This is a genomic window from Cupriavidus necator, assembly GCF_013141915.1.
Taxonomy (GTDB): Bacteria; Pseudomonadota; Gammaproteobacteria; order Burkholderiales; family Burkholderiaceae; genus Cupriavidus; species Cupriavidus necator_B.
In genome coordinates this window covers 1-113,788 of the sequence record NZ_SROX01000015.1, presented here as the reverse complement: position 1 = coordinate 113,788, position 113,788 = coordinate 1, and the positions used below count along the sequence as shown (strand labels likewise).

Annotated in this window: 102 protein-coding genes and 1 pseudogene (1 of these 103 cut by a window edge); 32 read left to right on the top strand and 71 right to left on the bottom strand. The window is 66.8% G+C overall.

Going from position 1 to position 113,788, the window contains the following annotated elements:
* From E5S69_RS23835 to E5S69_RS23805, 7 genes and pseudogenes are all read right to left on the bottom strand, one after another.
* A protein-coding gene (locus tag E5S69_RS23835) for a hemagglutinin repeat-containing protein (RefSeq protein ID WP_171517060.1) crosses the window boundary here: on the bottom strand, positions 1–3,917 show its 5' portion. The gene continues 5,080 nt to the left of window position 1, outside the view; the window shows 3,917 of its 8,997 coding nt (coding positions 1–3,917); it begins with the start codon at positions 3,915–3,917; its stop codon lies beyond the left edge, outside the window.
* 85 nt (positions 3,918–4,002) lie between these two features.
* Positions 4,003–4,593 (bottom strand): hypothetical protein, encoded by a 591-nt coding sequence (locus tag E5S69_RS23830; protein WP_171517059.1) that lies wholly within the window; start codon positions 4,591–4,593, stop codon positions 4,003–4,005.
* Between the two features lie 391 nt (positions 4,594–4,984).
* Entirely contained in the window at positions 4,985–5,320 is a 336-nt protein-coding gene (locus E5S69_RS23825; RefSeq protein WP_171517058.1) for a helix-turn-helix domain-containing protein, read from the bottom strand.
* Positions 5,321–5,406: 86 nt separating this feature from the next.
* Entirely contained in the window at positions 5,407–5,757 is a 351-nt protein-coding gene (locus E5S69_RS23820) for a hypothetical protein (protein WP_171517057.1), read from the bottom strand.
* 622 nt (positions 5,758–6,379) lie between these two features.
* Positions 6,380–6,535 (bottom strand): annotated as a pseudogene (locus E5S69_RS32445) (DUF1016 N-terminal domain-containing protein); the annotation flags it as partial.
* A 203-nt stretch (positions 6,536–6,738) separates the two neighbouring features.
* On the bottom strand, positions 6,739–7,710 hold the full coding sequence (locus E5S69_RS23810; RefSeq protein ID WP_171517056.1) for a Bug family tripartite tricarboxylate transporter substrate binding protein: 972 nt from the start codon (positions 7,708–7,710) through the stop codon (positions 6,739–6,741).
* A 55-nt stretch (positions 7,711–7,765) separates the two neighbouring features.
* Positions 7,766–9,286 (bottom strand): class I adenylate-forming enzyme family protein, encoded by a 1,521-nt coding sequence (locus E5S69_RS23805; protein WP_171517055.1) that lies wholly within the window; start codon positions 9,284–9,286, stop codon positions 7,766–7,768.
* Between the two features lie 360 nt (positions 9,287–9,646).
* On the opposite strand from E5S69_RS23805, the gene E5S69_RS23800 reads away from it, so the two are divergent.
* The 3 genes from E5S69_RS23800 (at position 9,647) to E5S69_RS23790 (ending at position 13,602) form a co-directional block, all read left to right on the top strand.
* Entirely contained in the window at positions 9,647–10,840 is a 1,194-nt protein-coding gene (locus E5S69_RS23800) for an acyl-CoA dehydrogenase family protein (protein WP_171517054.1), read from the top strand.
* 13 nt (positions 10,841–10,853) lie between these two features.
* Positions 10,854–11,981 carry an acyl-CoA dehydrogenase family protein gene (locus E5S69_RS23795; RefSeq protein ID WP_171517053.1) on the top strand — a complete coding sequence of 376 codons (1,128 nt, stop codon included), beginning with the start codon at positions 10,854–10,856 and terminating at the stop codon, positions 11,979–11,981.
* Between the two features lie 241 nt (positions 11,982–12,222).
* Complete coding sequence (locus E5S69_RS23790; protein ID WP_171517052.1) at positions 12,223–13,602, top strand: DUF1329 domain-containing protein; 1,380 nt, start codon at positions 12,223–12,225, stop codon at positions 13,600–13,602.
* A 374-nt stretch (positions 13,603–13,976) separates the two neighbouring features.
* Here the strand turns inward: E5S69_RS23790 and E5S69_RS23785 are convergent, their stop codons facing one another.
* The 22 genes from E5S69_RS23785 to E5S69_RS23680 all read right to left on the bottom strand — a co-directional run bounded on the left by E5S69_RS23785 (position 13,977) and on the right by E5S69_RS23680 (position 39,489).
* A complete protein-coding gene (locus E5S69_RS23785; RefSeq protein WP_171517051.1) occupies positions 13,977–16,262 on the bottom strand; it encodes an arylsulfatase in 2,286 nt (761 codons plus the stop codon).
* A gap of 163 nt (positions 16,263–16,425) precedes the next feature.
* Positions 16,426–17,502: a Rieske 2Fe-2S domain-containing protein gene (locus tag E5S69_RS23780; RefSeq protein WP_171517050.1), complete on the bottom strand. Its 1,077-nt coding sequence runs from the start codon at positions 17,500–17,502 to the stop codon at positions 16,426–16,428.
* A 75-nt stretch (positions 17,503–17,577) separates the two neighbouring features.
* On the bottom strand, positions 17,578–18,819 hold the full coding sequence (locus E5S69_RS23775) for an NADH:flavin oxidoreductase (RefSeq protein WP_171517049.1): 1,242 nt from the start codon (positions 18,817–18,819) through the stop codon (positions 17,578–17,580).
* A gap of 23 nt (positions 18,820–18,842) precedes the next feature.
* Positions 18,843–21,293, bottom strand: a complete 2,451-nt coding sequence (locus E5S69_RS23770) for an efflux RND transporter permease subunit (RefSeq protein ID WP_171517048.1) — start codon at positions 21,291–21,293, stop codon at positions 18,843–18,845.
* A gap of 29 nt (positions 21,294–21,322) precedes the next feature.
* The gene (locus E5S69_RS23765) at positions 21,323–22,285 is read right to left on the bottom strand and encodes a WD40/YVTN/BNR-like repeat-containing protein (RefSeq protein ID WP_171517047.1); all 963 of its coding nucleotides are present in this window, start codon (positions 22,283–22,285) and stop codon (positions 21,323–21,325) included.
* Positions 22,286–22,448: 163 nt separating this feature from the next.
* Entirely contained in the window at positions 22,449–23,651 is a 1,203-nt protein-coding gene (locus E5S69_RS23760) for an acetyl-CoA C-acyltransferase (protein WP_171517046.1), read from the bottom strand.
* Between the two features lie 14 nt (positions 23,652–23,665).
* On the bottom strand, positions 23,666–24,121 hold the full coding sequence (locus E5S69_RS23755) for a MaoC family dehydratase (protein ID WP_171517045.1): 456 nt from the start codon (positions 24,119–24,121) through the stop codon (positions 23,666–23,668).
* A gap of 138 nt (positions 24,122–24,259) precedes the next feature.
* Positions 24,260–25,063, bottom strand: a complete 804-nt coding sequence (locus E5S69_RS23750) for an SDR family oxidoreductase (RefSeq protein WP_171517044.1) — start codon at positions 25,061–25,063, stop codon at positions 24,260–24,262.
* Positions 25,060–26,262 carry an acyl-CoA dehydrogenase family protein gene (locus E5S69_RS23745; RefSeq protein ID WP_171517043.1) on the bottom strand — a complete coding sequence of 401 codons (1,203 nt, stop codon included), beginning with the start codon at positions 26,260–26,262 and terminating at the stop codon, positions 25,060–25,062. Before E5S69_RS23745 ends, E5S69_RS23750 begins: the two co-directional genes overlap by 4 nt.
* The gene (locus E5S69_RS23740; protein ID WP_171517042.1) at positions 26,259–27,407 is read right to left on the bottom strand and encodes an acyl-CoA dehydrogenase family protein; all 1,149 of its coding nucleotides are present in this window, start codon (positions 27,405–27,407) and stop codon (positions 26,259–26,261) included. The genes E5S69_RS23745 and E5S69_RS23740 overlap by 4 nt, the downstream gene beginning before the upstream one ends.
* 11 nt (positions 27,408–27,418) lie before the next feature.
* A complete protein-coding gene (locus E5S69_RS23735) occupies positions 27,419–28,294 on the bottom strand; it encodes an SDR family oxidoreductase (protein WP_171517041.1) in 876 nt (291 codons plus the stop codon).
* 10 nt (positions 28,295–28,304) lie between these two features.
* Positions 28,305–29,456, bottom strand: a complete 1,152-nt coding sequence (locus tag E5S69_RS23730; RefSeq protein ID WP_171517097.1) for an acetyl-CoA C-acetyltransferase — start codon at positions 29,454–29,456, stop codon at positions 28,305–28,307.
* Between the two features lie 20 nt (positions 29,457–29,476).
* On the bottom strand, positions 29,477–30,544 hold the full coding sequence (locus E5S69_RS23725; protein WP_171517040.1) for an acyl-CoA dehydrogenase family protein: 1,068 nt from the start codon (positions 30,542–30,544) through the stop codon (positions 29,477–29,479).
* 20 nt (positions 30,545–30,564) lie between these two features.
* A complete protein-coding gene (locus E5S69_RS23720; protein WP_171517039.1) occupies positions 30,565–31,731 on the bottom strand; it encodes an acyl-CoA dehydrogenase family protein in 1,167 nt (388 codons plus the stop codon).
* A complete protein-coding gene (locus E5S69_RS23715) occupies positions 31,721–32,515 on the bottom strand; it encodes an enoyl-CoA hydratase family protein (RefSeq protein WP_171517038.1) in 795 nt (264 codons plus the stop codon). Before E5S69_RS23715 ends, E5S69_RS23720 begins: the two co-directional genes overlap by 11 nt.
* Positions 32,516–32,644: 129 nt before the next feature.
* Complete coding sequence (locus E5S69_RS23710) at positions 32,645–33,724, bottom strand: NAD(P)H-dependent flavin oxidoreductase (protein WP_171517037.1); 1,080 nt, start codon at positions 33,722–33,724, stop codon at positions 32,645–32,647.
* Positions 33,721–34,611: an enoyl-CoA hydratase gene (locus tag E5S69_RS23705; RefSeq protein ID WP_171517036.1), complete on the bottom strand. Its 891-nt coding sequence runs from the start codon at positions 34,609–34,611 to the stop codon at positions 33,721–33,723. The genes E5S69_RS23710 and E5S69_RS23705 overlap by 4 nt, the downstream gene beginning before the upstream one ends.
* A 16-nt stretch (positions 34,612–34,627) precedes the next feature.
* Positions 34,628–35,428 (bottom strand): ketoacid CoA transferase, encoded by an 801-nt coding sequence (locus E5S69_RS23700; RefSeq protein ID WP_171517035.1) that lies wholly within the window; start codon positions 35,426–35,428, stop codon positions 34,628–34,630.
* Positions 35,429–35,444: 16 nt separating this feature from the next.
* Complete coding sequence (locus tag E5S69_RS23695) at positions 35,445–36,335, bottom strand: CoA transferase subunit A (RefSeq protein WP_171517034.1); 891 nt, start codon at positions 36,333–36,335, stop codon at positions 35,445–35,447.
* Positions 36,336–36,350: 15 nt separating this feature from the next.
* Complete coding sequence (locus tag E5S69_RS23690; protein ID WP_171517033.1) at positions 36,351–37,247, bottom strand: VOC family protein; 897 nt, start codon at positions 37,245–37,247, stop codon at positions 36,351–36,353.
* A 106-nt stretch (positions 37,248–37,353) separates the two neighbouring features.
* Complete coding sequence (locus E5S69_RS23685) at positions 37,354–38,070, bottom strand: EthD domain-containing protein (RefSeq protein WP_171517032.1); 717 nt, start codon at positions 38,068–38,070, stop codon at positions 37,354–37,356.
* Positions 38,071–38,301: 231 nt separating this feature from the next.
* Complete coding sequence (locus tag E5S69_RS23680) at positions 38,302–39,489, bottom strand: helix-turn-helix transcriptional regulator (RefSeq protein ID WP_171517031.1); 1,188 nt, start codon at positions 39,487–39,489, stop codon at positions 38,302–38,304.
* Between the two features lie 234 nt (positions 39,490–39,723).
* On the opposite strand from E5S69_RS23680, the gene E5S69_RS23675 reads away from it, so the two are divergent.
* On the top strand, positions 39,724–40,554 hold the full coding sequence (locus E5S69_RS23675; protein ID WP_171517030.1) for an SDR family NAD(P)-dependent oxidoreductase: 831 nt from the start codon (positions 39,724–39,726) through the stop codon (positions 40,552–40,554).
* A gap of 43 nt (positions 40,555–40,597) precedes the next feature.
* On the top strand, positions 40,598–41,497 hold the full coding sequence (locus E5S69_RS23670; protein ID WP_171517029.1) for an NAD-dependent epimerase/dehydratase family protein: 900 nt from the start codon (positions 40,598–40,600) through the stop codon (positions 41,495–41,497).
* 46 nt (positions 41,498–41,543) lie between these two features.
* On the opposite strand, the gene E5S69_RS23665 is transcribed toward E5S69_RS23670, so the two are convergent.
* Genes E5S69_RS23665 through E5S69_RS23655 form a run of 3 tightly spaced genes read right to left on the bottom strand, consistent with a single transcriptional unit; the run spans position 41,544 to position 43,598 of the window.
* Complete coding sequence (locus tag E5S69_RS23665; RefSeq protein ID WP_171517028.1) at positions 41,544–42,302, bottom strand: SDR family oxidoreductase; 759 nt, start codon at positions 42,300–42,302, stop codon at positions 41,544–41,546.
* 25 nt (positions 42,303–42,327) lie between these two features.
* Positions 42,328–43,176 (bottom strand): SDR family NAD(P)-dependent oxidoreductase, encoded by an 849-nt coding sequence (locus E5S69_RS23660; protein WP_171517027.1) that lies wholly within the window; start codon positions 43,174–43,176, stop codon positions 42,328–42,330.
* A 2-nt stretch (positions 43,177–43,178) separates the two neighbouring features.
* Positions 43,179–43,598 (bottom strand): nuclear transport factor 2 family protein, encoded by a 420-nt coding sequence (locus E5S69_RS23655; RefSeq protein WP_171517026.1) that lies wholly within the window; start codon positions 43,596–43,598, stop codon positions 43,179–43,181.
* A 235-nt stretch (positions 43,599–43,833) separates the two neighbouring features.
* Between E5S69_RS23655 and E5S69_RS23650 the strand changes: the two genes are divergently transcribed.
* Positions 43,834–44,700 (top strand): SDR family NAD(P)-dependent oxidoreductase, encoded by an 867-nt coding sequence (locus tag E5S69_RS23650; RefSeq protein WP_171517025.1) that lies wholly within the window; start codon positions 43,834–43,836, stop codon positions 44,698–44,700.
* A 96-nt stretch (positions 44,701–44,796) separates the two neighbouring features.
* Here the strand turns inward: E5S69_RS23650 and E5S69_RS23645 are convergent, their stop codons facing one another.
* The 9 genes from E5S69_RS23645 to E5S69_RS23605 all read right to left on the bottom strand — a co-directional run bounded on the left by E5S69_RS23645 (position 44,797) and on the right by E5S69_RS23605 (position 55,318).
* Positions 44,797–45,252 (bottom strand): nuclear transport factor 2 family protein, encoded by a 456-nt coding sequence (locus E5S69_RS23645; RefSeq protein ID WP_171517024.1) that lies wholly within the window; start codon positions 45,250–45,252, stop codon positions 44,797–44,799.
* 16 nt (positions 45,253–45,268) lie between these two features.
* Positions 45,269–46,900, bottom strand: coding sequence for a FadD3 family acyl-CoA ligase (locus E5S69_RS23640; RefSeq protein WP_171517023.1), 1,632 nt, complete (start codon positions 46,898–46,900; stop codon positions 45,269–45,271).
* A gap of 1 nt (position 46,901) precedes the next feature.
* Positions 46,902–47,945 (bottom strand): ferredoxin--NADP reductase, encoded by a 1,044-nt coding sequence (locus E5S69_RS23635; RefSeq protein WP_171517022.1) that lies wholly within the window; start codon positions 47,943–47,945, stop codon positions 46,902–46,904.
* A gap of 26 nt (positions 47,946–47,971) precedes the next feature.
* Positions 47,972–48,736, bottom strand: a complete 765-nt coding sequence (locus tag E5S69_RS23630; RefSeq protein WP_171517021.1) for an SDR family oxidoreductase — start codon at positions 48,734–48,736, stop codon at positions 47,972–47,974.
* On the bottom strand, positions 48,720–50,420 hold the full coding sequence (locus tag E5S69_RS23625) for an FAD-binding protein (protein ID WP_171517020.1): 1,701 nt from the start codon (positions 50,418–50,420) through the stop codon (positions 48,720–48,722). The genes E5S69_RS23630 and E5S69_RS23625 overlap by 17 nt, the downstream gene beginning before the upstream one ends.
* Before the next feature lie 18 nt (positions 50,421–50,438).
* On the bottom strand, positions 50,439–50,999 hold the full coding sequence (locus E5S69_RS23620; protein ID WP_171517019.1) for a flavin reductase family protein: 561 nt from the start codon (positions 50,997–50,999) through the stop codon (positions 50,439–50,441).
* Complete coding sequence (locus E5S69_RS23615; protein WP_171517018.1) at positions 50,996–52,750, bottom strand: FAD-dependent oxidoreductase; 1,755 nt, start codon at positions 52,748–52,750, stop codon at positions 50,996–50,998. The genes E5S69_RS23620 and E5S69_RS23615 overlap by 4 nt, the downstream gene beginning before the upstream one ends.
* A gap of 24 nt (positions 52,751–52,774) precedes the next feature.
* Positions 52,775–53,968, bottom strand: a complete 1,194-nt coding sequence (locus tag E5S69_RS23610) for an acyl-CoA dehydrogenase family protein (protein ID WP_171517017.1) — start codon at positions 53,966–53,968, stop codon at positions 52,775–52,777.
* 198 nt (positions 53,969–54,166) lie between these two features.
* The gene (locus E5S69_RS23605; RefSeq protein ID WP_171517016.1) at positions 54,167–55,318 is read right to left on the bottom strand and encodes an LLM class flavin-dependent oxidoreductase; all 1,152 of its coding nucleotides are present in this window, start codon (positions 55,316–55,318) and stop codon (positions 54,167–54,169) included.
* Between the two features lie 207 nt (positions 55,319–55,525).
* Between E5S69_RS23605 and E5S69_RS23600 the strand changes: the two genes are divergently transcribed.
* Complete coding sequence (locus E5S69_RS23600; protein WP_171517015.1) at positions 55,526–55,882, top strand: VOC family protein; 357 nt, start codon at positions 55,526–55,528, stop codon at positions 55,880–55,882.
* On the opposite strand, the gene E5S69_RS23595 is transcribed toward E5S69_RS23600, so the two are convergent.
* On the bottom strand, positions 55,879–57,063 hold the full coding sequence (locus E5S69_RS23595; protein ID WP_171517014.1) for a helix-turn-helix transcriptional regulator: 1,185 nt from the start codon (positions 57,061–57,063) through the stop codon (positions 55,879–55,881). The genes E5S69_RS23600 and E5S69_RS23595 overlap by 4 nt on opposite strands.
* A gap of 393 nt (positions 57,064–57,456) precedes the next feature.
* On the opposite strand from E5S69_RS23595, the gene E5S69_RS23590 reads away from it, so the two are divergent.
* Genes E5S69_RS23590 through E5S69_RS23580 form a run of 3 tightly spaced genes read left to right on the top strand, consistent with a single transcriptional unit; the run spans position 57,457 to position 60,385 of the window.
* Positions 57,457–58,272, top strand: coding sequence for an SDR family NAD(P)-dependent oxidoreductase (locus tag E5S69_RS23590; protein WP_171517013.1), 816 nt, complete (start codon positions 57,457–57,459; stop codon positions 58,270–58,272).
* Between the two features lie 47 nt (positions 58,273–58,319).
* A complete protein-coding gene (locus E5S69_RS23585; protein ID WP_171517012.1) occupies positions 58,320–59,288 on the top strand; it encodes an alpha/beta hydrolase in 969 nt (322 codons plus the stop codon).
* Positions 59,285–60,385, top strand: a complete 1,101-nt coding sequence (locus E5S69_RS23580; RefSeq protein WP_171517011.1) for a 3,4-dihydroxy-2-butanone-4-phosphate synthase — start codon at positions 59,285–59,287, stop codon at positions 60,383–60,385. Before E5S69_RS23585 ends, E5S69_RS23580 begins: the two co-directional genes overlap by 4 nt.
* Here the strand turns inward: E5S69_RS23580 and E5S69_RS23575 are convergent.
* The 4 genes from E5S69_RS23575 to E5S69_RS23560 form a co-directional block, all read right to left on the bottom strand.
* Positions 60,360–61,355 (bottom strand): acetyltransferase, encoded by a 996-nt coding sequence (locus E5S69_RS23575; RefSeq protein ID WP_171517010.1) that lies wholly within the window; start codon positions 61,353–61,355, stop codon positions 60,360–60,362. The genes E5S69_RS23580 and E5S69_RS23575 overlap by 26 nt on opposite strands.
* 19 nt (positions 61,356–61,374) lie before the next feature.
* Positions 61,375–62,166: an SDR family oxidoreductase gene (locus tag E5S69_RS23570; RefSeq protein WP_171517009.1), complete on the bottom strand. Its 792-nt coding sequence runs from the start codon at positions 62,164–62,166 to the stop codon at positions 61,375–61,377.
* Between the two features lie 115 nt (positions 62,167–62,281).
* Positions 62,282–63,463 carry a sulfotransferase family protein gene (locus tag E5S69_RS23565; protein ID WP_171517008.1) on the bottom strand — a complete coding sequence of 394 codons (1,182 nt, stop codon included), beginning with the start codon at positions 63,461–63,463 and terminating at the stop codon, positions 62,282–62,284.
* A complete protein-coding gene (locus tag E5S69_RS23560) occupies positions 63,460–64,581 on the bottom strand; it encodes a DUF1214 domain-containing protein (RefSeq protein WP_171517007.1) in 1,122 nt (373 codons plus the stop codon). Before E5S69_RS23560 ends, E5S69_RS23565 begins: the two co-directional genes overlap by 4 nt.
* Before the next feature lie 211 nt (positions 64,582–64,792).
* Between E5S69_RS23560 and cysD the strand changes: the two genes are divergently transcribed.
* From cysD to E5S69_RS23535, 5 genes are all read left to right on the top strand, one after another.
* Positions 64,793–65,689: a sulfate adenylyltransferase subunit CysD gene (gene cysD / locus E5S69_RS23555; protein WP_171517006.1), complete on the top strand. Its 897-nt coding sequence runs from the start codon at positions 64,793–64,795 to the stop codon at positions 65,687–65,689.
* Positions 65,689–67,611, top strand: coding sequence for a sulfate adenylyltransferase subunit CysN (gene cysN / locus E5S69_RS23550; RefSeq protein WP_171517005.1), 1,923 nt, complete (start codon positions 65,689–65,691; stop codon positions 67,609–67,611). Before cysD ends, cysN begins: the two co-directional genes overlap by 1 nt.
* Before the next feature lie 251 nt (positions 67,612–67,862).
* Positions 67,863–68,999 carry a helix-turn-helix transcriptional regulator gene (locus E5S69_RS23545; protein ID WP_216621425.1) on the top strand — a complete coding sequence of 379 codons (1,137 nt, stop codon included), beginning with the start codon at positions 67,863–67,865 and terminating at the stop codon, positions 68,997–68,999.
* Between the two features lie 198 nt (positions 69,000–69,197).
* Positions 69,198–69,707, top strand: a complete 510-nt coding sequence (locus E5S69_RS23540) for an ester cyclase (RefSeq protein ID WP_171517004.1) — start codon at positions 69,198–69,200, stop codon at positions 69,705–69,707.
* Positions 69,708–69,727: 20 nt separating this feature from the next.
* Positions 69,728–70,240 carry a 2,4'-dihydroxyacetophenone dioxygenase family protein gene (locus tag E5S69_RS23535; protein WP_171517003.1) on the top strand — a complete coding sequence of 171 codons (513 nt, stop codon included), beginning with the start codon at positions 69,728–69,730 and terminating at the stop codon, positions 70,238–70,240.
* Between the two features lie 19 nt (positions 70,241–70,259).
* Here E5S69_RS23535 and E5S69_RS23530 read toward each other — a convergent pair whose 3' ends face one another.
* Entirely contained in the window at positions 70,260–70,853 is a 594-nt protein-coding gene (locus E5S69_RS23530; protein WP_236901420.1) for a Crp/Fnr family transcriptional regulator, read from the bottom strand.
* Positions 70,854–71,121: 268 nt separating this feature from the next.
* Here E5S69_RS23530 and E5S69_RS23525 point away from each other — a divergent pair, with 268 nt between their 5' ends.
* A complete protein-coding gene (locus E5S69_RS23525) occupies positions 71,122–72,468 on the top strand; it encodes an MFS transporter (protein WP_171517001.1) in 1,347 nt (448 codons plus the stop codon).
* A gap of 15 nt (positions 72,469–72,483) precedes the next feature.
* Here the strand turns inward: E5S69_RS23525 and E5S69_RS23520 are convergent, their stop codons facing one another.
* From E5S69_RS23520 to E5S69_RS23510, 3 genes are all read right to left on the bottom strand, one after another.
* Entirely contained in the window at positions 72,484–73,557 is a 1,074-nt protein-coding gene (locus E5S69_RS23520) for a LacI family DNA-binding transcriptional regulator (RefSeq protein ID WP_236901419.1), read from the bottom strand.
* 102 nt (positions 73,558–73,659) lie between these two features.
* Positions 73,660–74,436 (bottom strand): SDR family NAD(P)-dependent oxidoreductase, encoded by a 777-nt coding sequence (locus tag E5S69_RS23515; RefSeq protein ID WP_171517000.1) that lies wholly within the window; start codon positions 74,434–74,436, stop codon positions 73,660–73,662.
* Positions 74,433–74,972: a VOC family protein gene (locus E5S69_RS23510; protein ID WP_171516999.1), complete on the bottom strand. Its 540-nt coding sequence runs from the start codon at positions 74,970–74,972 to the stop codon at positions 74,433–74,435. Before E5S69_RS23510 ends, E5S69_RS23515 begins: the two co-directional genes overlap by 4 nt.
* Before the next feature lie 204 nt (positions 74,973–75,176).
* Here E5S69_RS23510 and E5S69_RS23505 point away from each other — a divergent pair, with 204 nt between their 5' ends.
* The 3 genes from E5S69_RS23505 (at position 75,177) to E5S69_RS23495 (ending at position 77,297) form a co-directional block, all read left to right on the top strand.
* A complete protein-coding gene (locus E5S69_RS23505; protein WP_171516998.1) occupies positions 75,177–76,142 on the top strand; it encodes a Bug family tripartite tricarboxylate transporter substrate binding protein in 966 nt (321 codons plus the stop codon).
* A gap of 61 nt (positions 76,143–76,203) precedes the next feature.
* Positions 76,204–76,638: an ester cyclase gene (locus E5S69_RS23500; RefSeq protein ID WP_171516997.1), complete on the top strand. Its 435-nt coding sequence runs from the start codon at positions 76,204–76,206 to the stop codon at positions 76,636–76,638.
* 152 nt (positions 76,639–76,790) lie between these two features.
* Entirely contained in the window at positions 76,791–77,297 is a 507-nt protein-coding gene (locus E5S69_RS23495) for a 2,4'-dihydroxyacetophenone dioxygenase family protein (protein ID WP_171516996.1), read from the top strand.
* Positions 77,298–77,460: 163 nt separating this feature from the next.
* On the opposite strand, the gene E5S69_RS23490 is transcribed toward E5S69_RS23495, so the two are convergent.
* From E5S69_RS23490 to E5S69_RS23480, 3 genes are all read right to left on the bottom strand, one after another.
* Complete coding sequence (locus E5S69_RS23490) at positions 77,461–77,661, bottom strand: NUDIX hydrolase N-terminal domain-containing protein (protein ID WP_171516995.1); 201 nt, start codon at positions 77,659–77,661, stop codon at positions 77,461–77,463.
* A gap of 148 nt (positions 77,662–77,809) precedes the next feature.
* The gene (locus E5S69_RS23485; protein ID WP_171516994.1) at positions 77,810–78,136 is read right to left on the bottom strand and encodes a hypothetical protein; all 327 of its coding nucleotides are present in this window, start codon (positions 78,134–78,136) and stop codon (positions 77,810–77,812) included.
* Between the two features lie 32 nt (positions 78,137–78,168).
* A complete protein-coding gene (locus E5S69_RS23480) occupies positions 78,169–79,050 on the bottom strand; it encodes a helix-turn-helix domain-containing protein (RefSeq protein WP_171516993.1) in 882 nt (293 codons plus the stop codon).
* A gap of 242 nt (positions 79,051–79,292) precedes the next feature.
* On the opposite strand from E5S69_RS23480, the gene E5S69_RS23475 reads away from it, so the two are divergent.
* The 11 genes from E5S69_RS23475 to E5S69_RS23425 all read left to right on the top strand — a co-directional run bounded on the left by E5S69_RS23475 (position 79,293) and on the right by E5S69_RS23425 (position 90,177).
* Positions 79,293–80,531 carry an MFS transporter gene (locus tag E5S69_RS23475; protein WP_171516992.1) on the top strand — a complete coding sequence of 413 codons (1,239 nt, stop codon included), beginning with the start codon at positions 79,293–79,295 and terminating at the stop codon, positions 80,529–80,531.
* Between the two features lie 68 nt (positions 80,532–80,599).
* A complete protein-coding gene (locus E5S69_RS23470; RefSeq protein WP_171516991.1) occupies positions 80,600–81,448 on the top strand; it encodes a dihydroorotate dehydrogenase electron transfer subunit in 849 nt (282 codons plus the stop codon).
* Positions 81,441–82,391, top strand: coding sequence for a dihydroorotate dehydrogenase (locus E5S69_RS23465; RefSeq protein ID WP_171516990.1), 951 nt, complete (start codon positions 81,441–81,443; stop codon positions 82,389–82,391). The genes E5S69_RS23470 and E5S69_RS23465 overlap by 8 nt, the downstream gene beginning before the upstream one ends.
* Positions 82,392–82,407: 16 nt before the next feature.
* Positions 82,408–83,679, top strand: a complete 1,272-nt coding sequence (locus E5S69_RS23460; protein WP_171516989.1) for a Zn-dependent hydrolase — start codon at positions 82,408–82,410, stop codon at positions 83,677–83,679.
* Positions 83,676–84,752: a dihydroorotase gene (gene pyrC, locus E5S69_RS23455; RefSeq protein ID WP_171516988.1), complete on the top strand. Its 1,077-nt coding sequence runs from the start codon at positions 83,676–83,678 to the stop codon at positions 84,750–84,752. Before E5S69_RS23460 ends, pyrC begins: the two co-directional genes overlap by 4 nt.
* A complete protein-coding gene (gene aspA / locus E5S69_RS23450) occupies positions 84,749–86,170 on the top strand; it encodes an aspartate ammonia-lyase (RefSeq protein ID WP_171516987.1) in 1,422 nt (473 codons plus the stop codon). Before pyrC ends, aspA begins: the two co-directional genes overlap by 4 nt.
* Complete coding sequence (locus E5S69_RS23445) at positions 86,167–86,862, top strand: orotate phosphoribosyltransferase (RefSeq protein ID WP_236901418.1); 696 nt, start codon at positions 86,167–86,169, stop codon at positions 86,860–86,862. Before aspA ends, E5S69_RS23445 begins: the two co-directional genes overlap by 4 nt.
* A gap of 85 nt (positions 86,863–86,947) precedes the next feature.
* On the top strand, positions 86,948–87,133 hold the full coding sequence (locus E5S69_RS23440; RefSeq protein ID WP_171516986.1) for a hypothetical protein: 186 nt from the start codon (positions 86,948–86,950) through the stop codon (positions 87,131–87,133).
* 18 nt (positions 87,134–87,151) lie between these two features.
* Positions 87,152–88,219 (top strand): porin, encoded by a 1,068-nt coding sequence (locus E5S69_RS23435; protein ID WP_171516985.1) that lies wholly within the window; start codon positions 87,152–87,154, stop codon positions 88,217–88,219.
* Positions 88,220–88,513: 294 nt separating this feature from the next.
* Entirely contained in the window at positions 88,514–88,786 is a 273-nt protein-coding gene (locus E5S69_RS23430) for a hypothetical protein (RefSeq protein ID WP_171516984.1), read from the top strand.
* A 458-nt stretch (positions 88,787–89,244) separates the two neighbouring features.
* The gene (locus E5S69_RS23425; RefSeq protein WP_171516983.1) at positions 89,245–90,177 is read left to right on the top strand and encodes an MBL fold metallo-hydrolase; all 933 of its coding nucleotides are present in this window, start codon (positions 89,245–89,247) and stop codon (positions 90,175–90,177) included.
* A 159-nt stretch (positions 90,178–90,336) separates the two neighbouring features.
* Here E5S69_RS23425 and E5S69_RS23420 read toward each other — a convergent pair whose 3' ends face one another.
* Entirely contained in the window at positions 90,337–91,554 is a 1,218-nt protein-coding gene (locus tag E5S69_RS23420) for a zinc-dependent alcohol dehydrogenase (RefSeq protein ID WP_171516982.1), read from the bottom strand.
* Between the two features lie 519 nt (positions 91,555–92,073).
* Between E5S69_RS23420 and gstA the strand changes: the two genes are divergently transcribed.
* Positions 92,074–92,682, top strand: coding sequence for a glutathione transferase GstA (gstA, locus tag E5S69_RS23415; protein ID WP_171516981.1), 609 nt, complete (start codon positions 92,074–92,076; stop codon positions 92,680–92,682).
* 150 nt (positions 92,683–92,832) lie between these two features.
* Here gstA and E5S69_RS23410 read toward each other — a convergent pair whose 3' ends face one another.
* The 15 genes from E5S69_RS23410 to E5S69_RS23340 all read right to left on the bottom strand — a co-directional run bounded on the left by E5S69_RS23410 (position 92,833) and on the right by E5S69_RS23340 (position 109,483).
* Positions 92,833–93,162 (bottom strand): DUF1484 family protein, encoded by a 330-nt coding sequence (locus E5S69_RS23410; protein ID WP_171516980.1) that lies wholly within the window; start codon positions 93,160–93,162, stop codon positions 92,833–92,835.
* A 1,375-nt stretch (positions 93,163–94,537) separates the two neighbouring features.
* Positions 94,538–95,527, bottom strand: coding sequence for a porin (locus E5S69_RS23405; protein ID WP_336510611.1), 990 nt, complete (start codon positions 95,525–95,527; stop codon positions 94,538–94,540).
* A 383-nt stretch (positions 95,528–95,910) separates the two neighbouring features.
* Positions 95,911–96,864, bottom strand: a complete 954-nt coding sequence (locus E5S69_RS23400) for a D-2-hydroxyacid dehydrogenase (RefSeq protein WP_171516979.1) — start codon at positions 96,862–96,864, stop codon at positions 95,911–95,913.
* Positions 96,865–96,900: 36 nt separating this feature from the next.
* On the bottom strand, positions 96,901–97,905 hold the full coding sequence (locus E5S69_RS23395; protein WP_171516978.1) for an aldo/keto reductase: 1,005 nt from the start codon (positions 97,903–97,905) through the stop codon (positions 96,901–96,903).
* 18 nt (positions 97,906–97,923) lie between these two features.
* On the bottom strand, positions 97,924–98,487 hold the full coding sequence (locus E5S69_RS23390; RefSeq protein ID WP_171516977.1) for a DUF2889 domain-containing protein: 564 nt from the start codon (positions 98,485–98,487) through the stop codon (positions 97,924–97,926).
* Between the two features lie 182 nt (positions 98,488–98,669).
* Entirely contained in the window at positions 98,670–99,671 is a 1,002-nt protein-coding gene (locus E5S69_RS23385) for a Bug family tripartite tricarboxylate transporter substrate binding protein (RefSeq protein ID WP_171516976.1), read from the bottom strand.
* A gap of 330 nt (positions 99,672–100,001) precedes the next feature.
* Positions 100,002–101,138 carry an acyl-CoA dehydrogenase family protein gene (locus tag E5S69_RS23380; protein WP_171516975.1) on the bottom strand — a complete coding sequence of 379 codons (1,137 nt, stop codon included), beginning with the start codon at positions 101,136–101,138 and terminating at the stop codon, positions 100,002–100,004.
* A 54-nt stretch (positions 101,139–101,192) separates the two neighbouring features.
* Entirely contained in the window at positions 101,193–101,912 is a 720-nt protein-coding gene (locus E5S69_RS23375) for a nitroreductase (protein ID WP_423766664.1), read from the bottom strand.
* 25 nt (positions 101,913–101,937) lie between these two features.
* On the bottom strand, positions 101,938–103,137 hold the full coding sequence (locus E5S69_RS23370; RefSeq protein ID WP_171516973.1) for a CaiB/BaiF CoA transferase family protein: 1,200 nt from the start codon (positions 103,135–103,137) through the stop codon (positions 101,938–101,940).
* A gap of 53 nt (positions 103,138–103,190) precedes the next feature.
* Positions 103,191–103,982, bottom strand: coding sequence for an enoyl-CoA hydratase/isomerase family protein (locus E5S69_RS23365; protein WP_171516972.1), 792 nt, complete (start codon positions 103,980–103,982; stop codon positions 103,191–103,193).
* 45 nt (positions 103,983–104,027) lie between these two features.
* Positions 104,028–105,167: an acyl-CoA dehydrogenase family protein gene (locus E5S69_RS23360; RefSeq protein ID WP_171516971.1), complete on the bottom strand. Its 1,140-nt coding sequence runs from the start codon at positions 105,165–105,167 to the stop codon at positions 104,028–104,030.
* Complete coding sequence (locus tag E5S69_RS23355; protein ID WP_171516970.1) at positions 105,164–106,264, bottom strand: acyl-CoA dehydrogenase family protein; 1,101 nt, start codon at positions 106,262–106,264, stop codon at positions 105,164–105,166. The genes E5S69_RS23360 and E5S69_RS23355 overlap by 4 nt, the downstream gene beginning before the upstream one ends.
* A 31-nt stretch (positions 106,265–106,295) precedes the next feature.
* Positions 106,296–107,213, bottom strand: a complete 918-nt coding sequence (locus E5S69_RS23350; RefSeq protein ID WP_171516969.1) for an SDR family NAD(P)-dependent oxidoreductase — start codon at positions 107,211–107,213, stop codon at positions 106,296–106,298.
* Positions 107,214–107,224: 11 nt separating this feature from the next.
* Positions 107,225–108,403, bottom strand: coding sequence for a thiolase family protein (locus E5S69_RS23345; RefSeq protein WP_171516968.1), 1,179 nt, complete (start codon positions 108,401–108,403; stop codon positions 107,225–107,227).
* Positions 108,404–108,478: 75 nt separating this feature from the next.
* Complete coding sequence (locus E5S69_RS23340; protein WP_236901417.1) at positions 108,479–109,483, bottom strand: citryl-CoA lyase; 1,005 nt, start codon at positions 109,481–109,483, stop codon at positions 108,479–108,481.
* Between E5S69_RS23340 and E5S69_RS23335 the strand changes: the two genes are divergently transcribed.
* On the top strand, positions 109,482–110,255 hold the full coding sequence (locus tag E5S69_RS23335) for an IclR family transcriptional regulator (RefSeq protein WP_236901416.1): 774 nt from the start codon (positions 109,482–109,484) through the stop codon (positions 110,253–110,255). The genes E5S69_RS23340 and E5S69_RS23335 overlap by 2 nt on opposite strands.
* A 155-nt stretch (positions 110,256–110,410) precedes the next feature.
* Here E5S69_RS23335 and E5S69_RS23330 read toward each other — a convergent pair whose 3' ends face one another.
* Positions 110,411–111,595, bottom strand: a complete 1,185-nt coding sequence (locus E5S69_RS23330) for an acetyl-CoA C-acyltransferase family protein (protein WP_171516967.1) — start codon at positions 111,593–111,595, stop codon at positions 110,411–110,413.
* A gap of 55 nt (positions 111,596–111,650) precedes the next feature.
* Positions 111,651–112,433: an enoyl-CoA hydratase/isomerase family protein gene (locus E5S69_RS23325; protein WP_171516966.1), complete on the bottom strand. Its 783-nt coding sequence runs from the start codon at positions 112,431–112,433 to the stop codon at positions 111,651–111,653.
* Positions 112,434–113,788 lie beyond the last annotated feature (1,355 nt).

The following is a 113,788-nucleotide window of genomic DNA, read 5'->3' as shown; positions in this document are numbered from 1 at the left end:
TTGTCGGTGATGGACTGGTAGTACTGGGTCGCGTTGCTGGTCAGGTTGCGCGTCAGAGCCGTCGGCGGTGGACAATCCGAACAGATCACCCGCGAACTCGCATCGAAGTACTCCTCGACCGGCGACTGGGTAAAGGCAATGGTCTGCGTCGAGGGGTTGAGATTCGAGACCGTGGACTTATCCACGGTCACCGTGACCGGCTGCATCAGCGCAAGGGTGCGGCTGGCGCTGACCGAGGCACTTTCGCCACTCCACCGCCAGCTCGGGAAGGTCACGCTTTCGTGGAAATTCAAATCCGGGCCGGTCATGCCCGCATTCCACATGGTCAGCGTCTGGCTGGCGCTCGTCACCGGCGTGCCGGGCGCCGTGACGATGCTGGTGCGGGTGTTGCTGACCTGATTGGCGGCGATGTCGATATCGCCCTCGGCCTCGATGGTGGCCGAGCGGTTAATCAGCGTCGTGACCTGATTGGCCAGCAGGCCGGTGGCCGGATCGCGGGTGCCGTCGCGGGCGATCTGCAGGTTGCCGGCGCTGTAGAGCGTGGCGCCGTCCAGGTTGCGCACCGAATTGGTCGCATAGACGTTCAGGTTCTGGACCGCCGCCATCAGCGCCTCCGCGCCGGTGTTGCTGATGTCCGTGGCCTTGACCGTCACGTTGTTGCCGATGACGGTGCCGGTGTTGTTCATAGTTGGGCTGTTGGTCTGAACCGTATCGCCCTCGATGCGCCCGGCGTTATCGATCGATTCGGTGGCCGTCACCGTGGTGTCGGACGAATTGATCGTCGCGCTGGCTGCGTTGACAACCTTGGCGCCGGAGGCGGTCAGCGCCCCGGCGGCGGCCAGCGTCGCGGTATTGGTAAAGGTGCCGGTGGCGGATACCCGCATGTCACCATCGGCGTGCAGGCGGTTGACCGCGTCGTTGGTGTAGTCGCCCGCCACGTCCAGCACCAGGTTACGCCCGGCGATCATGTCGCCACTTCCCGACACCGCGCCTTGCACCGCGATGTCCTGATTGGCCTTGATCGTGCCGCTGGCATTAGTGACGGACGCCACCTTGAGGCTGACATCGCTCCTGCCCAGCGCCTGACCGCCATCGTTGACGAAGGTGGCATTCGGGCTGTCCAGCGTCAGGCCATTGCCGCCGTAGAGCGTCCCCTGGCGGTTGTCGACCTGGTGCGCGATGTTCAGGTTCAGTGCGCCGCCCGCCGCCACGAACCCACCCGCGGTGCCGTCACTGGTATTCGTCAGCGCCTGCGTGTTGAGGGTCACATCGCCATTGCCGCCGACCTGGCCCGCCGTATTGGTCAGCGCCGTGGTGCCCGTCACCGTGGTGGCGCCGTCGCCGGCATTGGCGATATAGCCGCGCGTGTTGTCGACGCTCGCTGCTGCCACGGTCGCCTGGCCGTGTTCGCCGTTGGCGGCAATGGTGCCGTCGACGTTGGTCAGCGCCCCGGCCGCCGTCACCGACAGGTCGCCGCCAGTTTGCGCCGAGCCCGCCATGTTGTCCAAACCGCCGCCGCTGGTGACCGTGAGGCCGGCCTTGCCGTATAGCGCCCCTTGCTGGTTGAGCAGGTCGCCGCTGGTGCGGACCGTCGCCGCGCGTTGTGCGGACAGCACGCCCTGGGTATTGTTCAGCGTGATGGCTTGCGCCTGCAGGTCACCATTGGTCTGGATCGTGCCGCCGGCATTGCTGGCTGCGCCCTGGCTGGTGACGGCCAGAATGCCGGTGCCGGCATGCGAGATGCTGCCGCTATCGTTGACCAGCGTGCCGGCCTGCACGGTCAGGTTCTGGCCGTTGGCCGTGATGTTGCCGCTGGTGTTGTCCAGAGCACCGCCTGCGGTAATTGTCGCGTCTGTCTCGCCAAACTGGCTCATGGCGCCGTCCCGGTTGATCAGGTCACCGGTGGTGCGGATCGCAAGCTGGCCGCCTTCGATATGGCCGCCGGTATTGTCCAGCGACTTCGCCGACAAGCTTGTGTTGGCCGCTGATACCGTGCCCTGGCGGTTGCTCATGGCGCCGGCCACCATGGTGGCGAGCGCGCCGCCTGCTGTCAGCCTGCCGGTGTCATTGTTGAGCGAAGCGGCATTGATGTCCGCATCGACCGCAGCGCTGACCTGGCCGCTATTGGTCATCGCCCCGGCGACGAGCTGCACATTGCCGTTGCCGCCGATCACGCCGCCTTCGGCGCAGTTGGCGGTGGTGCCGGCGGCGTTGACCAGCGCACCGCTGACCTGGATCGACAGGCCCTCACCGTTCAGCGAGGTGATACGGCCGGCGGTGTTGTCCAGCGACGCACCGCCGGCATTCAGTGCGCCGCCGGACTGTACGACGCCCTGCATGTTGTTGATGGCACCTGTTGTCTGAAGTTTGGTCACACCCTGCGAGACGATCTGGCCAGCCTGGTTCGACACGCTTGCGGCGGTCAGGCTGGTAGCGGCTCCGCTGGACAGGTTGCCCCGGTCGTTGATCAGGGCGCCCGCAGCGGCGCTAACCAGCCCCGCGCCTGCGCTGGTGGTGGCGCCGGTCAGGTCGAGATTGCCAGTGCTGGCACCAAGGTCGAGGTTGCCGCCCGCCGAGGTCTGGCTGCCGGCCAGGTTGGCGCTTGTGCCCTGGATCGTGGCGTTGCCGCTGGCGATATTCCGGCCCGTGGCCGTCACTGCACCGGCCGTGGCGACCACAGCGAGGTCGGCAGGGCTCGCCGCCGTGCCATCGTCGTTCAAACCCGCCGCCAACGTGCCGGTGGACCTGACGGTGCCGCCATAGGCGTTGAGCCAATACTGCGCGGCCAGCGTGCCGCTGTTGGACAGGGTGCCATCGGTGTTGATCGAGGCGGCGCCCTTGGCGTAGGTCGTGCCGCTGTTGTCGAAGCCATCGCGCGCATAGGCGACGATGCGGCCGCTGGCATTGGTCTGGCCGCCCAGGATCAACTGGCCATGCGCCGTCAGGGTCAGGTCGCCGGCCTGGGCCGCCTGCATGCCGCGCAAGGATACGCCGACGCCGTTCTCGGTCGACGCGAGAATGATCTTGTTCGCATACATGCCGCCCAGTTCACCAACGTCAATCCCGAGTGCTGGAGCCGGGCCCGCCCCTGCAATTGGGGTCGCCGCCAAAGTTTGTCGGTCCACTTGGTTAGCGCCCGCGATGACGTTCAACTGGTTCGCGTAGAGCACCGCATTGGCCTGCACCGCGCGTGCGATCAGGTCCACCTGGTCGACATTGGCCGCGTTCATGCCATCGCCCTGGACCACGATCTGCCCGCCGGTGACGCGGAATGCGTCCAGGCTGCCGGCACCCCCGAATACCGGCGTGCCGGTAGTCAGCGTGGCGCGGCTGGTATTGATGAAGCCCAGCCCATTGACCATCAATCCATTCGGGTTGGCAATGACCACTTCCGATCTCGGACCGGCTACTTCGACATAACCCTGCAATTGGCTGGGAGAGGTGCCGGTAACCTGGTTGACGATGATGCGTGCCGATCCGCCCGGCACCAGGTTGGGGTTGCCGTTGATATAGCCGGCCTGCTGGGTGGACACCGGCGTCGGCGCATTGTTCAGGATGACCCCTGGGCGAGGCACATCGAACTGCGTGTAGGCATTGGTTGAAACGCCAGCCGCTGACGGGCGCGTGATATTGACCTGCTGCAGGCCGTTGGCCGTCTGCACTACCGTCGGTCGATTGGCGCCGGAGTTTGGATCACCGATCACCTGGGCTTGCGCGCATGGCAGGCCTGCCGCGATCCAGACAGCCAGCGCAATCGGCGGGACCGCAAAGCGCGCAATACACCCGGACCGGGCGATTTCAGCAACTGAGCGCAAGCCCGCCTGCCGGCCCTTTCCACATCCCGTGGCACATTCCGGCACGGCAACCAGCATGCCGCGCGCGGCGTTGAAGACAAGGCGATAGAGATTCCGATTCATACGCGGATGCGAAACGCGGAGGGCCGATGCAAGACCACCAGGCTGCGCTCCCGTGCAGCCTGGCGACGACTTGAAGGTTTGGGAATCAGTGCGGCAGCCGCACGACGTACACGCCGGCCACGGGTGCCGAGGCGGTCACGGCCACGTTAGTGCCATTCACGGTGCCCTGGCCGCCTGGCGCGGCGGTGTAGGTGACGCCATTGGCGGTGCTCTGGGCCACTTCGATTGCCGGCGCGGCTGCAAGCGCAGCCGGCGTGGTGAAGGTCAGGCTGATCTGCGGATTGAGCAGGCTGGCGTAGGCGCCGTCTGTCTTGACCTCATAGACGTAATCAGCAACGACGCCGGCAGGGAGCGGATCAGGCTTGCCCAGGCAGATCGTGACGTTGGCAAGTCCCGTGGCCGGTGTCTTGACGGTCAGCCTGGCGATGCCGTCGTCGGTCGCGATGGACATGTTGGCGTTCGGCACCGCGCTGTTGGACAGCGTGAGCTTTCTGTAGCTATCGGGGCAGGAGAACGCGGCCGGCGCGGGCGTGGGGGTTGGGGTGGAGGCGCCGCCATTTGCGGCGGACTGGTCCTGCGAGGAAGTGCCGCCATTGCCATCATCGCCCCCGCCGCCACAAGCGGCAAACAGCGCGACACTGGAAACCAGACCTACGTACATCGCCAATTTTTTCATTGCTCAAGTCCTCTGCGGATGGGTTAATCGTTCCTCCTGACGGCATCAACAAATATGATTGCCGGCACTGAACGAATTAACCGTTTCCCGGACTAATACGTCTATCAGACTTGCCTTAAAATCTATAAAACAATGAAAACGTTGGATTCATGTGGCGGATCGGGTTAATTGCCGCACAAATCCGAGTGCGCTACGCAGAACACCCAGATGTTTTCGATCCGAACATTCCGAATATTCTATGGAAATTTCGGATTTACAAAATTATGTCGAAGGGAAAATGGCTAACGTGGCGCGCGAGAGCGAAAACGCCCTATCAACACGGCGCATTCCCCCGAATCCCGCCCCCCAAAAAAATACGAAAAGGCCGGCGTCACCAGGACGCGCCTCTGGCTTACCCCCCGATCGCCAGACGAACGGGCTTGCCGATACGGCTCAACATCTCGACCAGTGTGTCGATGGTGAATTTGGACGTCTTTCGATTCACGACGTCCGACACACGCGAACGAGACACCATCAGGATTTCAGCAGCGTCCGCCTGTTTCAGGTGGTGCTGCCCTATCCATGCCGCCAGCTCGTCCATCAGCTGCTCCTTCAGCTGCTTGGTGTCGTTGATCTGCTTTTGCGACGCGGCCTGCAGCCGCTTGGCTTCCGTGGGCGAAAAACCAAGTTCCAGGAACAGGTTCGCGCCTGGCTTGGTGACGTGGCGGATCTCGGTGTCGATCTTCATGGTGTGCCTTTCCTCGCGTCGGCGATAGCTCGAATCCGCGGCCCGCTTCATGCCGGGCGGCACGAAGCCTCGTGGGCCGCGATTGATTAAACGACCATCGCCTCCTCAATTCCCTCCGCGACGTCTTCTACCCTGTCGGCCAGCAGTCCAAGGGAGGCCCGACAGAGCTCTCGCAAGGCATCCAACGTAGCCGCCTGCAAGGCTACGCTTCCCTCTTCCTGTGCATCGCAATCGCTGTGGGTCACCAACGTCAGCATGCATGCAGTCCCTCGCGCAATCGCATCGGCCTGGTCCAACAGATTCAACAACAAGAGCTGCCGGGGAACAGGCAGCGCGTCCTTACGCGCTGCACGGCGGGTTTCAGGACTGAACCGGGAGAGGGAATCATCAAGTCGAGGCGGGATAAAGACGTCGGATTCGATATTGGGCTGGTACATAGCTGACCTCTGTAACGTAGAAGTGGAGGCCCGCCGCTCATTCTCACTTGAGGTGGCGGGCCAGACGACGAGGGTGAGAAAACCGGACGTTACCCGGCCCAGCCGAAGCTGGCCCCGCCCGGCCCGCCGTAAAGTGAAGGCGCACACAAGCGCAACGGACTCGAAAATTGCCGCTTGCGCGACCGTCCGCTGGAACGTGAACCGGGTTCTCACACCCGACTCCTGTTGATCAGGAGCCAAGCCAGTCTAGAGAACCCTGTCGTTCACAATCAAGGAGCAGATTGTGAAGGATGGATACGTCAGGTCAATCGCAGAAGTTGCCAAAATTCTCATGGCGGAGAAGCCGCGCTTTGGCGAAGGCACGCGTCGTGGTTGACAGGCGATACCTCGATGGCTGACGAGTCCTGAAGGGGCGCGGATGATTTCGAAGCCGAACTTCATGGATGCGCCGGCCCTCTCCCCCGCCCCTCTCCCGCAAGCGGGAGAGGGGAGCAAACCGGCGGCGGCAAGCAAGCGCTCAGCACGTTCACTTGCCTCCGGCCTTTCAACTCCCGCTTGCGGGAGAGGGTTGGGGAGAGGGCGGGAGTATCAACGAAGTGAAGGCTATCGCTATTGCCACCGCTTTCAGCGGCAGCTGCGCTACGAAATGCGCCCAGCTCAATTGTCGTGACAGTGTCACGACAATTGGCTCTTGCGGAAACGCGGTGACGAATTGCACCATTTTGCGCAGGTTCTTGTCCGTGAAGCTACGCCCGTAGTCACGGACAAGCTGCGTAGCCCGCAACCGTCTCCGAAAACAAAAAGGCCGGCGTTTCGCCGTAATGCCGTTCAGTTAACCACTGTCGTTCCCGCGCAGGCGGGAACCCAGTGACTTCAAAAGACGCTGGATTCCCGCCTGCGCGGGAATGACGGTAGTGTTTGATACCTTAACTGAACGGCATTACGGCGTTTCGCCGGCCCTTCCGCAACGTCCACAAGCGTTCAATCCGCCTGGATCCCCGCCTTCTTCACCACCCCACCCCACAACGCCAACTCCCGCTGAATCCGCTCCCCCAGCGCCTTCGGCGTACTGACATTGACGTCATACCCACCAGCACTCATCCGCTGCCGGAAAGCAGCATCCTCCCCCACCGCCTTCTGCGCCTTGACCAGCTTGTCGACCACATCGGCCGGCAGCTTCTGCGGTCCCACCAGCGCATACCAGCCGGTCAGGTCATAGTCCTTCTGCCCCGACTCGATCATGGTCGGCACGTTCGGCAGTGCCGGGTTGCGCGTCTTCGACGTGACCGCCAGCGCGCGCACCTTGCCGCCGTTGATATGGCCGATGGCCGTGCCGGTGATGTCGAACATGAACGTCACCTTGCCGCTCATCACGTCCGCCATCGCGGGCGCGTTGCCCTTGTACGGCACGTGCAGCATCTTCACGTTGTTCATCTGCGCCAGCAGTTCGGCCGACAGGTGATTGGACGCGCCCACGCCCGCGGAGCCGAACGAGACGCCTTCCGGATGCTTGCGCGCGTAGTCGACCAGCTCGCTGACGTTCTTCGCCGGGAAGTCCTTGTTCACCAGCAGCACGTTGGTGTAGTCCGTAATCAGGCCAATGTAGGTGAAATCCTTGACCGGGTTGAAGTTGACCGAGTGCTGGATCAGCGGGGTCATGGTCATGGTGGGGCTGGCAACGAAATACAGCGTATAGCCGTCCGGTGCCGCCTTGGCGGTCATGTCGGCGGCGATTGCGCCGCTGGCGCCGGCGCGGTTGTCCACCACCACCGGCTGCTTGAGCACGCGGCCCAGCTGCTCGGCGTAGATGCGTGCGGCGGTGTCGACCGGGCCGCCGGGGGCGTAGCCCACCAGCAGCTTGACCGGGCGCGACGGATAGGCATCGGCGGCCCATGCCGCGCCTTGCAGCAGCAGCGTGGCAGTCAGCGCGGCCAGCGTCTTCCATGTTTTCATTTATGTTCTCCTCCAGGGATGGCTGTCATGCCCGGGGCCCCGTGCCCCGGGGGCTTTAGTCGAGCATGGCGCGCAGCGGCTGCTTGAGCAGCTTGCCGCTCGCCGTGGTCGGAATCACGTCGACGGTGCGGATTTCGGCGGGCCGCTTGTAGGGCGCCAGGCTGTCGCGCAGGTACGTGTCCAGCGCCTTGCGGTCGAGCTCGGCGCCTTCCTGCAGTTCGATGAAGGCCACCACCTCTTCGTTGCCGTCGCTGGTGGTGCGCCCGACCACGGCGGACTGGCGCACGCCGGCAAAGGCATTGATCACCGACTCCACTTCGATCGGATACACATTGAAGCCCGAACGGATGATCAGGTCCTTGGAACGGCCCGAGATGAACAGCGCGCCGTCGGCATCGAGATAGCCGAGGTCGCCGGTATTGAGCCAGCCGCCGGGCAGCAGCGCCTCGGCGGTCTGTTCCGGATTGCGGTAGTAGCCCAGCATCACGCCCGGGCCGCGCACGCGGATCTGGCCGCGTTCGCCGGCGGGCAGCGGCTTGCCCTCGGCATCGGTGATCTCGATCTCCACGCCTTCGACGATATAGCCGGCCGAGCAATCGGCGCGCGGCGCGTCCATGCGCGTGATGAACAGCGAGCCGGCGTATTCGGTGATGCCGTAGCCGTGGTGGAGCGGCTGGCCGAACAGCGTTTCAACATCGCGCTTGAGCGTGGGATCGAGCGGCGCGCCGCCGGTATAGAGGTAGCGCAGGCGCGGATAGGCGCCTGGCTTCGCGCCCACGGCGGGGGCAACTGCCATGATGCGCGTGAACATGGTCGGCACGCCCTGCAGGATGGTGACGCCAGGCGCAGCCAGTGCCTCGAACACTTCATTGGCGTCGAAACGCGGGCGCAGGAACAGGCTGGCACCGGCGTACAGCGTGGCCATCAGCACCGTCGCGATGCCAAAGATATGCGACATCGGCAGCGCGCCGTAGGCCACGTCGGCCGGGCCCATGTCGCGCGAGGTCGCGGAGATACGCGCGAACTGGGTCAGCCCGGCGTGCGGCACCATCACGCCCTTGGGCGCGCCGGTGGTGCCTGAGGTATAGATCAGCGTGGCGACGCCGCGGGCAAGCTCCGCGGGTTCGCGCCGCGGCGCGCTGTCCGCCCGCGCGACGCCCATGCCGTCGTCATAGACCGCGCAGCCGGTGGCCTGTGCGCCCAGCCGCTCGCCGTGCGCCGCGGCAACGTCGGAAACGTGGCCGGTGAACAGCACCAGCGCCGGCTGCGCGTGATCGCGGATATTGTCGATCTCGCGCGCGGACAGGCGCGCGTTGACGTTGATCGGCCAGGCGTGCAGCAGGCTGCAGGCGAACAGCGTGACCACCATCTCGTTGCAGTTCTCGCCCACGACCATGACCCGGTCGCCTTCGCCTACGCCCTGTGCCGCTAGCCAGTCGCGGGCCGCTTCAATGCGGCGCCACAACTCGCCATAGCTGAGGACGGCGCCGTTCTCGTAGAGGCATGGCGCGGCCGGGGTCTGCGCGGCCCAGTGGGCGGGAATCTCGTGGATGAATTGAGGGCGGAAGGAAGACATGGTGCTGATGGATCTCTCGAATGCAGGCTGAGTCGGATATGCGGCGGAATGCACCCGGCCACATGAAACTGGCTGCATCAGTTTGCGGCAAGCCCCGCGCCGCAGCCATTTGGAATTCACTAAGGTCGTGTTCGTCCGGGCCATGGTCCCGCCGGCGCGCGCCATGCCAAGCGCTGCCTGGCGCATGTGGTTCTGTCGCCGCGAAGGACGCCTTTGCGATTGATAAAGCAACGAATTACCCGAGGCCCATACAATCGGCCGGCACAGCAAGGGTTTTCACCATGGCGCGCTGCACAACACGCGGCACCGCCGGATTGCGCGCCGGCTCCGCGAAGCCCGCGTACCACAGGGGACATTCAGATGGATTTGCGTTTCACCGCCGAGGAACAGGCCTTCCGCGAGGAAGTCCGCGCTTTCGTGCAGGCCAGACTGCCGGAAGACATCCGCAACAAGGTGCTCAACCACCAGCGCGTGGAAAAGGACGATTACGTCCGCTGGCACCGCATCCTGCAGGCGCAGGGCTGGGGCGCGCCGACCTGGCCCAAGCAGTGGGGCGGCACCGGCTGGACCGCGCTGCAGCGCCTGATCTTCGAGATCGAGACCTTCCGCGCCGGCGCGCCGCGCCTGCTGCCGTTCGGGCTGACCATGATCGGCCCGGTGCTGATGAAGTACGCCAGCCCCGAGATGCAGCAGCGCTTCCTGCCGCGCATCCCGCGCGTGGAAGACTTCTGGTGCCAGGGCTATTCCGAGCCGGGTTCCGGTTCTGACCTGGCCTCGCTGAAGACCCGCGCGGTGCGCAAGGGCGACAAGTACATCGTCAACGGCCAGAAGACCTGGACCACGATGGCACACTTTGCCGACTGGATCTTCTGCCTGGTGCGCACCGATTCCGAAGCGAAGGCGCAGGAAGGCATCTCGATGCTGCTGATCGACATGAAGTCGCCCGGCGTGACGGTGCGTCCGATCACCACGCTCGACGGCGGCCACGACGTCAACGAGACCTGGTTCGAGGACGTGGAAGTGCCGGTCGAGAACCTGGTCGGCGAAGAGAACCGCGCCTGGACCTACGCCAAGTACCTGCTTGGCCACGAGCGCACCGGCATCGCCGGCATTGGCCACTGCCATCGCGAACTGCGCCAGCTCAAGCACTACGCGGCGCAAGCCACCGACGGCGCCGGCCGCCCGCTGATCGAGGACGTGCGCATGCGCGACAAGATCGCGCGTGTCGAGATGGACATCATGGCGCTGGAAATGCTGCTGCTGCGCGTGGCCACGCAAGCCGCGGGCACGCCGGGGCCCGAAGCGTCGATCGTCAAGATCCGCGGCTCGGAGGTGCAGCAGGACCTGGCCATGCTGATGATGGAAGTGGCCGGTCCCAACGCCTGGCCGTACTCGCCCGACTGGCTCGAGCCCGGCGCCACCCAGCCGGCATCCGGCCCCGAGTGGGCCGCACCGGCCGCCTCCACCTACTACGACATGCGCAAGACCTCGATCTACGGCGGCGCGACCGAAGTGCAGAAGAACATCATCTCCAAGATGATCCTGGGTTTCTGAAGGGATAGCTGACATGGACTTCAACTACAGCGAAGAGCAACAGATGCTGGCGGACAGCCTGCGCCGCTTCATCGATACCGAATACACCTTCGAGGCCCGCCGCAAAAGCGCGCGCCAGGGCGAAAGCCTGGACCGCGGCGTGTGGAACAAGCTGGCCGAAATGGGCGTGCTGGGCCTGACCGTGCCGGCCGACTTCGGCGGCTTCGGCGAAGGCCCCGCCAGCCAGCTGGTGGTGCAGCGCGAGCTGGGCCGCGGCCTGGTGCTGGAGCCGGTCACGCCCAGCGGCGTGATGGCCGCCGCCATCCTGGCCGCCCACGGCAGCGACGCACAAAAGCAGGAATGGCTGCCCGCGATCGCCTCGGGCGAGCGCATCGTTACGCTGGCCTACCTGGAGCCGACCACGCGCTACCGCCCGGAATCGGCCCGCGCCAGCGCCGAACGCAGCGGCGACGGCTACGTGATCAGTGGCACCAAGAGCGTGGTCTGGCATGGCGCCGCCGCCGACGCCTACCTGCTGACGGCTCGCGTATCGGGCAGCAACGAGATCGCGCTGTTCCTGGTGCCGCGCGACAGCAAGGGCCTGGGCGTGACCGCGTATCCGACCATCGACGGCCTGCGCGCCGCCGACCTGACGCTGCAGAACGTCACCGTGCCGGCCAGCGCGCTGGTGGGCCAGGCCGCGGACGGCCTGGCGGCGCTGGGCGTCGGCCTTGAGCACGGCATCGCGGCGCTGTGCGCCGAAGGCGCGGGCGCGATGGAAAAGCTGATCCAGATCACCGGCGAATACCTGGGCACGCGCCAGCAGTTCGGCAAGCCGCTGGCGACGTTCCAGGCGCTGCAGCACCGCATGGCCGACATGCTGGTGCAGAAGGAACTGGCGCTGTCGATGGCCTATGTCGCAGCGCAGGCGCTGGACGAGACCGATCCTGCCGCGCGCCGCCGCATGCTGTCCGCCGCAAAGGTGACGGTAGCCCGCGCCGGGCGCTTTGTCGGCCAGCAGGCGGTGCAGTTGCACGGCGGCATGGGCATGACCGACGAGCTGTCCGTGGGCGACTACTTCAAGCGCCTGACCATGCTGGACCAGCTGCTGGGCGACAGCGACTACCACCTGCAGCGCTTCGGCGAGGTGATGGAAGCCTGATCGCGTCAGGTGTTTGCGCCCCTCTCGCATTTATGGGAGAGGGAAGCGAACCCGCGACACGCGCCAAGCTGTCAGAACGCCGGAGGCCGGGCACTTGCCCGGCCTTTTTATTGGTCCCGCTCCCGCCCGCTAGGGAAATCCACTAGTCCGTTCCAACGATTCCCGGCCGGCATGCCCTCACTACCCTGTCACCAGGGGCCCGGGCATCACCGGCCACTTCCGTCAAAAGGAGCGAGACGTCATGACATCCAGTACACAACGACTGCTGCGCGGGGGCCTGCTGGTCACCAGCATGGCACTGGCCGCGGCATCATGGGCGAAGGCCACGCCGGAAGAACTCAAGCAGCTCGACAGCACCCTCACCCCGATGGGCGCCGAGCGCGCCGCCAGCAAGGACGGCGAGGTGCCGGCGTGGAGCGGAAAGTGGCTGGGTGCGCCGTCCCACGTCAAGTACCAGCGCGGCGACCGCTATCCGGACCCGTATGCCGACGAGAAGCCGCTGTTCGTCATCACCGCGCAGAACATGGCGCAGTACGCCGAGCGGCTGACCGAAGGCCAGAAAGCGCTGTTCAAGAAGTACCCCGATACCTTCAAGATGCCGGTGTACCCGAGCCATCGCGACTTCCGCTACGAGGACGCGGCCTACAAGGACATCCGCACCTACGCGACCACCGTCAGCATGACCAGCGATGCCAACGGGCTGAAGGGCGCCGGGCCGCAGGTTCCCTTCCCGATCCCGAAGACCGCCATGGAGTTGCTGTGGAACCAGCGCTTCTCGGCGGCCATCGGCACCGAGAAGGCGCAGTACGACCAGGCCGTGGTCTATCCGAATGGCTCGATCGCTTGGGGGCGCGTCTCCTACAGCATCTTTTCCCCGCGCAACCACGGCAAGTTCGAGCCCGACAACCCCCTCAACGAGCGCACCTTCTTCCGCACCGCCACCGACCTGCCGCTGCGTGACCGCGGGCAGGTGATCGTGGGCTATGCCGTCTGGGACCAGGAAGGTTCAGATACCAACCGCACATGGATCTACAACCCGGGCACGCGGCGCGTACGCCAGGCGCCGGAGTTCGGCTTCGACCAGCCGCAGGGCCCGGGCGGCTTCCGCACGGTGGACGACGACCGCCTGTTCAATGGCTCAGGCGAGCGCTACAACTGGAAAATCGTCGGCAAGAAGGAGTTCTACGTCCCGTACCACACCTACAAGCTGATGAGCGCGTCGGTCAAGTACAAGGACCTGCTGACCAACGGCCATGCCAATCCGGACGTCATGCGCTACGAACTGCATCGGGTATGGATCCTGGAGGCAACGCTAAAATCCGGCTTCCGCCACCAGTATGCGAAGCGCGTGCTGTATCTCGACGAAGACACCTGGCAATCGGTTGCCGCCGACAACTACGACGGCCGCGGCCAGCTGTGGCGCACCAACCTGCAGGCGCTGGTCTATGCCTATGATGCGCGCCGCTTCTCCGCGGCTACGGTGTTCTACCATGACCTGATCTCGGGCGCCTACCTGGCGGACCGCCTGACCAACGAAGGGCCGATGGCCAAGCTGAACAACAGTCCCGAGTTCAACGAGGCATTCTTCTCTCCTGACGCCGCGCGCGGGTCAGGGACCTGATTGCATCGTGATTGGCTGGGGCGCTCTTTGGAGCGCCCTTTTTTTGGTGCTTCCGGACCTCCTATCGTTTCATGAAAGTCGACCGCACGACGCTAGCTGAGGGCGGCGGGCCTGACGACAAGGGTGGTCGATTCCGGGTCCTCACTGCGTGGATGCGCTGGCCCTCAACCCTCGCCCCTCTCGCGCACGCGGGAGCGGGGCGCAAACAGGCGAGCGCAGCGACGCACCCGGTGCAAGACAAGACAGACGACATGAGATGGTGAGCGCAGCGCAGCCGGGGACGTACCGCCAATAACCTGCCTGGCAGGCACCCAACAGCCTAAAGTCGGGTTCGTCCAATCGTCGGTCGACCCGACCCGCCCCACCCGCACGCCTCACCGCAGTTCGACCAGAACCTTATCGATACGCCCGCCGGTAAAAGCATAACCAGGCATCGCCCCGGCAGGATATTCCCCCGCCATCGAGCCATGATCGATCCCGACATCGAAGGTCTCATCGATGGTGTAGAAGCCCGGCGGGCTCGCCGGTAAGCGATCCCGGCCAACCGGCTTGCCATCGACCCGCAACTGTACCGCGGCGCCCTTGCCATAGCCGCCGCCGTCATAATCGAAATCGAAGCGCAGCTGATGGCGTCCGGCGGACAGCGGTGCGGGCCCGCGCAGCGTCACCGTCTTCAGGTCGAACAGGCGGTACGTGAACACCGGATATCCGTTGCCGTCCAGGTAAAGCGACCAGCCCGCGCTATGGCCGCCCAGCGTCGCGATTACGCCACGCGCCTGAGCGCCTGTTTCAATCATGGCCGACACGCTCCAGGAGCGGTTATAGGTCTTGGGCAGCGCCGATTCGGGAACACCGACCGCGCCCTGCGTGAAGGTCGCGCTGGTGCGGCCCGCGGACAGCGATGGCAGCGCCCTGGCGTCGGTGGGCGACATGTTGCGCAGCGGCAGCACCTGGTTGCGCGCCGCTTCGCGCAGGAACAGGTCCTGCATTGCCGCCAGCCGCGCCGGCTCGCGCCGCGCCAGGTCGTTGGCCTGCGAGAAATCGGTAGTGAGGTCATAGAGCTCCCACTGGTCGTCCTCGAACGGCTTCTGGCCATAGTCGATCACGGACCATGGGCGCCGGCTGTGGAAGGCCGATGCCATCCAGCCATCGTGGTAGATGGCACGGTGGCCGAACACCTCGAAGTACTGCGTGGCATGGCGCGACGCTGCCTTCGCGTCGGCAAAGCTGTAGAGCAGGCTCGCGCCATCGATCGGCTTCTGCGGGATGCCGTTGACCACCGGCGGCGCCTGGATCCGGGCAGCCTCCAGGATGGTGGGCACGATGTCGTTGACATGGCCGAACTGGCTGCGCAGCGCACCACGTTGCACCATGCGCCTGGGCCAGGTCACCACCATCGGGTTGCGCGTTCCGCCCAGGTGCGAGGCCACTGCTTTCGACCATTTGAAGGGCGTATCCAGCGCCCAGGCCCAGCCGGCGGGAAAGTGCGGGTAGGTGCCGGGACCGCCCAGCGCGTCGAGCTGTGCCAGCCGGATCGCATCGGTCTCCGGCAACCCCTGCACCGGCGCGAAATAGCTCGCACTGCCGAGCAGGCCGCCTTCCGAGCTGGCGCCGTTATCGCCAACGATATACAGGAACATGGTGTTGTCGAACTGGCCGCTCGCCTTCAAGGCATCGACCAGCTTGCCGACCTGCGCATCGGCATGCGCGAGGAAGCCGGCATAGACTTCCATCAGCCGCGATGCTACCCGCTTCTGGTCCGGCGACAGCGTGTCCCACGCCGGCAGGTCGGGCATGCGCGTCGTCAGCCGGGTGTTCGCCGGGATTACGCCAAGCGACTTCTGCCGGGCGAAGATCTCCTCGCGCAGCTTGTCCCAGCCCTGATCGAACTTGCCGCGATAGCGGTCGATCCACGCCTTCGGCGCCTGCAGCGGCGCATGGGCCGCCCCCGGTGCAAAGTACAGGAACACTGGCTTGTCCGGCGTGACCGCGCGCTGCACGCGCAGCCAGTCGATCGCCTTGTCGGCGAGGTCCGCAGTGAGGTGGTAGTCGCGCCCCGGCGGCCGCATCACCGGAGTCGTGCCGTCATACAGCGAAGGCTCGTACTGGTCCGTTTCGCCGCCATGGAAACCATAGAAGCGCTCGAACCCTTCCCCGGTCGGCCAGCGGTCGAACGGGCCGCTTGGCGACAGCTCCCAGTCCGGCGTCTGGTGCCATTTGCCGAACGCCGCGGTGTTATAGCCGTGCTGGCGCAGCACCTCGGCGATGCTGGCGGTGTCCTTGGTGTGGAAACTGCTGTATCCCGGACGTTCGTCCGCGACATTCGCCACCGCGCCGATTCCGGTCGCGTGCGCATTGCGGCCGGTCAGCAATGCCGAGCGGGTGGGCGAGCAGATCGCCGTGGTATGGAAGTTGTTGTAGCGCAGGCCCTCGCGCGCCAGCGACTCCAGCACCGGCGTCTGCACGGGGCCGCCGAAGGTGGAGGCGGCACCGAAGCCGACATCGTCGAGCAGCACGATCACCACGTTGGGCGCGCCTGCCGGCGGCTTGACCTGGTAGGCCGGCTGGCTTTCAGCGCCGGCAACGGCGGGGCCCTGCGTGTATGCAGACGTGGCGGCTAGCGCCAGGCAGGTGACGATGAGCTTGGGGGCAAATTGCATGGGCGTCCTGCGATGTCGGTGGGCCGGCGCGACGGCATGTCCCTGGCGCTCCGCATTGTTCCCATGACGCTGCGCTGCGGGCATCGTCCGCCCGGACTATCCGGTCCGGGCGAATCGTCAGCGCATGTTCACGGCGTCGAGGCCGCCGTCGACAAAGACCACATCAGCCCTCAAACACATGCCGCAACACCGGCGGGTCGATATTGCCCGGGTTCAGCTCGACCACCCGCCGCGCCACGCTGGACGGGCGCACCTGCTCCACATCCGTATAGAACTGCTGATACCACTCCCGCATCTGGTAGATCGGCCCATCGCCTTCGCACAGCAGCGGATTGTCGATGCGGATCTTGCTGTCCCAGATCGCCACGTCCTCGTAGAACGCCTGGCGCGCCTGTTCCACGTAGGCCTGCGCCATGGCGCGGTTCTGCTCTTCCGACAGCCCCGGGATCTTCTTCACCAGCACGCCGTAACGCAGCACGAAGCTGTTCAGGTCGATCGGGACATGGCAGTTGAGCAGCACCGAATGGATCTCCTGGTCGCCCATGTGGCCGCTCATGTCGGTGATGTGGTAGGCCGGCCCGAAGTACGTGGACAAGGCCGTCAGCTGCGCATCGCCTGACAGCCGCGCGCTGCGCCCGATCATCAGCTGCGTGGCCTTGTGGGCTTCGAACAGGTTGGCAAAGTAGTCGACCGGGGCGCCGTGGACCGTGCCGAAATGCGCCATGTCCGAGATATTGTCGACCAGCTCGCGGCAGTTGGTCCGGATCACCATCTCGTCGATGGCCCAGTCGGACCACTCGTCCGAGAAACAGGCGTCGATGCGCGGGATGGCGACGTCCGGCGGCGCCGGGCGGCCTTCCGGGTCGTGCCAGATGAACAGCAGGTGGTTCTGCTCGCAGGTCTCCCAGGCACCGATGCGCGCCTTGGGCGGTACCCGCTTGCAGTAAGGGATGGACTTGCAACCGCCGTCGCCGCCCCACTGCCAGCCGTGGAACGGGCACACCAGGTTGTCGCCCTGCACGGTGCCGGTGCTGAGGTCGGCGCCCATGTGCGGACAGTGGCCGTCGATCACGCGAATCGCACCGGTCGAGTCGGCAAATGCCGCCAGGCGCGTGCCGAAGATGTCCAGCGTGTGCGGCTTGCCGTCGCGGTAGCTTTCGGCCAGGCCCAGGCAATGCCAGCCGCGCGCGTAGCGGGCCTCGGGCGGGCGCGATTCGATCTTGTAGCCTTGTACGCTCATGGCGTCTGTCTCCTTGAAATCCCGTGGGACCTTCAAGATAGGGGCGTCGGGCCCCGGGCTCATCGTCCCATCGGACTACTGCAGCGCAACCATGCGGGTGAGCGCCGGGTCGTTGCCGGGGCCGTGCACGCAGCTGACGCCGGCAGGATCGTAGATCCGCGCCACGCAGCCATTACAGCTGTCGCAGGCCGAGCGCTGCAGCGCGCCGTCGCGCCAGCCGGCGACCAGCGCCGGGTCGTGGATCAGCGCACGCGCAAGGGCCACGGCATCGAAGCCCTCGCCCATCAGCTGCGCCACGTTGTCGAGCGACTTGACCCCGCCGACATAGGCCAGCGGCATCCGCACCGCCTGGCGCACCACGCGCGAGGCCTCGAGAAAATACAGTTCGCGGAAGGCCAGGTCGCGCGGGGTCCGCTTCTCCAGCATGGTGATGCCCAGGCGTGCCAGTGCGGTCGGTGCGGCAGCCTTCATCTGCGCGGTCGGCATCGGGCTGCCGAACAGCGCCCACGGGCTTTCCACGTTGCGTCCGCCGCTGAGGGTCAGCAGGTCCGCGCCCTCGGCTTCCAGCAAGCGCGCGGTCAGCGCCGAGTCCTCTGGCTGGTTGCCGCCCGGCACGGCGTCGCTGACGCTGAGCTTGCAGCACACCGCGAGGTCGGCGCCGACAGCATCCTTCACCTGGCGCAGCACGGCGGCCGGAAAACGGGTCCGGTTTTCCACGCTGCCGCCGTAGGCATCGCGCCGCCGGTTGCTCAGCGGCGACAGGAACTGGTTGAGCAGGTAGCCGTGCCCCATGTGGATTTCCACCGCGTCGAAACCGGCTTCGCGCGCCAGCCGTGCGGCCGCGGCGAACTGGGCGGCCACGCGGTCCATGTCCGGCGCGCGCATGGCGCGCTGGAAATACACGCCGTGCATCATGCCGAAGGCATTGAGGCCCGATGACGCGCTGCCCGGCGCCCGGCTGCCGCCGTGGCGCATGGTGGTGAACGAACCCGCGTGCGTGATCTGCAGGCAGGCCGCCGCGCCTTCGCGATGCACCGCGTCGGTCAGCACGCGCAGGTGCGGCACCTGCTCCGCGCGCATGCTGAGCTGGTGCGCGAAGGTCAGTCCGTCGTCGGCCACGGCCGCGTAGGCCACCGTGGTCATGCCCACGCCGCCAGCGGCCAGCTCGCGATGATGTGCGACCAGCGCCCGGGTGGGCAGGCCATGCGGCGTCATGCCTTCATTCGCGCCGGCCTTGATAAAGCGGTTGCGCAGCGTCAGCGGGCCAATGCGAAGCGGCATGAAGGCCGGCGCGGCAGAAATCTGGCTCTCGGGCATGCGGTCTCTCCGGTTGCGCGAATTCAAGCCGCGTCGGACTTCAGGCCGTGCGTGACCGGCCCCGCCTCGCCGCCCACGGGGGCGTCCGCTGGCCTGGTGGCCGTGGCCCTGGCGCGGGCACGCTCTTCCTGCTCGACGCCCAGCCACGCCGCCAGCGCCGGCAGCAGCGATACCGCGCCGAACAGGTTCACCAGGAACATGAACGCCAGCAGGATGCCCATGTCGGCCTGGAACTTGAGCGCGGCAAACGCCCATGTGCCCACGCCGATGCACATCGTCAGCGCCGTGAACAGCGCCGCCGAGCCGCGCTGGCGCATGGCTTCTGCAAAGGCCTGCGGCAGCGCCTGCCCCTCCTCGCGGATCTGGTGCTGGATGCGCTCGTACAGGTAGATGCCATAGTCCACGCCCACACCCACGCCCAGCGTGATCACCGGCAGCGTCGACACCTTCAGCCCGATGCCCAACCGCGCCATCAGCGCATTGCACAGCACCGACACCAGCGTCAGCGGCACGATGATGCACAGCACCGCGCGCCACGAGCGGAAGGTCAGCAGGCACAGCAGCGTGATCGCGCCGAAGATCGCCAGCAGCATCGCCACTTCGGCCTCTTCCACCGCCTCGTTGGTCGCCGCCATCACGCCGATATTGCCGCCGGCCAGGCGGAACGCCACGTTGGGGGTCTTGTCGGTGGCGTTGAAGCGGCGGATCTCGCGGATGATGTGGGCGATGGTCGCGCCTTCGTGGTTGGCGGTGTAGATCAGTACCTGGATCGCCTGGCAGTTCGAGGTATTCATGCCGTTGTCCGGGTCGAAGGCCTTGGCGCCCTGGCTCAGGCCCGCACTGTTGCGCGGCAACGCCTCCCAGCGCGGGTTGCCCTCGTTGTAGGCGCCGATCACCACCTTGGCCAGCGACGACACGCTGACCACGGACTGCACGCCAGACACGCCGCGCATATGCATCTCGAAGCGCTCCACCGCGCTCATCACCGGATAATGCAGGCAGCCGTCGTCGAAGCCGGTGGGCTCGACCACCACGGTCAGCGCGTCCGAGCCGATGTTGTACTGGCTCACGATGCTGGCGCTGTCGCGGTTATAGCGCGAATCCGCGCGCAGCTCCGGCGCGCCGGTGCCGACGTCGCCGATCTTCAACCCGCGCGATTCGATCGCGCCGGCGGCAAGCAGCGCCAGCGCCGCGACGAACACGCCCAGCGCCGGCGCCGGGCGCGCCAGCGCGCCGAACTTGTGCCAGATGCCGCCCTGGCCCGTGCCACGCGCCGCCTGCGAGCGCGCCAGCGCCGACGGCTCCAGCCGCGTGTACGACAACAGGATCGGCAGGAACACCTTGTTGGTCACGATCATCAGCAGCACGCCCAGGCAGGCGGTGATGCCAAGCTCGCGCACGATATCGATCTCGATGCGCATGATCACCATGAAGCCGAGCGCATTGGTCAGCAGCGCCACCGTGCCGGGAATGAACAGCTTGCGGAACGCCGCGCTGGCGCTGTCGAGCGCGCCGTGCCCCTGCGCCACCTCCTGTTTCCAGGCATTGGTCATCTGCACCGCATGCGAGACCCCGATCGAGAAGATCAGGAACGGTACCAGGATCGACATCGGGTCGATGCCGTAGCCCAGCAGCGGCAGCAGCCCCAGCAGCCAGCCCACCGGCAGCAGCGCCACCACCAGCGCCAGCGCGGTAATGCGCAGCGAACGCGTGTACAGCCACAGCAGCAGCGCCGTGACGGCAAAGGCCAGCGCGAAGAAGCCCATCACGCCGGCGATACCCGCCTCGACATCGCCCACCAGCTTGGCGAAGCCGACGATATTGACTTCGACATCGGTGCCGCCGAACTGCGCGCGGATCTTCTCGAGCTGGCGCGCCACCGAGCCGTAGTCGATGGTCTTGCCGGTGGCGGGGTCGGTCTCGCGCAGTTCCGCGCGGATCAGCGCCGACTTCAGGTCATTGCTGACCAGCCGGCCGATCTGGCCCGAACGCGCCACGTTGCGCCGCACCTTGTCGAGCTCGTCCGGTGCGCCGGAGAAGCGCCCCGGCACCACCACGTCGCCGCGGAAGCCGGCTTCGGTGACCTCGGTGTAGCGCACGTTGGGCGTGAACAGCGAGAACACGCGCGAGCGATCCACGCCCGGGATGAAGAACACTTCATCGGTGGCGTGGCGCAGCTTGTCCATGAAGGCGACGTTGTAGATGTCGCCGTCGCCCTTCCAGCGCAGGCTGACCAGCACGGTATTGGCGCCGGAGAAGGTGCTGGCGTACTTTGTGAACACCTGCATGTACGGGTGCTGCAGCGGGATCATCTTGTTGAAGCCGGGATCGAGCCGCAGGCGCGTGGCGGAAGCGCCCAACGCCACGGTCACGGCCAGGCACAGCCACAGCAGCAGGCGGCGCCGGTGCATCAGCACGCCGGCGCAGGCATCGACGAAGCGGCCCAGGCGGCCGGAGGATTGGGGGCGGGTCATGGTGGTTCTCGCGTCCGGGTCGGTCGGGTTCAGTGATTGGCGGCAAGCTTGGCGCCGGCCAGGCCGCCATTGCCGCCGAGCGCAAGCGTATCTTTGCCGGTGGGGGCCAGCGCGGCCAGGGTCTGCGGGCTGCCCGCCGGCAGCACCGCGAAGCGGCGCCCGCCGTCGGCGGACATCGCCAGCACGCCGCCCTGCCCCGCCAGCACGATGCGGCCATCGGCCAGCTCGGCGCCGCCAAAGAACGAGGTCCTGAGGCCGGTCTCCGCCACCCGCCAGGTCGTGCCGAAGTCTTCGCTGCGCAGCGCGTTGCCGCGCATGCCGAAGGCCAGCCAGGCGCCGTCGCGCAGCGGCAGCACGCCGTACAGCGAGCCCTCGTAAGGGGTCTTGACCGGCTCCCACTGGCTGCCGCCGTCGGTGGAGCGCAGCACCAGCCCGGCCTCTCCGACCAGCATCAGGCGCCCTTGCCCATCGCCGGCGATGGCGTTGAGGTGGCGGTCCTGCATGGCCTTGCCGGCGGCCTCTTCCCAGTGCCTGCCCTGGTCGCGCGACACCAGGAAACGGCCAAAGCTGCCTACCGCGAACCACGGCCCGCTGGCCTGGGCCAGGGCACCGAGCAAGGGATCGGACGATTGCGGATCGAAGGCAACCTGCTGCCAGTGCGCGCCGCCGTCTTCGGTGCGCAGGATCAGGCCGCTGTGTCCGACCGCGATACCCTGGCGGCTGTCGGCAAAGGACACCTGCGTCAGCGTGGCGCCTTGCGGCCGGTCCACCGTGGCCGGGCGCCAGTTGCGCCCGAGGTCATCGCTGAACAGGATCTTGCCGCGCTCGCCGACCGCGACCAGGCGCTCGCCGGCGCGGGCGATGCCGTTGAGCTGCAGGCCGTCCGGACGCAGCGCGGTAGCCGGGAACGGCGGCAGCGGGCGCGGCGCGAAGGCCCACACCGCGGTGGCCAGCACGGCCAGCGACATGGCGATGCCGATCAGTCGTTTCATGATGTCTCCTCCGTTTTGGAGTGGTTCTGGTTGTCTTTCTAGCGATTGCGAGAGGTGGTGACGAGCGCCAGCGTCTCCGCATACCGCCGGCGACAGGCCTCGCCGACACGTCCCCCGCCCCGCTTGTTTTCACCCTCTCCGCTTGGGGGAAAACAAGCGGTTCTTACAGGACGTCAAACAACGCCGCCGCCCCCATTCCCCCGCCAATACACATGGTCACCACCGCCTGCTGCGCGCCGCGGCGCCGGCCTTCGATCAGCGCGTGCGCGGTCATGCGCGCGCCCGACATGCCGAACGGATGCCCGACGGAAATCGCGCCACCATTCACGTTCAGCCGCGCATCGGGAATGCCTAGCTTCTGCTGGCAATACAGCACCTGCGAGGCGAACGCCTCGTTCAGCTCCCACAGTCCAACGTCTGCGACGGTCATGCCGTGCCGCGCCAGCAGCTTCGGCACCGCGAACACGGGCCCGATGCCCATCTCGTCCGGCGCGCAGCCGGCCACCGCCATGCCGCGATAGCGCCCCAGTGGACGCAGGCCGCGGCGGCGGGCTTCGTCGGCGCTCATCAGTAGTACCGCGGCGGCGCCGTCGGAAAGCTGCGAGGCATTGCCGGCGGTGATGTGCTCGCCTTCGGCCACCGCCTGGCCGCCGCGCCAGACCGGCCTGAGCGCCTCGAGGCTGGCGGCGGTGGTGTCGGACCGGTTGCATTCGTCCTGCGCCAGCCGCACGGTCTCGTGGCCGGTCAGCGCGCCGGCCTTGTCGAACAGCGCGCGGCGGGTTTCCAGCGGCACGATCTCGTCATCGAAGGCGCCGCGCCGCTGCGCCTCGGCGGTGCGCTGCTGGCTGCGCCAGGCGTAGGCGTCCTGCGCGGCGCGGCTGATGCCGTAGCGGCGGGCCACCACCTCGGCGGTTTCGATCATCGCCATGTAGGCGGCGGGCTGGCGCTCCAGCACCGCTTCGGACTGGGCGCGAAAGCTGTTCTTGTGCTGGTTCTGCGTCAGCGAGATCGATTCCACGCCACCCGCCACGATGATGTCGGCCTCGCCGCACTGGATCGCGCGCGCACCCGCCGCAATCGTCATCAGGCCGGAGCCGCACATGCGGTCCATGGTCATGCCCGGCACGCTGTCGGGCAGGCCCGCGGCCACCGCGCACAGGCGGCCGAGGTTGTAGCCCTGGGTGCCCTGCTGCGCGGCCGCGCCAATCAGCACGTCGTCGACCTCGGCCGGGTCCACGCCGGCGCGCGCCACCACCGTGCGCACCACGTGACCGCCCAGCACCGGGGCTTCGGTATCGTTGAAGGCGCCGCGGAAGGCCTTGCCGATCGGTGTGCGCGCGACCGCGACGATGACTGCGTCTTTCATGCTTGAGTTCCTGTTCAGAAGTAATAGCGGCTGATGGTTTCAGCCACGCAGGCGGGCTTGGCCTCGCCTTCGATCTCGACGGTCATGCGCACCACCGACTGCACGCCGCCATCCAGGGTCTCGGCACGCACCACCTCGCCCACACCGCGCACGCGCGCGCCCACCCGCACCGGCGCCGGGAAACGCACCTTGTCGCAGCCGTAGTTGACGCCCCACTTCATGCCTTCGACGGTGACCAGCTCGGGCAGGAACCGGTTGACCAGCGCCAGCGTCAGGTAGCCGTGGGCGATACAGGCGCCGTAGGGACCTTGCGCGGCGCGTTCCCGATCCACGTGCAGCCACTGGTGGTCGCCGGTGGCATGGGCGAACTGGTCGACCTGCTGCTGGGTGATGCGGGTCCACGCGCTGGCGCCGAGGTGGTGGCCTACCGCGGCGTGGATGTCTTCGGCGCAGTGAAAGATTCTTGGCATGGTTTTTCCTGTGATGCCTCTGCCCTGGGGCGCGAGGCTTACCGACAACTTCCCCGATCCCACTTGTTTGCTCCCCTCTCCCGCTTGCGGGAGAGGGGTGGCGATGGCAAGCGCCAGCGTTCTTACATACCGCCGCCGTCACGCCCGCTGACTGCTCACCGGCAACACCTCCCCGGTCATATACGACGCATAGTCGCTGGCCAGGAACACCATCACATTGGCCACCTCCCACACCTCCGCCGCGCGCCCGAACGCCTCGCGCTCGCTCAGTTGCCGCAGCAGGTCCGCCGGTGCCGACTTCTTCAGGAAGTCGTGCAGCGCAATGCTCGGCGCTACCGCGTTGATGCGCACGCCAAACTCGGCGGCCTCCATCGCGCTGCAGCGCGTCAGCGCCATCACTCCGGCCTTGGCCGCGGCGTAATGCGACTGCTCCTTCTGTGCCCGCCAGCCCAGCACCGAGGCGTTGTTGACGATGGCGCCGCGCCGGCGCGCCTGCATGTGCGGCAGCATCGCGCGCGTCATGCGGAAGGTGCCGGTGAGGGAAATATCGATGACGCGCGACCACTCGGCATCGTCCATATCAACTAGGCGGCGCGACCCGCCCAGGCCGGCGTTGTTGATCAGTACGTCGGTGCCGCCCAACGCTTCTTCGGCGGCGGCCACAAGTGCGCGCACCTGCGCTTCATCCGACACATCGCAACGCTGGCCGTGGATAGCCTGCAGGCCGGTTTCCGCACGCAGGCGTTCGACTGCCTCTTCCAGCCGCTTGGGATGAATATCGGAAATCATCAGCGCGCGGCAGCCCTCCTCCGCGCAGCGGCGCGCGGCGGCAAAGCCGATGCCGGCGCCCGCGGCCGCGGTGATCAGGACGCTCTTGCCGGCGAGCAGCTGGTGGCCCGGTACATAGGCCGGGGCGGCGGGGGTTTCGGTGTGAAGGGTCATGCTTGTCCTCGTGCCTCGCGCGGCATGCCCAGCCCGCGTTCGGCGATGATGTTGAGCTGGATTTCGTTGGTGCCGGCGTAGATGGTGTCGGCGCGCGAGAACAGCGCCATCTGCTGCAGCCGCGTGCGATGCGCGTCGGCCGGCTCCAGCACGTTGGCGAGCGGGCCCAGCACGTCCAGCGCCAGTTGCCCCAGGTCGCGGTGCCAGTTGGACCAGTAGTACTTGTAGATCAACGCCTCGCGCTGCAACGCAGTACCACCGTCCTGGCCCGCCTGCGCCGCGCCGGCCAGCATGCGCAGCGCGTTGGCGCGCATCACGCGCAGGCCGGCCCAGGCGCGCGCGATGCGCTGGCGCACCAGCGCGTCGCGGCTGCTGCCGTTGTCGCGCGCGGCCTGCGCCACCCATTCCAGCTCGTGCGTGAACTGCATTTGCTGGCCCAGCGTGGAGATGCCGCGCTCGAAGCCCAGCAGCGCCATGGCAATGCGCCAGCCGTCGCCGGGCTCCCCCAGCACGTCGGCAGCAGCGGCGCGCGCGCCGTCGAAGAACACCTCGTTGAATTCGGCGCCGCCACCCATCTGCCGGATCGGGCGGATCTCGATACCGGGCTGGTCCAGCGGCAGCATCAGGAAAATCAGGCCCTTGCTGCCGTGCGAGGCCGGCTCGCAGCGCGCCAGCACGAAGACCCAGTCGGATTCGTGCGCAAGCGAGGTCCATACTTTCTGGCCGCTGACCAGCCAGTCGCCGCTGGCGGTATCGCGCACCGCGCGCGTGCGCACATTGGCCAGGTCCGAGCCCGCGCCGGGTTCCGAATAGCCCTGGCACCAGAACGTGGTGCCGTTGCGGATACCGGGCAGCAGCCGCGCTTTCTGGTCCTCGCTGCCGAAGGCAATCAGGGTCGGGCCGATCAGCCCTTCGCCGATATGGCCCATCCGGCCCGGCCCGCCGGCGCGCGCGTATTCCTCGTGGAAGATCACCTGCTGCATCACCGGCAGCTCGCGGCCGCCATGCGTGCGCGGCCAGCCCAGGCCGGTCCAGCCCCCTTCGGCGAGGCGCCGCTCCCAGGCCTTGCGCAGCGCGGGGAAAGCCTCTTCGTCGCCGGGGCCGCCGCGGTGCTTCAGGCAGGCGAACTCGCCGGCCAGGTTCTCGGCCAGCCAGCGCGCCACCTCGGCGCGGAATGCCGGTTCTTCATTCGCTTTCATGCTGTCCTCCATGCCTGCGGGCCGTTGGCGGCGATGTAGGCAAGCGCGGCCCCGGCACCGCCCAGCCACTGGCTGGCGGCCTGCGCGCGCTTGAAATAGAGCTGGGGGTCGTATTCCCACGTGAAGCCGACCCCGCCATGCAGCTGGATGGCCTCCTGCGCGCAGAAGCGCAGCGCGTCGTCGGCGGCGACGGCAGCGGCGCAGACCTCGAGCCGGGCGTCGGCGATATCCGCCGCCTCCCACGCCTGCGCCGCGCCATACACTGCCGAGCGCGCCGCCTCGACCAGCACCATCATCTGCGCGCAGCGATGCTTGACCGCCTGGAACGAAGCGATGGCGCGGCCGAACTGGATCCGCTCGCAGGCATAGGCAACGCTCAGGTCCAGGCACTGCTGGGCCGCGCCGAGCTGCTCCGCGGCCAGCATCAGCTTGCCGTGCCACCACGCGCGGGCCAGGCCTTGCGCGGCGGCGTCCCCGCGCGCCAGGCAGGCGCTGGCGGCAACCGCCAGGCCGTCGAGCCGCAGCGACGCCAGCGGCCGCGTGCGGTCGAGCGTGTCCAGCGGCGCGATGGCGAAGCGCGCGTCCTGCGCCCGCGCGGCAGGCTCCAGCAGGAACAGCGCCGGCTCGTCCTCTTCAAGCCGCGCCGGCACCAGCAGCCAGTCGGCCCCGGCGGCGTCGACCACCTGGGCAGCGCTACCGCGCAGCACGAAGCCTTCGGCGTCGGCCCGCGCGGCGATCCGGACACCGTCGTAGTGCCAGCCGCCGTCATCCGGCAGCACCGCCGCGGCGCGGCACTCGCCCGCGGCCAGCCGCTCCAGCCACGGCGCGCTGTGGCCGACGCTGCCCTGCAGCAACGGCGCCGCCACGCAGGCCGTCGACCAGAACGGCACGCAGGCCAGGCGCTGGCCCAGTTGCTCCTGCAGCAGCACCAGCCCCGTGGCGCCCAGGCCGGCGCCGCCCACGGTTTCGGGCAGCGCGACGCCGCACCAGCCGAGCTCGCCCGCGATGGCGCGCCACAGCGCGTCATCGTGGGCCGGGCCGGCCTCGGTCGCGCGCCGCACTGCCGCCGAATCGCTGTGCGCGGCAAGGTAGTCGCGCGCGCTGTCGCGCACCATCTGCTGTTCGACGCTCAGGGAGAAATCCATGGCCGTCTCGCTCAGGTGCCGTAGACCGGCTGGGGCGGCTGCGCCTGCGCGAGCAGCCCTGTCACCGCCGCGCCGATTTCCGCCGGTTGCCAGCGCGCGCCCTTGTCGGCCTTCGGGCCGGTGCGCCAGCCGTCGGCCACCGACACCATGCCGCCGGCCGCCTCGAACATGCGCCCGTTGACCCGGGCGGAATCCGCGCTGCCCAGCCATACCACCAGCGGCGCGACATTGGCCGGATCGTAGTAGTCGAAGCCGCCCGCCGGCGCCTTCATCATCTCTGCGAACACGTCCTCGGTCATGCCGGTGCGCGCGGCCGGCGCCAGCGCGTTGGCGGTGATGCCGTAGCGGCCCAGTTCCGCGGCCTGCACCAGCGTCAGCGCGGCAATGCCGGCCTTGGCGGCGGCGTAGTTGGACTGCCCGACCGAGCCCTGCAGCCCCGCGCCGGAACTGGTGTTGATGATGCGCGCGTCGACCGCGCGCCCCGCCTTGGCGGCGTCGCGCCAGCGCCGCGCCAGCAGGTTGGCCAGGCAGAAGTGGCCGCGCAGGTGCACGCGCATGACGTCGTCCCAGTCGGCCTCGGTCAGGCTGACAAACATGCGGTCGCGGCAAATGCCGGCGTTGTTGACCAGCACATGCACCTCGCCGAAGGCCGCGACTGCGGCATCGACGATGCGCTGCGCGGTGGCCAGCTGCGTGATGTCGTCAGCGTTGGCCAGCGCGCTGCCTCCGGCCGCGCGGATCTCCACGCAGACGGCCTCGGCCGCCTCGCGCCGGATGTCGTTGACGACCACGTTGGCGCCCTCGGCGGCGAAGGCCAGCGCATAGGCACGGCCCAGCCCGCCGCCGGCGCCGGTGATGATGACGGTGCGTGCGTCGCAGATTCCCATGACGATCTCCTTACAGCCGTTCGATGATGGTGACGTTGGCCAGGCCGCCGCCCTCGCACATGGTCTGCAAGCCGTAGCGGCCGCCGGTGCGTTCCAGTTCGTGCAGCAGCGTGGTCATCAGGCGCGCGCCGGTGGCGCCGAGCGGGTGGCCCAGCGCGATCGCGCCGCCATTGGGATTGGTGCGCTCGGGCGCATAGCCGGTCTCGGCCAGCCAGGCCATTGCCACCGAGGCGAACGCTTCATTGATCTCGACCACGTCGATGTCGGCCAGGCGCAGGCCGCTGCGCTCGAGCGCGCGCCTGGTGGCGGGAATCGGCGCGGTCAGCATCCACAGCGGGTCGTCGCCCAGCACGCTCATATGCGCGATGCGCGCGCGCGGCGTGAGGCCGTAGCGCTTGAGCGCGTCCTCGGAAACGATCAGCAGCGCGGCGGCGGCATCGGCGGTCTGGCTGGACACCGCCGCGGTCAGCGCGCTGCCGGGCATCAGCGGCTCCAGCGCCGCCATCTTGGCCAGTGTGGTATCGGGGCGCGGGGTTTCGTCATGTTTCACGCCCTCGCACGGCACGATCTCGCGCGTAAAGCGGCCGCCCTCTATCGCCGCAGCGGCACGCTGGTGGCTTTGCAGCGCATAGGCTTCCATGGCCTCGCGCGACAACTTCCAGTGATCGGCAATGCGCTGCGCGGCGTGGAACTGCGACACCGGCGCATCGCCAAAGCGCGCCTGCCAGCCCTTGCTGCCCGAGAACGGGTCGGCAAAGCCCAGCGCCTGCCCGGCCAGCATCGCCGACGAGATCGGGATCTGCGTCATGGTCTGCACGCCGCCGGCAATCACCACGTCCTGCGTGCCGCTCATGACCGCCTGCGCGGCGAAGTGCACCGCCTGCTGCGACGAGCCGCACTGGCGGTCCACGGTCACGCCCGGCACCGCCAGCGGCAGGCCGGCGGCCAGCCATGCGCTGCGCGCGATATTGCCGGCCAGCGGGCCGATGGTGTCGACGCAGCCGAACACCACGTCGTCATAGTCTTCGGCAGGAATGCCGTTGCGGCGCACCAGTTCGGCCAGCACGAAGCCGCCCAGGTCGGCGCCATGCAGGTGCGACAGTCCGCCCTTGCGGCGCCCGGTGGGCGTGCGCAGGGCATCAACGATATAGGCGTCTTTCATGGTCATTGGTCTCTTTGGATTCAGGCGAAGGTGGCGCCGGCGCCGATGTCATGCGCGCCGTCAAGGATGTGCGCGCCCATGCGCGCCTTGTGGAAGGCACGGTCGCCCCAGCTTCCCGCCAGGGCCCAGGCCCGCTTGGTGAAGATCTGCAGGTCCAGCTCCCAGGTGTAGCCCATTGCGCCATGCACCTGGATCGCCTGTCGCGCCGCGCTCCACGCGCAGCGTGCGGCGGCGACGCGGGCGTGCGAGACATGCAGCCCGGCGTGCGGCAAGCCATGCGCCAGCGCCGCCGCGGCGCGCAGCAGCACCGGCTTGGCGAACTCCAGCTGGATCGCCACGTCGGCCAGCAAATGCTTGACCGCCTGGTAGGCGCCGATAGGCTTGCCGAACTGCTTGCGCTGCGCGCTGTAGTCGATCGCCAGGTCGAGCATGCGCTGCGTCAGGCCCAGTTGCTGCGCGGCCACGCCAAGCGCGCCGCGGTTCAACGCCGCCTCCCACAGGACGGTGCCGGCGGCGACCAGCTCGGTGTCGGCCGCCGGGGTCCAGGCCAGCTCGAACAGCCGGCGCGAAGGATCGAGGCCGGTGCGGGGCGTCAGCGTGGCCTGGTCCGGCCGCAGCAGGTGCACGGCGCCGGCGTGCGCGCACAGGATGGCATCGGCCACATGCGCGTCGGCCACCAGCCGCTCGTGCGGATGGGCCACCGCGATGCGGGCGTCGCCGGATGCAACGCGCTCCAGCAGCGCGGCGCAGCGCGCGCGCGCCGACCCATGCGGCGCAGCGTCCAGTGCATCGCGCAGCAGGCCGGTGGCTACCAGCGCGGTATCGAGCAGCGGCTCAGGCAGCGCAAAGTAGCCGCAGGCCTGCGCCAACGGCGCCCATTCCACCTCGCCCAGTCCCATCCCGCCCTGCTCGTGCGGCACCATCAGCGCGGTCAGTCCCTGCTCCGCCAGCTGGCGCCACAACGTGTCGGAGCGCCCGGTGCCGGTGCTCCACAGCTCGCGCGTCAGCTCCGGCGTCATCTCGGTCATCAGGAAGCGCCGGATCGCCTCGGCAAACTGCTCCTGCTCTTCGGTCAATGCGAAATCCATGGTGTTTTCCCCGGGTGCCGTCATGCGCGCGGCATGCCGAGCAGGCGCTCGGCGACGATGTTGCGCTGGATCTCGTTGGTGCCGGCGTAGATCGGCCCGGCCTGCGCGAACAGGAAGCCGTCCAGCCAGTGGCCCAGCGAGCCCGGCGGCTGTTCCGCCGGTGCCACCTCCGCCGCCTGCCCCAGGATGGCCAGCGCGGTGTCGTGCATATGGAGGTCCAGCTCCGACCAGAACACCTTGTTGGTGCTGGACTCGGCCCCGATGTGGCCACCGCGCACCAGCCGGCTGGCGGTGGCGTAGGTCGACAGCGTGTAGGCCTCGGCATCCATCCATGCGCGCAGCACCGCTTCGCGCAGCGACGGATCGCGGTCCGCCGCCTCGCGGTTGGCCTGGTACAGCCGGACCAGCGCGCGCGCGGTTTCCTGGAAGCGGGCCGGCGAGCGCAACATCAGGCCGCGCTCGAAGCCGGCGGTGGCCATCGCCACCTGCCAGCCGGCGCCCTCGGCTGCCAGCCGGTTCTCCACCGGCACGCGCACGTCGTCGAAGAAGATCTCGGCAAAGCCGGTCTGGCCGTTGAGCTGGCGGATCGGGCGCACGGTGATGCCCGGCGCATTCAGCGGCACCAGCACGAAGGTCAGCCCATGGTGGCGCGTCGAGGCCGGGTCGGTGCGGAACAGGCCGAACAGCCAGTCCGCCCAGACCGCGCGCGTCGACCAGATCTTCTGGCCGTTGATCACGTAGTCGTCGCCATCGCGGATCGCGCTGCAGCGGATCGCAGCCATGTCGGAGCCGGCATTGGGCTCGGACCAGCCCTGCGCCCAGATATGCTCGCCGGCGGCCATGCGCGGCAGGAAGCGCGTCTTCTGCGCCGGCGTGCCAAACTCCATCAGCGTGGGCCCGAGCAGGAAGATGCCGTTCTGGTTGACGCGCATCGGCGCGCCGGCACGCCAGTACTCTTCCTCGAAGATCAGCCACTCGATCAGGTCGCAGCCGCGCCCGCCCAGCTCAGCCGGCCACGTGACCATGCTCCAGCGGCCCTGGTTGAGCGTGGCTTCCCAGGCGCGGTGCTGGGCAAAGCCTGCCTCGGTGTCAAAGCTTTCCAGCGGGGTGCGCGGCACGTGCGCGGCCATCCAGTCGCGCACCTCGGCGCGGAACGCGCGCTGGGCGTCGGTGTACTCAAGCTGCATCGCGTGCTCCCCGCGCGGAACCGGCGAAGCTGGCCTCGCGGCCCTCGACGAACGCGGCGCGCGCCTCGCCGGAATCCGCGCTCATGTACGCCTGCAGCGTGAAGCCCTGCTCCCAGCGGTATTTGTCCTCAAGGTTGCCGTCTTCCACGCCGTTGAGCGCTTCCTTGGCCAGCTGCAGCATGGCCGGGCTCTTGGCCGCGATCTGGCGCGCCAGCGCCATGGCGGCGTCGCGCAGTTCGCTGCGCGGCACGACGCGCTCGACCGCGCCGAGCCGGTAGGCCTCGGCGGCATCGATCATCTCGCCGGTGAAGTACATCGCCCGCACCTTCTGCACGCCGAACATGCGCTGCAGGTGCGCGCCGCCGCCCATCGCGCCGCGGTCGATCTCGGGCACGCCAAAGCGCGCGCAGTCCGATGCGACGATGATGTCGGCCGCGCCGCAGATGCCGATACCGCCGCCCAGCACGAAGCCGTGCACGGCGACAATGACCGGCTTGGGATTGCGATGCACGGCGCGGAAGGTGGCGTAGTTGCCGGCATTGACGCCGACGATGCGCTCCGGGTGCGCCGACAGCTCCTTGATGTCCACGCCCGCGCAGAAGCCGCGGCCTTCGCCGCGCAGCACGATCACGCGCACGGCGGGGTCGGTGCCCAGTTGGTCGATCGCGGCGGCCAGCGCATGCCAGCCGGCGCTGTCGAGCGCATTGACGGGCGGATGGTCGACCACCAGTTCGGCGATGCCGTGGGCGGTGTCGATGCGGAAGGGTTGGTGCGTCGGTTTCATGGTTGGTTGGCTTTTCCTGTCTTTTCGTGCGTTGGTGTGGCTTTGATGGCTCGCTGCGATGGAAGCGCCGGCCCTCTCCCCGGCCCTCTCCCGCTTGCGGGAGAGGGGTTGGGGGAGAGGGCAGGCGCATCAACGAACCACAGCCTGCCGCGTTGCCACCGCCTCCATCCGCGCTAGCGCCTGGTTGACCATCCCCGTTACGATCTGCTCGCACGACTCGATGGCACCAATCGCCGCCGCCGCCTGCCCGCTGGGCAGCACCCCTTCATCCGGGCACCCCTCCACCATCGCGCGCTGGATCAGCACCGGCGCGTTGGCAGCCATCAGGGTCTGGGCGGCGCTGTAGTCCTGCTCGCGCATGGCGCGCCACGCCGTCGCCAGCAGTTGCGAGCCGCGCATGCCGGTGCGCGCCTGCCATTTGCGCGCCGCCGCCAGCGCCAGCCACGTGCGCCGTAGCGGGCCGGCCTGTTCCAGCCCGACCAGCAGGTCGTTGTCGATCATCCGCTGCGGCAGCCCGTCGATCGCCAGCGACACGCGGATCTGGCCCGCATCGCGCACCTTGACGTAGCGCTCCAGCGTCCGCGCCGGCACCGGCGACTCGGCCGACATCAGGAAGCGCGTGCCCATGGCGACGCCGGCCGCGCCGTAGGCCAGTGCCGCGGCCAGGCCGCGACCATCGAAGAAGCCGCCGGCGGCCACCACCGGTACGCTGACGCTGTCCAGCACCTGCGGCAACAGCAAGGTCGTCGGCGTGCCGCCGGTATGGCCGCCGCCCTCGCCGCCCTGCACGGTGACCACGTCCGCGCCCATTTCGACGGCCTTGGCCGCGTGCTTGGCGGCGCCCACCGTTGGCATGCAGACCACGCCGGCCGCCTTGAGCCGGCCAACCATCTTCGTGTCCGGGCCGCGCCCGTAGCTGACCGCGCGCAGCCGGTGGCGGATTGCCATCTCGATGACCTCGTCCGCGTTGGTCTGGAACATATGGAAGTTGATGCCGAAAGGCCGGTCGCTGAGCGCCTTGACGCGCAGGATCTCGCGCTCGACCTCGCCCGGCGCAATCGTGGCGCCGGCCAGGAAGCCAAAGGCCCCGGCATTGCCGCTGGCCGCCACCAGCTTCGCATCCGCCACCCAGCCCATCGCCGTCTGCACGATGGGGTAGCGACAGCCGAGCAGGTCGCACAGCACGGTGTGCAGGCTCGCGGTGCTCATGCCTTGTCCTTGTCGCCGGTGCGTTGCGAAGCGGCCATGGCGCGCGCGTCATAGCCGCCCAGCTTGTCGCCGCTGACCAGTTCATTGTGCGCATGGGCAAAGTGGTGCCAGGCAAAGACCGCATCCATCGCGGTGCGCTTGCCCTGCAAGTCTTCCACGTGGTTGACCGCCTGCTTGGTCAGCGTCAGGCCCAGGCGCGGCATCTGCGCCACCTTGGCGGCCATGCCGTAGGTAGCATCCTCGAGCGCATCGCGCGGCACCACGCGGTTGACCATGCCCATGCGCTCGGCGCGTTCGGCGCTCATGCGTTCGCCCAGGAACAGGAATTCCTTGGCGATACGCGGGTGCAGTTCATACGCATGCGCGAAATACTCCACGCCGGGAATCCCCATGCGCACCACCGGATCGGCAAAGAACGCATCGTCCGAGGCCACGATCAGGTCGCACACCCAGGCCAGCATCAGCCCGCCCGCAATGCAGGCGCCGTGCACCATGGCGATGGTCGGCTTGGGCAGCTCGCGCCAGCGCCGGCACATGCCCAGGTAAACCTCCTGCTCGCGCGCATACAGGAATTCGCCACCGGGCTTGTTGACGTGGTCATACCAGAGCGAGGCGCGCTCGAACGACTCGTTGATGTCGCGCCCCGGCGTGCCGATATCGTGCCCCGCCGAGAAATGCTTGCCGGCGCCGCGCAGCACGATCACCTTGACCGCGTCGTCCGCGGCGGCGCGCCGGTAGGCCTCGTCCAGCGCATACGTCATCTTCGAGTTCTGCGCGTTATGGAACTGCGGCCGGTTCATGGTCACGGTGGCAATGCCGTCGGCGACCTGGTAGAGCACTTCGGCATTGGGCCCGAGGCCGATGGCTTCGGTAGCTGGCGATGTCATGGCTGGGTTCTCCGTGTCACGCGCGTCCGGCAGGATTGCCGCGCACGATCGTGGCGCGCAGGTTGTGCGGGTCGAGCTGCGCGATCAGCCGCAGTTCTGCCGGCGTCGGCGCCGCTGTCTCGGGCAGCGCTTCGGCGGGCGCGTTGGCCAGCGCGAAGCCGGTGGCGGCCTGCACCTGGTCCAGGCTCATGCCGGGGTGCAGCGAGCGCACGCGGATGGCATGTTCCGGCCCGCCGAAGTCCATCACGCACAGGTCGGTGACGATCACGCGCAGGTCGACGAAACTGCGCATGCCATCGATCTGGCGTGCCGGGTTGTAGCCGGCGCTGCAGACCATGTCGACTTCGCCGCCGACGAAGGCGCGCGTGCTGTGGCCCGGCACGAAGAAGGAATTGGCGTGGTGGATGCTGTTGCCGGGGAAGCCGCGCGCACCGAGCAGCTGCGTTTTGGGCTGTGCATGCGTGCCGCCCAGGCAGGAGATGTTGGCCTGGCCGAAGCGGTCGATCTGCGTCGGCATCACCAGCGCATGGCGCCGTCCGCCCCACAGGCAGTCGAACACGCGCGCATAGCCCATCCAGCCGCTCGCGCGCACCTGGTAGCCCGGTTCGCGCGGACCCAGGGGGACCGGCGTTTCCACCAGATAGGCCTCGCCGTCGGTCAGCAGCAGGCCGGGGTTGTGCGCAAGCCGCGCCAGCCCGGCGGCGATGCGTGGACCGGTGCCGATACCGGTGGCCAGCACCTCGCCATCGTCGCGCCAGGCGCGGGCCGCGGCGGCGATCATCAGCTCGGCGCGGGTGAATTCATAAGTGGCGCTCACGGTCGCTCCTTGGAGATCAAAGTACGGGCAGCGGCAGGCCGTGCACGTGGCCCAGGCCGCCGATGCACGCCAGGTAATGCGCCTCGCTGGCGCCCACCACCTCGTCGCGGTAGGCACCGAAGCCGTCCTCGGCCTCGGCGCTGGCGCAATAGGACTTCAGCGCCGGCAGGTCCCAGCCGTACGCCGGCGCGCACGAGGTGGGATGGGCGCCGGCCGGTGCGTGCACCACGCCAGTCACCAGCGAACGTTCGAAGGGGTTGTTGCGGGCACGCGCCAGGTGGTCGTCCTCGAGGCGCGGATGCAGGGCTTCGCAGCTCACATAGCAGCGGCGCGCGGCGCGGGCGAACCATTCATCGAAGAACGGATCGGGCCCGTCGATGCGGGTGTTGCCCAGCACATCGCTTTCGTTCACGTGCAGCAGCGCCGCGTCCAGTTCGATGGCGGGCATCGCCACCAGCACTTCGCCATCGGCATAGGGCGAGCGCACGGTGCGCAGGTGCGGGTTCTTGTCCAGTACGTCGGTGCCCAGCGCGGCGCGCGTCGGCAGGAACGGCAGGCGCGCGGCGGCGGCGCGCAGGCCCAGCTGCAGCATGCCCTCGTCCAGCTCCGTCACCTCCAGCAGGCCGCGCTCGCGCGCCTGGCGGAAATACGGCTCGAGCGGAATCACGTCGAGCGAGACAAAGCCGAACACCAGCCGGCGCACCTTGCCGGCCGCGCACAGCATGCCCACCTCGGGGCCGCCGTAGGCGACCACGGTCAGGTTTTTCAGCGGCGAGCGCAGGATCTCGCGCACCAGCGCCATCGGCTTGCGGCGCGGGCCCCAGCCGCCGATGCCGAGGGTCATGCCATCGGCGAGCTGGCCGACCACGTCGGCCGCGCTCATGGTCTTGTCGATCGTCTTGGTCATAGGTCTGTCCCGCGCTTAGCGGTATCCGATGCTGAAGTCATGGCCCCACAGGCTCACGCGCGTGGCCTCGTAGGCGGCGTGGTGGCTCCAGTCCACCACCAGCCCGCCGTGGCCGAACTCGAGGTCGAAGCCGCCGGGGGTCTTCATGTAGAAGGAAGTCATGCGGTCATTGCAGTGCTGGCCCAGCGTGGCGGAGAGCTTCACGCCGTGCTGCTGCACGCGGTCCAGCGCGCGGCCCACCTCGGCCATGTCCGGGACCTCGGCCATCACGTGGATGCAGCCGGCTTCGGACGGCATCTCGAAGATCGCCAGGCTGTGGTGGCGGCCGTTGCCGCAATGCATGAAGTGGATGCGCTTCTCCGGCTCCGCCGGGTCGCTGGTGAAGCGCACACGGAAGATATCGGACAGGCCGAAACCCATCACATCGCACAGGAAGGCGTAGGTTTCGTCGAAGGCCGGCGCGGGCAGCACGGCATGGCCCGCCCCCATCGGATCGGTGATGAAGCGCGGCACGCCCACCGGCGAGACAAAGCGCAGGAAGTCCGAGCGCATGCCCCATGAGATCTCATGGCGGTTGCCCGACGGATCGGCGAACCAGGCCATGGCCTGCACGCGGCGCTGCGCGAGCTCCGCGGCACTGGCGTGCACGACCTCCACGTTGGCCTGGCGCAGCGTGTCCAGCGCATGGCGGTAGGCCGGCTCGTCCGCCAGTTCCCAGCCCGATGCCAGGTAGCGGTCGCGCGCGCCCGGCACCACCAGGTAGCGGTAGTCGCGCTCATCCATCTTGACGTACAGCGCACCGCCGGGGGCACCGGAACAGGCCATGCCCAGCACCTGTTCGGCATAGTGTCGCCACTGCCCGATGTCGGTGGACTCGACCACGATGTAGCCAAGCGCACGAATGTCCAACATGCCGGTCTCCTCAGGTTCATTGCCACTGCTGGCTGATGAGACCTATTCTTCCGTGCGCCGCGACTCGGCACATCGTCCAGTGGGACTAGCCGGTCCGGTGACGGAATCAGGCCGCGGCGGGGCGCACGATGTACTGGCTGGTGGGAATCACGTCGATCTTGTCGAAGTCGATGAAGCGCTGGCAGCTGGCCATCATGGCCTGCAGGTTGCGCTGGAATTTTTCCTCATCGCCTACGGCATCGAAGAACGCCTGCGGGTCGGTCATCGCGTCGTCCGGGAAGCACTCTTCGACGATGGCGTCGTAGGGCGGCGCGGCGTACGTATGCGGCCGCACCACCACGTTCTGCACGTAGAGGAAGTTGTCCTGGGTCTCGACCGCTACTGGCGTATGGTGGTTGTGCCAGGTGTCCAGCCACGCCTGTGGCGTGAGCCGGGGCGGCCGTGTGAGGAAGGCCAGCTGCGCAAAGCCGGGCGTGCGCTCTCCGGGCGCCGCCGGAAAACGCGTATTGCGGATGGGCTGGGATTCCGTAACGAGGTAGCCGGCCATGCGGCCCGCGGCGGCCTCAATTGCCTGGTCGAACGGCTGGCGCAAGCGGTCGATGGCGCTGTCCATCCAGACCGAAACCAGCCCCTCCATCTGCGGGCGGGTATTCGCCTGCCGCAGGCCCGCGGCAGGCCATACCGCATCATCGGCCACGTTCACCTGCAGTCCGCGCGCGCCCAGTCCCAGCAGCTTGTCCGCAAGCGTTGTGCGCAGCCGGCGTGAGAATTCCGCCGGCTCGGTCCGCGGATCGCGCCAGACGATATAGATAACTTTTTCCATGCTCCACGCTCCCTGTTACAGGTGCCGGCCAAAGCCGGACAGGTTGATGCGTGCGTGGAACAGGGGCGAGCGTGGACAGCACGCATCGCTGCGTCTGCCTGACGTGCCATCATGTGCCGCGCCCGCTTGTCATGGGCATGCTAGGAGCGCGGCTCGCGGCGCTCATCCTCCAATCGGACTAGGAGGACCGACGGCAACGGCGTGCGCGCCGGCCGGCTGACGTGAAGGCGCTCAGCCGAGCGTCACGACACTGCTCAGCAGCATGCGCACAAGCGTGGCCTGCCGCGTGACTCCCGTCTTGGAGAAAATCGCGCGCAGGTGGGCGCGTGCCGTGTTCTTGCTGGTACCCAATGCCTCCGCCGCTTCGTCCAGCGTCATGCCGTCGGCAAGCACCAGTGCCAGGGAGGTCTCCGCTGGCGTGAGGTCGAACAGCTTGCGCACCACCTCGTGCGAGGCGCGCGACTTGCGCTCGGGATCGCGGATAAAGACCGCGCAGGCCGGACGATGCCGGTTTTCTTCCGACCATTCGCTGAGCGGAATGGTGCGGATCAGCACGCCCAGCTTGCCGCGCCCTGACGGGCGCGTGATCGACATGGCCTCGGCCAGCGCCGGCGCGCTGCCGTGGTGTCCCATCTGGGCACGGCGCAGCAGGTACTGGAACTTGCGGCTTTCGTGGGCGTACGCGATTTCGAAGGTGTTCCCGTTCAGGCGGATGCCATCGTTCTCCGTCAGGATCTCGTCGGCTTCGGGATTCTTCTTGAGGATCGTGCCGGCGGCGTCGAGGATCACCATGCCCACCAGCATGCGATCGATCGCGCCCGCATAGAGCGAGCGCTCCGATTCCACCACATCCTGCCGGGAATGCAGCCGGACCGCGCGCTTCAGGTGCGGCAGGATCACCCCGCAAGCCGCCTTTTCCACGTCCGAGAAATCCCGCGCGTGGTCCTGGCGGCAAACGCGCAGGCGGCACTCGACACCGTCCTCGGTACGGATGTCCGCGCCCAGCAGGTACCGGATGCCGAGCGGCTGCAGGAATTGCCGGTAGATCTCGCTGCGGCACCAGTTGCCCGCGCCCAGCGCTTCATCGACCGTCACCGCCCGGTCGGTGGGCAGGTTGATGAAGGGATCGATGGCGTAGTAGTAGCTGTTGTATGACGCCTCCGCCTCCAGCGAGGTGCCGCGCTCCGACGCATGCACCGCCAGTCCGCTGCGGTCGCTGGCGGGCGAGCGCAGGATAAAGCTCACGTAGCTGGCGTCGAGTTGCTTGCGCAGCATCTCGAGCGCATGGCCCCACGGCACCGGTTCCATCGGTCCTTCGTAGACCGCGGCCAGCAACGCGCTGAATTGCGCGACGCTCAGGCCAGACTGCGCAAGCAAAGGCGTGGCCACTTCCTGCGCCTCAACGGTCGCCATCAACATTCTTGGTCTCCTGATTCCACACCATGTGTGTGCCCGCCGGCGCTCTGCGGCACCTGGCGGCTGCGCAGATTATAGGGATGCTGCGCGCCGGTGTCCGCCACGCGGCGTTCTTGTTTTGCCCTGGTTTGCGCCACACTGGTGTTTTCCCTGACCTGCAATCGGACGATGTCCGTGCCGCCCGCCGCCGCTCCAATGTCGGCATCCCCGCAGTGCAACCGAAGGAGATCGACTCAGATGGATTTCACCGACAAGACCGTGCTGGTCACCGGCGGCGGCGCCGGCATCGGGCTGGCCACCGCGCAAGCCTTCCTGGAGCAGGGGGCGCGCGTGGCGATCCTCGAGATCGACGCGCAGCGGGCCGACCATGCCCACAAGCTGCTGGGCCAGGCCGGCGCCGAGGTGCTGGTGGCGCAGGGTGACGCGGCAGATGCCGCCACCGTGCGCGCCCTGGCGGCGCAGGTCGAGGCGCGCTTCGGCGCGCTGGACGTGCTGGTCAACAACGCCGGCGATTTCCTGCGCATCGCCAAGCCGTTCGAGCTGTATGCCGACGACGAGATCGCCAGTCTTTACGCCGCCAACCTGGGCCACGTATTCACCGTCACGCGTGCCATGTTGCCGCTGCTGCGGCGCAGCGCCGCCGGCAGCATCGTCAGCGTGTCGTCGATCGAGGCCTTCCGCGGCATCCCGTACTGCAGCGTGTACGCCGCCTTCAAGGCGGCCATCACGGGCTTCACGCAGAGCCTGGCGCTGGAACTTGCGCCGGCGGGCATCCGCGTCAACCTGATCGCCCCCGAGACCACGGAAACCCCGCAGGTGCCGGTGGCGCAGATGGTTGCCGCGGAACACCAGCACCATATCCCGCACTGGATCCCGCTGGGGCGCTTCGGCACGCCACGGGACATTGCCGACGGCATCCTGTTCCTGGCCAGCGCGCGCGCAGCCTGGATCACGGGCACGGCACTGCACGTCAACGGCGGCGCGCTTGCCGCCGCCGGCTGGTATCGCGACCCAAAAGGGACCTGGACCAACATGCCGGTCATCGCCGGCAACGGCATGAACCTCTGATGGCCGCGCGCCGTGGCCACCTCACTCACCCAAGGAGACAAGCATGAAAGTACTGATCGTCGGCGGCACCGGCATGATCGGGGGCCACGCGGCCTTGCACCTGCGCAGCCGCGGGCACGATGTCACCATCGCGGGACGCAACCGCCCCGCCCCCGGCACGCCGCTCGGCGAGCTGGACTTCCTGCGCTGCGATTACATCGCCAATGACCTGCCCGTGGCGCGGCTCGGTGCTTTCGACGCGCTCGTGTTCGCCGCCGGCAACGATGTGCGCCACGTCCCGCCGGGCGGCGACGAAGCGGCCCACTGGGAACACGCCAACGTCCAGGGCGTGCCGCGCTTCTTCCGCGCCGCGCGCGATGCCGGCATCGGGGTCGCGGTCCATGTCGGCAGCTTCTATCCGCAGGCCGCGCCGCGGCTGGTGGAGGGCAACGCCTACATCCGCTCGCGCAAACTGGCCGATGAAGGCGTGCGCGCGCTGGCCACGGACGCCTTCCGCGTGAGCAGCGTGAATGCGCCGTTTGTCGTGGGCACGGTGCCGGGCCTGACGGTGCCGATGTTCCAGGCCTATACCGGCTATGCCCGCGGCAACCTTGCGCCGATGCCGGATTTCGCGCCGCCGGGGGGCGTCAACTTCATCTCGGCCGTGTCGCTGTCGGACGCGATCGAAGGTGCCCTGCTGCGCGGCGAGAATGGCAAGGCCTACCTCGTGGGCGACGAGAACCTGTCGTTCCAGGACTACTTCGGCGCGTTCTTCCGCAATGCGGGCCGGCCGGTGCCGCCGGTGATCGACCAGGAGCATCCGCTGCTGCCGGACTCGGCCATCTGCTTCGGCCGGGGCAACACGCTCTACTACGAGCCGGATGCGGCCGAGACCGCACTGCTCGGCTATCGTCGCCGTGACATCCTGCGCACGGTGAGCGAGATCGTGTCGCAATACCGCTGATACGGCGCCGCGGCGGCCCGCGCCAGCAGCGCGGCCGCGGCGGGTCTTACAGCCCCGAGACCATCTGCGCGTTGTCGATGCGCAGTTCCGCGCCGTTGATGAAGCGCGACGCGTCCGAAGCCAGGAACAGCACCAGGTTGGCAACATCCTCCGGCTGGCACATGCGTGCCATCGGGTCCGTGCCGATGCCCAGCGCCACCGGATCCAGGCCCGGCACCAGCGCCTGCGTCATCGGCGTCCAGATCCCGTCGGGGTGGATGGAATTGCAACGGATGCGGTAGCCGTTGCGCTTGCAGTGCACGGCCACGCTGCGCGCCAGCGCGGTCACGGCACCTTTCGCACCGCTGTACGCGCACATCATCGGCAATCCGCCCAGCGCCGCCACCGACGACATCACCACAATGGAGCCACCGGCCGGGTTGCCCTTCATCGCCTGCACGCCGAACTTGCAGCCGAGGAAGTAGCCGTCGGCATTGACGCGCATCACCTGCCGCCAGGTATCCAGCGAGGTTTCCTCGATCGATCCCGGCGGACAGATGGCTGCATTGTTGACCAGCACATCGAGCCGGCCGAAGCGGTCCTGCGCGGCGGCCATGGCCTTGCGCCAGTCCTCCTCGCTGGCAATGTCGTGGCGCACGAACAGCGCCGCAGCGCCGATCTCGCGCGCCACCGCCTGGCCGGCCTCTTCGTTGACATCGGTGAGCACCACGCGCGCGCCTTCGGCCGCCAGCAGCAGCGCATCGGCGCGCCCTACCCCGCTGGCCGCACCGGTAACCAGCACGACCTTGCCCTCGACTTGATTCATCGTTTCTCTCCTTGGGTGATCCGCCTCAGGCGGCGTCAGGGATCCTGCCGGCCAGCACCGCGCGCAGCGCGGCTTCGCCATACATGGCCGCCACGGTTTCATCGAGGATGGGGTTGCCGCGCAGTTCGCTGCCGCCATCGACGGCGATGCTCTGTCCCGTCACCCAGCCAGATTCCGGCCCGGCCAGGTAACGCACCGCGCTGGCGATGTCGTCCGGCTCGCCGGCGCGGCCCAGCGGCATCTGCGCGACGAACTTGTCGAGGATGGCCGGGTTGTCGAACATGGGCCCCGTCGCGCCGGAACGGGTAAGCCCCGGGCGCACCGCGTTGACGCGGATGCCGCATCCCGCCAGCTCCTCGGCCGCGGCGCGCACGAATGCTTCCAGCCCCGCTTTCGCAGCGCAGTACGCAGACAGCCAGCGGCAGGTCATGCGCGCCGCGTTCGACGAGATACAGACGATCGCGCCGCCATGCGGCGCCATCAACGGCGACGCCTGGCGGATCGCCAGGAACGCGCTGGCGATGTTCAGCTCCAGCTCCGCCATCAGCGACGCGGTATCGTGCATCAGCAGCGGGCGGAAACCGCCGCCGCCAACGGTCGCCACGACGATATCGAGGCGGCGCCCCAGCTCCCAGGCCTGCTGCAGCGCGGCCTGGACGTCATCCTCGCGGCAAGCGTCGCCGACGCGGATTTCCACCGTGGCGCCGGCCACCGCACCGCACAGGCTGCGCCGTGCCGCTTCCAGCGCTTCGCGACGCCGCCCCATCAGGACGACCGCTGCGCCATCACGCAGCAGCGCCAGCGCGCTGGCCGCGCCGATACCGCCCGCGCCGCCGGTGACGAGTGCGGTCTTGCCTTCAAGTACCCGAGTCATGGTCATGCCCCCCGCAGCGGCAGGTCCTGCGTCCAGTCCACCACCAGTTCGCGCGCCGCAATACGCCACTGGCCCTGCGACCGCTCGAAGCGATCCTGGTAACGGATGCCCCAGTCCAGCTTGCGCGCCACCCCGTCCTGCTCATACAGGTGGTGGGCCACGCAATAGGTTTCCCCGGTCGCGGTATCGCCATCGAGCACCACCATCTGCTGGTGTACGTGGTGCTGCGTCGCGCTGTACTGGCCGAGCGATGCCATGCCGTCGACGATGGCTTGCGCGCCGTCCATGCGAAAACCCGGCCCGGTCAGCTGTGCATCCGGGCTGAACAGTTCTGCCAGGCGCGGGAAATCGCGCCGGTCCACCGCCTGCGCATAGCGGCAGGTCAGCGCGTGAATGGCTTGCTTGTGCTCCAGTTCGGACATGGCCAGGCTTACTCCTCGGTTGTGACCGGCGGCGCCGATACGGCACCCTGCCGGTGGTTGGGTTGGCGAGTATCGTCGGCCCAGCCGCGCCGGCAGCCATCGTCCGCGTGGAGTAGCCGGCCATGGCACCGCTTAGTCCGAACGAAGGATGTCCCGAAGCCACGCCCGCCCCAAGCTGCGACGGAGCGCGGGCGGCCACTACGATGCCCGCACATCACTGACACAGGAGACAGACATGAAGCAGGCGGAACAGGCCATCGTCGCGGTCGTCACGGGCGGCTCGCGCGGGGCCGGCAAGGGCATTGCGCTGGCGCTGGGCGCGGCAGGCGCGACCGTGTACGTGACCGGGCGTACCGAGCAGGAAGGCAATGCGCCGCTGCCCGGCACCATCCACGCCACGGCGCGGGAGATCGACACGCTCGGCGGGCGCGGCATCGCGGTCGCCTGCGACCATCGCGACGACGCGCAGGTGGCGCGGCTGTTCGAACGCGTGCGCGAGGAAGCCGGCGGTATTGACATCCTCGTCAACAACGCGACCTTCCTGCATGACGAGCTCATCATGCCGGGGCCGTTCTGGCAGAAACCGCTGGAGATGACCGGGATTCTCGATGTCGGCCTGCGCTCGGGTTACGTGGCCAGCTGGCATGCCGCGCCCATCATGGCCGCGCAGGGCCGCGGGCTGATCGTGTTCACCTCGTCATTTGGCGCCAACTGCTACATGCACGGTCCGGCCTACGGCGCGCAGAAAGCCGGCATCGACAAGTTCGCGCACGACATGGCGGTCGACCTGCGACCCTACGGGGTTGCGGCGGTGTCGCTGTGGATGGGGCCGCTGCGCACGGCGCGCACGCTGCGGGTATGGGAGAAGCATCCGGACAAGTACGCGGCCTTCGCGCCGGTGGCGGAGACCCCTGAGTTCACCGGGCGGATTATCGATGCGCTGTACCGCGACCCCGCGCTGATGGACAAGTCCGGACGGGTGCTGATCGGGGCGGAGGCGGCGCTGGCTTATGGCATCGTCGACGCGGAGGGGGTGCAGCCGCCGTCGTACCGGCAGGCGCTTGGGGGGCCGCCGCCGGTGCATCCGGCAATTGTGGAATAAGAATCAGGCGCGCTCGCGTTGGAACGTGCCCCCCCCTCTCGCATACGCTCCCCTCTCCCGCAAGCGGGAGAGGGGAGCAAACCAGCGCGGCCTCTCCTACCCTTCTTGCGACAACAACCCCGTAGTGAACACCGTCGACCGGATCAGCCAGGCCCCATCGATCCGCACATACGCATCCGCATAACGACCCGTCAGGAACGTACGCGAACCACTGGCATCATCCAGCGCCAGGTAGGCCAGATCCCAGCTGCCCTGCGCCGTGTTGTCATCCAGCACATGGATATCCCCCTGCCCCGCAAAATGCATCTCCCGCAGCGTGGGTCGGCACGCCAGCTCTGCAAAGCACTGAACCAGCGCGTCGCGCCCCGCAAAGCTGCCGATCCGGTCATAGTGGATATGCGCGTGGTCCGGCACGAAGCAGGCGCGCATCGCGTCCGGGTCCTTGTCATCGCAAGCGCGCAGGTAGCGCAGCTTGAGCGCGCGGATCGCCTCCGCGGCTTCCAGCCGCGCCACGCGGTCGGCAATGGTGGTAATGGCGGCAATTTCGGTCATGATTGATTCCCCTTGATCAGGCTTCGCGCAGCTGGTACTTCAGCACCTTCCCCGCTGCGCTGACGGGCAGCGAGGTGACGAACAGCACCTCGCGCGGCACCTTGTAGTTGGCCATGTGCCGGCGCGCCCAGGCGATCAGCGTGTCGGCGTCGACGCGAGCGCCGTGGCGCAGCACCACATAGGCGCGGCCGACCTCGCCCAGCCGCTCATGCGGCATGCCCACCACGGCTACCTGCGCTACGGCAGGATGGGCCACCAGCAGCTTCTCCACCTCGGCCGGGTAGCAGTTGAAGCCGCCCACGATAAACATGTCCTTGATGCGGTCGGTGATGCGCAGGTAGCCGCGCGCATCGAGCGTGCCGACGTCGCCGGTATGCAGCCAGCCGTCGCGGTCGATGGCTTCGGCGGTGGCTTCGGGCAAGCCGAAATAGCCCTGCATCACGTTGTAGCCGCGCACCAGCACTTCGCCCGGCTCGCCGGTGGCAACCGGCTCGCCGCGCACATCGACGCAGCGGATCTCGATGCCGGGCATCGCGCGGCCCGAGGTGGCGGCGACGGTGTCGGCGTCGTCGCCAGCGCGCGTCAGCGTGGCAAAGCCGCACGACTCGGTCAGGCCATAGCCGGTGATGATGATGTCGAAGCCCAGTTCGTCGCGCATGCGCTGGATCAGCGCCGGCGCGATCGCCGATGCGCCGGTCACGGCCACGCGCAGCGAAGACAGGTCGAACTCGCGCAGGCGCGGCGCGTTGAGCAGCGTCTGGTACAGCGTCGGCGGCCCGGGCAGCACGGTGATGCGCTCGTTCTCGACGCGCGTCATCACGGCCTCGGCATCGAACACCAGGTGCGGCAGCACCGTGGCGCCGCGCGACAGCGCCGCCAGCCAGCCGGCCTTGTAGCCGAAGGTATGGAAGAACGGATTGACGATCAGGTAGCGGTCCCCTGCCCGCACGCCAGTGATGGCGGCCCAGCCGTCGATGGCGCGCAGGTTCTGCGCATGGGCCGTCATCACGCCCTTGGGCCGGCCGGTGGTGCCCGAGGTGAACATGATGTCCATCGGGATGTCGCCGCGCACGCCGGCCTCGCGCACGGCCAACGCCGCCATGTCGGTGCGCGGCGCCAGCGCGAGGAAGTCGTCCCATGCCAGCTCGTCGGCGCCGGCGCGCCGGTCTTGTCCCGGGCGCAGGATCACCAGCCGTTCGAGCGTGGCGGGACGATGTGGCGCCAGCATCTGCGGATAGCTTTCGCCGAGGAAGCCGTCGACGCAGAACAGCAGGCGCGCGCCGCTGTCGGCCAGCACCGCGCCGGCTTCGGCGCCTTTCATGCGCGTATTGAGCGGCACCAGCGCCGCGCCCACGCTGTGCGTGGCCAGCGCGGCGATGATCCATTCGGAAAAGTTCGGCGCCCACAGCGCCACGCGGTCGCCGGGTTGCACGCCCAGCGCCATCAGCGCACGCGCCGCCTCGATCCGGCTGGCGTCGAGCGCGGCGTAGGTCAGGCGCAGCCCGTCTTCCTGGATGGCGATGCGCTCGCCGTGGCGGCTGACCGCGCGCCGCAGCAGCTCGGGGATGGTCTCGGCAATGCCGTCGTTTGCCGCGGCTTCGATGCCGGCCGGTGCCACAATGGCGTCGAGGGTGTCTGATGGGGTCATGTCAATCCGGGAACTTCAGGTGGATCTCGCTGCTGGCCGGGCGCGCCTGGCAGGCCAGGGTCCAGCCCGCCTCCAGGTCGGCGCGGTCGAGCACATGGTTTTCGCCGAGCGTCACGTCGCCCTGCGTCACCTGGCACATGCAGGCGCCGCACAGGCCGGCGCGGCAGGAGTTGGGCGCAGCCACGCCGGCGCGCTGCAGCGCGTCCAGCACGGTTTCGTCGGGGGCGGCGTTGAGCTGGTGGGTGGCGCCGTCGAGCTGCACCGTCAGCGCCGCGCCGCGCATGGCTGCCGGAGCGGCCATGACGGGCGCTGCCGGCTGGCTGGCCGCGGGCGCATCCGGCAGGGAAACGAAGCGCTCCACATGCAGCTTGCCGCGCGGCACGCCCAGCTGCTGCAGCGCCGCCTGCGCCGCGTCCATGAACGGCCCCGGCCCGCAGACAAAGCACTCGGCCAGGCTCCACGGACGCACCAGTTCCTCGATCTGGCGTTGCGTGGGCGGCCCCTGCACGCTGTCCAGCCAATGGAGCACGCGCAGCCGGCCTGGGTGCTGGCCGGCCAGCTGGCCGAGCGCCTCGCGGAAGATGATGGAGCGCTCGTCGCGGTTGGCATAGACCAGCGTCACCGCGCCACGCCCGAGGCGCAGCGCCGCCTTGGCGATCGACAGCACCGGGGTGATGCCGCTGCCGCCGGCCAGCAGCAGGAAATCGCCATGCAGCGTAGGCGGGGTGAACACGCCGGCCGGCGGCATCGCCTCGATCGTATCGCCCGCGCCAAGGTGGTCGCAGATCCAGTTGGAGACGCGCCCGCTTTGCACCCGCTTGATCGTCACGCGCAAGGCGTGGTCGACCTCGGGCGAGCTCGAGAGCGAATAGCAGCGCTGCATCGGCACGCCGTCGACGGGCACGCGCAGCGTCAGGAACTGGCCGGGACGGTAGGCGAAGGCATCGCGCAACCCGTCGGGCAAGGCGAACACCAGCGAATGCGCCTGTTCCGTTTCCGTAATGACTTCGGCGATCTGCAGCCGATGGAATTGCACTGGCGCCATGATTTCCTTCCGTGGCGAGCGTGGCGTCAGGCCACGCCCATGATGGTCTGCGCGTTGTCGATGCGCAGTTCCGCGCCGTTGATGAAGCGCGCTTCGTCGGAGGCCAGGAACAGCACCAGGTTGGCCACGTCGCGCGGATGGCACATGCGCTGCATCGGCTCGGCGCCGCCGACGTCCTCCGGCAGGGGCGCGGCGCCGCCAGGCATGAAGGCCGCGGTCATCGGCGTCAGGATGCCGTCCGGATGGATCGAATTGCAGCGGATGCGGTAGCCGCTCTGCTTGCAATGGCCGGCCACCGCGCGCGTCAGCGCGGCCACCGCGCCCTTGCTGGCGCTATAGGCGCAGAACGCGCCCATGCCCCCCAGCGCCGCCACCGACGACATATTGACGATGCTGCCGCCGCCCGCCTTCATCGCGGCCACGCCATACTTGCAGCCCAGGAAGTAGCCGTCAGCATTGATGCGCATCACGCGCTGCCACTGCTCCAGCGTGGCGTCCTCGACCGTTCCCAGCATCAGGATGGCGGCATTGTTGACCAGCACGTTGGGCGCGCCAAAGCGCTGCGCGGTGCGCGCCATCACCTGCTGCCAGCCGGCTTCGCTGGCGATGTCGTGCGGCACGAACAGCGCGCTCTCGCCGATCTCGCGCGCCAGTGCATGGCCTGCCTCCTCGTTCACGTCGGTCAGCACCACGCGCGCGCCTTCGCGCGCCAGCAGCAAGGCATCTTCCTTGCCGACGCCGCTGGCGGCTCCGGTAACGATGGCGATCTTTCCTTCAGTACGTCGGCTCATGGGTAGTCTCCTGGTGGGTGTGCGCCTGCCGCTCGCCGGCGGGCTGTTGTGCGAGATGGCGGCCCGCGTTGCGTCCCGACCAGATGCAGTCGGCAAGCGACAGGCCGCTCACGTAATGATTGGAGGCGATGCCGACCGCGGTGCGGCCCACGGCGTAGAGGCCCGGTATGGGTGCCCCGCCCGCGGCAGCCAGCACGCGGCCGCTGGATTCCTCCACCGCCAGGCCGCCCAGCGTGATCGCCGGGCACGGGAAGACCCGGCTGCCGGCCGAGATATCGATCGCCAGCCACGGCCCCGCCTCGAGCGACGCGCACATGGCCGCCGACTTGCCGGCCGGATCGGGCCCCTCGCCGTGCGCCGCCGCGTTATAGGCGTCGAGGGTAGAGCGCAGCGCCTGCGCCGGCATGCCGAGCTTGCCGGCGAGCGCCTCAATGCTGGCGGCGCGGCGCGCACCGGCCAGCATCAGCAGCGCCGCGGGCACGGCCTGGAACGCCCACAGCCGGCCGCCCAGGCATTCGCGCAAGGCCTCGCGCGCCAGCGCGCGGTTCAGCACCAGCCAGGCGCGCCCGCCGTGCCGCTCGCAGATGGCATGGCCGAGGGTGGCGCCATAGGTTTCCTCGTTGCCGATGCGCGCGCCCTTCGCGTTGACCACGCAGCCACGCGCCCAGGCGAACGGCGGATTGATGAAGCGCCACGCCGACACGCGCTCCAGGTGCCGCGCGGCGCCGCCGGCCGACTCGCCGAGGCGGATGCCGCTGCCGTCGCAGCCGGTCGCGCCCAGGCGCCAGGCCTGCTGGTACTTGCCGGCATGGCGCGCCACCATGGCGCGGTTGAAGATAAAGCCCCCGGTGGCCAGCACCACTGCGCCGGTGCGCACCGCGACCGGCTGCGCATGGCGCAGCTCCAGTTGCAGCACGCGCGCGCGCAGCCAGTCGGCCAGCGCCGGCAGGCCGTTGTGCAGGCGCTCGGCCAGGCGCGCCAGGCGGGCATGCCGCTTCTGCTGACGCCCCGGCGGCAGCTGCCACAGCTCGACGCCGACGACCGCGCCGTCGCGGTCGAGGATCAGCCGCCGCGCCGCGCTCTGGCGCATGACGGTGATCTGCGGGCTGTCCTCCACGGCGCGGCGCAGCACGCCATACAGCGTGCGGCCGGACATGCCCGGGCCCTTCACGCGGTGTCCGCGCGGTGCCGGCGCGGCGTGCTGAGCGTAGGCGGGCACCGCTTCGTTGCCGGAGTAGTACAGGTAGTAGGGCTGCGCCGGATAAGAGGTCTTGCGCGGCGGCACGGTCGCGGCAAAGCGCACGCCCAGCGCCTCCAGCCAGCCGACCATCGCGCGGCTGCCCGCGCAGAAGCCTTGCAGCGTGGCGTCGCTGACGACGCCTTCGGTTTCCTGGCGCAGGTAGCCGGCCATGGCCTGCGGCGTATCGTCATAACCCGCGGCACGCTGGTAGGTCGTGCCGCCGCCGGCATAGACCACGCCGCCGCTCCTGGCGCTGGCGCCACCGCCTTCGAAGCGTTCCGCCACGATCACGCGCGCGCCCCCCTGCGCGGCTTCCAGCGCGGCGCATGCCCCCGCCGCGCCAAAGCCGACCACCACGGCGTCGCAGGCGGCCTGCCACGGATGCGCGTCCGGGTCATCGAGCCGCAACGGGGCATGTACGGGCGTGACGGCGTCGTGAGCCATGGCGGGGCTTGCTCCGGGTCAGGCCGAACACAGCGCGCCCAGCGGCGCGGAGGTGGTATAGGCGCCGTCGACATAGACCAGCGGCGAGACCTCGCCGGCCAGCCTGACCTCGCGCAGCCGGCCGATGAAGACCGCATGGGTGCCATAGTCGAAACGGCCATCCTGGCGGCAGAACAGGTTGGCCTGGGCATTGCGCAGGCTCGGCACGCCCAGCGTGTCGTCTTCCCATTCGCCGCTGGTGAAGCGCGCTTCGCCCTTGAGCCGGCCGCTGCAGTCCACGGCGATGTCGCGGTGGTCGGCGGCGAGCAGGTTGATGCAGAAGTCCGCGCCGGCATCCAGCGGCGGATAGATCGACGCATTGCGGTTGATGCAGATCAGCAGCGAAGGCGGATCGGCGGACAGCGAATCGACCGCGGTCACCGACATCGAATAGCGGCGCTCGCCATCGCGGCAACTGATCACCGCGACGGAGCGCGCCATGCGCCGCATCGCCATCAGCATGTCGTCGCGCAGCGCGCTGCCGGCTGCGGCGCTGGCGCCTGCGCTGGAACTTGCGCTGGATTCGGGTCTGGCGCTCATATTGCCTCCTGTACGGGTTGAGCGGGGTGCGACGCGGCGGCTTGCCGCGCAGGCTGCGAAATTACGTCCGCGGCGATCATGCCGAAAGTCATCGCCGGGCCCAGCGTGGAACCGGCGCCGGGATAGCTCGTGCCCATCATCGAGGCGCTGGTATTGCCGATCGCGAACAGGCCGGCGATGGCGCTGCCGTCGCCGCGCAGCACGCGCGCGCTGGCGTCGGTCACCAGACCGCCCTTGGTGCCGATGTCGCCGGCGTCGAGGCGCACCGCGTAGAACGGCGCCTTGCCGATCGGCGCGAGGCAGGGGTTGGGCCGCACCGCCGGGTCGCTGTAGTAGGTGTCGAACAGGTTGTCGCCCTTGCCGAATTCAGCGTCGACCCCGGTGGCCGCGTAGTCGTTCATGCGCGCGACGCTGGCGGCCAGGCCCTCGGCATCGACGCCGATCTGCTGCGCCAGCTGCGCCAGCGTGTCGGCGCGCACCAGGATGCCGGACAGCCCGGCCGGAATGCTGCGGTCCGGCATCACCGAGCCCGGCAGGATCGGCCCGCACGGGTACTTGTGGCGGAAGGTGGCGTCGAACACCATCCAGGCCGGCACGCTGCAGCCGGTCTGTTCGTGGTCGCGGTACATCGCGGGCACGAACTCGGAGTACGGTGCGGCCTCGTTGACGAAGCGCCGGCCCTTCCCGTTCACCACCAGGCAGCCCGGCATGGCGCGCTCGATAAACAATGCGCGCTGTTTCTCCTCGCCCTGCACCTGCACCGTGGGCGCGCCCCAGACGTGGGACATCAGCGCCACCTCGGCGCCGGCCGCCTGCGCGGCGCGGATGGCGTCGCCGGTATTGTTGGGCGGGGTCGCGCTCCAGGCAGCCCGGGTCGGCTGCGGCAGGTATTGTTCGCGCATGGCCTGGTTGCGCTCGAAGCCCCCTGCGGCCAGGATCACGCCCCGCAGCGCGCGGATTTCCACCACGCGGCCGTCCTGCACCGCGCGCACGCCGCGCACAATGCCCTCCTCGACCACCAGGTCCTGCAACGCGGTATCGAGCCACAGCGGAATCGCACGGTCCATCATCGCGCGCCGCAGGCCGCCGACCAGGCTGTTGCCGAGCGTGAGCCGGCGGTCGCGCCGGGTCTTGCGGCGCCAGCCCAGGTCGAGCCAGTAGCGGGCGAACTGGCGCACCGCCAGCCCGAACCAGCCAGGCGATCGGCACAGCAGCGCATGCGCCTCGGCCGAGGTCACCGCCACGCGCCCGCCGACCAGCGTGCCGGGCGACGGCGGCCGCAGCCGGTCGAACTCTTCGCGCAGCTGCGCCCCATCGAACGGCATCGGGTCCAGCGCGCGGTAGCCCGGCATCGCCCCCGGCAGCTTCTGGAAGTAATCGGCATAGCGCGGCAGCGTGTAGTAGCGCACCCCCGCCTGCTGCTCAAGGTACTGCAGCATGCGCGGCGCCTGCTCCAGGTAGGCGCGGATGCGCTGCGGGTCGCCGTGCTCGCCGGTGCAGGCGAGCACGTATTCCAGCGCCCTGGCGTAGTCGTCCTGACCGCCCGCCGGCGCAATATGGTGGTTCAGCGGAATCCAGATGCCGCCGCCGGACACCGCCGAGGTGCCGCCGTACTGGTGGCTCTTCTCCAGCACCACTACCGACAGGCCGCGATCGGCGGCGCGGCAGGCGGCCAGCATGCCGCCGGCGCCGGAGCCGACCACCACCACGTCAAACTCGCTGGGCTGCATGCGCGCTCTGCTCTGGCTCATGAGGGGTCCTTGTGCCGGTGCGGCTCAGATGAAGAAGTCCGTATTGGCGCGGCCCATCATCACGCCGCCCAGGTTCTGGCCGAAGCGGTCCAGGTTGTTGGCGTAGTGGGCGCGCGCCGCATGCAGGTCGAGAAAGCGGCGCACCATCGGGTTGCTGCGGTAGATGCCGTTGCCGCCGGCATAGCGCAGCAGGCCGTTGGCCAGTTGCGCACAGCGTTCGGCCACCTGCGCCGACTGGAAGCGGAAATGCAGGCGGCGCGGCGTGTCGATCTGGCCGCCGTCGCGCGCCACCGTCAGCAGCTCGTCGAAGTTGCGCTCCAGGATGGTCCGCATCTCGTCGATGGCCACCTGGGCGCTGGCGCACGCCATCTGCGCGCCGCCGTCTTCGGCGGTCTTGCCGCCGCCGTTGCTGCTGACGCGGCCGTCGGCGTAGGCGACGAAGTCGTCCAGCGTGCCTTCCAGCGCGCCGATGCAGGCCGTACAGACCGCGCGCACGAAGATCTGCGCGAACGGCAGCCGGTACAGCGGCACGTCATTGACGGCCAGGCCGGGGCTGGTGCCCATGGCGCCATCGACGGCGCGATGGGTGCGATAGTCGGGCACGAACACGTCGTCCACCACGATGTCATGGCTGCCGGTCGCGCGCAGGCCCAGCACATCCCAGTTGCGCACGATCTTGTAATCCGAGCGCGGCAGCAGGAAGGTGCGGTAGTCATAGGCGCCGCCGGGCTCGGCCGGCGGCACCAGGCCGCCGAGGAAGATCCAGTCGCACAGCTCGCTGCCGCTGGAGAACTTCCAGTGGCCGGAGAAACGGTAGCCGCCTTCCACCGGCGTGACCTTGCCTACCGGCATGTAGGTGGAGGCGATCAGCGTGGCGGGGTCGTTGCCCCACACTTCCTGTTGCGCGCGTTCATCGAACAGCGCCAGCTGCCAGTTATGCACGCCGACCACGCCATAGACCCAGGCGGTGGACATGCAGCCTTTGGCCAGCGCCATCTGGATGCGGAAGAAGGTTTGCGGGTCCAGCTCATAGCCGCCGTGGCGGCGCGGCTGCAGCACCTTGAAGAAGCCCGCGGCCTGCATCTCGGCGATGGTCTCGGCGGGAATGCGCCCTTCGGTTTCGGCCCGCGCGGCACGCTCTGCCAGCGCCGGGATCATCTGCTCGGCACGCGCGATCAGTCGTGCCGCCAGTTCCTTGGGAGTGTTGTCGTGATGCACCGCGGTCTCCTTGTTTGCCTGGTTTTGTGGCTGGCATCGATGTTTGCACCGGCGCGGCGGCGTGCCATCGTCTGTTGGGACTAGCTGTGTCGTGCGCTGGGGTGTGGTACTTCGTGGATGCGCTGGCCCTCACCCCCGCCCCTCTCCCGCCAGCGGGAGAGGGGAGCGAGGCGCAGCGGACCCGAATGCCTGCACTACTCAGGCCAGCGCCCGCAGCTTGCGGCCCTGCTTGCGGAAATGCGGGATCACGTACTCGCCGATATTGCGGATGGTCTCCAGCTGTGCCCACTGCGGCACCGTGCCCATCTGGCAGATGAACAGGATCTCGTCCGCGCCGGCATCGATCAGGCGCTGCACGTAGCCGATGCAGTCCTCCACCGTGCCGTAGGCATGGTTGGGGTTCAGCATCATCATCGACGGATCGCTGAAATCCACCGAGACCTTCTCCGATGCAAACTTCGTGTTGATCACCGCCTTGCCCTGCGCGTCGGTCGCCGTGACATGCTCCTCGTCCCACGTCGACGGGTCAGGACGCTCGCCACCGGCATACCAATACGACAGCGACTCCATGAAGTAGCGCTGTCCCTTGATGCCGATCTTGCGCGCGGCCAGTCCGTCTTCCAGCACGATGGTCGGGCACAGTGCCGCGAGGTGCTGGTGCGGGCGGAAGCCCACCTGGTCCTCGGGCTTGCGGCACTCCCATGCAGTGCGATAGATCTCGCTCTTCTTCGCCACATCCTCGGGCCCGCCGAAGCCGAGCACCAGCGCGCCCATGCCGCGCGCGCCGGCGCGCTGCAGCGTGTCGGCGTTGGTGCAGGCCAGGTACATCAGCGGGTGCGGATCCTGGCGCGGCTTGGGGTGGATCGGGCGGCGCGGGATCTTGATGAACTCGCCGTCGTGCTCGATCTCGTCCTGGGTCATGATCTTCGGGATCAGGTACATCGACTCGTCGATCATCGGGTGCAGGCTGTTCAGGTCGTAGCCGAAGGTGCCGGCTTCCTGCTGGGTGCCGCCCTTGCCCACGCCAAAGTGCACGCGGCCGCCCGACAGGATGTCGAGCGTGGCGATGCGCTCGGCCACCTTCACCGGATGGTTCATCGCCGGCGGCAGGCAGACCACGCCGTGGCCGATGCCGATGCGCTGCGTGCGCCCGGCGACGAAGGCCAGGAACGTCTCCGGCGCGCTCATGTGCGCGTAGTTGGTCAGCGCGGTGTGCTCGACCGCCCAGACCACGTCAAAGCCCATGTCCTCGGCCAGCACCACCTGTTCCATGATGTCGTCGAACACCTTGTGGTCGCCGGCGCGCGAGGCATCGACGGTCTGGGCTTCATAGATCAGCGAAAAACGCATTGCAGTCCCCTCTCGGTTTGTCGGTACCAGGCCGCGTCCGGGGCACTGCGAGGCGCTGCGCCTTGGGCCGGAAGCGGCCGGTGTGATCGCAGTGTGGTCGGCGCAGGGCGTTGCAACATCGTCTGATTGGATTATGAGCCGCGCGGGGCGCGTCCCTATCATGGGCACCGGGCATACCGCCCGCGCTTATCGAAAGGAACAGACTCCATGCAAGCCAGGCTGCTGCTTTACCCCGTCGCGGACATTGACGCCGCGCTGCCGTTCTTCACCGAAGCACTGGGACTGCCATTGAAGTTCCGTGATGCCGACCGCTATTGCGCGCTCGACGCCGGCGCGCTGACGCTGGCGCTGGTGGCCGGCGAGGAACGGCTGGTCGACCAGCCCGCGCTGGCCTTCAGGGTGGAGGCAGGAGACGATATCGCCGCGGCCATAGCGCGGCTGGTGCAGGCCGGCGCCACCGTGACGCAGGCCGCGGCGCAGGGACCGCACGAGACCCGCGCGGTCCTGCGCACGCCAGAGGGCTTTGCGCTGGTGCTCAGCGCAAAGCTTGCACCCGCCAGCTAGCCCAGCGAGATCACGCTGCTCAGCAGCATGCGCACCAGCGTGGCCTGGCGGGTCACGCCGGTCTTGGAGAAGATCGCACGCAGGTGCGCGCGTGCGGTGTTCTTGCTGATGCCGAGTTCGTCCGCGGCTTCATCGAGCGTCAGCCCGTTGGCCAGCTGCAGCGCCAGCTGCGTCTCGGCCGGGGTTAGGTCGAACAGCTGGCGCACCACGTCGTGCGAGGCCTGCGAGCGGCGCTCGGGGTCGCGGATAAACACCACGCAGGCGGGGCGCTTGCGGTTGTCCTCGGACCACTCGCTCAGCGGGATGGTGCGGATCAGCACGCCCAGCCTGGCGCTGCCGGACGGACGCGTGATCGACATCGCCTCCATCAGCGCCGGCGCGGTGCCGAGGTGGCCCATCATGGCCTGGCGCAGCAGGCGCTGGAACTTGCGGTTCTCCTGGCCGTACTCCACGTCCAGCCCGCCCTTGGCGACGCGGATGCCGTCCTTGGCGCCCAGGATTTCATCGGCGGCGGCATTGGTCTTGATGATGGTGCCCGACTCGTCCAGGATCACCATGCCGACCAGCATGCGGTCGATGGCGCTGGCATAGACGGTACGTTCCGACTCGACCACGTCCAGGCGCGAGTGCAGGTCCACCGCGCGCTTCAGGTGCGGCAGCAGGGAGGTGCACAGGGCCTTGTCCGCGGCGGAGAAGTCGGGGCCGTCATGGTCGCGGCACACGCGGAAGCGGCACTCGACGCCGTCGTCGGTGCGCAGGTCGGCACCGAGGATGTAGCGGATGCCGACGTCCTTGAGGAACTGCTGGTAGAGCTCGCTCTTGCACCACATGCCGGGCCCGAGATGCTCGTCGATGGTCACCACCCGGTCCGACGGCAGCCCGATGAAAGGGTCCAGCGCGTAGTAGTAGTTGTTGTAGGAGGTCTCGCCCGGCAGGGTCGAGCCATGCTCGGACGCGTTGATCATCAGCCCGGGACGATCGGTGGCCGGCGAGCGCAGGATCAGCGTGGCGTAATTGGCATTGAGCTGGCGCCGGATCTGCTCCAGCGCCTTGCCCCATGGCACCTGCTCCATCGGGCCCTGGTAGATATTGCCCAGCAATGCGCTGAACTCCGACAGCGACACCGTCGCCTGCGCGAACAGGTGTGCGGCCGCCTGGCTCTGGCTAACCTCCATCAGCATTTTCCTCTGTCTCCATTGTGGCGTGCTCAACGCTCCGGACGAACCGGGCCGCTGGCTGTGCGGGCTCTCTGGCCCTTTTTTTGTGAACCGATTATAGGGACGGCAAAGGGGTCGCGGCTGGCCCCCGCCTTCATGGTTTGCCCTAGGCGGCCCGGCCGCGCACGCAAGCCGGACTAGTCCCGCGGGACAGGCCCATCGTCACGCGCCGGCCGCGCAAACACATACTCCAAACAGACTAAGGACAGACCCATGCCCGCCCGGCAAGGGCAAACCCCTATGCAACCGGTGGCGCAGGGCCGTCCTTACCCAAACAGACGATGCCCGCGCGCCGCGCCGCCGCTACAAGAAGCCATGCGCGGCGATGGACGCCGCCGTTTTCAGGAGACTTCCACCATGGCGGCAACCCCGCGGCAGCAAGCCGCAGTGATCACCGGAGCGGCCAGCGGCATCGGGCGCGCGCTGGCGCTGGCGCTGGCGGCGCAAGGCTACGCGCTGGCGCTGGCCGATATCGATGCCGAAGCGCTCGAAGCCGCACGCGCGGCGCTGGCGCACGACGGCGCGAGCGTCGTCGCCGTGCCCACCGACGTATGCGACGCGCGGCAGATTGCGCACCTTTGCGACGAGAGCTTCCGGCAACTGGGCCGTGTCGACCTGCTGTTCAACAACGCCGGCGTGCTGGCCACCGGCCGCTGCTGGGAATTGCCGCCCGAAGTGTTCGACCATGTCATGCGCGTCAACCTGTGGAGCGTGCTGCATGCGCTGCGCTGCTTCGTGCCGCGCATGGCCGCGCAGGGCTCGGGGCATATCGTCAACGTGGCGTCGATGGCGGGCCTCGCCGTCGGGCCCTGGCTGGCGCCCTACACGCTGTCCAAGCAGGCCGTGGTGGCATTGAGCGAAGGGCTCGCGCTGGAGCTGCAGGCGGCCGGCCTGCCGCTGGGCGTGTCCGTGGTCTGCCCCGGCCCGGTCGCCACGGGCATCGCCGCGGGCCTGGACCAGGGCGGGCCGCAGGAAGTGCTCCAGATGAACGGTGCGCTGCGCGGCGGCATTGCTGCCGGCATGACGCCGGACGCGGTCGCGCGCTGCATCCTGGACGGCGTCTGCGCTGGCCGGTTCTGGATCCTGCCGCATGAGCAGGCCGCGCACGCGGCGCTGGCACGCGCGCAGGGCATTGCCGCCGGCAGCCCGCCGTCATTCGCGCTCCCAGCCTGATTCCCCCGGATTCCCACCGGACTCCCCATCGCCATCCCGGAGACACCATGCCGCTCGATCCCCAGGCCCGTGCCATGCTTGAAGCCATGGCCGCCATGCCCAGCCCCGATTTCTCCACGCTGCGCGCCGCCGACTACCGCGCCGCGCTGGCAGCCATGCCGGCGTTCGCGCCCGGCGATCCCGTCGCCGCGCAGCAAGACCTCGCCATCGATGGCGCCGCGGGCCCGCTGAACGCCCGCCTCTATCGCCCCGGCGAAGCTTGCGGCGACAGCGCGCCTCGACCGCTGCTGGTGTACTTTCACGGCGGCGGCTTTGTCCTGTGCGGCCTCGATTCGCACGACAACATCTGCCGCAGCCTGGCCTGCCGCAGCGGCGCGCTGGTGCTGTCGGTCGACTACCGGCTCGCGCCCGAGGCGCGCTTCCCGGCCGCGCCCGACGATGCCGTCGCCGCGGTGCGCTGGGCCGCCACGCATGCGGCCAGGCTGGGGGCCGACCCGTCCCGGCTGGCTGTCGCCGGCGACAGTGCCGGCGGCAACCTGGCCGCCGTGGTCTGCCAGGCGCTGCGCGGCAGCGGCATCGCCCTGCGGCACCAGCTGCTGCTCTACCCCTGGCTGGACTGCAGCGATGCAGCCACGGCCAGCGCAAGCTATCGCGACTGCGCGCAGGGCTACTTCCTCAGCGCCGCGGAGCTGGACTGGTACCGCGCCCAGTACCTCGCCACGCCCGCCGATGCCGCTGATGTCCGCGCCAGCCCGCTGCACCAGCGCGACCTGCAGGGCCTGCCGCCGGCCACCATCATCACCGCCGAATTCGATCCGCTGCGCGACCAGGGCGAGGCCTACGGCGAGGCGCTGCAGCGCGCGGGCGGCAATGCCGCCGTGCAGCGCTGGCCGGGCCAGTGCCACGGCTTCGCCAGCATGCAGGGCGTGATCGATGCCGCCAGCCACGCGCTGGATGCGGCCGCCGCGTCGCTGCGCCAGGCCTTCGGCGTCCACCGCAGCCAGGAGGCGGCATGAGCCCCGCGCCCGCACTGCCGCCGATGGCCGAGGTGCTGGCGACGCTGGCCGCGGGCCAGCGCGTGCTGGTGCTCGAGGACGAGACCGCGGAAGCCACCGGCTGCGTGCTGGTGGCCGCCGAGCGCGCCACCGAGGCCGACGTCAACTTCATGGCCACCGAGGCGCGCGGCCTGGTGTGCATGGCCATCACCGAGGCACGCCGCGCGCTGCTGCAATTGCCGCCGATGGCAGCCAGCCAGCGCCAGCGCGAGCGCTACACCGTGTCGATCGAGGCCGCCAGCGGCGTCAGCACCGGCATTTCCGCCGCCGACCGCGCGCTGACGCTGCGCGTGGCGGCGGCGCCGCGCGCCCGGCCGCACGACCTGGTCCAGCCCGGCCATGTCTTCCCGGTGGTGGCGCAGCCGGACGGCGTGCTGCGCCGCGCGGGCTTTGCCGAAGCGTGCTCCGACCTGCCGCGGCTGGCCGGGCGCGTCGCGGCCGGCGCCTACACGATGGTGCTGGATGACGACGGCGAGCTGCTGCGCGGACCGGCCCTGCTGGCCTTCGCCCGGCGCCACGGCCTGCCGGCGGTTTCCGTCAGCGCGCTGATCCACCACCGGTTGCTGACCGAGGGCGCGCTGCGCCGGACCCGCTCGACCGAACTGGCCACGCCGTTCGGGCGCTTCACCGTGCACGCCTACCATGACGCGCCGGTGGACGCGCTGCACCTAGCGCTGGTGCTCGGCCAGCCTGATCCGCAGACACCCGTGCTGACCCGCGTCCAGGCAGTCGAAATGCAGCGCGACGTGCTGGCCTTCGGCGCGCCCGCGCCGAAGGCGTGGAACCTGGAGCGTGCGCTGGAACGGATCGGCGCCGAGGGCTGCGGCGTGCTGGTGCTGCTGGATGAGCGCGAGTCGCCGCAGCAACGGCTGGAGCGGCTGGCCGCCCCGTCCGCCGCCGCGCCCGCGCCGGCCTTCGCGCAACGCGCGCTCGGCGTCGGCGCGCAGATCCTGCGCGACGTGGGCGCGCACAAGCTGCGTCTGCTGAGCCATCCGGTGCCGTATCGCGCCGTGACCGGCTTCGACCTGGAGGTTACGGAGTTTGTCCCGCCGGCCTGAGCGGCGCGCCGAAGCAGTCGGCAAAGCTGCGCGTGAAGCGTTCCACGTCGGCGTCGGGCAGGTGGTTGATACCACCGGCCAGGCGCCGCCCGCCGCCGGTTTCGAAGGCGCGGCAAAAGTCTGCCGCGCCGGTAACGCTGTGCGCCGGCACCCGCACGCTGACCACGAAGCCGCCGCCGGACCGGGGCGACAACAGGCCGATCGCGTCGCCGGGACGTCCGCGCACCAACTCGTTGGCCAGCACGCCGATCGCGCGCCGTGCCCATGGTGCGTCGGGCAGCACCAGCAGCGCGGCCCCGGGCATCTCATGCACGGGCGATAGCCGGCGCGCCTGGGCCATGTCGTCCTCGTAGCCCTCGCACAGCAGCGTGTACGTGGCGCACTGCGTGGCGAAGTCCAGCGGGTCGGCGAAGGGCAGCATGTGCTGCGCGAGTTCGCCGGGATCGCAATGCAGGTCGGCCACGCACTCGCCGTAGGCGTTGTAGTTCAGGCAGGTGCCGAGCCGTTCCAGTACCGCCGTCTGGCATCCGTCCAGCCCCAGCTGCGCCGCCATGCTGCGCGCGACATCGCCGAGGTTGTCGCCGAAGGCCGCGGTGATCGCCCAGCGCCGGTGGCGGCCGGCGAGGTGGCGGTCGACCAGGATGCTGGTGCAGACTTGCGCCCCCTCGTCGATATGCGCACGCAGCCCGGCATGTGCCGGCAGCTCGCCGGCATGGTGGTGGTCGAAGTAGTCCACCCGGACGCCGGCGCCCAGCAGCCGCAGCAGGCCCCCGCGGTTTTGTTCGAGCGAGATGTCCAGCGCCGTCACGGTATCGCCGGCACGGGCGTCGATCCGCTCGAGCAACCGGATATCGCGCTTGACGCCGGTTACCAGCGTGGCATCGCCAGCGTGCAAACGATGGGCCAGGCGCAGTTGCTGCAGGGCGCACAGGCCGTCGGCGTCGCCGTTGAAGGCAAAGTAGCGTGTCATGGCATGCGGTGCGGAGGGCTCAGGGCATGAAATCGCCACCATTGGCGTCCAGCGAGGCGCCGGTGATGGCCCTGGCGTAGTCTGACACGAGAAACAGCGCAGCGCGCGCGCAATCGTCGTCGGTCGGCATGCGGCCCAGCGCAATCTGCGCGGTGACCGGTGCGATCACCTGCTCTTCGCTCACGCCCTGCTCGGCGGCCGCGTGGCGCACATAGCCCTGCACCGGCGCCCCCCACATCCACCCCATGAAGATACTGTTGGCGCGGATGCCATGCGGGCCGAGCTCGCGCGCCAGGTACTTGACCGCCACCGCCAGCGCGCCCTTGGACGCCGCGTAGCCCGATTCGCCGGGCATCGGCTTGCGCGTGGCCTGGGTGTTGATCATCACGATGGCGCCGCCGCCCTGCGGCTTCATCAGCGCGGCCACCTCCTGCGTCAGCGTCATGGTGCCAAAGACGTTGGTGTCGAACACCTGGCGCCACACGTCCAGGTCGGCGGCTTCCACCGGCTCGGGAAAGTTGCCGTGCTGGAAGGCGCTGTTGACCAGCGCGTCGATGCGGCCGAAGCGGCGCAGGGTCTCGCCGGCGAGATGGCGGGACTGGGCGCGGTCGGTGATGTCGGTCACCACCTTCAGCACTTCGCAGTCGGCGCCCAGTGCATCGATGCGGGCCTGGGCCTCGTCCAGCCTGGCAGCGGTGCGCGCGGCAATGGCCACGGCGCGGGCGCCCTCGCGCGCCGCTTCTACCGCCAGCTTGATGCCCAGCCCGGGCCCGATGCCGGATACGATGACGATCTTGTCTTTCAGCAACATGTTGTTGTCTCCTGTTTCGGTGATCTCGAGCGCCTGTCAGAAAGGCCGAGTGGTTGCTCCCCTCTCCCGCAGGCGGGAGTTGGAAAGCCTGAGGTGAATGATGCCGCTGCACCGATCATCGGGTTGCCTGTCGACTCAGCACGTGCCGCGCGCGATAGCCTGCGAAGTCGCGTTCCAGCTGTGCCTGGCTCAGGCCAAACTGTTCCGGCGTATAGGCGTGCGCCGCGCGCTGGTTGCGCGGGTTGCTTTCCATCCACGCCCACATGCCGGCGCGCGCGGCCTCGGTCAGCGGCATGCCGGCGAAGCGACAGACCGCCTGCGCCACGCCGAACGGATCGCGCACCGTGTCCTCGAAACGCACGTCGAGGAAGCGCTCGGCAGGCATGGCGTCGCGCACGGCCATGGCGTGATCGGTGCCGCGCCGCATCTGTTCGCTCCATTGGCGGCCCACCACGACCGGATCCGGCGCATCGGCGTACATCTTCCACAGCGTATGCGCCATGCTGGCCATCGACGGGATGGTCTGCACCGGATCGCGGTGGGTCAGTACCACCTGCGCGCCCGGGAATACCCGGAACAGGACCTCCAGCGTATGGAGGTGCTGCGGGGTCTTCAGCACCCAGCGCTGCGCCGCCGGTGTCTCCGCGCGCTGGCGCTTCTGCCACTGCAGGAACTGCAGCATGGTCTTCAGGCAGGCATAGACCTCGGTGTGGTCCTGGCGCGCCAGCCAGTCGGTGTAGGACGGCACGTTGGCGTAGGAATCCATCGCGCACAGGAACGAATGCTCCATCAGCATGAATTCCTCGTCCGCGGCCATCGCGTCGAGCGGGTGGATGGCAAGGATGTCCGGAATCAGGCGGATCATCTGCGCAACCTCCTCGCGTGCCGCCGCGATGCGCCGGCTGGGGTCGTGCACGTCCTCGCCGGGCAGCGGCGCCGGGTAGCGGGTTTCCCACCATGCCGCCGAGCAGAAGCGCGCATCGGTGGCCAGCATGCGCTGCAGCAGCGTGGTGCCGGTGCGCGGCAGGCCGACGATGACGAGCGGGTCCTCCACGCGCTCGTGCAGGATTTCCGGATGGCGCCGGCAGTAGTCCTGGATCACCAGACGGTTCACCAGCTGGCCCTGCAGCTTGCCCGCCAGCATTTGCGAGCCTTGCGGCGACAGCTTTGCCTCGCGCGCCAGCGAGTCGGACAGCACCTGCAGCGCCTCGCGGTAGTTGCCCGGGCCGAAGTCGGCCAGCCCGCCGGCCTGCTCGCTCGCCTGCGCCAGCAGACGCTCCACGTTGATGGCGTTCATGCGTTGTTCTCCCCGAATTCTTCACTGAGCGCGGCAAGCTTGACCACGCGCGTGCGCGGATGCGCCGGCTGCGTCGCGCCCACCCAGCGCCAGCACATGGTGCCGTGGTGATGGCCGGCGGTTTCCAGCCAGTTGGGCCGGCCCGGATCGCGCGCGCTGAGGATGACCGTGACGCCGCCGCCGGCATCGAGCCGGGCACCGTGCTTGTTGATGCAGATGTCGTGGTAACGGTAGTCGAGCGACTCCATCCAGTAGTTGTTGATCTGGAAGTTCCAGAACTCGCAGTCCGGCACGCGGTCGACCTGGACCACCAGCGCCTCGTCGTCGGCGAGCCGCCAGCAGGAGTGGTAGTAGTAGATGTTGGGATCGCCGCCGGCCGCCTGGCAAACCGCCTGGTCCGCCGGCGGCAGGGCGTTGACGTGGCCGCCGTAACCCTCGGCCCAGTCGGCGAAGATGCGCGCGGTGCCTTCGACAAAGCCGGCGGCACGCAGCAGGCCGGCGTGCAGGCGTTCCGCGCTCAGCGCGGGCGGCTTGCCGTGGCCGTCGATGCGCTCGATCTGCAGTTCGGCCGGGGTCTCCGCCTTGCGGTCGAGGAAGGTCTGGCGCACCACCAGCGCATTGGTGGCTGGCTCCATGCGCACCCAGTTGCCCGGCTGCGGCGCGGCGCTGAGGACGATCTCGAAATGCCCGTCCGGCGCCACCGCAAGCTGGTTGCTGTCGAGGAAGCCGGTCTGGATCATGCGCCCGTCGGATTCGTAGCCGCCCTTCTGCGTGCCGAAGCTGAGATACGCCACCGTGCCGCGCCGGCCGCGGATGCGGTACGCCGCGTTGCCGTCCAGGCGCGCGTAGCGGTACAGGTTGTCCGGATTGTCCGCGCCGATCTTGGCGGTCTCGTGCGACGGCGAGAAGAAGCCGGGGAACGCCGGATCGGCGAACTCCACATGCATTTCCAGCGCAATGCGCAGCAGGCGGCTCAGGTAGCGGAAGCCCTCGGCGCGCGTCAGCGCGTCCGCCGGTGCTTCCGGGCGCAGGATCTGCTGCCCGCTGCGCTTGAGCACTTCGCAAAACTCGGCCCAAGTGTGGCCGCTCAGCAATTGGTCTTCGGCGGAAATCGCCATCTGCCTGCTCCCGTGGTTGGTCGGCGCAGCAACGATACCCAGCACGGGGCGAGCCCTTCCTCGTCCGGGTGGACTAGGAAATGCGTACCGCGCACCGCGATTTCTTAGTCCGCCCGGACGAAGTGGCGCGGGGCCCCGGCTCGCTACCGTGTGGCCATGCCGGATCCCTGCACCGGGGCGGCACAACCAAGAGGACCAAGAGGAGAACCCGATGTTGACCCACCTGGAGCAACTGGAGGCGGAGAGCATCCACATCATGCGGGAGGTGGTGGCGGAATGCGAAAACCCCGTCATGCTCTATTCGATCGGCAAGGACAGCGCCGTGATGCTGCACCTGGCAATGAAGGCCTTCCATCCGGCGCGGCCGCCGTTCCCGCTGCTGCATGTGGATACCACATGGAAATTCCGCGAGATGATTGCGTTCCGCGACCAGACCGTGGCACGGCTGGGGCTGGACCTGCGCGTGCATATCAACCCCGAAGGGCTGGCACGCCATATCAGCCCGCACGAGCACGGCTCGGCCGTCCACACCGACGTCTGGAAAACGCAAGGCCTGAAGCAGGCGCTGGACCACTATGGCTTTGACGCGGCCTTCGGCGGCGCGCGCCGCGACGAAGAGAAGTCGCGGGCCAAGGAGCGCGTGTTCTCGGTACGCACTGCGCAGCACCGCTGGGATCCCAAGATGCAGCGCCCGGAACTCTGGCGCCAGTACAACACGCGCAAGCGCAAGGGCGAGAGCCTGCGCGTGTTCCCGCTGTCGAACTGGACCGAGCTCGACATCTGGCAATACATCTACCTCAACGAGATCCCGATCGTGCCGCTCTACTTTGCCCGGGAACGGCCGGTGGTGGAGCGCGACGGCACGCTGATCATGGTCGACGACGAGCGCCTGCCGCTGCGCCCCGGCGAGACCCCGCAGCTGCGCAAGGTGCGCTTCCGCACGCTGGGCTGCTACCCGCTCACCGGCGCGATCGAGAGCGAGGCCGACACGCTGGCCGGCATCATCCAGGAAATGCTGCGCGCGACCACGTCGGAGCGCCAGGGACGGCTGATCGACAGCGATTCGGCCGGTTCGATGGAAAAGAAGAAGCAGGAGGGATACTTCTGATGGAAACGCTGATCGATAACGCGCCGGCATCGGCGCAACCCCCTGGCGCGCAACAGGACGTCGCCCACTACCTGCGCGCCCAGCAGAACAAGAGCTTGCTGCGCTTCATCACCTGTGGCAGCGTCGACGACGGCAAGAGCACGCTGATCGGCCGGCTGCTGTATGAATCGAAGATGCTGTTCGAGGACCAGCTCGCCCAGCTTGAAGCTGACTCGAAGAAGATGGGCACGCAGGGCGAGGACCTCGACTTCGCGCTGCTGGTGGACGGCCTGGCCGCCGAGCGCGAGCAGGGGATCACCATCGACGTGGCGTACCGCTTCTTTGCCACCGACAAGCGCAAGTTCATCGTCGCCGACACGCCGGGCCATGAACAGTACACCCGCAACATGGTCACCGGCGCGTCCACCGCCGACCTCGCCATCCTGCTCGTGGACGCGCGCCGCGGCGTACAGACGCAGACGCGCCGCCACAGCTATCTGGTCGCCACGCTCGGCATCCGGCGCGTGGTGCTGGCCGTCAACAAGCTCGACATGGTGGACTATTCGCGCGAGGTCCATACGCGCATCGAGAAGGAATATCGCGAATTTGCGCGGCAGATCGGCCTGACCGATATCGTCTGCATCCCCATGTCGGCGCTGCGCGGCGACAACATCACCGCACCCAGCGCCAATACGCCGTGGTACCAGGGGCCAACGCTGATGGACCATCTGGAGAGCGTGCCGATCGATCACGTGCCCGCGCAGGACGAGGCGTTCCGGCTGCCGGTGCAGTGGGTCAACCGCCCCAACCTGGACTACCGCGGCTTTGCCGGCACGGTCAGCGCTGGCGTGATCCGGCGCGGCGACCGCGTGCGCGCGTTGCCCTCCGGCCGCGAAAGCCGCGTGACCGGGATCGTCGGCGCCGGCGGCGAATGCGAGCACGCCATGCGCGGCCAGGCGGTGACGCTGACCCTGGCGGACGAGATCGACATCAGCCGCGGCGACGTGCTGGCGTGCGCCGAAGACCCGCCGGCGGTGGCCGACCAGTTCGAGGCCACGCTAGTCTGGATGAATGAGGACGCCATGCTGCCCGGGCGCCCTTACCTGCTCAAGCTTGGCACGCGCACCGTGGGCGTGAGCGTGGCGCAGCCCAAGTACAAGGTCAACGTCAACACGCTCGAGCACCTGGCCGCGCGCACGCTGGAGCTGAACGAGATCGGCGTATGCAACCTGCACCTGGACCAGCCGGTGGCGTTCGACCCCTACGCGCGCAACCGCGAGCTGGGCGGCTTCATCCTGATCGACCGCCTCACCAACAACACGGTCGGCGCCGGCATGCTGCACTTTGCGCTGCGCCGGGCGCAGAACGTGCACTGGCAGGCCATCGACGTGGACCGCCGCGCGCATGCCGCGCTCAAGCACCAGTCGCCGCGCATCGTCTGGTTTACCGGGCTCTCTGGCGCGGGCAAGTCCACCATCGCCAACCTGGTGGAAAAGCGCTTGCATGCGCTCGGCCACCACACCTACCTGCTCGACGGCGACAACGTGCGCCATGGCCTGAACAAGGACCTGGGCTTCGCCGAGGCCGACCGCGTCGAGAACATCCGGCGCGTGGCCGAGGTCGCCAGGCTGATGCTGGACGCCGGACTGATCGTCCTGGTGTCGTTCATCTCGCCGTTCCGCTCGGAACGCGAAATGGCGCGCACGCTGGCCGCCGAGGGGGAATTCATCGAAGTCTTCATCGACACCCCGCTGGCGGTGGCCGAGCAGCGCGACCCCAAGGGCCTGTACCGCAAGGCGCGCCGCGGCGAACTGAAGAACTTCACCGGCATCGATTCGCCCTATGAGCCGCCCGAGCACCCGGAAATCCGCATCGACACCACCGGCGCCAGCGCCGAGCAGGCGGCGGAGCGGATCGTGGCCTGGCTAAGGGACAGGCCCTAGGCGGAATGGACGATGAGGCGGCGGGCGGGGGCGGTACGATGGGATGCGGTGCAGGCGGCGGGGTGCGAAAGCGTCGGCACTTGCAACCGCCCCGCGCAATCGCACCCCTCTCCCGCGCAGTGGGAGAGGGGTGGGGGTGAGGGCCTGAGCATCCACGAAGTCAAGGCACAACGTGCTTGGCGGGCGCTCACCCTCACCCCCGGCCCCTCCCCCGCAAGCGGGAGAGGGGAGCAAACCATCGAGCCGCCATCATGCAGCCACCCCTCCCAGCCGCCGAGCTGAGCGCCCTGCTCGCCCAGCTCTATCAGGGCCCGACGGAAACCGTGCCCTGGGCCGGCTTCCTGGAAAGCATGCGCCAGCGACTGGCCGCCGCCTTCGTCACGCTGGTGCTGCGCCACCCCGCCACCGACCGCCCCGGCCTGATCGTCAACGCCTCCGACTACGGCCCCCACCTGCCGGGTGAGCCTTCATACAGCGAGCAGTACTACGCGCTGTGCCCCTTCCTGGACCTGCACCCCGACCGGCTCTTCAGCGCCGATGAACTGTTCGGCGAAGCCGCCTGGCTGGCGCATCCGTTCTACGCGCAATACCTGCAGCCGCTCGGCCTGCGCTACATCCTGGCCGCCAACCTGGTCACGCCGGATGGCGTGGAATGCGCGCTCTTCATCAGCCGCATTGCAACGGGACAGGACTTCGGCGGCGCCGAGAAGACGCTGCTGCAGGCGCTGCTGCCGCACCTGAAGCGCGCCGTCGACTTGCATGCCGCGCTCGACGTCCTTGCCTCCGAGCGCTCCCTTTACGCCGATGCCGTCGACCGCCTGCAGGTGGGCACGGTCATCCTGGACGAGCACGGCAGGTGCATCCGGACCAACGATGTCGCCGGGCGCCTGCTGCGCGCCCGCGACGGCCTCTACCTGGCGGACGGCGCGCTGCACGCGCATTGCCCGATGGAACACCGCAGCTTCCGCAAGATCCTGGAGGGCGCCGCGCAGGCCCACGCACTGGCCGCGCCGCGCAGCGAAGTCACCACGCTGAGCCGTCCCGCCGCGCCGACGCCGCTGAGCGTGCTGGTGCGGCCGATCCCGCTCAGCTACCGGACCGAGGACAAGGCCCGCCGGCCCGCGGTGGCCGTCTTCATCCGCGATCCCGCGGGCTCGCCGCGCAACACCCACGCCAGCCTGCGCAAGCTGTTCCACCTGACGCCTACCGAGATCGAACTGGCCCTGCTGCTGGTCGACGGCCTGACCCTCGATGAAGCCGCGGCGCGGCTTGGCGTGAAGAAGAACACGGCACGGGCGCATTTGCGCGGCATCTTTGCCAAGACCGGGGCGACACGGCAGGCGGTGCTGGTGAAGATGTTGCTGTCGAGCGTGGTGGGGATGGGCTGAGGGGCGGCCGCTACGCTTTGCTTTACAGCCCTCTGTGATGCACCCCCAGGCTGCTCGCAGCAGCGCCAGGGTTACTCCGGACTTCGAACTGCCAATCGGCGACAGTCTTGCCGGCACCGTCCGCAGAGAATGGTTGCCGGCCACCGTGCGCGACCGAGCGGCGGCGGCCGCTCAGCCAATCCGATGATGGAGACTTGCATGACCACCCCGCAAAGCCTGACACCACAGCAAAAACGGCGAGAGAAAATTGTCCGCGACCATTTCGCCGATGAGGTCAGGCAGGATTTTGACAAGGTCCTTTCAACCTTTCCGCACCCGCACTACGAACTCATCCCCAACGGCAATGTTTTCGACGGGACCGACGAGGTCCGCAGGTACTACAGCCAGAGCCGTCAGGCGTTTCCTGACCAACGCAGCGAGATCATCCAGCTGCGCCATACCGACGATGCCGTGATCGTCGAGTTCTGGCTACTCGGCACGCATCGCGGCACGCTGAATCACCTGCCGGCCACCGGCAATGCGTTTCGCTGCCGCATGATCGCCCTGTTCCTGTTCGACGGCGAGACGCTGACCTGCGAACGCATCTACTTCGATTCGCTGACAATGATGCGGCAGTTGCTCGCGGGACTGCCCGACGGCATGCGGACGCAGGCCATGCTTGGGATGCTGTCATCGCAGCCCGCCCACGCATCGGCGCAACCCGCCTGACCGAAACGGAGACAGCAACCATGGCCCTGCCCGCCGTTACGACCCATCAGGATCGCCTGCTTACCCTCAACACGGAGACCGCCGCGCGCTTGCCCACAGAAGTGCCCGGGGTCACCTTCACGCCGCTCTTCCTCGACCCAGAGCATGGCATCTGGGTGCTGTATGGGCGATTCGAGCCCGGCACCGTCCTGCCCAGGCATTTCCACACGGGAACCGTGCACTTCTACACGACCCGCGGCATGTGGCAGTACGCGGAGTACCCCGAGGACCCGCAATCCGCCGGCAGCTATCTCTACGAGCCAGGTGGATCGATCCACACGTTCACGGTACCCGCCGACGCCAGCGAAGCCGCCGAAGGATTCATGGTGGTGCACGGTGCCAACGTCAATTTCGCGGGCGACGACTACCACAGCATCATGGACGCGGGCGCCATCGAAACGGCTATCCTGGGTGCGGTCGGTGCAGGCCTGATGCCCATGCCGTGCTACATCCGGCCGAACGGCGGCGCCTCGTTCTCCGTACCGCCCGCCTGAAACCGAACGCCGCCGACCCTCAGGCCAGGCGCCGCAAGGCGTCCTGGTCCAGCACCGTGACGCGCCCGTACTCCAGGCGCAGCAACCGTTGCGACTCCCACTCCTTGAGCTGCCGGTTGATGCTCTGCCTCGACACGCCCAGCATCTGCCCCAGGTCTTCCTGCGATAGGCGCAAGGCCGAGCCAGTGTCCTCCGGCGCCGACAGCAAGTGGGCGTGCTGTGCGGACAGCAGCCGGCGCGCAAGCCGGACCGGCAGCGGCTGGAGAATGGTCTCGTCGATCCACTCCAGCGCCCAGCGGTAGCGCCTGCAGATCAGGCGGATAAACTCCATCAGGAAGTCCGGGCGCCCGTCGACGACTTCGTGAAACGCCTGCGCCGTCACGACCAGCAGCTCGCTGTCGACGACCGCTCGCGTGTCATAGACGCGCGGTGCGTCGATGAACAGCGATACCTCGCCAAACCATTGGCCGGGCTCCAGCATGCTGACCACGGCCTCGCGGCCATTCGATGCCGTCACGCTGACGCGGATCATGCCCCGCTCGACACAGAACAGGGCATCTGGCGATGACCCATACGTGAACAGCACCTCGCCTTTGGCCAGACGCCTGCGCATGGCACGGGTACGCAACAGACGTTCGAGTTCGGGCGACAGAAGTTGCGGGGCGGGGCCGGTGTCTGGCGCGTGAGCTGGCATCGGAATTCATGGACTGGCGGAGCTCATCAGAGCATAGCAAGGACGGATCGAGTCCGGCGCTTTCCAGTGGCAAGGGTTATCCCCCACCTGTGACTGCCAAAACGCGACAGTCTTCCCAGTCGCCTCCTCACGATAATCGGCGCAAGCGCACCACCATCCGCCGGCACACGACAACGAGAGGAGACCCATGCCATCGATCGCCCCTGCACTGGCCACGACCGACCACGCCGACCAGACCGACAACAAGCTGTTCCGCAAGATCAGTTGGCGACTGTTGCCGGTACTTTGTCTCTGCTACGTCTTCAACTACCTGGACCGTACCAACATCGGATATGCCCAGTTGCAGATGAAGGAGCATCTGGCATTCAGCGATGCCGTCTTCGGCCTGGGCGCCAGCGTCTTTTTCGTCGGCTATGCGCTGTTCGAGGTGCCGAGCAACATGATGCTGGCACGCATCGGCGTGCGTGCCACCCTGCTTCGCATCATGGGGCTATGGGGGCTGGCATCGGCCGCGATGATGTTCGTCGCGACACCAGCGCAGTTCTATGTCCTGCGATTCCTGGTCGGCGTCTTCGAAGCCGGCTTTGCGCCGGGCGTGCTGTACTACCTGACGCTCTGGTTTCCGCGCCGCCGGCTCGCCCAGGCCACCGCGCTCTTCTTCATGGCTTTCAGCCTGGCGCCCATTGTCGCGGGCCCGACGGCCGCCGCCATCATGACGTGGTTCGACGGTGCGCACGGCATGCGCGGGTGGCAATGGCTGTTCGTGCTTGAAGGCCTTCCCTGCGTCCTGCTCGGCATCGTGGCCTTCGCCACGCTGCCCGACCGGCCCGCGCAGGCAGCATGGCTTGACGCAGCCGAGCGCGCCAGGATCGAACACCTGCTTCGAGAAGACGCCCCAGCCGGCGGCACCCATGGCGCCGCCGGATTGCGTGCGGCCATGCGCGACCCACGCGTATGGGTGCTTGGCCTTGTGTCGTTCCTGGTCATCCTGGGCATCTATGCGCTGGCGTTCTGGAAGCCGACGCTACTCAAGGGGATGGGCCTGTCCATCATGCAGGTAGGACTGGCGGCAACCATTCCCGCCGCGTGCGGCGTCGCGGCTTCCGTGTTCGTCGGCCGCCACTCCGATCGTACCGGCGAACGCCGGTGGCACTTCGCCATCGCCGCGCTGGTTGCCGCGACGGGGCTGGTGCTGACAACGCTGTTTCCGCGCGATCCCGTTCCGGCCATCCTGTGCCTCACGCTGGTCAGCATCGGCACGTCGAGTGCCTTCACGGTCTTGTGGTCACTGCCTGCTGGCATCCTGACCGGACAGAGCGCCGCGGCCGGCATCGCCATCATCAGCACCGTGGGCGGCAGCGCCGGCATGGTGGCGCCCGCGGCGGTCGGCGCGATCAAGGCGGCTACCGGTAGTTTCGCGTTCAGCCTTTATCTGCTCAGCATGGCGCTGGTGCTGGCTGCGGTGATCCTGGTGACGTGGTTCCGCCCGCGTGAAACCAGACCGGTGGCACCACATTCGGTCGAAGTCGCCTAGTGGCACACTGGCTTGCTAGGTTTTGCTGGCGGGTGGCGGCGCGCAGGATTCGCGCATGACCAGTTGCGTGGTCAGTCGCACTGGCTGCCCCCGCGGTTCCGTTGCTTTGGCGCGATCCTCGCCGCTGCCGATGGCCCGCAACAGGATTTCGGCCGCGGCCGTCCCCACCGCCTCGAGGTCCCAGCTGATGGTGGTGATGGCCGGCGAATACAACTGCGGGAGATCGCCGTCGCCCACGCAGACCAGGCTGACATCGTCCGGCACGCGATGGCCGGTCTGTCGTGTCGCCTGAAGCACGCCGGACAGGATCCGCGTGCCCAGGCAAATGAATGCCGTGGGCCGGTTCCTGGCGGAAAGCAGCGCCAGCGCGTCGCTGAAGGACAGGTCCATGGCCGAGCGGCTGGCGCGTACGAGGGTTTCGTCCACCGCGACGCCGCGCTCGGCCAGGGCCGCGCGATAGCCATCGATGCGTTCGCGGCCGGGCCGCAATGCGGCATCAGACGTCATCAGCGCGATGCGGGTGTGCCCCAGGTCGAGCAAATAGCGGCAGGCCTCGCAGGCACCACGGAAATGGTCCACGTGAACACCGGAACCGCTGGCGCCAAAGTCGCGGTCCATGGCCACAACGGCCAGCTCGCGCGAGATCTCTTCAAGATAGGCAGCCCGTTCCACTTCGCAGGGTCCGAGAATCAGGCCGTCGACGCGCCGCCGGCGGAACAGGTCCACCATCAGTTCTTCCTGGGCCTTGCTGTTGTGCGTATTGCCTACCACCATGGCGTAGCCTTCGCGCTGCAGGCGGCTCTCCACTGCAGTAATGATGCGGGCATACAACGGGTTGGCAAGGTCGGAGACCAGCAGGCCCACCACGCCGGAGGTGCCGGTACGCAGGCTCTGCGCGATAGGATCGGGCGCGTACGCCAAGGCCTTTGCCGCCCGCTCCACGGCCTGGAGGGCCGCCTCGCTTACCGGGCCGCTGCGATTGAGCGCACGCGAAGCGGTGCCCAGCGACACGCCGGCTGCGCGCGCCACGTCTCGAATGGTGACGCGGGCTGGCATATCGGGATGACTGGTGCGCGGTCGGCGGCTCATCTTGGATCCTGGCGGGAGAATGCGGGCCGGCGGCAGTGCGGCCACAGGCGCCATTGCCCGCGATTATCACCGAAATCCGCGGACTGCCGCTTCACGGCGCTGTCAGTACATGGCGCGTCCGCCGCTGATGTCGAAGGCTGCACCGGTACTGAAGCTGCAGCGTGCCGAGCACAGCCATGCAACCATCTCGGCCACCTCTTCGACCCGGACAAACCGCTTCATCGGCACGCGTTCCAGCAAGCGTGCCTGCAGTTGCGCACGCTGGCTTTCGTCATGCACGCCAAAGATGTCGGTATCCGCCGCGCTTGGCGTGATGCAGTTGACCAGCACGCCGGTCTCGGCCATTTCCTTGCCAAGGCTCTTGGTCATCGAGATCAATGCCGCCTTGGATGCGGCATAGGCGCCGGCGAACGGGTTGCCCTCCTTGCCCGCGATCGACGCGACGTTGACCACGCGGCCATAACCCTGTCGCACCATCGCCGGCACGACCGCCTGCGCGCAATGCAATGCGCCGAAGACGTTCACGTCGAAGACGCGCTTCCATTCGTCCACCGAGGCATCGATCGTGGGGCCGCTGCGCCCGAGAATCGCGGCATTGTTGACCAGCGCCGCCGGAGCCCCCAGCGCTTGCGTGGCTTGCGCGAGAGCCTGGTTGACCCCGGCACGGTCGGTAATGTCGACCGGGACGGCCAGCACGGTCGCCCCGCTTGCCCGCAGCGCTTGCGCCGCGTCTTCGAGCGCCCCGGCATCGCGGTCCCACAAGGCGACGGCGAAGCCGTCGCTGGCAAGCCGGGTGCCAATCGCCAGCCCGATGCCCCGCGCGGCCCCGGTCACCACCGCCACGCGGCGCCCTGGCTCCCTGCGTTCGCCAGCGGTCATTGCGGCGCTCCGATGCGGCGGATCGGCTCCGTGCCGTTCCAGTCTTTCGCCGCCGCCGCGATCATCGCGAAATACTCACCCTTGCCACCGGCCATCTCCGAGATTTCCACGATGCTGCCCGGCAGGTCGGCATGCAAGTAATAGGCAAAGCGGCCGCGCATTCCCATGCGGCCGCCATGCCCCTCCACATAGCCGCGCGCGCGCAGCTGCCCGGCGAACTGGTCGAACCGGTCGTCGGTCCAGTAGGCAATGTGCTGCATGCCCTCGCCGGCGGCCTTCAGGGCATCGAGATACAGCGACGGGGCGTGGTTGCGTTGCTGGATCAGCTCGATCTGAATGCCGCCCGAGTTGGCCAGTGCGATCGACAGGTCCGGCAGCGCCGACGCCTGGCCGTAGTAGCGGAACTCCGTTGTGCCCACGGCTTCCTTGTAGAACCACGGCCCGACGCCAAGCACCTCGCTCCAGTGCCGCATGGCCTTCTCGATATCGCGCACCACGTAGCCGATCTGGCGTACGCCACCAAACTGCGAGCTCATTCCTTTCTCCTTGTCTTGGACATTGGAAACGTTTCCATTTCGGAAGTGTAGTAGGGAGGCACGTTTGCGCCGCCATAGCGTTTACCATGATTGCCGCTGTCATGGGTGTCCACCAAACTTTTATGGAAACGTTTCCAATAGTGATGGAAAAGTAGATCGCGAACCGCCGCATCGCAGAACCGGCGGAATCCCATGGAGACTGATATGAACAAGTTCTTCGCCGGCGCTTTGCTCGCCATTGCCGCCACCGCCGTGCAGGCGGCCGAGCCTGCAAGCCGCTATCCGGATCGCCCGGTCCGCATGCTGCTGCCCTTTTCGGCCGGGGGCGGCGGCGACACCCTTGGGCGCCTGCTTGCCGAGCGCTTTGCCGCGCACCTCAAGCAACCGGTGGTGGTGGAAAACAAGCCGGGCGCGGCCGGCACGATCGGCACGCATGCGGTGGCCACCGCCGCCCCTGACGGTTACACGATCATGATTGGCGGCATGTCGACCCATCAGCTTGCACCGGCCACCTATGCGAGGCTGCCGTATGACCCGCTGCGTGATTTCCAGAGCCTCGGCGCGATCGGCAGTTCGTCGATCGTCATGATTGCCGCCAACCAGTATCCCGCCAATAACCTCAGGGAACTCGTCGCGCTATCGCGCAAGAACGCCACGCCAATCCAGTACGCCAGCTGGGGCGCGGGATCGACCGGCCACTTCTGCGGCGAGGTACTGAGCCAGAAGGCCGGCATTCCCCTGCAGCATATCCCCTACAAGGGGACGTCCCAGATCGTCACCGATATTCTCGGCAACCATATTTCCGTAGGTTTCGTAGACATGGTCACCGCCACGCCGTTCGTCAAGGAGGGCAAGGTCAAGGCGCTCGCGGTATGCACTCGCCGTTCGCCAAGCCTGCCTGACGTCCCCAGCTACAAGGAACAGGGCGTGGACTTCGACCGCGAACTGACCTGGGTCATGTATGTGCCCGCCAAGACGCCCAAGGCCATCGTGGCCGAACTCTCCCGCGTACTGGAAACCACGCTAAGGGAACCGGAGGTCGTGAGCAAGCTCTTGTCGCTGGGCATCACGGCCAAGTATGTGCCGGGCCCCGAGCAGCAGGCGGCCAACGCCCGCGACATTCCAATGTGGAAAGCCATTGCCACGCAGGCCAAGATCAAGCTGGACTAGCGACGGCATCCGGCACGCTTCACCTTATTTTTCGATTCCAACACCTCTCCAGGAGTTATCCATGTCCGCTGCCCTCGGCCAGGCAAGAATCCAGACTGTACGAGACCATATGGCCCTCGAATGCGTGCACGACTGGGACGCCGTCATCAATACCTTTGCGCACCCCCGCTATGAAATGCACGGCAGCGGTACAGTGTTCGACGGCGAGACCCAGGTGCGCGGCTACTTCGACTCGTCGCGCATTCCGTTTCCCGATCTTCAGAACGAAATCATCGCCATCGCCGCCGCCGACGACACGGTACTGGTGGAGTTCTGGCTCCAGGGAACGCATCTCGGGCCGCTCCAGGCCAACGGCAAGACCTTTGCGCCGACGGGCCGCACCTTCCGCGTTCGCATGGCGGCCACATTCGAGTTCGCGCCCGGCTCGGACAAGATCATCTGCGAGCGCCCCTATTCGGCGCCCGACGCCAAGCTGCGTGCGCTCGGGCTGCTGTGACGGCAGCGGGTGCAGAGCGAAGAAGTATCGCGCTGCATGCCCGATACAGAAATCGTCGTGGACAGCAGGCTGTATCGTCGAGCCGCCTGCGCCCCCCAGGAACAACCCATGCCCGCCACGCGGTGCGGCATGGCCTTCAGGAGCTTTGCATCATGGCATTGCCTAACGCTTTCACCCATCAGGACCGCCTGCTGACCGTCAACATCCATGATGCCGTGGAGTTTCCCGGCTCTGAAGCGGGTTCCACCATCATCCCGCTGTTTCTGGATCGCGAGAACGGGATATGGGTGCTCTACGGAAAATTCGAGCCCGGTACAACCCTGCCGCCGCACTTCCACACCGGGACGGTCCACTTCTTCACCACCAAGGGCGAGTGGAACTACGTCGAATATCCGGAAGACCGGCAGACTTCCGGTAGTTACCTCTACGAGCCGGGCGGATCCATCCATACCTTTGCCGTGCCTGCCGACGCGAAGGAGGCTGCCGAAGGCTTCATGGTGGTCTACGGTGCCAACGTGATCTTCAAGGACAACGAGTACCAGGCCGTCCGCGACGCTGGCGCGATCGAGGACGGCATCCTCAACGCCGCCAAGGCGATGGGGCTGCCCACCCCGCGCTATATCCGCCCCAATGGCGGCGCCACGTTCTCTCGCGACTGAGGGAGGGGCCGCGTACCTCCGGCATGCCTTCACCCATGAAGGCATCCGCGCGAGAGGGCGGGATGTCGGGCAGAGGGGCCCGACGGGTGTGCGCAGGCAGGCCCCGGGGATTCAATCAAAAAGCGTCGGCAGGCCAGGATTGGCGCGAAACTGGAAGGCGCGCTCAATGTCCCAGCAGGATCTGGTCGTTCTCAATGACTGCGCCGCGGACATCTACCCTTGGCGTCGGGTGCGCTCTGGCATCGGGAGAAAGCTCCGCGATCCGCTTGATGGGCAGCGTGTAGCGCCGCGACAGCATTTGCCGGGCGATGAGCTGGACTTCTTCGTAGCGCTCGGTATCGTATTTGTCCTTCGCATAGGCCAACCCGGTCGATGGCCTGCAGCCGCTTGGCATACGTCAGCCAGTCTTGCTCCATGTTTCGCTCCAGAAAGAAAACCGCAGGCGGGCGTGGGCCCGCCTTCGCCGAGTCCCATGGGTTCAGTGGGAGAAGCCTGAGGCCCCTGAGCCAACCTTAAAAGAGCTGGCGCCGACCATCGTAGTCGAGAACGATCTGGTTCATCGCAGCCACCAGTGCCGGATCGCCACCGTCGAGCGATTGCTCGATCGCGCGCATATAGCCCAGCAACTGCGCCTGCGCGGCATTGGCAACCTCGGTGGTGATGCCTTCGTCGTCATGCAGAATCACATACGATCGTGCGAAGCCATAGATCAGGAAGTAAGCCGCGGCGTGGCGCGGATCGGCGGATATCAGCGCCAGCGACTGTTGCTTGACCTTGAGAAAGGCGTCCGTTCCCGGAACGCTGTTGGCGAATTGCTCGGTAACCGTCTTAAAGTCCATGGGATGTCTCTCAGGGGAAAAAAGGGAATCGTTTAGACCTGCTGCAACATGCGCCGCAACAGGCCAGCGCCGTCGGGACCCTTGTAGGCGCGCTGCCAGAGAGCCTCGACCATATTGGTGTAAAGCGCCACCGCCTCTGGCGCGGCGGTCACCGAGGCGATGCCGGCTGAAATGTTGGGAAACTCGCCGAAGCGGAATGGGCTGATGGCGACGTATGAGCCGGTGGGCCGCTCGAAGACCTGGAACGTGGCGTTCGGCATGCTTTCGTTGACGATGCCGATCTGCATGCCTGCATACTGCTGTTCAAGCAACACGGCAATGCGCTCCACCTCAGCGCGCGCCGCCAGCGACCGCTCCATGCGGGTCGCGGGCGGCAGGTCCATCCTGCCGATCAGCCCGAAATGAACGAAACGTTCGAGCTCGCGCAAGCCGATCAGGCTGAGGATTGGCGCAGGTTGCGACGCATAGGATTCCTTCCGCTCGCGCAGCAAGGCCATGGTTGCCTGGACCCGGCCGTCATCGTTGTCGCCGCTCTCTTTCAGCATCTGCTCGAGATAGCGCTCGTAGTCCGGCGAGGTCAGCAGGAATGAAATCGGCTCGAAATGCGCCAGGATGCGGGTAGCGCCCTGCTCTAGCTGGCGCATCCGTTCGATGTAGGCGATGGCCGACGGGTAGTATTCCGTGCCGGCGCCCAGCAGCGATTCCAGCGAGGTATCGAGGATGCCGGCCAGGCGCTCGAGCGTCTCGATCTTGACGATCTCGCCCTTCTCCATCCGATAGACCGCCGCCCGCGAAATGCCCAGCACTTCGGCGACCTGCTCGGCGCGCAGTTGCGCGCCGAGACGGTAAGCACGCAGCCGCGCCCCCAGTGCCTCGAAGTCGATGCCGCACGTGCCGGTGGCGCGACGTTCCATTTCAGTCTCAATAATTAGATTTCTGCCACTATAGCATGGGGCAGCTCCCCTGCGCATCGCCCATGCAGGGAGGCTAGGGAAAAACCCGGAGGTGCCGCGAAAACGCTTGCCATCCCTTCATGCGCCGCATAGTCTAAAAAAAAAGATTTTCACTGCGAAGGCGCCGGCCCGGCTTACCCCCCGAGGCGACGGCAGCGACGCAGTGCTTTTTGATAGCCTTCCAGTCTAAAAATGGAGACAGCATGACCAGCCAGCCCCTGACCCAACCCGTAGCTGCGACGGAGGCGCCAACTTCTGCCTACGCGTGGAAAGCCCTGGCGGGATCCGCCATCGGCTACGCCATGGACGGGTTCGACCTACTGATCCTGGGCTTCATGCTGCCGGCGATCAGCGCCGCGCTTTCACTGACGACCGGCCAGTCCGGCGCGCTGGTGACATGGACGCTGGTCGGCGCCGTGGCCGGCGGCATTATCTTCGGCGCGCTGAGCGACCGCTATGGTCGCGTCCGGGTGCTCACGTGGACCATCGTGCTGTTCGCGGTATTCACCGGCATGTGCGCCGTGGCGCAGGGCTTCTGGGACCTGCTGGTCTACCGCACCATTGCCGGCATCGGCCTGGGCGGCGAGTTTGGCATTGGCATGGCGCTGGCCGCCGAGGCTTGGCCGGCCAGCAAGCGTGCGCGCGTGTCGTCCTATGTCGCGCTGGGATGGCAATCGGGCGTGCTGATGGCCGCGCTGCTGACGCCCTTGCTGTTGCCTGTGGTGGGTTGGCGCGGGATGTTCGTGGTCGGGGTGCTGCCGGCGCTGGTGGCATGGTTTATCCGCAACCGCCTGCACGAGCCCGAAGTCTTCGTGCGCAGCGCGCGCACGGAAAAGAAGCCCAATGCATTCAAGCTGCTCGTCGCCGACGGCAAGACCACGCGCACCAGCCTGGGCATCGTGGTCCTGTGTTCGGTCCAGAACTTCGGTTACTACGGCATCATGATCTGGCTGCCGACCTACCTGTCCAAAGCGCTGGGCTTTTCATTGACCAAATCGGCGTTGTGGACCTCGGTCACTATCGTCGGCATGATGTTCGGTGTCTATGTCTTTGGCCACCTGGCTGACCGTATCGGGCGCAAGCCGACCTTCCTGATCTTCCAGGCAGGCGCGGTGGCGATGGTACTGGCCTACGCCAGGTTGGCCGACCCCATGACCATGCTTTGGGCCGGTGCGGTCATGGGCATGTTCGTCAACGGCATGATCGGCGGCTACGGCGCACTGATCTCCGAGGCCTACCCCACCGCGGCACGCGCCACGGCGCAGAACGTGCTGTTCAACATTGGCCGAGCGGTGGGCGGGCTTGGGCCGATCGTGGTCGGCGCCATCGCGGCCGCGTATTCGTTCCAGCTTGCGATCGCGCTGCTCGCCAGCATCTATGTGGTCGACATGATCGCCACCATCTTCCTGATCCCCGAACTGAAGGGCGTGGAACTGGAATAACGCCGGCGCCCTCCAGGCATTCCTTCGCTGCGCCGTCCGGCGCAGCACCATCCTCAGGAGTCACCAACATGTGTGCCACTGTGTGTAGCGCGGATTCCGCGGCTACCGTAGCCTCCTATCGCTGTCGGATCGTTGAACATTACTGGGTCAATCAGCGCTACAAGTACCTCCGGCTGCAAGCGGATGCCCCGATCGCGCCGCTGACCCGGCCCGGGCAGTTCTACCAGCTAGCTTGCCCCGCCACTGCCGACGCGCAGCCGTTCCTGCTGCGGCCGATGAGCGTCTATGGCGCCGGCCCGGAAAGCGGGCGCATCGAATTCCTCTACAACGTCACCGGCGTCGGCACGCGGGCGATGGCGACCCTGCCGGTTGACGGCCATCTGGATATCGTCGGCCCGCTCGGCAATACCTTCTCGTTCAAGCCGTCGTTCCGGCGCATCCTCGTGGTCGCGCGCGGCGTCGGACTGGCAACGATGGCGCCGTTGATCCGCCAGGCCGCCGAGGCCGGCACCGCCATTACCGCGATCATGTCGGCGCGTAGCGCGGGCGACCTGATGGAGAAGGAATTCCTGCGCGGCGCCAGCGCCGAGGTGCACGCCGTGCTCGATGCCGACGGCACCTCTTCGGTCGAGGCGGTCGAGGCCCTGGCCCGCCGCCTGATCGACACGCAACGCCCCGATGCGGTCTACACCTGCGGCTCGCATCGCCTGCTGATGCTGCTGCAGCGCGTGCTGCAGGACCATCCCGGCATCCAGGGCGAAGTTGCCATGGAGCAGCGCATGGCGTGCGGCATGGGCGTGTGCCTGTCGTGCGTGCGGCTGTTCGATTGCGACGGCGACAAGCAGTTCCTGCGCGTCTGCCGCGAGGGTCCCGTTTTCAAGATTCGTGAAGTGGTTGGGGAGGTGGAATTTGGCTAATCTGACTGTCCGGGTTGGCGACCTGACGTTGCGCAACCCCGTGATGCCCGCATCCGGCTGCTTCGCCATCGAGTACCGCGAGGCGATGGATCTCAACCAGCTTGGCGCGCTGGTCATCAAGAGCGTCTCGCCGAAGCCGCGCGCGGGCAACCCCACGCCACGCGTGGCTGAGACCTTCAGCGGCATGCTCAACTCGATCGGCATCCCGAGCAAGGGACTCGATTACTACCGCAAGGAAGTCCTGCCCGCCTATACGGAGTACGACACCCCGGTGGTGGTATCGATTTCCGCCGATACCGCCGATGAGTTTGCCGCCGCTTGCGAAGAGATGTCATTGCCGGAAGTGGACGTGATCGAAGCCAACATCTCGTGCCCCAACCTGGAAGCGGACGGCATGGCCTTCGCCATGCTTCCCGAGACCACCTACAAGGCAGTTTCCGCCATCCGTCGCCGCACCCGGCACCCGTTCTGGGTCAAGCTGACGCCCAACGCCGGCAATATCGCCGCGGTGGCCCGCGCGGCCGAGGAAGCCGGCGCCGATGCGATCGTGATGGGCAACACCGTGCTGGGCATGGCGATCGATATCCGCACGCGCAAGCCCAAGCTGGGCAATGTGATGGGCGGCCTGTCCGGGCCCGCGATCAAGCCGATTGCGCTGCGGCTGGTGCACCAGTGCTATCGCGCCGTGCGCATTCCCATCATTGGCTGCGGCGGCATCCAGAGCGCCGATGACGCGGTCGAATTCATGCTGGCAGGCGCGTCCGCGATCCAGGTCGGCACCGCCTCGTTCCGGGACCCTGCGGTCATGCAGAAGATCATCGACGGGCTCGGGGCGTATTGCGACCAGGCTGGCGTCGCCTCGATCCGCGACCTGACCGGGCAGGTGATCCTCGACCGCCAGCTCAGCGACCGCTGGCTGCGCTTTGCCCAGCAGTCGGGTTGAGCAACGGGACGTAGCCATGGACATCCTGGAACTCAAGCCGCTGGCCGAGCAGTTGTTCGCAGACATCGGCGCGCTGTCGTTCGATGGCGTCGGCATTACCCGCGACAGCTATGGTGCCGGCGAATCGGCAGCGGTCGACTACCTGCGGCGCTTTGCCGGGAAGCACGGGCTGCAAGTGCAGAGCGACCGGGCCGCGAACCTTGTCTTCACCCTGCCCGACGAGGACGCTGGCGCGCCTGCCGCATGGGTCGGCTCGCATATCGATTCCGTTCCCCAGGGCGGCAACTTCGACGGCCTGGCGGGGATTGTCGCCGGCCTGCTGTGCCTGCTCGCGCGAAAGACGCAAGGCGTCTCGGGTGCCGCACCGCTGCGCGTCATCGCCTTCCGTGGCGAGGAAAGCGCCTGGTTTGGCAAAGCCTACATGGGATCAGGCGCCGCGCTGGGCAAGCTGACCAACTACGACCTGGCGCTGAAGCACCGCAGTTCCGGCAAGGCGCTCGCGGAGTGCATGGCGGCCGCGGGCGCGGACATCGAGGCCATTGCCGCACAGCAACCCTTGTTCGACCGCGCCGCGGCGGCAGCATTTCTTGAACTGCATATCGAACAAGGTCCGGTGATGGTGGCACGCAAGCTGCCGGTGGCGGTGGTGCCCGGCATTCGCGGCAACGTGCGGCACAACCTGATCACCTGCCTCGGCGAAGCCGGCCATTCCGGCGCCGTGCCGCGCTGGCTGCGCAAGGATGCGATGTTTGCCGTGGCCGAACTGATCACGCGCCTCGACGAACACTGGAAGGTGCTGCTGGAACGCGGCATCGACCTGGTGGTGACCACGGGAATCGTGTCCACCGATCCCGCCGAGCATTCGATTTCCCGGATTCCGGGCAAGGTCGGTTTCAGCTTCGAGGCGCGCAGCAAGAGCGTGGACACGCTGGAAGGCTTCTACCAGTTGCTGCGCACGGAATGCAAGGCCATCGGCCGCGACCGTGGCGTGCATTTCGAGTTCGACCGCCGCATCGAATCGGCGCCGGCGACGATGGACCCGGCGCTGTCGGCCCTGTTGCGCGACGCGTGTGCCGGCGCCGGCGTGCCGGTCGAGATGGTGCCGAGCGGCGCCGGGCACGATGCCTCGCTGTTCGCCAATGCCGGCATTCCCACCGCCATGCTCTTCGTACGCAACGAGCACGGATCGCACAATCCGGACGAGGCGATGGACCTGGACGATTTCATGCTCGGCACGCAAGTCATGTATCGGGCACTTGAAGGCATTCCATCCGGGGGACAGGCATGACCGTGCAGACCCTGACCATCCGCCGCCCGGACGACTGGCACCTGCACCTGCGCGACGCCGACCTGCTGCACGCGGTGCTCCCGGCGTCGGCCGGCCAGTTCGGCCGTGCCATCGTGATGCCCAACCTGAAGCCGCCGGTGACCACCGCGGAAGCCGCCATGGCCTATCGTGAACGTATCCTTGGCGTATTGCCGCCGGGGTCCGAGTTCACGCCGCTGATGACCTGCTACCTGTGCGACACCACCGATCCGGCGGACATCCGCGCCGGCTTTGATGCCGGTGCCTTTGTCGCCGCAAAGCTGTATCCCGCCGGCGCCACCACCCACTCCGAATACGGCGTGACGTCGATCGAGCGCATCGCCGGCGTGCTGGCTGTCATGCAGGACATCGGCATGCCGCTGCTGATCCATGGCGAAAGCACCGATCCGGCGGTCGATGTCTTTGACCGCGAAGCCGTCTTCCTGCACGCCACGCTGCGGCCATTGCTGGCCCGCTACCCGCGTTTGAAAGTGGTGCTGGAACACATCACCACCGCCGAGGCCGCCGACTTCGTCATGCGCGACCCCAGCGGCAGGCTGGCAGCCACCATCACGCCGCAGCACCTGATGTTCAACCGCAATGCCATGTTCGCTGGCGGCATCCGGCCGCACCAATATTGCCTGCCGGTACTGAAGCGCGAGCGGCACCGGCTGGCGCTGCGGCGCGCCGCCACCTCGGGCTCGCCGGCATTTTTTCTCGGCACCGATTCGGCGCCGCATGACACCGGCGCCAAGGAATCCGCATGCGGTTGCGCCGGCATCTTCAGTGCGCCCGTCGCGCTGCAGGCCTACCTGACCGTGTTCGACGAGGAAGGGGCACTGGATCGCTTCGAAACCTTCGCCAGCGACAACGGCGCGCGCTTCTACGGCATGCCGCCGAACCAGCAGACCATCACCTTGCACCGCAGCCCCACGCATGTGTCGGAGCAGATCGATTTGCCGGACGGCCGCCGCATCCGCCCGTTCCTTTTCGGCGAGACGCTGCCATGGACGCTCGCCTGGCCGGACCATCCCCCTTATCGGATCGCATCATGACCCATACCTATCGCACCGAAGCCGACCTGCTTGGCGAACGCCAGGTGCCGGCCGACGCCTACTACGGCGTCCACACCCTGCGCGCCTGGGAGAACTTCCAGATCAGCGGCACCCCCATCTCCTCATGGCCGGAACTGATCATTGCGCTGGCCTCGGTCAAGCAGGCCGCCGCCGAGGCCAATGCCGAACTCGGCCTGTTGCCGGCCGACCTGCGCGACGCCATCCTGGCTGCCTGCCATGACGTGCGCGAAGGCATGCTGCACGACCAGTTCATTGTCGACACGATCCAGGGCGGCGCCGGCACGTCGACGAACATGAATGCCAACGAGGTCATCTGCAACCGCGCGCTGGAACACATGGGGCACCGCAAGGGCGAATACCAGTTCCTGCACCCGAATGAGCACGTGAACATGGCGCAGAGCACCAACGACGTCTATCCCACGGCGCTGCGCATTGCCACCGACTTTGCCATCGGGCACCTGCTGGAAGCGATGGAAACCCTGCGCGCTGCCTTTGACCGCAAGTCGAATGAATTCTCCGGCCTGCTTAAGCTCGGCCGCACCCAGTTGCAGGATGCGGTGCCGATGACGCTCGGCCAGGAGTTCTCCACGTATGCGGTCATGCTCGAGGAGGACATGGCGCGCCTGCGCGAAACCGCCCTGCTGATCCGCGAGATCAACCTCGGCGCGACCGCGATCGGCACCGGCATTACTGCGCATCCGGACTACGCGCCCAAGGCCTTGTCCGCATTGCGGCGGATCACCGGCATCGACCTGTGCCTGGCCCCCAACCTGGTGGAAGCCACGCAGGATTGCGGCGCCTTCGTGCAGATTTCGGGCGTGCTCAAGCGCATCGCCGTCAAGCTGTCCAAGACCTGCAATGACTTGCGGCTGTTGTCGAGCGGGCCGCGCGCCGGCTTCGGCGAGATCAACCTGCCGCCGATGCAGGCGGGATCGTCGATCATGCCGGGCAAGGTCAACCCGGTCATCCCGGAAGTCGTGAACCAGATCGCCTTCGAAGTCTTCGGCAACGACATCACCATCACCTTTGCCGCCGAGGCCGGCCAGTTGCAGCTCAATGCGTTCGAGCCGGTCATCGCCGCGAGCCTGCTGCGCAGCTTCCGGCATTTGACCAATGGCTGCGTGACGCTGGCACAAAAATGCGTCGACGGCATTACCGCCAACCCTGAACGCCTGCGCGAGACCATCGAGCGTTCGATCGCACTGGTGACGGCGCTCAATCCCGTGATCGGGTACAAGAACGCGACCTCGGTCGCCGCCGAGGCCCATGCCCGGGGCACCACCATACGCGAAGTGGTACTGGCACGGGGCCTGATGACCGCCGAGGCGCTCGACGAAGCCTTGCGCCCCGAAACGCTGATCCGGCCGCGTCCCGACAAGCTGGAGGGCAAGCCATGAACGGGGGCGTCTTCATGCACCGCCATCGCAATGCGCTCACGCTCCAGAAATCGGTCGGACGAGCGCTGCTCGAGGCCGGCTGCGTTCGCTTCCGCGGCGACGAGCCATTCCGCCTGCCCTCGGGTTGGGCCAGCCCGGTCTATATCGATTGCCGCCGGCTGATCTCCTACCCGGCCTTGCGTCGCGCGCTGTTGCAGCGCGGCCTGCAATTGTTGCGCGAGCGCGGCCGTCTGCAAAGCATCGACGTGGTCGCCGGCGCGGAATCGAGTGGTATCGCGTTCGCCGCGTGGGTCGCCGAAGCGCTTGACCTGCCGCTGGTCTACGTGCGCAAGGAAGCCCGCGGCCTCGGCCCCGCCGCCCAGGTCGTCGGCGACCTCCACGCCGGCGACCGCGTGCTGCTGGTCGACGACATGATGGCTGCGGGCCGGTCCAAGGCGATCTTCTGCGCGGCACTGTCCGACGCCGGCGCGGTCGTGCAGGACCTCCTGGTCCTGTTCGACTACGGCACGTTCCCGACGCAGGCGGCCCTGTCCCGCTGGCGGCCGGACGTCCATGCCCTGGCTACGTGGCGCGACATCCTCGACGCGGCGCGCGATGTCCGCGAAGTCGCAGCAGCACACCTCGCCGAGCTGCAAGCCTTCCTGGCAGACCCGCCACGCTGGTCCGGCCAGCACGGCGGTATCGCCGCCTAGGTCTCCACCACCAACCGTTTCCCAGCCTCTCGCCCGTCATGCACGGGCGGCGGCCCCCTTTTCCCGATTTTCCTGAATCCCCGCCATGGACGACGCCTTCAAGCAAAGCGCCCTCGCCTATCACCGCAGCCCCACGCACCGCCTGGCGCCCGCGGTCGCCCAGGCGGCCATCGAGGCCGGCGTCGCGCGCCGGCCGATCGCGGACATGGCGGCCTATCGGGCGCAACTCGCGGCACGTCGGCTGCAAGCCTTCCCACACCCCACCAACTGAAAACAATCGGAGGAGACCATGCATCTGAAAGACCGGGCCCTGGCGACAGCCGCCATGGCCGCCAGCCTTGCGCAGCCTGCACTGGCCCAAGCGGGCGTTAGCCTTTACGGCCAGGTCGACGCCTTCGTCGGCAGCACCCGCGCCGCGGGCGGCGAGCGTAGCCCGATCCTCGGCGCGGGCGGCATGCAGACCTCGTACTGGGGCATGCGGGGCACCGAAGAGCTGGGCGACGGGCTCAAGGCCATCTTCGACCTGAATGGCTTCTACCGGGTCGACATGGGGCGCTCCGGTCGCTCCGACACCGACGGCTTCCTGACGCGCAGCGCCTATGCCGGCCTGCAATCGTCGCAGTACGGCACAGTGCGGCTCGGCCGCAATACCACGCCATACTTCCTGTCGACGATCCTGTTCAATCCGCTGGTCGATTCCTACCAATTCGGCCCATCGATCTTTCACACCTACAAGACGGCCTCCGACGGACGCGTGTTCGACCCCGGCATCGTCGGCGATTCGGGGTGGTCGAACTCGGTCGTGTATTCGTCGCCAACGGCCGGCGGCCTGACCGTGAACCTGATCTATGCGTTCGGCGAGCAGCCGGGCAGCACCGGCCAGAACAAATGGGGCGGCAATCTCACTTACTTTGCCGGCGGCTTTGCCGCCACAGCCGCGTTCCAGCAGGTCGGGTTCAACACCGTGCCCGGCGACGTCACGACCCCCGCGGCGCTCACCGGCTTCGACAAGCAGACCGCGGCGCAGCTTGGCGTCAGCTATGACTTCGGTGTCGCCAAGCTGTTCGGGCAGGCACAGTACATCCTTACCGCGGTCAACGGCGCGCAGGGCGATATCCGGCACGCCAACGGGCAGGTCGGCGTGTCGATTCCTGTCGGGGCTGGCAACGTGTTGACCTCGTACGCCTATGGCAGCACACGCAACGATGTGGCCGGGATGGGCCGGCATTCGGCCGCCGTTGCCTATGACTACAACTTGTCGAAGCGGACCGACCTGTATGTCGCGTATTTCTACGACCGCTTGACGGGGCAGCCGCATGCCGAGACGATAGGCGCCGGCATGCGGCATCGGTTCTAAGCTGGTGGCGACTGGACAGGGTTGGCGCAGAACGCCCTGGTGATGCGGGGCTACCGAATGGCGCCGCGCCATGACCGATCTGCGCACGCCCTCCCTGGCCTGCGGCTGTACTGATGTGCCTGAACGATAGGGATGACAAGGCAAGCGGACCGGCCTCTCGCAATCGCTTTGGCTCAGGGTTTTGCCGCTAACAATCCATTACAAACACGGCGATCGGTTTGCGCTATTCTCCGCAGCCAACATGACGCGGCCAGCGCTGGCCACTGACCCACCAGGCCCGAGGCCGGAGAACTTATGACGAGGATCTGCTCGCTTTTCGTGACGGTCGTGGCCGTGCTGGCAACCGCGGGCACCGCCCATGCGCAGCATATCGTCGGTGGGATGGGCGAAGTAGTCAGGATCGGCGCTTTCTCCGAGCCGGGCCAGGCCAGCGGCAACCGTGGCTTTGCTGCCGACAGCCGTGCCACCAAGGCAGGCCAGCAACGAACCCGCGCCGCAAGCCAGCAGCCACGACGGGCGGACGCACGGGCACCGGCCGGATTGCTGCCGGGAAGACATCTGCCCTGACGGCTGGCAGGCGTTCCCGCAAGGGAATAGCTGACACAGCGAGGCCAGCGGAAATCGAGATCCGATTTCCTGCGGCCACTGCTACAGCGGATCAAACAGCGCTCTGGCGACGGCAGCCGCTCCTGCTTCTGGCCGCTTCCTCATTCGTCATCGACCGTCTGCCTTGCGCCAACGCGAACGCCGTCTGCTTCGAACGATGGAGCTTGGCTTGCAGACGGTCGCTCAATATACCTTCCGCTCGCTTTGCCTCTCATTGCCTGTCCGTCGTGGATTGTTTCCGTTCGGTCAACATACTGAAGGCCTCCGCGAGGCTACTGGCGTTCGCTCCCCCTGCCTACAATCGGTTGCAACGATGGTCGCACAAGACGTGCGACGGTCGAGAAGCATGTCCGCGCAACGAAGCGGAACGCCCTGCCGCCTGATGCGGCTTTCCCACCCGATTGACAGGACTACTGAAGATGAGCGAAACCACCCGCAATGTGCAGCCGGTTACCGCCAGGCTTGGCAAAGAAGGTTCCGGCGAACTTGTGCCATCCCGCTACGCCGTGCGCGTGGGCGACGTCGACGTCGTGCTGATCAGCGATGGCATTCTGCCGCTGCCGACCTCTACCATGTCCACCAACGTGAGCCAGGCGGACCGCAACGAATGGTTCGATGGCCGTTTCCTGCAACGTGACATGTTCGACTGGGCGCTGAATATCGCGCTGGTGCGCAGCGGCGAACGCCTGATCCTGATCGACTCGGGCGTGGGCGACGGTTTTGAATATTTCACGCGCGCCGGTCGGTCGGTGATGCGCCTGGAAACGGCGGGTATCGACCTGGCTGCGATCACCGATATCGTGATCACCCATATGCACATGGATCACGTCGGCGGACTGAACGTGGATGGCGTCAAGGCCAAACTGCGCCCGGACGTGCGGATCCACGTAGCGGCGGCGGAAGTGGCGTTCTGGAAGAATCCGGACTTCAGCAGGACGGTAATGCCGGAGGCGGTCCCTCCGGCGTTGCGCAAGGCTGCCGCACGATTCGCGGAGCTCTACAGCGAAAACATCGTGCCGTTCGACCAGGCAGTGGAAGTCGCCGCGGGCGTGTCGGCACGCGTAACCGGCGGGCACACGCCAGGGCACTGCGTCGTGGACGTCGCATCGAACGGCGAGAAACTGACGTTCGTGGGCGACGCGATTTTCGAAGTCGGCTTCGACCACCCCGAATGGCAAAATGGCTTCGAGCACGATCCCGAAGCGGCTGTGGCCGTCCGTATCGCGCTGCTCAACGAAGCCGCGGAAACCGGCGCCCTGCTGGCCGCGGCCCATGTCGCATTCCCGTCCATCGGCCACATTGCAAAGAACGGCAAAGTCTTTCGCTTCGTGCCCGTGCAATGGGATTACTGATGGATGGGCGACGACCCACCGTGGTCGTATAGATTGCCAAGCGCGGCACGCGCAGCGACCGCAAGCCAGGCGTTCAATGCTTGACTCAGGATAGCTGTCGTCCCTGGAGGGCAAGACAGGTTCTCCGCTCGCGCGGCGGAGAACCCCAAGGCGCCGTGGCTAGTGGACCGACCCCGGCTGCAGTTCGACCTTGATCCAGCCGGGCTGGCGCAAATCAAAGGCCTGGTAGGCCTCGATCGCCGATGTCATCGGCTCGCGCCGCGTCAGGATGGCGGCCGGGTCGACCGCTCCGGTGCGCACCAGTTCGACCAGCCGCGGGATATAGGCGCGGTGGTTGCAGTTGCCCATGCGCACGGTCAGGTTCTTGTTCATCGCCGCGCCGATCGGGAAACTGCGGTCGGTGGGCGGATACACGCCGATGATCGACAGCGTGCCGGCCTTGGCCAGCGCGCGGATGGCCCAGTCCAGTGCCTGCGCGGGCGCGTCGCCGGGGACCCAGTTGCCCTGCGCCGACGGGTGGGCATGCGGCGCCAGGCGCGCGGCCTCCTGCTCACTGTCCGGGATGGTCGGATCTTGCGCCGCCGGACCATGGTGCGCGTGCATGGCATCGACGCCGACGGCATCGATAGCCCGGTCCACGCCAATGCCGCCGGTCAGCTGCACGATGGTCTCCACCGGATCTTCGGTATCGAAGTTCACTACCTCGGCGCCCTGCGCGCGCGCCATGTCAAGCCGGTCCGGCACCGCGTCCACGGCAAAGATGCGGCCCGCGCCCATCAGCCTCGCCGAAGCGATCACGAACTGCCCCACCGGGCCGCAGCCGAACACCGCCACCGTGTGGCCGGGATGGATGCTGGCCAGGTCCGCGCCGAAATATCCGGTCGGGAAAATGTCGGAAAGCATGATCGCCTGCTCGTCGCTGATGTTGTCCGGCAGCTTGACCAGGTTGACGTGGGCGAACGGCACCCGCGCCTTTTCTGCCTGCAGCCCCTGGAACGGGCCGGTCTGCTCGGGCCCGCCATAGAAGGCGGTGCCAGCCTGCTTGCCGTGCGGGTTGGCGTTGTCGCACTGCGCGTAGTAGCCGGCGCGGCAGTACGAGCAATAGCCGCAGGCAATGGTGGACGGGATCACGACCCGGTCGCCCACGCTGAGGTTGCGCACGCCTTTGCCAAGCGCCTCGACCACGCCCACGCCCTCGTGGCCGAGCACGGTGCCGGGCGCCAACCCTTCCATGGTGCCGCGCACGAAGTGCAGGTCGGTGCCGCAGATGGCACTGGCGGTCAGGCGCACGATGGCGTCGGTATCCTGCTCGATTACCGGCTCCGGCACGTCATCGAGCCGGATGTCGCCGATACCGTGAAATACAACCGCTTTCATGGTGTCCTCCACATGAAGCCGGAGCCACCTCCGGCGAAGTCACTGGGAGTACCGCTGCTGCAAGGAACATTCCCGAGGGCTCCGCCTCCAGGTGCCGGCGCAGGGACCGCAGGCCGGAAGCGCGCCCTGGCAATTTCTGCTACGCGCCTTGCAATCCATTCCGGCGCGCGCAGGCACCCGTGCTTCAGGGCGCCTCACACAGCGAGCCTTCTGCTGCAGAGTGGCCCGCAGGCTGCATTTTGCAGGTGCCACAGCGTGCGCGGCGGCGTCGTCGTAATGGCGTGCCACCGGCTCCGGCAAGCCGGCAGACAGAGATGACTCGGGCATGTCGATTGCTAAATCACACCTGGCGCCCACACGATCTTCCACACACCTTACACAAAGGGCCCGGCCGCGCTGGCCGCTGCGCCCAGCCACTTGCGCCCGGCGGCAGGTATCCGCGTCATGACGCGATCGAAGTCCCGCGCCGGCGCCATCCCGCTTGTTACGCTGGCGCCCCCTGTCAAGGAGACACGAATCATGAAGCTGTACTACGCTCCCGGCGCATGCTCGCTCGCGCCACATATTGTCCTCATCGAGACCGGCCTTCCCTTCTCCACCGAGCGCGTCGACTTGCGCGCCCAGCCGCACAAAACCGAGCGTGGCGTTGACTACAAGACCCTCAATGCCAAGGGCTACGTGCCGACGCTGGCGCTCGATAACGGCGATCTTCTGACGGAGGCGGCTGTGGTGCTTCAGTACATCGCCGACCAGGCCCCGGAAAAAGGGCTGGCTCCGGCGTGCAATACGCTTGAGCGCTATCGCTTGCAGGAATGGCTGAATTTCATTTCGTCGGAACTGCACAAGGGCTTTGGGCCATTCTGGAAACCCGACACGCCGCAGGAACAGAAAGATGCGACGTGGGAACGCCTGTCACAGCGGTTCGACTGGATGGCCCCGCAGCTCACGGACAAGGACCACCTGATGGGGCAGTTCAGCGTCGCCGACGCCTACCTGTTCACCATCCTGAGATGGCCTAGCCATTTCAAGCTGTCGCTTGAACGCTGGCCTGCGCTGCAAGCGTTTCGGTCGAGAGTTGCCGCGCGCCCCGCGGTGCAGCGGGCGCTGAAGGATGAGGGTATTGGTTGACCTACGGCGCCACTGCCTCACTCGCCATGCTGTTGGCCGTGGGCGTGGCACCTACTGATGACTAATTGAACCGAATCTCTTGTTTGCCTGAGAGACCAAAGAGACGGCGCGAGACCAACTGGCTCGCGCCGTTTGCTGTTGTTGATCCAGTCAGACCAGTGCCTGCAGGCGGCAAACGCTTTCGTCCAATTGCTTCCTGAGCGGCGAGAGCAAGGCATGCAGACCGACGCCTTGAGTGGTGGTGTCGCACTGCAAGTCAAGCAGGGTCAGGAAGGATTCAAGTCCCGCGCTAACACGCAGGATGTCATTCGTGATCTCAAGGATGTGGTCCTCAAGGGTAATGACCGAACTGGGGACCAGCGGTGCAGCTTTGGTGCGACGACGAGCCTGGACGCGGTGGGCCTTGGCAAGGTTCTCCGCCAGTTGCGTTGGCTTCTGGGCCAGGACGGGCTCTTGGGGAGCCGGGGTAGTGCTTTGCATAATGACCTCCGTGCTAAAGGGATGGAGGCCCGTCGTCGTCCGCTGCTAATCGGGGTGGGCGGGCACAGGGCAGGGTTAGCAGACCGGGCACGGAACCGGCGAGCCTTAAGGCTCCCCCGCCAAGGCCCGCCCGCAGGTATGGGCGTTCGATGGCGCGACGGACAGAGCCGCTCGCGCGGACTGTCCGTCGATCGGTGCACAGGCTGCTAAACCCGGTCGCCGTTGTTCTGGCGACAGACCATTCTCGAACACGGGCAAAGGAGCGGCTCGACTGGAAACGAATTTTGACATAGTGGGGTATGGCAGGCAGTGCCGGGAGCATTGATGAATCACTGCCTCGGCGGGGGGCACTTGTCGGCCAGAAACGGACATTCGGTTCTTTGCAGGCAATGTCAGTTTGCAGTCACAAGCTGACGCTGACCAGGACCACCGCGCGTCTGCGACCGTCCCTCGCGAGGCTGTTCCGTTCAACTTCGCCCTGCCAAACGCCGCCCCGTCGCTGCCGAAAATAGCGCTTACACGGCATCGGCTAGCGGCTCAACGCTGATGGCGTTGGACCGGGTGGGAGCACAAAGGGGGGAGCCGGCGCTTTGGAGCAAACGCTCCTGTCTGCTTCGCTTGCAGCGTTCCCAAAGGGCCAATCGGCCCAACGGATTCCAGCCTCGATTGAAAATCGGAGCTGATGCGCCTTTGACTGTACGCAACGATGTCGTACGGCCCACACGATACCTCGTAAGCCGGCGTGGCCGGACGCCTGAACTGTCGCGGTACAACGATCCATGACATCGTCCCGAGGGTACATCTGCAGCTCCGCACCGCTTGCTAGAGCTACGGCGATTTCAAAGGACGAACCCGTCAACAGTGCTTGCCGCAATTGCCTGGCTAGCCGAGCCTCTACGAACTCTTGCGAGTCGACCAATGCCATGCTGCGTAGCTCTCGGACCGACGCACGGATATGGTGAAGTAGATGACCGATGCCGCCGCGAGTATCGGACATCGTCATGGGCTGTACTCGCATCTTACCTAGGCGATACAAAGACAGACATGCCTGACATGCCCAATGCACATCGCCAGTCGGGAGGATCTCCCGGTTCCCGCGCAAGGAGCGTCTCTGCGTGCCAGGGTCTTCGACCACGCCTGGTCGTCGAGGCACTCGCGTTCACGCGCCTGTTCATGTTGCCTTCCGCGTCCTGAACCGCGTCGGCACCCGGAACAACACAACTATCGCAGCTTGAGGGCTGGCCGCACGCTCCCCTACCGGCGCTTCGCAGACCACCTCACGGTGGCCTGCGCACGGCTCGGGGTCGATGCAATTCGCTATTCCTTCGTCGTAGTGGACTTCCACCACGGACTCCTTACCGGTCTCCCGGCGCACTCAGAACTTATGGCGAACGCTCATCGACGCTCCCACCTGGCTCGCGCCTGGCGTGATCGCACTGCCAAATCCGTTCAGGCCCAAGTTCGAGTTGTCCTTGTTCCGCACATATCCCACCGTCAGGAATGCATCCGTGCGCTTGGAAAGCGCATAGTTGGCCGAGGCCACCAGTTCCCAGGGATCTTGGCCATTGCGCTTGTTGTTGAAGTAATAGCCCGCCCCGGTCAGTGTGAGTGCTGGCGTAGCTTTATAGCGGTAGCCGAGCCAGTAGAGGTCATTGCGACGCGAGCCGCCGATGTCACCATTAAACCAGCGATAGCCCGCCAAGATCGTCGAGTTGCCGAAGGAAAAGTTGGCCGCTGCCGCGATACGCCGGTCGGTCTGATCCGAATTCTGCCCCGTGATACCTCGCGTTCCCTGCTGCTGGTCATAGATAAGGGTCGCACCGAACGGTCCGCTGGCGTATTCCAGGCCGCCCCCCATGGCTCGATCGCTCTTGACGTCGCCGGGCGTCTCGCCGGCAATGGCGCTCCCTGTTGCGCCCGTTACCGTGGTGCCGCGCGCAAAGCTGTAGAATGCGATCGCGGTGACAGGCCCGAACTTCCCTGTGTACTTTGCCGTGTTGTCGTAGCGACCGACCAGGGCCGGATCCATGCCGAGAGCCGAGTAGCGCGCGGCCAGCACCATCGGTTCGTAGTTGATCAGAAGATCATACAGCGCGCTCTGCTGGCGCCCAAGAGTGACCCGGCCCCATTGGTCCTCGAGGCCGACAAAGGCTTGGCGACCGAACAGACGACCACCTTGGCTCATGACTCCCGTGTCGAGATCGAAGCCGTTTTCGAGGACAAATATCGCCTTCATAGTGCCGCCAAGACCCTCTGTGCCGCGCAAGCCCCACCGGGAACCGGACACATTGCCAGAATTCATACGAGTCAGCGTGTTGCCGTTCGCATTGGCATGATTGAGGAACTCGAACCCGATGTCCGCCACCCATATAGGGTGACAGAGGTCTGCGCGCCTGCGATTGGCGCAGCTAGCGCCAGCAGTGCGGCGACATAGTGCTTCTTCATTAGTCTCCTCCCTTGATTTCAACTTCTAACAAAACGAAGGCTGGGTGAAGGCGATCAAGATGGACCTCGCCCACCCCTATTCGCTCTGCGCCACACGGACATGAAGGCAGGCAGCGGGACGCCGACAGCCGGGTCGCCTGCCCGGTCTATCGCCGTAACGTGATGGCGTCGTCGCGACCCGCCTGGTATCCGCGCGTGCGTCCGTCGCGTACGGGTCTGGTCCGTTCGATGCCCGCACAAGTGGGTGCCAAGGCCGCGCGAGGTCAGCGGCGCGGCCAGGAACCCCGAAGCCATCGCGACGGTTCAGCTCACCACGTTGGCGGAAGCGCCACGCGCAAACGCTTCAATGTTGGCAGCCAGCTGATCCGCCAATGCCTGGACGGCCTCGTCGCTGGCCCAGGCCACGTGCGGTGTGAGGATGAAGTCAGGACGCCGCAGCAGTCTCATGAAGGGATGATCACCAGGCGGCGGTTCGACTGACACCACGTCGAAGGCAGCGCCACCGATCTGTCCGCGCTCGAGCGCCTCGGCCAGTGCAGTCTCGTCGACAAGTCCGCCGCGGGCTGTGTTGATCAACAACGGCCGTCGCTGCATCATGTCGAACTCACGCGCCGAGATCATGTTGCGGGTCTTCGGCAGCAAAGGGCAATGCAGCGTCAGAATGTCTGCCCGCTCCAGCGTCTGTTCAAACGGCGTGTACAAAGTACCCTGGTCCGATCGACCCTTGAATCCCGAGAACAGAACAGTCATACCGAGTGAGCGGCCTATGGCAGCGACCGCCTGACCGAGTACACCATCGCCGATGATGCCAAGGGTCGCACCGGCGAGATCGCGAATCGGATGGTCGAAGAAGCAGAACTGCCTGGCCTCTTGCCAGCGTCCCGCGATGACGGAATCTCGATACGCGCAAATGCTTCGGCGCAACGCAAAGATTAGCGCGAAGGTGTGCTCGGGAACCGTGTGCACCGCATAGTTCCGGATGTTGCTGACGACGACACCAAGCTCACGGCATGCCTGCAAGTCGACGTTGTCGGTTCCAGTTGCTGCGACGGCGACCATTCGCAAATTGCGCGCGCCGCGCAGGGCCTGGCGCGTGAGTTTCACCTTGTTGGTGATCACCACATCCGCATCGCGCAAGCGCACTCCCACCTCGTCTTCGGCGGTGCTGCCATACACCTGCAACTCATGCTGAAAGCTGAAGGCAGGCAAACGCGTCTGGGGCGACAGGGTGTCCCTGTCGAGAAAGACAATCTTCATTGGATGGCTGCTATTGAGAGAGATGAAAGCGCAAGATCAGAAGGGCGCCGCATCGCCAAGTCGGAACTCGTGGGTGATCGTGTCCAACTGGTCCAGGACCTGTTCATCCAACTTCGTATCGCCCGCGAGCAGCACCTGCGACAGCTGGGACGCGCGACTCACCCCCAAGACCGCGCAGGTCACGCCGCGTTGAGCGAGCAGCCAAGCCACCGCCAGCCGTTCAGGAGAAATGCCTGCACCGTGGGCGACGTTCATGATTCGGCCAACCGCTTCGAACTCTTTTTCATGCCAGTACCGCTGCCTGTACGCAGCCGCAGTGCTGCCTGCGCCGAAGCGCGTCGCCGCCTCAGGTGGCGCCCCCTTGAGATACTTTCCCGTCAGCAAGCCACCGGCCAGAGGGTTGTAGCAGAGCGTCGCGAGGTTCTCCGCCTCACACATGGGAAACAGGTCGCGCTCGAACTGGCGGAACAGCAGGTTGTAGCGGGGCTGTACGGTAACGGGCTTCACCAGTTGAAGTGCCTCGCTGCGCCCGAGCGCACGCGCAATGCGCCACGCGCCCCAGTTGGAGACGCCGACGTAGCGCGCCCGGCCGCTGCGCACGATGGTGTCGAGCGCCTCGAGCGTCTCGTCAAGGGGCGTGGAGGGATCGTCCCGGTGCAACTGGAAAAGGTCTACGTAATCGGTGCCGAGCCGGGCGAGCGACGCGTCGACCGCGTCCAGGAGGTGCTTGCGCGACGTACCGGCGTCCCATGGCAGTGGGCCCATGGGGCCCCCGGCCTTGGTCGTGACGATAAAGCGTTGCCGGCGACCCTTCAGCCATCGCCCGATGATCTCCTCGGTCAAGCCCTTGCGCTCGTCCGGCGCGTCGCTGGGGTATCGGTTCGCAGTGTCGATGAAATTGACGCCGGCCTCCGTGGCCGCATCGAGGATTGCGACAGACTCGCTTTCGTCGGCATTGGAGCCGAACGTCATGGTTCCCAGACACAGGCGCGAGACGTGCAAGCCGGTGTTTCCGAGGCGGATCAGGTTGCTACTGCTCATACATTCCTTGCTGTGAATTCATGGCGCCCCGCGCTTTGCTTTTCGCGGGAGCTGCATCAGCCGCGCTGCAACCTCCCGATCTGCCGCGAACGCGTAGCAACTGTCCACCCAGGCGCGTCGCTGCGCGTCGTTGCCAGGATCGCCGATCGTCGCTGCCCGCTGCGGCGCAAGACCCTGGATTGCGGTGGTCGCCATGGGTCCCAGAAGCTCCACGATGTGCGTGCAGGACGCCGCGCCCCTGAGCAATTCGCGAACGCGCTTGTTCCACCCCGCTCCAATGCTCAGACCGACTAGCGGCTCAAGGGTACGTGCGGCTCCCGGGCAGATGCTGAAGGGCGTGGCGCGCATCACCGCATCCGCCGCGTGTACCAGAAGATCCGAGTCGAGTACGAGGCGAACTGTGATGTCGTGAAGGTGCTCGCCAGGCGGCGTCTCCTTCTCAGCCAGCATGCGACGAAAAGGGTGGGTCTTGGTGTCGACCAGCCGCCCCTCCACCTCGTATAAAGCGTCGCTGCGACGAAAGAAGCGGACGTCCACTTTCCGGTGGTGCAACTCCTCGCGCGTGATCGACTCAGTGTTCATAAATTCTCCGAAGGAGGCCATTGAACTTTCTCGCCTGGACGGGCGGGCTTGCGACCCAGGTGAGCCTCGCGTTAGTCAAAGCCCGACCACGCCTGGGCAGGTCATGTGTCCATAAGGTCCGCAGGTGGCCGATCGGACCGATCTGTTGCTAAGGCGCGTAGGCCCGTTGTGCACATTCACGGTTACTCCGGAACGATCCCTAGCGTTGCAAACGTGTTCTTCCACACGTCCGCCTCCTCCGCATATTCCCTGGCGAATTGTGCCGGCGACGATGGGACCAACGTGCCTGAGAGGCGCGCCTCCAACGACTTGCGGGCCGGTTCGTCTGCATACAAAGAGCCGAAGGCGCGCGCGATGATGTTGGCCACCGCCGCCGGCGTGCCTTTAGGCACGAAGATCCCGCCCCACGATATGGGCAGGAAGCCCTTATAGCCAACTGCTTCTTCGAGCGTGGGTACGTCCGGCAGGGCGGCGAGCCGCTTGCGGTCGACCACCGCGAGCGCATGCAACTCCTTCCGGTCGATATGGCCCTTCACCGCGAGATGCCCACTGAGGGCGAGTTGCGTGTCGTCGCGCAGAAGTGCGAGGGTCAATGGCCCCATGCCGTTGAAATCGACCGCCGAATAGCGCACCCCCATCGATTTCGCCAGAAGTGCCATCGAGAGATCGAAGAACGACGCGCGGCCGGCTCCGCTAAAAAAAATTCCTTGCGGCGAGGACTTGCTCAACGCCACCAACTCGGCCATCGTCTTCGCGCGCTGCGCCGTTTTCGCATTGGTAACGAACACGACCGGAGCGTTGAAAACACGGTAGACCGGTATCAGGTCCGTCAGGGGATCGAAGCGAAGATTGCGGGTCGTGTACTTCGCCAGGAGCATGCTCGGACTGGCCATCAGAAGCGTGTGGCCGTCGTTCGCGGCCAGCGCGTACTCGGTGCCGACGATGCCGCCTGCGCCGGCCTTGTTCTCCACGATGACTGGCTGCTTCCAGATTCCCTCCAGCCGCGGCGCAAGAAGACGCGCGATCGTGTCGGTCCCCGAGCCCGGGCCCGTGCCCACCACGATCCTCACAGGCCGGGTAGGCCAGGCGGGCGCCTGGGCGAAGGACGATAGCGGCGACAGAGAGGCGGCGGCGACGCTCAAAAGGAAGTTACGGCGGCTCGAAGAAGTGCTGTGGCAATTCATTTGTCTCATCCTTTGATTTATGTCGGACCATCGTCAAATGACGTGGACTGCTCCCGGGTCAATTGCCTGAGTCAGTGAATCGTAAGGTTGACGCTGCTAACCGAAAAGTTGCTCGTCCATGATGTGGATGCTTTACGGGGGGAGCAGTAGTTACTGGAAATGCGCCACACCGGCAGCGCCAACGATGCAGTCCAACGTGGACGATTTTCTTGCGTCAATCACGCGCGCCTGCCGCCTTGTACGGTGAGATCCAGGTGTCAAAATCAGCCAAGCTGTCATCCACAATGCGGATACTGATCATCTGCATTGGCCGCACAGAGCCTTCTCCCGCTAATCCCTCAGCAACTGTTTTGCGATCATGTTGCGCTGGATCTCGTTTGCGCCCTCGAAAATCCGCATGACTCGCAACTCCCGGTAGACCCGCTCCACCACCATGCCCTTGATATAGCCCGCACCTCCAAAAATCTGCAGGGCTTTGTCCGCAATGCGATTTGCAACTTCTGTGCAGAACACTTTGGCGTAAGAGGATTTCAACCGCACGTCAACGCCGGTCTGCAGGCCCCATGCCGCATCCAGCAGCAGCATCCGCGCAGCATGCTGCTCCATTGCCATGTCGGCCAGCATGTGCTGCAGAACTTGATGGGACGACAGTGGTTCGCCGAACGTCACGCGATCTTTGGAATATTGCAAAGCGTGTTCAAAGGCAATCTGGCTGCCTCCCAGGGCTTGACAGCCGACATTCACACGGGCTTCATTCAACCCTGAGACGGCATAGTAGAAGCCGCGATTCTCCTCCCCCAGCAAGTTCTCAGCAGGGATCTCGCAGTTCTCGAAGGTTAGCCCGTACACACCGTTAGTCATGAAACCCATGGTGCGGATGGGCTTGCTCATGCTGAAGCCAGCAGTTTTCGGCTCTACAAAGAAAGCCGACACGCCATCGCGCCCTTTGCTGTTGTCGGTCTTGGCAAACACCAGAAACAAGTCGCCGCGTTCGGCGTTTGAAATGTATGTCTTGGAGCCATTAAGGACCCATCGGTCTCCTTTCTTCACGGCGGTTGTTCTCATCGCTCCGACGTCCGATCCCGCGTCCGGCTCGGTCAATGCGAAGCAGGCCGTAGCGCCGGCCGCGATCCGCGGCAGCCATTCATCCTTCTGCGCCGATGTGCCATGCAGGAGCAGCAATTGCGGAATGGGGCCTAATGCGTTTCGAATGGAGGGCCAGAACTGAGGCGGCATGCGCGCGAGCTCCATCTGGACCAATGCCAACGTGACTTTGTCGACAGGGGTTCCGCCGAACTCCTCAGGAATGGACAAGCCGTAGTAGCCCATCTCCCGCAAGGTGGTGTCCACATCCGCATGCACTTCGTTTGTCTCGTGGAAGTGCGGCTCGTACCTGAGCAAGTCGTTGACCACTTTCTGCGTCGACGCCTGCATGGCGAGCGAGTCGTCGGAGAGCTTGAAGTCCATAAATTTCCTTGGTGCGTTCGTTGAACGGGTTGAAGACCCAGACAGGCGGCTGCCTCAGATCCATCGGGTGAAACTCTCGACCGCCTCTCGCGGGGTTCTGTAGGTGTTCACTGGCGCCGACTCGTCTGCGTAGCCCAGCGCCATGCCGCACACCAACATTTCGTTGGCACCTGCGCCGATAAATGGCAGGACGATCTTTGCGCAATTGTTCCAAGCCGCCTGGGGGCAGGTGTGCAGGCCAAGGGCGCGCGCCGCCAGCATCAGCGTCTGCAGGAACATGCCGTAGTCGATCAGCGAGCCTCGGCCCATGACGCGGTCGATGGTGAACATGAGGCCGACCGGCGCGTCGAAAAAGCGGTAGTTCCGTTGTCCCTGCGCATGCATCTTGTCCTTCTCGCCTTTTCCGATTCCAAGGTGACCGTACAAGGTCCAGCCGTTGTGACGTCGCCGATCGATGTACGGCGAGACCCACTCAGAAGGGTAGTAGCCGTCCACCTCACCGTACTCGGCGGTGAAGTTTGCAAGGGTCGCATCGTGCGCAGCACAGACCTGCGCCACGAGTGCATCCCGACGATCGCCCTGCAGTACGTACACCTTCCACGGCTGGGTGTTCGTGCTGGACGCCGCGCAACTTGCGAGCCGCAGGATTTCTTCGACTTGCTGGCGCGAGACCGGCTTGTCGCGCAAGAACGCACGGCACGAGAAGCGGCTTTCGATGGCCGCTACCACGCTGGTCGGATCCTGAACGACTGCGTCGACCTGGGACATGGTCATGGGTGTCTCCATGGTGTTCGGCATCTCAGACCGTGCCCGCCTGGCGCAGCTCGGCGATCCGCCCGGCCGAGAGCCCTACCAGTTGGCGCAGGATCTCGTCGGTATCCGCACCCAGGGCGGGCGCTGGCTTGATCTGCGGGGACGGTGTCCCGCTGAACCGCGGTTGCACGGCCGGCATCTTCAGCTCGCCGATCTGCGGGTGCTCGACGCTGGCGATGGTGCCCCGGGCCTCGTAGTGCGGGTCTGCAACGATGTCCTTGATCGAGTAGATCAACGAGTAAGCGAGGCCCTTCTCTTCGAGGATCCGGCACACCTCCAGCACCGGCAGCGACTTGATCCAAGCGGCGACGATGACGTTGAGCTCCTCGACGCACGCCGTGCGTTTCAAATGGGTCGAATAGCGCTCTTCACCGCCCAGGGCCGGAATGGCTTCGCACAGCCGGCCGAACATGCGGTCGTTGGACACGGTCAGGACGATGTAGCGTCCATCGCAGGTTTCGAAATGGTCGCCCGGGGCTGCAGCGAAGTGCAGGTTGCCCGTGCGCTCGCGCGGCAGTCCCATCTTGTCGTAGGCTGTGACCATCACGTCGGTGAAGCGGAACACCGTCTCGTACAACGACAGATCGATCTGCTGACCTTCGCCGCCGCGCGTATCCCGGTGGTAGAGCGCCACCATGACTCCGAACGCGCCAAACAACGCCGTCGAGTAGTCGGCCATCGCCGTGCCCAGCTTGACCGGAGCGCGGTCCGGATAGCCCGTGGCGTTCAGCGTGCCACCCATCGCCAGGGCAATGCGGTCGTAACCCGCCCGGTTCGCGTACGGGCCGGTCTGGCCATAGCCGGACACACTCAGCATCACGAGCCTTGGGTTGACTTGCTTCAGATGCTCCCACGAGAGGTTCCACTTGCCCAGGATGCCGGGGCGGAAGTTCTCCACCAGCACATCGGCGTGCTTCAACATTTCCTTCAGAATCCGCTGGCCTTCGGGATGGTGCAGATCGAGCGTCACGGACTTCTTGTTGCGCCCTTCGACGTTCCACCAAAGGCTCTCGCCTTGCACCGCCGGCCCGATATGGCGCAGAGAGTCCCCGCGGCCCGGCTGCTCGATCTTGATCACGTCCGCACCGAGGTCTGCCAGCAGCGTTGCAGCGACGGGACCCGCAACCATCGTGCCGATGTCGATCACGCGGATGCCGGCCAACGGGCCTTTGTCTTTCGGTTCCATACTTCTGTTTCCTTCAAGTCGTCGATATCAAGACACCGCACATCGGTGAAGACTCAGTTGCCCGTGAACCGAGGGGCGCGCTTTTCCTTGAACGCGGCGAGCCCTTCGACCCGGTCCGCAGAGAAATGGTGCAAGTTGCTCAAGGCACGCTCATAGCGCAGCCCGATGGACAGCGGCTGATCCAGCGCATCATTGAGCGCCTGCTTCATGCGGCCCAGCACCAGCGGGCTCTTGGCCGCGAGCTTCTTGGCCAGCGCCTCCACGGCGCCGATGAAGCCGTCGTCGGCGACCACCAGGTTAACAAGGCCTAGGGCCTTCCACTCGCTGGCCGGATGCATGTCGCCCGTGAACATCAGCAGCTTGGCGTTATTCAGTCCCACCTTGCGCGGCAAGCGCGCGGTGGCGCCTGCGCCGGGAAACAGGGCGTAGTTCGAATGGGCATCGCCGATGCGGGCGGACTCGGCTGCGATGACCAGGTCACAGGCGAGCACGAGTTCTAGTCCACCCGCCACCGCGATCCCGTTGATGGCCGCGATGACAGGCTTGGTGGACGCTTCGATCAGCTCGGTCAGGCTGCCGATCGCCTTCACGAACTCGGCACCGCTCTCCGGGCGGCTGCGGGCCGGGTCCTTCAGATCGGCGCCGGCGCAGAACGCCCGGCCCTCGCCCGTCAGGACGATCACGCGTACTTCCGGGTCGCCCTGGGCATCTTCGATCGCCTGCGTCAATGCATTGACGAGCGACAGGGTCAGCGAGTTCAACGCCTGTGGACGATTGAGCTTCAACCACAGCACCGCGTCGCGCTGTTGTTGATCGAGTTCTTCGGTGTTCAGTGCGGTTTCCATGTTCAGCCTTCGAGGATTGGGTGTTGAAAGTTGGATCGGATCTGCTCAACGCAGTCCAAGGGACTTGGCGACGATGCCGCGCAGCACTTCCTTCGTGCCACCGCGGATCGTGCAGGACGGCGCGTGCAGGATCACGTTGGCCAGCGCGGCGCTGTACCCGTTGGTGGCGCCGGTATCAGGCTCGGTCGGCAGAGCCAGTCGAAGGGTCTCGGGAATCTCCTGCTCGAAGCAGGAGCCGAGGTCTTTGACCAGGGCAGCATGCAGCGGGGCGTCCTGCTCGTCGGCGAGCATCGTGGTGATCGAACGCGACATCCGCCGCAGCGTCGAGAGGTGGGCCACCAGACGCCCTACGGTCCGCGCGCCTTCGGTCGACGGCTGCTGCTTGAGCGCGGCAACGAATTCCTCGACCGCGCCCATGTGGGACATAAACCGGTCGGGGCCGCTGCGCTCGAACGTCAGCTCGCTCGTGACCTGTTGCCAGCCCTGGCCCTCGACGCCGATGAGGGCATCGTCAGCGAGGAACACATCCTGGAAATGGACTTCGTTGAAGTCTGCGTCTCCAGCGATGTTGACGATGGGCCGGCATGTGATGCCGGGCGTCTTCATGTCGACCAGGAACTGGCTCAAGCCGGCCTGCCGCACTTCACTCGCGGGCGCTGTACGGCACAGCAGGATCATGTAGTGCGTGCGGTGCGCACTCGACGTCCAGATCTTGGCACCGTTCACCAGCCAGCCGCCGTCCACCTTGGTGGCGCGCGTGCGCACCGATGCGAGATCCGACCCCGAGTCCGGTTCGCTCAAGCCGATGCAGAAGTAGCACTTCCCAGCGGCGATCCGGGGAATGATTTCCTCGCGCTGGCGCTCGCTGCCGAAGCGCAACAGCAGCGGCCCGCTCTGGCGCTCGGCCACCGCATGCGCAAAGACCGGTGCGCGCACGGCGAGCAGCTCCTCCAGAACGACCAGGCGCTCCATCAAGCCGTAGCCGCCGCCGCCATAGTGCTTTGGAAAGCCCATGCCGATCCAGCCACGTTTGCCGAGCGCTTCGCTGAACTCGGGATCGAAGCCGCCGAAAGAAGCGGCTCCGTGACGATTGCCGTGCCAGCCGTCGAGGAACTCTCGAACTTCGGCACGCAGCGCCTCACCGATGTCGGAATGCCGCGGGCGCGGAAAGGAAAGCTTGTTCATCGTGCGGCTCCTGCTTCTTCTGTTGCGCCACGCGCGACCGTGGCCATGGGCACCATGGCGCGCCAAAGAGACTGCGTGGAATCACCGGCCAGGAGTCGCTCGCCCAACTCGCGAGACCAGAACGCCTCGTTGCCGAACTCGTCTCTCCAGGACCAGAGCCGCTTGGTGAAATGGTGCAGTTCGTGCTCTTCGGTGAAGCCGATGGCACCGAAGGTCTGGTGCGCAATCGCGCAGGCCTGGCCTGCTGCTTCACCGGTTCGGATCTTGGCGCTGGCGGCGGCAATGCTGTGCGTAAGGGGTTCGCCCACGGGTTCGCCCACCTCGCCAAACCATTCATCGATCGCTTCGCTGCCGGCTTCGGCGGCCGCATGCGCGGCTGCCGCCTGCGTCGCCAGAAGTGCGATGTTCTGTTGCACCGCCTGGAACTTGCCGATCGGTCGGCCGAACTGCACGCGAAGGTTGGCGTACTCGACGCAGAGAGCAAGAGTCCGTTCGATCGCTCCGGCCATGAGCGCACTGCGCAGGATGGCTGCAAGGCAGAGCAGCGCACGCGCGTCGAACGGCGCGGGAGCCACCGCCTGCGGCACGACTCCATCGAGCACCAGGGTATCGCGCGGCTCTCCGGCGAGATTGCGGCCCGATGTGATGGAGACGCCCGCCGCATCACGGGCAACGACGATCAATTGCGCAGCGGTGCCGGACCCCACGATGAAGGCGACATGCGTGCATGTGTCGCCCCATGGGACACGGGGGAGCGTGCCATCGACGCGCCAGCCGTCGCGGGCGGAACCCAGCCGGATCTGCTCGGAGTGCACCGATGACGCAATGGTCGGCGAGCTCGCGCCCTCGACGCCGGCGTGGTCCATCAGCCAGTGTCCAACCATCGCTTCGGCCAGCGGAACAGCCGCGGCATGCTCACCGGCAAGTGACAGCAGCCCGCAAGCATCTGCCCAGCTCACGCCGGCGCCCCCCTTGCTCTCGGGCAGCAAGGCCTTGTCGAATCCGGATTCTTGCAGAACTGCCCACAGGTCCTGGGGCTTGTCCGCGAATATCCGCAGGGCCGCTTCATGCAGCATGTCACGCGTCTCTTCACTCATCGCTTATCTCCTGGTGGTGGGCTCTGTCGCTTTAAACGGGATCCCAGGTGAAGATGTCGCGCGACTTGTCCAGCGGATAGAACGAGGGCTTCATCGTGGGCAGCGCCACCTCAAGGCAGGTGTCGACGGTCCAGCCTTCGCCGCGGTGGGCGGTGCGGATCGGTCGCGGCTGCGAGAACAGGTAGATCTCGTTGCTGCGAACGCCGAAGATCTGTCCGGTCACGCCACTGGCTTCGTCGGTAAGCAGCGCACAGGTGAACGGCGCGATCTTGGCGACCTCCATGCGCTGGTTGACCAGCGTGCGGGCGAGGCCCTCGGGGTTGTCGGTCGGGATCGAGCTCACCATGCGGGTGAACGCGAATGGCGCAATGCAGTTCGACCGCACGTGGAAGCGCTCCATGTCCAGCGCGATCGATTTCGACAGGCCGACGATGCCCATCTTGGCGGCGGCGTAGTTGGCCTGCGCGCCGTTGCCGATCAAGCCCGAGGTCGACGTCATGTGCACGATGGCACCGGACTCCTGGCTTCTGAAGTGGGGTGCAACGGCACGGGCCATGTTGAAGCAGCCCTTCAGGTGCACCTTCACCACCGCGTCGAAGTCTTCCTCCGACATCTTGTGGAAGTACCCATCGCGCAGGTTGCCGGCGTTGTTCACCAGGCCGTCGACGCGTCCGTACAGATCGATCGCCTGCTGCACGATTTGTTGTGCCGAATTCCACTCGGCCACGCTGTCGGTGTTGGCGCTGGCCTCGCCGCCCGCGGCGCGAATCTGGTCCGCCGTCTGCTGGGCCGGCCCGGCACTACGCTCGCCGTCGCCCTCCATGTTCACACCCAGGTCGTTCACGACAACCTTCGCGCCCTGGCGTGCCGCCTCGAGTGCGATCTCCTTGCCCACCCCGGCGCCTGCGCCGGTCACCACGATTACTTTGCCTTGCAGTCGTTGCGTCATTGCTGCTTCCTTCATGCCGTGAGGATGGAGACCACCGCTACCGCGGACTCGTGACCGACTTGGCCACCCGAGTTTTGTGCCAGAGCAACCTTGGCACCCGGCCGCTGCCGCGCCCCTGCTTCGCCGCGCAGTTGCTGGACCAGTTCGGCGATCTGAGCCGCACCGGTGGCGCCGATCGGATGGCCCCTGCTGAGCAGGCCGCCGCTCGGGTTGACGGAGATCCGGCCGCCGATGTCCGTAGCACCGCTGCGCAGCAGCTCGACGCCCTGTCCCTCGGGACAGAACTGCACGACTTCGTAGTTGATGAGCTCACCGGGAGCCGATGCATCGTGGACCTCAGCGACATGGACCTCGTCCGGCCCGATCGAGGCTTCCTTGTAGGCGGCCTTCGCGGCGCTGACCGAAGCGCTCGGCTTGGTGGGGTCCGCCATCCCGGACAAGAGGACGGAGCTTGCAACCCACACCGGCCGGCTCCCCGTCAGCTGTGCCGCGACACGGCTCGAGACGAGAACGATCGCGGCGGCGCCGTCCCCGATCGACGAGCACATCGGCAGCGTCAGCGGCTCGCTGATCATGCGGGCGGCCAGGACCTCTTCGACCGTCGTCTCCTTGCGGAACTGCGCGTACGGGTTCAGGGCGCCGGCACGCCGGCTCTTGACGGTGATCCGGGCGAAGTCCTCTGGCGTCGTTCCGGTCGCCTTCATGTAGCGCCGCGTGCGTTCCGCGTAAATGTCCATGAAGATGGATCCGCTGCCGGAGCCGATGTGCGCCGGCATGACATCTTCCTTGTCCACCGCGCCGCCGAACGCGCCGAAGGACACGGCCTTGTCGGGGTGGCTCAGTTTTTCCGCACCGACAGCCATGGCCACGTCCGACTGGCCGCTGGCCACGGAGTGCCAGGCGAGGTGAAAGGCCGTGCTGCCGGTCGCGCAAGCGTTCTCGACGCTGACCATCGGCTTGCCGAGCAGGCCGGTGTAGCGCAGAGCGGCTTGCGCACGCACCATTTCCTGGCCCGTGATGAGGCCGGCTGCTGCGTTGCCGAAAAAGACGCGGTCGACGCGCTCGGCTCCGATGCCGGCATCGGCCAGGGCGTTGCGTACCGCTTCTTCCGCGGAAGTTCTGACCGAACGGTCCATGAACTTTCCGAACGAGGTCATGCCAATGCCGACGATTGCGACGGGGGTGGTCATAGTCTTTCCAATCCAGGTGATGAAGATGTCAATGGGGGGTGCCGACGACTGCTACGGTTGTCGAAGCGGGCGCGATCAGATCGCGCTGGGGTTTTCGTTCTTGCGGCGGGCAGGGCCGTCGTACTCGACCTGGTCCAGGGTGATCTGGCGCCAGCCCGGCTCCCGCACCTTTTCTTCGAATGCGTGGGCGAACAAGCCCGCGGTGCGCGGAACGACAATGAAGGCGCGAGCCAGCCGCCAGTCGAATCCCATGTCCGAGATGATTGCGCCAACCGCCGCATCGATGTTCGCCAGCAGCGGTCGGTTCTTCTTCTTGATGAGCGCCTTCTCCAGCTCGCGCGTCATCCGCACATGGTCACCTGCGATCCCATACTCTTCGGCCAGAGCGAACAGCACCTTGCCGCGAGGATCGCCCTCGGCATGCTGCGGATGACCGAAGCCATCCAGCCGCTTGTGGTTGGCCACGTACTCGGTCGCTACATCCTCATAGGTGCGACCGCTCGAAGCAGCCAGGGACACCAGCTCCTGGATGTAGCGGGAGAACTCTTCGCCGGCGCCTCCGTGTACGTCGCCAAACATCATGGCACCGGCCGCGACCGCGCACTGGATCGGCACGCCGGCTGCCTGCACAAAACGGGTCACTGTCGAGGACGGTGAAATGCCGTGGTCGGCGACCGAGATGAACATCGCGTTGATGATCTTGGACTCGTTGCCCTTGGGCAGTTCGCCCTTGTACAGCAGGTACACCATGGCGCCGAAGTCGATCTTGCCCACCAAATCGGTGAGGACGTCGTAACCCCTGACCATCGTGCCTTCATGGGGGCTGGGGTCACCGATGGCGGTGCGCCAGTATTTGCGCTCGGCGGGCTTGGTCATGTTGGTCATGCAGTGCTCCATTTCAGTGAGGGGCGTGAAGCGATCGAGATGGATCTCGAACTCGTCAGGGGAATCGTAGGTCCAGGTGTTCGGATCCCAAATCAGCATGTCCACCATATGGATATTTTCTCCTGCGAACGACCGAATAAACGCGCAGAAATCACGCTTCACCGCCCATGCTGTCCATGCTATGATCGGAATCATGAACAGTACGGACTATCGCGGGACGCAGAGCATCGATCGCACAGTCGGTCTTTTGAAGCACGTGGTTGCCCATGGAGCCCATGGGCTGACGGTGGCCGAACTTGTGGCGATCAGCGAACTCGAGCGTCCGACGGTGCACCGCATCGTCCAGGCTCTGGAACGGCAGGGCTTATTGAAACGGCCCGCTGGGTCGAAGCGCTATGTGCTGGGCGATTACTGCCGCGTGATGGCAGCTGCCTTTGCTGATCGGGCCGACCTGAGGACGGTGTGTGAACCAGTCCTGAGAGCTGTTTCAGAGGAGACGGGAAACAGCGCATTCCTCATTGCTCGCCTGGGGTACGAAACGATCTGCCTGGCCCGTGTGCTTGGCTCGTACCCGGTGCAGGTGTTGACGGTAAACGTCGGTAGCAGGAACCCTTTGGGCGCAGGCGCAGGGGGTCTCGCGATCCTGTCCACGTTGCCTCTGGACGAGCAAAACGAATGCATCCGCGCGAATGCAAAGCGGCTAGCAGAGTACGGCTCGCTCACCGAGTCCACGCTGCGGGCGCTCATTCGTGCAACCCAACTCCGCGGTCATGCCGTCATCGGACACTACAACGTGCCAGGCGTCGTCGGGGTCGGAGTGGCCATGCGCAACGCGAGCGGCAACGTCGTGGGCGCAATCACCACTTCTTCCATCGAAAGTCGGATGTCAAGGGAACAGCAACAGATTGCGGCCCTCTCCATCGCGACGCACATTGAGCGAATCCAGTCTTCGCTGGACATTCTCTGATCGACGCGAAAACCTCATGCTGAAGTCCTCGACATTGTGCTTGAGCTAGCCAGTGGTCAGAGAACGTCCAAAGACGGTTGAACGCGCTCGATGTGCTTGGCCGCCACTCGGCCGAAGTAGGCAGTTCACGGCGAGTGCAAATTTCGAACCGATCCTCAGACCCGTTCGAAGACCGCCGCGATGCCTTGGCCACCGCCGATGCACATCGTCACCAGCGCATAGCGGCCGCCGGTCCGCTGCAACTCGGCGATGGCCTTGACCATAATGATGGCGCCGGTCGCGCCCACCGGATGGCCGAGCGAAATGCCCGATCCATTGGGATTTACCTTCTCCGGGTCGAGGCCCAGTTCCTGCATCACCGCGCAGGCCTGCGCCGCAAAGGCCTCGTTCGACTCGATGACGTCGAAATCGGTCACCTTCAGCCCAGTGCGCTCCATCACGTTTCGTGTCGCCGGCACCGGACCGATCCCCATGTAGGCCGGCTCAACACCTGCATGCGCGTAGCCCACCAAGCGTGCAAGCGGCCGCAGGCCAAGGGAGCGCACGCGGTCAGCGTCGGCGAGGACTACCGCGGCTGCGCCGTCGTTGATACCTGAGGCGTTGCCGGCGGTCACCAGGCCGTCCTTTTTGAACGCCGGCTTCATCTTCGCCAGCACTTCGACCGTGATATCGGCGCGCACGTGCTCGTCGGTGTCGAACACGGTTGCGCCCTTGCGCGTCCTGATTTCCACCGGAACGATCTGCTCTTTGAAGCGGCCCGCAGTGATGGCTTCCGATGCGCGCCGCTGGCTACGCGCGGCGAGTTCGTCCATGCGTTCGCGAGAGATGTTGTAGCGCACGGCAACGTTCTCGGCCGTGATGCCCATATGGATGTTCTCCCACGGGTCGTGCAGGATCCCCAACATGTAGTCGAGTAGCACCGCGTCGCCCATGCGCGCGCCGTAGCGCGCTGAAGTATCGAGATACGGCCCCCGGCTCATCGATTCGGAGCCGCCGCCGATGGCAATACTGCAATCGCCGACCGCGATGGCCTGCGCCGCCGATACGATCGCCTGTAAGCCGGAGCCACATAGACGATTGACGTTGAAGGCCGGCGTCTCGACTCTGCAACCGGCGTCGATAGCGGCCACGCGGCTGAGGTAGGCGTCCTTCACATCCGTGGGGATTACGTTGCCCATCACGACGTGGCCGATGGCATCGGCTGGCACGCCGCTCCGCTCGATGGCCGCTTGCACTGCGGTGGTGGCCAGTTGCGTGTTGGGCACATCCTTGAGCGCGCCGCCGAAGGTGCCAATGGCGGTGCGGGCGGTGCCAATTACGAAGATGTCGCGGGAGGTCATGGGTTCGAGTCTCCTGGGTCCGAGGGATCGAAAGAAACAGCAAAAAAAGAAGAACTCAGCGCCCGGTGAAGGACGGCGTCTTCCGATTTCGGAAGGCGTCAACGCCGATCCGGAAGTCGTCGGTGGCAGCACAGGCTTGAAAGCCAGCCGCCTCGGCGTCGAGCTGGCCCGCCAGGTTGCGGTCGATGGAGCTGCGCATCAACCGGCGCAGGTGACCAAAGGCCAGGGTTGGGCCACTCGCCAACCGGTGCGCCAGTGCCAACGCCTCGGCCCCCAGCTCAGCGGCCGGCACCACACGGTTGATCAACCCCATGCGCTCAGCGGCGTCGGCGTCATGCGTGTCGCTGAGCAGCGCAATTTCCAGCGCGCGCCTCAGCCCCACCTGACGCGGCAAAGCCCACGATGCGCCGACGTCGCAGCTGGCGCCGATGTTCGCGTACGCGAGGTTGAAGCGCGTGCCGGCGGCGGCCAACACGAAGTCCGCTTGCAGAATCAAGCTCAGTCCCGCGCCGGCCGCCACGCCATGGACCTGCGCAACAAGCGGGGCGTCCATGGTGTCTAGCACCCGCACGGCTTCGTGCAGGGGGCCGATCAGCTCAGCCGCGCCGCGCTGCGGGTCGGCACTGAGCACGGCCAGGTCGCCGCCGGCCATGAAGCCGTTTCCAGCGCCGCGCATGATCACGGCGCGCACGCCGGGGTCGGCGGCCAATTCGCGTACAGCGGAGAGAAACGCGCGCGCCATAGGCGGGTCGATGGCATTGAGCGCCGCCGGCCGGTTGAAGCAGATTGAGGCCACCGCGCCGTCGCGCTCAAGCAGCAGGGGAATGTCAGTGGTCATGATGGGTTCGCGATCCTGACGATGCGTCATGCGGCGACATTGAAGAAGCTAAATCGCTCATCAGCGTGCCCTCCATTTTCCGTGGTACTGGGTTTCATCCAGACGAATGTGTTGGCGCATAATCGCGCGTCCCCGACTATCTCGGAACAAAGCATTTGAGCAAAGATGGCCGTCCACATTGTGATAAGTTTGTGCTGGCACCTGATCTGCAACCGCGGACTGAATATCCCTAGAAATTCAGTGTCAGGAGGCACCGCCAGATCATGGGCCGCCAGCCATCCCACATTCACTGCTGTCAGCGCCAGGCGCAAGGAAGTCGGCTACGCGGCTGTAACCTCCATTGCAACCGGCGGTTTGATCTCGGTGTACGGCGCGGCAGTTGCGCGCCGCCGCCTGGGATTTCCCCGCATAGAGATCCCCCCGTCAATCTCGCCGCGCATCCGCGCGTTCCATCGGGGCCACGTCAGGTTCGCTCGATGCCCGCAAAGGTGCACAGAACTTCGACTGCATTGCCGGTGGGGTCGTAGGGTGGGTTGCCGATACCGCTCGAGGTGGGTTCCGCGATCACAGCGTTCCAAAGCCGGTCGTGATTGCCCTATCGCGCGCCCTTGCCGGCCAACAGCCCGTTCTTGCGCCGGCGGGCGACTCCCTTCTCGATCGCCCCGCGCAGCGCGCCCTAGTTCTCGATCCGCTGTCGCAGGACGACAGCACGAAGCCACTCCAGAACCGCGCGCTCTCTGGCCCCGTGTCCCGATAATGACGGGGTGCCCGCATTCGGCGCGCAACCTTGGTGGCCTCACACCACCCGTCGTACAGTCCCTCAGTTCGCCCCACTCAATCCCCCCGCTGATAGTGGCCATTACGCTTGGCGCGCGCATCTTGACGAGATCGATTATCAAGCGGCGCTTGCGCATTTCGGAGCGCGTCCGGTACAAAGCAACGGTCCAGTTCAGGTCCTGCGCTGGAGAATTCGAAGGTTCGGCAGCCGTCTTCATAGCGAGATCTGCGGCCGTCTCTTTATCGGCCGAAACTGGCCTTTGGCGTTATGAGGCGGAATGTCCCAGTAGGGTCGGAAGCGGTAGTCCGTGGTCGCTGCCGGCCTGGCGAGCGATGATCGGCCGCCTTTGGCCAATTGCGGTCATTGATCGCGTCGTGTTCCAGGACTCTTTTGACTCCATCAACAGACGCTCAAAGCGGTCGAAGGCCGTTGGCCCGCGCAATAGCTATAGTGCGATAGCTCACGCGTCGCTCTTCCTTAGGCACACGGCTGTAGTTGGGCAGACTCGCATGGTCGCCGTGTTCGAGAGATGAAGCCATTGTTGCGACCGCGGAGAGTCTGATCCGGCTTGGCCTGC

Coding starts and splice junctions, on each gene's coding strand:
- E5S69_RS23630 (WP_171517021.1), bottom strand. CDS start 48,736: ATGAGCCGACGTACTGAAGGAAAGATCGCCATCGTTACCGGAGCCGCC.
- E5S69_RS23770 (WP_171517048.1), bottom strand. CDS start 21,293: ATGACCCGCCCCCAATCCTCCGGCCGCCTGGGCCGCTTCGTCGATGCC.
- E5S69_RS23330 (WP_171516967.1), bottom strand. CDS start 111,595: ATGACCTCCCGCGACATCTTCGTAATTGGCACCGCCCGCACCGCCATT.
- E5S69_RS23740 (WP_171517042.1), bottom strand. CDS start 27,407: ATGGATTTCTCCCTGAGCGTCGAACAGCAGATGGTGCGCGACAGCGCG.
- E5S69_RS23725 (WP_171517040.1), bottom strand. CDS start 30,544: ATGGATTTCGCATTGACCGAAGAGCAGGAGCAGTTTGCCGAGGCGATC.
- E5S69_RS23585 (WP_171517012.1), top strand. CDS start 58,320: ATGCCGCTCGATCCCCAGGCCCGTGCCATGCTTGAAGCCATGGCCGCC.
- E5S69_RS23775 (WP_171517049.1), bottom strand. CDS start 18,819: ATGCCCGAGAGCCAGATTTCTGCCGCGCCGGCCTTCATGCCGCTTCGC.
- E5S69_RS23625 (WP_171517020.1), bottom strand. CDS start 50,420: ATGGCTCACGACGCCGTCACGCCCGTACATGCCCCGTTGCGGCTCGAT.
- E5S69_RS23730 (WP_171517097.1), bottom strand. CDS start 29,456: ATGAAAGACGCCTATATCGTTGATGCCCTGCGCACGCCCACCGGGCGC.
- E5S69_RS23665 (WP_171517028.1), bottom strand. CDS start 42,302: ATGAATCAAGTCGAGGGCAAGGTCGTGCTGGTTACCGGTGCGGCCAGC.
- E5S69_RS23510 (WP_171516999.1), bottom strand. CDS start 74,972: ATGAGCTCGCAGTTTGGTGGCGTACGCCAGATCGGCTACGTGGTGCGC.
- E5S69_RS23440 (WP_171516986.1), top strand. CDS start 86,948: ATGGACGACGCCTTCAAGCAAAGCGCCCTCGCCTATCACCGCAGCCCC.
- E5S69_RS23335 (WP_236901416.1), top strand. CDS start 109,482: ATGAACAGTACGGACTATCGCGGGACGCAGAGCATCGATCGCACAGTC.
- cysD (WP_171517006.1), top strand. CDS start 64,793: ATGTTGACCCACCTGGAGCAACTGGAGGCGGAGAGCATCCACATCATG.
- E5S69_RS23495 (WP_171516996.1), top strand. CDS start 76,791: ATGGCATTGCCTAACGCTTTCACCCATCAGGACCGCCTGCTGACCGTC.
- E5S69_RS23430 (WP_171516984.1), top strand. CDS start 88,514: ATGACGAGGATCTGCTCGCTTTTCGTGACGGTCGTGGCCGTGCTGGCA.
- E5S69_RS23480 (WP_171516993.1), bottom strand. CDS start 79,050: ATGGAACGTCGCGCCACCGGCACGTGCGGCATCGACTTCGAGGCACTG.
- E5S69_RS23575 (WP_171517010.1), bottom strand. CDS start 61,355: ATGACACGCTACTTTGCCTTCAACGGCGACGCCGACGGCCTGTGCGCC.
- E5S69_RS23735 (WP_171517041.1), bottom strand. CDS start 28,294: ATGGGAATCTGCGACGCACGCACCGTCATCATCACCGGCGCCGGCGGC.
- E5S69_RS23545 (WP_216621425.1), top strand. CDS start 67,863: ATGCAGCCACCCCTCCCAGCCGCCGAGCTGAGCGCCCTGCTCGCCCAG.
- E5S69_RS23765 (WP_171517047.1), bottom strand. CDS start 22,285: ATGAAACGACTGATCGGCATCGCCATGTCGCTGGCCGTGCTGGCCACC.
- E5S69_RS23540 (WP_171517004.1), top strand. CDS start 69,198: ATGACCACCCCGCAAAGCCTGACACCACAGCAAAAACGGCGAGAGAAA.
- E5S69_RS23670 (WP_171517029.1), top strand. CDS start 40,598: ATGAAAGTACTGATCGTCGGCGGCACCGGCATGATCGGGGGCCACGCG.
- pyrC (WP_171516988.1), top strand. CDS start 83,676: ATGACCGTGCAGACCCTGACCATCCGCCGCCCGGACGACTGGCACCTG.
- E5S69_RS23680 (WP_171517031.1), bottom strand. CDS start 39,489: ATGTTGATGGCGACCGTTGAGGCGCAGGAAGTGGCCACGCCTTTGCTT.
- E5S69_RS23485 (WP_171516994.1), bottom strand. CDS start 78,136: ATGGACTTTAAGACGGTTACCGAGCAATTCGCCAACAGCGTTCCGGGA.
- E5S69_RS23340 (WP_236901417.1), bottom strand. CDS start 109,483: ATGATTCCGATCATAGCATGGACAGCATGGGCGGTGAAGCGTGATTTC.
- E5S69_RS23650 (WP_171517025.1), top strand. CDS start 43,834: ATGAAGCAGGCGGAACAGGCCATCGTCGCGGTCGTCACGGGCGGCTCG.
- E5S69_RS23705 (WP_171517036.1), bottom strand. CDS start 34,611: ATGACATCGCCAGCTACCGAAGCCATCGGCCTCGGGCCCAATGCCGAA.
- E5S69_RS23620 (WP_171517019.1), bottom strand. CDS start 50,999: ATGAGCGCCAGACCCGAATCCAGCGCAAGTTCCAGCGCAGGCGCCAGC.
- E5S69_RS23345 (WP_171516968.1), bottom strand. CDS start 108,403: ATGACCACCCCCGTCGCAATCGTCGGCATTGGCATGACCTCGTTCGGA.
- E5S69_RS23590 (WP_171517013.1), top strand. CDS start 57,457: ATGGCGGCAACCCCGCGGCAGCAAGCCGCAGTGATCACCGGAGCGGCC.
- E5S69_RS23420 (WP_171516982.1), bottom strand. CDS start 91,554: ATGAAAGCGGTTGTATTTCACGGTATCGGCGACATCCGGCTCGATGAC.
- E5S69_RS23675 (WP_171517030.1), top strand. CDS start 39,724: ATGGATTTCACCGACAAGACCGTGCTGGTCACCGGCGGCGGCGCCGGC.
- E5S69_RS23660 (WP_171517027.1), bottom strand. CDS start 43,176: ATGACTCGGGTACTTGAAGGCAAGACCGCACTCGTCACCGGCGGCGCG.
- E5S69_RS23500 (WP_171516997.1), top strand. CDS start 76,204: ATGTCCGCTGCCCTCGGCCAGGCAAGAATCCAGACTGTACGAGACCAT.
- E5S69_RS23595 (WP_171517014.1), bottom strand. CDS start 57,063: ATGCTGATGGAGGTTAGCCAGAGCCAGGCGGCCGCACACCTGTTCGCG.
- E5S69_RS23745 (WP_171517043.1), bottom strand. CDS start 26,262: ATGAAAGCGAATGAAGAACCGGCATTCCGCGCCGAGGTGGCGCGCTGG.
- E5S69_RS23560 (WP_171517007.1), bottom strand. CDS start 64,581: ATGGCGATTTCCGCCGAAGACCAATTGCTGAGCGGCCACACTTGGGCC.
- E5S69_RS23645 (WP_171517024.1), bottom strand. CDS start 45,252: ATGACCGAAATTGCCGCCATTACCACCATTGCCGACCGCGTGGCGCGG.
- E5S69_RS23720 (WP_171517039.1), bottom strand. CDS start 31,731: ATGCAGCTTGAGTACACCGACGCCCAGCGCGCGTTCCGCGCCGAGGTG.
- E5S69_RS23370 (WP_171516973.1), bottom strand. CDS start 103,137: ATGGAACCGAAAGACAAAGGCCCGTTGGCCGGCATCCGCGTGATCGAC.
- E5S69_RS23710 (WP_171517037.1), bottom strand. CDS start 33,724: ATGAGCACCGCGAGCCTGCACACCGTGCTGTGCGACCTGCTCGGCTGT.
- E5S69_RS23475 (WP_171516992.1), top strand. CDS start 79,293: ATGACCAGCCAGCCCCTGACCCAACCCGTAGCTGCGACGGAGGCGCCA.
- E5S69_RS23360 (WP_171516971.1), bottom strand. CDS start 105,167: ATGAACAAGCTTTCCTTTCCGCGCCCGCGGCATTCCGACATCGGTGAG.
- E5S69_RS23810 (WP_171517056.1), bottom strand. CDS start 7,710: ATGAAAACATGGAAGACGCTGGCCGCGCTGACTGCCACGCTGCTGCTG.
- E5S69_RS23785 (WP_171517051.1), bottom strand. CDS start 16,262: ATGCAATTTGCCCCCAAGCTCATCGTCACCTGCCTGGCGCTAGCCGCC.
- E5S69_RS23520 (WP_236901419.1), bottom strand. CDS start 73,557: ATGAGCCGCCGACCGCGCACCAGTCATCCCGATATGCCAGCCCGCGTC.
- E5S69_RS23690 (WP_171517033.1), bottom strand. CDS start 37,247: ATGTTGGACATTCGTGCGCTTGGCTACATCGTGGTCGAGTCCACCGAC.
- E5S69_RS23750 (WP_171517044.1), bottom strand. CDS start 25,063: ATGACCCTTCACACCGAAACCCCCGCCGCCCCGGCCTATGTACCGGGC.
- E5S69_RS23470 (WP_171516991.1), top strand. CDS start 80,600: ATGTGTGCCACTGTGTGTAGCGCGGATTCCGCGGCTACCGTAGCCTCC.
- E5S69_RS23615 (WP_171517018.1), bottom strand. CDS start 52,750: ATGAGCCAGAGCAGAGCGCGCATGCAGCCCAGCGAGTTTGACGTGGTG.
- E5S69_RS23805 (WP_171517055.1), bottom strand. CDS start 9,286: ATGTCTTCCTTCCGCCCTCAATTCATCCACGAGATTCCCGCCCACTGG.
- E5S69_RS23365 (WP_171516972.1), bottom strand. CDS start 103,982: ATGGAAACCGCACTGAACACCGAAGAACTCGATCAACAACAGCGCGAC.
- E5S69_RS23605 (WP_171517016.1), bottom strand. CDS start 55,318: ATGCGTTTTTCGCTGATCTATGAAGCCCAGACCGTCGATGCCTCGCGC.
- E5S69_RS23410 (WP_171516980.1), bottom strand. CDS start 93,162: ATGCAAAGCACTACCCCGGCTCCCCAAGAGCCCGTCCTGGCCCAGAAG.
- E5S69_RS23425 (WP_171516983.1), top strand. CDS start 89,245: ATGAGCGAAACCACCCGCAATGTGCAGCCGGTTACCGCCAGGCTTGGC.
- E5S69_RS23460 (WP_171516989.1), top strand. CDS start 82,408: ATGGACATCCTGGAACTCAAGCCGCTGGCCGAGCAGTTGTTCGCAGAC.
- E5S69_RS23395 (WP_171516978.1), bottom strand. CDS start 97,905: ATGAGCAGTAGCAACCTGATCCGCCTCGGAAACACCGGCTTGCACGTC.
- E5S69_RS23325 (WP_171516966.1), bottom strand. CDS start 112,433: ATGACCACTGACATTCCCCTGCTGCTTGAGCGCGACGGCGCGGTGGCC.
- E5S69_RS23390 (WP_171516977.1), bottom strand. CDS start 98,487: ATGAACACTGAGTCGATCACGCGCGAGGAGTTGCACCACCGGAAAGTG.
- gstA (WP_171516981.1), top strand. CDS start 92,074: ATGAAGCTGTACTACGCTCCCGGCGCATGCTCGCTCGCGCCACATATT.
- E5S69_RS23580 (WP_171517011.1), top strand. CDS start 59,285: ATGAGCCCCGCGCCCGCACTGCCGCCGATGGCCGAGGTGCTGGCGACG.
- E5S69_RS23820 (WP_171517057.1), bottom strand. CDS start 5,757: ATGTACCAGCCCAATATCGAATCCGACGTCTTTATCCCGCCTCGACTT.
- E5S69_RS23635 (WP_171517022.1), bottom strand. CDS start 47,945: ATGGCGCCAGTGCAATTCCATCGGCTGCAGATCGCCGAAGTCATTACG.
- E5S69_RS23800 (WP_171517054.1), top strand. CDS start 9,647: ATGGATTTGCGTTTCACCGCCGAGGAACAGGCCTTCCGCGAGGAAGTC.
- E5S69_RS23380 (WP_171516975.1), bottom strand. CDS start 101,138: ATGGACTTCAAGCTCTCCGACGACTCGCTCGCCATGCAGGCGTCGACG.
- E5S69_RS23830 (WP_171517059.1), bottom strand. CDS start 4,593: ATGAAAAAATTGGCGATGTACGTAGGTCTGGTTTCCAGTGTCGCGCTG.
- E5S69_RS23375 (WP_423766664.1), bottom strand. CDS start 101,912: ATGACCATGTCCCAGGTCGACGCAGTCGTTCAGGATCCGACCAGCGTG.
- E5S69_RS23755 (WP_171517045.1), bottom strand. CDS start 24,121: ATGCCAAGAATCTTTCACTGCGCCGAAGACATCCACGCCGCGGTAGGC.
- E5S69_RS23760 (WP_171517046.1), bottom strand. CDS start 23,651: ATGAAAGACGCAGTCATCGTCGCGGTCGCGCGCACACCGATCGGCAAG.
- E5S69_RS23780 (WP_171517050.1), bottom strand. CDS start 17,502: ATGAGCGTACAAGGCTACAAGATCGAATCGCGCCCGCCCGAGGCCCGC.
- E5S69_RS23565 (WP_171517008.1), bottom strand. CDS start 63,463: ATGAACGCCATCAACGTGGAGCGTCTGCTGGCGCAGGCGAGCGAGCAG.
- E5S69_RS23655 (WP_171517026.1), bottom strand. CDS start 43,598: ATGTCCGAACTGGAGCACAAGCAAGCCATTCACGCGCTGACCTGCCGC.
- E5S69_RS23445 (WP_236901418.1), top strand. CDS start 86,167: ATGAACGGGGGCGTCTTCATGCACCGCCATCGCAATGCGCTCACGCTC.
- E5S69_RS23570 (WP_171517009.1), bottom strand. CDS start 62,166: ATGTTGCTGAAAGACAAGATCGTCATCGTATCCGGCATCGGGCCCGGG.
- aspA (WP_171516987.1), top strand. CDS start 84,749: ATGACCCATACCTATCGCACCGAAGCCGACCTGCTTGGCGAACGCCAG.
- cysN (WP_171517005.1), top strand. CDS start 65,689: ATGGAAACGCTGATCGATAACGCGCCGGCATCGGCGCAACCCCCTGGC.
- E5S69_RS23400 (WP_171516979.1), bottom strand. CDS start 96,864: ATGAAGATTGTCTTTCTCGACAGGGACACCCTGTCGCCCCAGACGCGT.
- E5S69_RS23825 (WP_171517058.1), bottom strand. CDS start 5,320: ATGAAGATCGACACCGAGATCCGCCACGTCACCAAGCCAGGCGCGAAC.
- E5S69_RS23350 (WP_171516969.1), bottom strand. CDS start 107,213: ATGACGCAACGACTGCAAGGCAAAGTAATCGTGGTGACCGGCGCAGGC.
- E5S69_RS23695 (WP_171517034.1), bottom strand. CDS start 36,335: ATGACCAAGACGATCGACAAGACCATGAGCGCGGCCGACGTGGTCGGC.
- E5S69_RS23535 (WP_171517003.1), top strand. CDS start 69,728: ATGGCCCTGCCCGCCGTTACGACCCATCAGGATCGCCTGCTTACCCTC.
- E5S69_RS23790 (WP_171517052.1), top strand. CDS start 12,223: ATGACATCCAGTACACAACGACTGCTGCGCGGGGGCCTGCTGGTCACC.
- E5S69_RS23600 (WP_171517015.1), top strand. CDS start 55,526: ATGCAAGCCAGGCTGCTGCTTTACCCCGTCGCGGACATTGACGCCGCG.
- E5S69_RS23435 (WP_171516985.1), top strand. CDS start 87,152: ATGCATCTGAAAGACCGGGCCCTGGCGACAGCCGCCATGGCCGCCAGC.
- E5S69_RS23530 (WP_236901420.1), bottom strand. CDS start 70,853: ATGCGCAGGCGTCTGGCCAAAGGCGAGGTGCTGTTCACGTATGGGTCA.
- E5S69_RS23385 (WP_171516976.1), bottom strand. CDS start 99,671: ATGAATTGCCACAGCACTTCTTCGAGCCGCCGTAACTTCCTTTTGAGC.
- E5S69_RS23795 (WP_171517053.1), top strand. CDS start 10,854: ATGGACTTCAACTACAGCGAAGAGCAACAGATGCTGGCGGACAGCCTG.
- E5S69_RS23715 (WP_171517038.1), bottom strand. CDS start 32,515: ATGAAACCGACGCACCAACCCTTCCGCATCGACACCGCCCACGGCATC.
- E5S69_RS23505 (WP_171516998.1), top strand. CDS start 75,177: ATGAACAAGTTCTTCGCCGGCGCTTTGCTCGCCATTGCCGCCACCGCC.
- E5S69_RS23515 (WP_171517000.1), bottom strand. CDS start 74,436: ATGACCGCTGGCGAACGCAGGGAGCCAGGGCGCCGCGTGGCGGTGGTG.
- E5S69_RS23640 (WP_171517023.1), bottom strand. CDS start 46,900: ATGACCCCATCAGACACCCTCGACGCCATTGTGGCACCGGCCGGCATC.
- E5S69_RS23525 (WP_171517001.1), top strand. CDS start 71,122: ATGCCATCGATCGCCCCTGCACTGGCCACGACCGACCACGCCGACCAG.
- E5S69_RS23685 (WP_171517032.1), bottom strand. CDS start 38,070: ATGGAAAAAGTTATCTATATCGTCTGGCGCGATCCGCGGACCGAGCCG.
- E5S69_RS23355 (WP_171516970.1), bottom strand. CDS start 106,264: ATGAGTGAAGAGACGCGTGACATGCTGCATGAAGCGGCCCTGCGGATA.